Below are 100,835 nucleotides of genomic sequence, written 5' to 3' on the forward strand. Positions count from 1 at the left end.
CCCGGCTGTATGCGCGAGGTTACCGACTGCGGCCTGAGTTTTTTAAGTGACGTAAAATCGTGTTGAGGCCAACGCCCATAATGCGGGCAGTTGCCCGGCATCCAACGCCATTCATGGCCATATCAATGATTTTCTGGTGCGTACCGGGTTGAGAAGCGGTGTAAGTGAACTGCAGTTGCCATGTTTTACGGCAGTGAGAGCAGAGATAGCGCTGATGTCCGGCAGTGCTTTTGCCGTTACGCACCACCCCGTCAGTAGCTGAACAGGAGGGACAGCTGATAGAAACAGAAGCCACTGGAGCACCTCAAAAACACCATCATACACTAAATCAGTAAGTTGGCAGCATCACCCAGGCAAGCTATCAATATGGGCTAAACAATCTGTTGACGCTGTATGGCGGCACCATGTTTTCGAATCACTACAATGCTTTCACTTTGGGGACTGGCTGGAATACGCGTATTGGGGCAATCTCAGTGGATGCCACACAATCGCACAGCAAACAGGATAACGGCGACGTGTTTGATGGCCAAAGCTATCAAATTGCTTATAACAAATACGTAAACCAGACTTCGACGCGTTTTGGCCTTGCGGCTTATCGTTATTCATCACGTGGTTACCGTACCTTCAACGATCATGTCTGGGCAAATAACAAAAACAGCTATCATCGTGATGAAAACGACGTCTACGATATTGCTGATTATTACCAGAATGACTTTGGTCGTAAAAACACTTTTTCAGCAAATGTGAGCCAGTTGTTGCCGGAAGGCTTGGGTTCCGTTTCACTGAGCTCTTTGTGGCGAGATTATTGGGGGCGCAGTGGTAGCAGCAAAGATTATCAATTTAGTTATTCGAATAGCTGGCAACGTATTAGTTATACGTTTTCAGCAAGCCAGACATACGATGAAGATCACAATGAAGATAAGCGTTTTAACCTGTTTATCTCCATTCCCTTTGACTGGGGGGATGGTATAACAACACCTCGTCGTCATCTGAGTGTGTCAAATTCAACAACATTTGATGATGATGGTTTTGCTTCGAATAACACAGGTATAACCGGAACCGCGGGAATGCGCGATCAGCTTAATTATGGCGTTAATCTGAGCCATCAGCGGCAGGATAGTGAAACAATCGTCGGGACCAATTTAACCTGGAATGCGCCTGTTGCAATCATTAATGGTAACTACAGCCAGTCGACAAAATATACCCAGACGGGAGGGAGTATCTCAGGCGGCGTGGTGGCCTGGTCTGGTGGGGTGAATTTGTCGAATCGGCTTTCTGATACTTTTGCTATCATGCAGGCTCCGGGCCTGGAAGGGGCATACGTTAATGGGCAAAAATATCGTACCACTAACGCAAAAGGGACCGTTGTCTACGATAATTTGACGCCGAATCGTGAAAACCACCTTGTGCTGGACGTTTCACAAAGCAGCAGTGAAACAGAGTTACACGGTAATCGAAAAATTGTGGCGCCCTACCGTGGGGCGGTACTTCTGGTGCGTTTCGATACCGATCAACGCAAGCCGTGGTTTATTAAAGCCCAACGTTCTGACGGTTCGCCACTGAGTTTTGGTTATGAAGTGGAAGATATTCATGGGCATAACGTTGGCGTTGTCGGCCAAGGAAGTCAGCTTTTTATTCGTACTAATGAAATTCCGCCCGAAGTCAGCGTGGCGGTAGATAAAGAACAGGGACTTTCATGCTCAATCACCTTCGATAAAACGATTGATGAAAGTAAAGTTTATATCTGTCGCTAATTTTGGGGCGATCTTATGAAATTAAATTTCTTTATTTTTATATTTGCGTTGGTTGTGCTACCGACATCTTATGCTGGGTGTAAGGGGAATATTTCTTTTCAGGATAATTTGATTCTTCGTGAAGATTTTGCAGTTAATCCTTCGCAGTCAGAATCATATAACCATCAGTTCAATGATTCGACTTGCTCTGGGGCAAATAAGGTTAGCCCATTAAAAACATCAGACATTGTTGTTGGACTGTACGATAATACGGTTAAATTAACGTTGAGATTTTCTTGGTTAAACAGTTCTGATATTAGTTTGCCGAGTGGGAAAACGGATTTTACAGCCGGATATCGAGTGGATATTTCACAAGCAAATAGCAGCGCGACAGTGAACATTTCGGCAGGAGCCGGAAATAGCGTACATATAAAAGACGTGGCCTCTTTGTCAAGCGCTTCTTCAACTACCCAAAGCGCCGCATTTTGGACCTTGCTTGGTTGTCTATTTACGGGTAAAGGATGGGATCCATGCATAACAAGTTACCGAAATTCACTGGCAAAGGATGCTGGGTTTTACTCCTCAGATTTGATTTTAACTTATAACAGGAAACAAACTACCTGCAAACCGGAAGACCTGAACATTATCCTGCCAGATATTGCACTTTCAGAACTACCTGTATCCGGAAAGGTAACAAGTAAAAGTACGACAGAGAATATCCGTTTGCAGTGCGATAATTTGTTTGGCGACCGTAAGCAGACATCACGCAAAATGGCAGTTTATCTCTCCAGTAGTGATTTACTGACAGGTAGTAATTTCGTTTTACGCGGTGATGATAATAATGGCGTTGGGTTTGTACTGGAGAACAATAATCAAACTGTAAATATTTCACGTGTGGCTGACCAAGGAACCGCATCAACGCTGTGGAAAGTTGATAAAGTGGGTGAGGACGTAAATAGTAATACCGTCATGATCCCTATTGTTGCCAGCTATTATGTCTACGATAAGAGTAAAGTAAAACCAGGTAATCTCGAAGCTACAGCATTAATTTATGTAAAATATGACTGATCGGCAAATAATCAATGCATCGTTAATAACAATAAAAAAGGTGTCTGCACTTTCCCCCTCTGAAATGAGGGGGATTTTTCACCGATGATAAAAAATCTCGCCATCGTAGGCTTTAATGATCTTTGCATCGGCATCATTGACCAGTACATACGCGCCGCCCATGTAGGTCCAGTGGGTGCCTGCCGTCGGCGCGGGCAGGTTGCGCAGATTCCACTGTTTAATGGTGTATTCTTCGGTGAGATACAGTGGTGGAACCTTGTCACCGGGTTTGAAATGGGTGAAGTCAGCAATAAAGCTGCTCAGTTCATACTTATCGATACCGGTGGGGGCAGCTGTTGCAGCTGGTGCGGCCCAGACGACGCTGCTTGCAAGCAGAAGTGCACCCAGCAACATTTTATTCTTCATACCCATCCTCTCTACCTCTTCGGGTCATCAAAATCAGTCATGTATCATTCCTGGCATACCGGATGTCTGACAAGCACTATTTTGTGATCACTCCAGTCATTTCGTAAAAAGTGTAAATGAAAGTACAGAATTGCAGCAACCTTGACCAGTAGTTTCACTGCGGGAGTGGGGAGTGCGCCAATTTACATCGTTAAGCACAGGCAGTATCCTGTTACTGAAACCAGCATATTACGTTTGTGTTTCAACGACTCGGGGTGCCCTTCTGGTGAAGGCTGAGAAATACCCGTACCACCTGATCTGGATAATGCCAGCGTAGGGAAGTCTGACACTGCTCGTGTCCCTTCTTCGCGCGGGCAGGAGCTGAACCATGCAGCCTGACCTGCACAGCCGCGCACTCGCGGCTCACACTTTGCACCAATTTAGAACCTTATCCCCGCTCACACACTGTATGACCAATGAGGTCGTGCAAAGTTTTACTGCCAATACATTACTGGCGCTGGGCGCATCGCCTGCGATGGTGATCGAGCCTGAGGAAGCCAGCCAATTCGCCGCTATTGCCAGTGCATTGCTGGTTAATGTCGGCACCTTAACTCGGGAACGGGCCGCGGCGATGCGTGCCGCAGTTAAGCAGGCTCATCATGCTAAAACCCCGTGGACGCTCGATCCCGTTGCCGTAGGTGCGCTTGAGTTTCGCCGTCACTTCTGCCTGGAATTATTGTCACTACAGCCTGCTGCTATTCGTGGCAACGCTTCGGAAATACTTGCTCTGGCCGGCATCAACGGTGGTGGACGCGGCGTGGATACAACCGATACGGCTGTTGCTGCGCTTCCGGCAGCGCAGGCGCTGGCTCGTCAGGTTGGGACTATTGTCGTGGTTACCGGCGAAGTGGATTACGTCACCGATGGTCAGCGTACCGTCCGCGTTGACGGCGGTGACCCGTTGATGACTCGCGTGGTGGGCACTGGATGCGCTCTTTCAGCGGTTGTTGCGGCCAGTTGTGCCTTGCGTGGTGACCGACTTGATAACGTCGCCTCCGCCTGTAGTTGGATGAAACAGGCCGGGCAAATAGCCACCGAGCAATCAAACGGACCGGGTAGCTTTGTCCCGGCATTTCTCGACGCCCTCTATAACCTGAACGCCCAGGAGCAAGCATGAAACGGATTAACGCATTAACGATCGCCGGAACCGACCCAAGCGGTGGCGCGGGTATTCAGGCTGATTTAAAAACCTTCTCGGCGCTGGGCGCTTACGGCTGTTCGGTTATCACGGCGTTGGTGGCGCAAAATACGCGCGGGGTGCAGTCGGTGTATCGTATTGAACCTGATTTTGTCGCCGCGCAGCTGGATTCGGTGTTGAGTGATGTGCGTATTGATACGACTAAGATCGGTATGTTGGCGGAGACGGACATTGTCGAAGCTGTCGCCGAACGTTTACGTCGCCATCGGGTACAAAATGTGGTGCTGGACACGGTGATGTTGGCGAAAAGCGGCGATCCGTTGCTGTCGCCCTCGGCGGTAGAAACGCTGCGTACCCGTTTGCTGCCGCAGGTTTCGATTATCACTCCTAATTTACCCGAAGCTGCTGCACTGCTCGGGGCATCGCATGCGCAGACTGAGCAGGAGATGTTAGAGCAGGGAAGGGCGCTACGGGCGTTGGGCTGCGAGGCGGTGTTGATGAAGGGCGGTCATCTGGATGATGCACAAAGCCCCGACTGGCTCTTTACTCGCGATGGTGAGCAGCGTTTTACCGCACCAAGGGTGATGACCAAAAATACCCATGGCACCGGTTGTACGCTATCGGCGGCGTTGGCAGCCCTGCGTCCGCGCCATAACAACTGGGCCGATACCGTACAGGAAGCCAAACTGTGGCTTTCAGCGGCGCTGGCGCAGGCCGACACGCTGGAAGTTGGCCAGGGAATTGGTCCGGTCCATCATTTCCACGCGTGGTGGTAATGGGTATACTGGCTGCAGAAACGGCGGCCAGGAAAAAGATAAATGGAACAAGCGCATACCCAGCTTATCGCACAACTGAATGAACGTATTTCAGCGGCGGATAACACGCCGCTGTATATGAAATTTGCGCAGACGGTGAAGAATGCTGTGCGCAGTGGGATCCTGGAGCACGGCAATATCCTGCCCGGCGAGCGCGACCTCAGCCAGTTGACCGGCGTTTCTCGGATTACGGTACGCAAGGCGATGCAGGCCCTGGAAGAAGAAGGTGTAGTAACACGTGCCCGCGGTTATGGAACGCAAATTAATAATATCTTCGAGTATTCGCTTAAAGAAGCGCGCGGTTTTTCTCAGCAGGTGGTGTTGCGCGGTAAAAAACCGGATACGCTGTGGGTCAACAAGCGCATTGTGCCTTGCCCGGAAGAGGTGGCCCAGCAGTTGGCTGTCGCCGTGGGGAGTGATGTCTTCTTGCTCAAACGCATTCGTTACGTTGACGAAGACGCTGTTTCTATTGAAGAGTCCTGGGTACCCGCACACCTAATTCATGATGTGGATGCCATCGGTGTTTCGCTGTATGACTATTTTCGTAGCCAGCATATTTTCCCACAGCGTACGCGCTCACGCGTTAGCGCCAGAATGCCTGACGCAGAGTTCCAGGCGCACATTCAAATGGATAGCAAAGTGCCGGTACTGGTGATCAAGCAGGTAGCGCTTGACCAGCAGCAACGGCCTATTGAATACAGCATCAGTTACTGTCGTAGCGATCTATACGTCTTTGTGTGCGAGGAGTAGTTCCTCGCGCGACGGGGCGCAATCGCCGCCGCGATGCCCAACTACCCAGGACGCCACCGCGTTACCTAACAGCACTGAGTCGGCCAGCGTCCAGCCAGCCGCCAGCCCAGCCAGCATGCCGCCAGCGTGGCTGTCACCTGCGCCAATGGTATCAACGACCGCCGTTGCAAATGCCGGTACGCAGCCGGATGTCTGTGCGCTGAAATACCATGCGCCGTCTTTATCGTGACGCACGACCACCGGTGCGGTGAAACGTTGCCCCCATTCTGCGCCAAAACCTTCCACATCCTGACTCAATGCAAACCGCTCGGCAGCAATTTCCGCCTCCTGACGATTAAGTGACACCAGCGGACGGCAGGCCATAATTCGTGCCAGTAAAGGCTCAGGAATGTCGCCGATGCGCGGGCCAAAATCGATAAACGGTGTCACCTCTTCCAGACCTTCCAGCCACTGCACCAGCAATTCACCGCACGGGGACGCTAGCTGATAACCCGAAAGATACACCAGGCTATGACGCGGGATATCCAGCTGTGCCAGCCAGGCGGCATTCCACTGATTCTCAACGCCGCTAAAAGACATAAAGGTACGCTCGCCATCCGGCTCCACCAGCGCCAGACACCAGCCGTTATCGCCTTCGGCATTGTCGATCCGGCTGTGCAGTCCCTCTTTTGCCATCCGGTTGCGGATAATGTCGGCCCACACTCCCTGACCCAGCGGTAGAGCATTGCAGGCATCGATACCTAAACGCTTAAGCGTGACGGCGATATTGAGTGCGCAGCCGCCAACGTTAACACCTTGCTGCTTGAGCTCGATGTCACAGCCGCGCCAGGGGAGGGCATACGCATCGGCAATGACATCAATCACCGCCGCACCCACCACCGTTACTGGCCGCTGTGTACGTAACTGCGAGAGAAGTTGTTGCAGATGCGTGTTGCTCATAGCGCCTCCCGCTGCTCACGCAGTCGCATTAACCCACTGGCGTAGCGGGTAAAGTCCAACTGATTAACCGCATCCAACTCCTGCTTCAATGCTGGGTTGATCGCGCTCACGCCGTGTAATGCACCACAAATGGCGGTTGCCATCGCCCCGATGGTGTCGGTATCGCCGCCGAGGTTCGCGCACAGAATGGCGCAGCGGTTTGGATCGGTCTGCGCCAGTTCGACCATGGCGATGGCGCAAGGCACGGACTCAATGGTGCTGGTTCCGGCACCTACAACCTGATACAGCTGCTCGCTGGCGGACTCGACGCCATCGGCGTTACGGACGATTTTTAGCGCCAGTTCAAGGCGTGCACAAAGCGATGCGCTAAAAGTGGTGATTCGTTTTTGCTGCGCATGCAGGGCAATGGCAGGTAGCGCGTCGACAATCTCTGACCATTTTCCTCCGTCGATGGCGCGCGATACCGCCCACGCGACGACAACGGCTCCCGCGATAGCCAGATCCGATTTATGCGTCGGGCTGGAGGCCAATGCCACATCATCGATAAAGGCATCAAGATTGCGAGCGGGCAGCAGGCATCCCAGCGGGGAAACGCGCATTGCCGCGCCATTGGTCACGCCGTTGTTTTCCAGTTCGGCGACCGGTTTACCGTCACGAATGGCTTTTAACGCAATTTTCGAGGTCGGGCCGAGCACGTTTTTATTAAAGGCATCAAACTGCTCGGCCCAGGCCAGAATATTGCGACCAATTACGTCTGGCACAATTTCGCCGTCGCATTCAAGCAGGGCATCTGCCAGACACAGCGCCATGGACGTGTCATCAGTGAACTCCGCTTGGTTAAAATAGCAGGCGGCATTATTTTCCGCAGGGCCGGGCAAAAAACGGTCGATCCAACCGAAGTGTGCTTTTACCCGGGTTCTTGGCCACAGTTCCGACGGCATGCCCATCGCATCCCCTAACGCCTGCCCATAAAGAGCACCGAGAATACGTTCTGCTTTCATTTTACTTCCCCTTGTTTCAACGCTATATCGCGATCGTCCACCTTAATGGCGGTGATTTCTTTGTCTGATTCGCGAAAGAAAATCATGAACAACACGGCAATGATGGCAATCATGACCGCGCCAAATCCCCACATGCCAGCCCAGTTAAAGGTGAGACCATTAACGGGCTCCTGATAAGCAAACATTTTTTCCATCATCACGCCGCCCAGACGGTACCCGAGCAGGCTGCCGAATCCCTGACAGCAGAGGGTGATAAGCCCTTGCGCTGCGGTGCGCATGTGGACCGGCGCTTTTTTATCGACATAGATGTAAGCCGTGACGTAATAGAAGTCGTAACTGACGCCGTGCAGCAGAATGCCGAGAAACAGCAGGGCGTAAGTGAAATATTCTTCCGCACCGCCGTAAACGAAAAATCCGTAGCGGATCGCCGCAGTAATAAGACCAAGCAACAATACCTTTTTAATACCAAAGCGTTTGGTGAAAAACGGTAGCGCCAGCATGAAGAAGATTTCAGAGAACTGGCCCAGCGTCATCCAGCCGGTGGCGTTTTTCATTCCGACTTCTGTCAGATAGCCGTTGGCGAAGATGTAATAGAACGCCAGTGGCATCGCAAACAGGAAAGAGCAAAAGAAGAAGACGAGGAAGTTCTTATCGCGCAGCAGGATCAGCGCATCCAGACCCAGCATAACTTTGAAATCCATTTTGCCGGTACTTTTTGGCGGCGTATCCGGTAAAAAGAAGGCAAAAACACCTAACAATGCGGAGCTTCCGGCAGTGATAAGCAGGGGAATATTGGTGGGTGAGATGTCGTTATAGCCAAGCATTTGCGGTAAGAAACCGCAGGCCAAACCGGAGGCAATCCAGCCAATGGTGCCCATCACGCGGATGCGCGGGAAATCACGTTCAACATCCGGTACGTTGGCAAAAGCAATACTGTTGGTCAGCGCAATCGTCGGCATATAGGTCAACGAATAGGCCAGTAACAGCGGGAAGAATCCGCTGAAGGTGGTTTGCTGGGCGGCGAAGTACATCAGAATAGCGCCGACGAACATCAACACCGCCAGTACTTTTTGCGCGGAGAAAAAGCGATCAGTGATTGAACCGACCAGAATGGGCGACAGGATCGCCGCAATGGCGGTGCAGGCGTAGGACCAGCCTATCTCTCCGGCACTAAAGCCACTTTTACTCAGCCACAGCCACAGTGGTACAAACCAGGCGCCCCAGATAAACCACTCTACAAACATCATGAACGACAGCTTAACTGTAGTTTTCATCTTTAAATCCTTCATGACAGGTAAGGTACGTGCTGATAGTACCATTCAATAATACCTTTAAAATACCTTTGAGATTAAACTTTGACCGTCTTAACATTATTTTTTCCTGAATCGAGCCAGCAGAAGTTGCTGAAAAGTGCGCTAAAGATGGAAAAAAAGCGCAGTCGGTACCAGGCTTAATGCTGCCCGCAAAAAGGCGGGTCAGGACAATCCATATTCCGGTTTTAAACCGGAACTTACGGGAGCATAGCTATGACTGATATTGCGCAGTTGCTTGGCAAAGATGCCGACAGCCTTTTACAGCATCGTTGTATGACCATTCCTTCTGACCAACTTTACCTGCCTGGACATGATTACGTCGATCGCGTAATGGTGGATAACAATCGGCCGCCTGCCGTGCTGCGTAATATGCAGACGCTGTATAACACGGGGCGACTTGCCGGGACAGGGTATCTGTCGATCCTACCGGTGGATCAGGGGGTAGAGCATTCTGCTGGGGCTTCGTTTGCCGCTAACCCGCTGTACTTTGATCCGAAGAATATTGTGGAGTTGGCTATCGAAGCAGGGTGCAACTGCGTGGCATCGACTTACGGTGTGCTGGCTTCTGTCTCCCGCCGCTACGCGCACCGCATCCCGTTCCTCGTTAAAATTAACCACAATGAAACGCTCAGCTATCCGAATACCTTTGACCAGACGCTGTATGCCAGCGTAGAGCAGGCGTTCAATATGGGTGCGGTTGCGGTAGGGGCAACCATATATTTCGGTTCTGAGGAATCTCGCCGCCAGATTGAAGAGATTTCAGCAGCGTTTGAGCGCGCCCATGAGTTGGGTATGGTTACCGTGCTGTGGGCGTATCTGCGTAACTCCGCGTTTAAAAAAGATGGCGTGGATTACCATGTTTCCGCCGATCTTACCGGGCAGGCTAACCATCTGGCTGCCACTATCGGAGCGGATATCGTTAAGCAGAAAATGGCGGAAAATAACGGCGGGTATAAAGCGGTTAATTTTGGCTACACCGACGATCGCGTTTACACCAAGTTGACCAGTGAGAATCCAATTGACCTGGTGCGTTATCAACTGGCGAACTGTTATATGGGGCGCGCCGGATTAATTAACTCTGGCGGGGCGGCCGGCGGCGACACCGACCTGAGCGATGCAGTGCGTACAGCGGTGATTAACAAACGTGCGGGCGGCATGGGGCTGATTCTGGGGCGTAAAGCGTTCAAGAAAACCATGGCCGACGGCGTTAAGTTGATTAACGCCGTACAGGACGTTTATCTGGACAGCAAAGTCACTATTGCCTGATCCCTCGGATTGTCGTCGGGTTAGCGCAACAGTGGACAACCCGGCGGGAGTCTGCAACGTAGCGCAGCGGGCAAGATTTCAATATGAAACTCTTGTCCGCTGAGCGGTTCGCCATCGAGATTAAAGGTAATTTCGTGCGGGGCGCAGATATCAAACCACGACGATGCGCCGTCAATAATATTAGGGTTGTCTTCGGATTGCGTTAATGCCGAAAGCAGCCCTGGCAGTAGTTCCTCGCCGGTAAAAATGCGCAGTTGCAGCAGACCGTCGTTGATTAGCGCCGTTGGGCAAAGCTGTTGCCCACCACCAGCCTGGCGACCGTTACCGATACCAATCACCAGCGCCTTACCCTGCCAGTGAAAATCTTCCCCACGAATGTCACAGATGTCGGGCTTGAGCGTATCCATGCGCATTAATCCGTGAATAAAATACGATACACCGCCCAGTGCGGCCTTGAGTTTTTCCGGCGTTTCGGTGGTGATACGCGTGCCAAATCCGCCAGTCGCCATGTTGATAAAACAGGTTTTATCGTTGACCTGTACCATGTCGATCTCAGTCGCATTTGCGGCAATAGCCAGCTTTAACGCCTTATCAAGGTCGTCGGGTATACCAACGCTGGTGGCAAAGTCATTCGCCGTTCCCAACGGTAAAATACCCAGCGCCGGAATATTGCCGCCCTGCGACTGGATAAGCGCCGTCGAAACTTCGTTTATTGTGCCGTCGCCGCCGCCGGCTATTACCGTTTCAACGCCTAGCTGACGAGCTTCATCAACGTAGCGTTGGGCATCGCCTTTTTCCCAGGTCACGCGAACATGGATTTCCACGCCTTCATCGCGAAGCTTCGCAATGGCATCACGCAGGGGGAGATTATCAGCACTTTTTCCATTGAGGATCAGTAAACTGGCAGGGAACGCTATCATCCGTTTGCCTCACTTTTTTTCGTTTTAACAAGTGTATGCCAGGAAAGCATTTATGGCGTAAGAACTGACTGAAAGCGCAGGCGAAGAGATAAAAAAAGCCGCAGAGCGCGGCTTTTCAGATTGAGCAGACGTTACTGCGGGAACCATTGGTCGCTGATTTTCTGGTACGTGCCGTCAGCTTTGATGGCCGCCAGCGCGCTGTTCAGTTTTTCCAGCAGGGCTTTGTTATCCGGGCGAACCGCGATGCCAAGACCAGTACCGAAGTATTGCGGATCGGTAACTTTGTCAGTGGCTACGCCTAACTGTGGGTTGGTTTTCAGCCATTCGTTAACCACAGCAGTATCACCAAATACACCATCAATACGGCCATTTTTCAGGTCAATAATCGCATTCTGATAGCTGTCGTAGGCCACGGTTTTCACCTCAGGATGTTTATCCTGCAGGTATTTCTGATGCGTGGTGCCGTTTTCCATACCGATGCGCTTACCTTTCAGGTCGGCAAAGGTTTTATAGGTGTCTTTTTTCGCAATCACCAGCGCGGAGTTGGCATAGTAAGGCTGAGTAAATGCAACCTGCTTGCTACGCTCAGGTGTGATATCCATTCCGGAAATTACCGCATCATATTTCTTGAATTTCAGCGCGGGGATCAGGCTGTCGAAAGCGTGATTGGTGAAAGTACATTCTGCTTGCATTTGTTTGCACAGCGCCGTTGCCAGGTCGATGTCAAAACCGACAATTTTATTGCTTGCGTCCAGTGATTCAAATGGCGGATATGTGGCTGATACACCGAAACTAATTTTATCAGCAGCTGAGGCGCCAGCGGCGAAAGTAGCAAGTAATGCGGCCAGTACTAACTTTTTCATGGTGGAACTCCCGTCTGTCAATCTTATGATTATTACCGTGTCTGCGGCGTGGAGTAACAATGCCATTTAATGAATTTATATGCAATAAAAATGATTAAATATTTTTATTGGTGTGAAAAAAGACGGACAATTTAGGTTGTTGTCCGTCTTTATGTTTTTTACTTATGCACATTTGCTGGATGGCGGTGCTAGCACCTTATCCGGCCTACAAAAGGTGCATGAACCGTAGGCCTGATAAGCGTAGCGCCATCAGGCATATGCTTAATTCCGGTGTTCAAACGCCAGCGCTTTACGTTCGATTAAGCGCATCATCAGCGTCAGCAAGCCGTTGACGATCAGGTAAATCACACCCGCGGCACCGAAGACCATAACGTCATAAGTACGACCGTACAGCAGTTGGCTATAACCCATGACTTCCATCAGCGTGATGGTGTAAGCCAGTGAGGTACTTTTAAATACCAGCACCACTTCGTTGGAATACGAGGAGAGGGCGCGTTTAAAGGCATACGGCAACAGAATCGCCAGCGTATCCTTTTTGCTCATCCCTAACGCTCCGCAGGACTGCCACTGACCTTCCGGGATTGCACGAATAGCGCCGTAGAACAGTTGCGTAGTGTAGGCTGCACTGTTTAACGACAGCGCAATTAAGGCGCATAACCAGGGTTCAGAGAGCAGATGCCACAGTACCGGATATTCTTGCAATGCCGGAAACTGTCCAGGTCCGTAGTAGATCAGGAAGATTTGCACCAGCAGCGGTGTACCGGTAAACAGCGTGATATACGCGCGTACCAGCCACACCAGCACCGGCGTTTTCAGCGTCAGGATGACGGTGAAGATTAGCGCCAGCACCAGAGCAACCACGATGGAGGCGACCGTCAGTGTCAGGCTGGTATGCAGCCCTTTCAACAATTCAGGTAAATAATCAAGCATCAGCCTGGTCTCCGCTCAAAACGTGTCGCGCGCAGGTCAATGCGTTTGAGAATGTACTGACTCACCAGCGTAATCACCAGGTAAATAGCGGCCGCCACAATGTACCAGGTAAACGGCTCCTGGGTGCGGGTGGCAATACTCTTGGTTTGCAACATCAGATCGTTCACGCTGATAAGGCTGACCAGCGCGGTATCTTTCAGCAATACCAGCCACTGGTTACCCAGTCCCGGTAAGGCATGACGCCACATCTGCGGCATCACCAGACGAAAGAAGATCGCGGCTTTAGACAAACCCAACGCCTGACCTGATTCCCATTGTCCGAGTGGCACGGCCTTCAGCGCGCCACGCAGCGTTTGCGACGCGTAAGCGGCGTACAATAATGACAGTGCAATGACACCGCACAGGAACGGGCTGACGTCGAAGTTTTCGATCTGCATCTGAACCGGGATTTGTACAAACCCGAGATTGATCGTAAAGCCATCGGCCAGCGTCAGCAGCAATTGTGAGGAACCGAAATAGATAAACAGAACCACCAGGATTTCTGGCAGACCGCGCAGGATGGTGACCAGGGCCGAGCCCGCCCATGCCACCGGGCGCCATTTTACTGACTCCCAGACGGCAAAAAACATGGCGAGTGCAAGGCCAATGATCAGCGCACAAACGGCAAGGCCGACGGTCATCCCGGCGGCGCTTGCTAAAGGAAAAAATTCATTCATCAAATATTACTTCTGGAACCATTTGTTGTAGATGGTCTCGTAAGTCCCATCTTTCTTCACTTTTTCCAGCGCAGCGTTAAATTTCTGCTGCAGCTCGGTATTGCCCTGGCGTACCGCGATGCCCAGACCTGTACCGAAGTAATCTTTATCCGTGACTTTGTCACCAACCGCGGCAAGCTTAGGATTGTCTTTCAGCCACTCGGTTACTACTGCGGTATCACCAAAGACGCCGTCAATACGACCGTTTTGCAGATCGAGTTTGGCATTCTGGTAGCTGTCATACGGCACAGTGGTCACTTCCGGATGTTTATCCATGATGAATTTCTGGTGCGTGGTACCGTTTTGAACGCCGACTTTTTTACCTTTCAGCTGGTCGATGCTGGTGTATTTACCCTGCTGGCCCACAAACAGCGCAGAGTTGTCGTAGTAAGGGGTGGTGAACAGCACCTGTTTTTCACGCTCAGGCGTGATGTCCATACCGGCCATCACCGCGTCAAAACGACGGAATTTCAGGCTCGGAATCAGGCTGTCGAAGGCCTGATTGGTGAAGGTACAAGTAGCGTCAATCTCTTTACACAGCGCGTTTGCCAGATCAACGTCAAAACCTACGATCTTGTTATTCGCATCGATAGATTCAAACGGAGGATAAGACGCTTCGGTGGCGAAACGAATGGTTTGGGCTGCGGTAGCGGAAAGACTAAAACCTGCGATTAGCGCGGCAATCAGAACTTTTTTCATTGTATTGTCCCGAATCTTAGTGAGAAAGATAGTTTTTAAACGCTTCGGTTTGCGGGTTGGCAAAGCAGCTCGCATCCCCAAACTCGACGATGTGACCGTTTTCCATATACACCACACGACTGGCCGTTTTACGTGCAACTTCCACTTCGTGGGTGACGATCACCTGAGTAATATTGGTTTCCGCCAGTTCGCGAATGATGCTGACGATTTGGGCGGTAATTTCCGGGTCAAGCGCGGCGGTCGGTTCATCAAACAGCAGCACCTGCGGCTCCATCATCAACGCGCGGGCAATGGCTACACGCTGTTGCTGGCCACCGGAAAGATGTAATGGGTAACGATCGCTGTAAGGCTTGAGGCGCAGACGTTCCAGCAGTTTCTCGGCGCGCGCCATCGCTTGCTCTTTTGTCAGACCCAGTACGCGGCAGGGCGCTTCAATCAGGTTCTGCACCACCGTGAGATGCGGCCAGAGATTATATTGCTGAAAGACCATGCCCACGTTCTGACGCAGATCCCGAATGGCTTTATCTGACGGGGTCTTCGTGAAGTCGAAACGGTTGCCCGCAATAGAGAGCGTGCCCGAGCGCGGCATCTCAAGCAGGTTGAGTACGCGCAGCAGCGAGCTTTTCCCGGCTCCACTTGGGCCAAGTAACACCAGTGTTTCACCCTGAGGGCAATCCAGCGTGATATCGAACAGCGCCTGATGTGCGCCGTAGAAGCAGTTAATGCCGTTTAATTGAATACTCATTGACACTCGATACTGGCAGTCTGATAGCTATTGAAGCCGCAGATACTACCTTTGACAGAATAGTTATGCAATATTTATGCGTTAAAAGTTAAATGCAAACCGCATTCTTCTCTAAACATAGCACAAAATAGCGAGGTCACCAGTGGGTAAGAATAATTGTCGGCATTCTATGCAGAATGCCAGACAATTTATGGGGGTTATGATTTAAGCGGGTGAATGGGGCGGTTAGCGGTTTTCGACAGACTGGCGCAACGTCCCGGCTGGCGCGTGTACGCTGCCGCCCAGATAGCGTACATCATCAACGACCCAGCACTGACCTTCACGGATCATCAGCACTTCATCACGCCAGCTCTGATCGCCCTGTTTCAGCTCTACGCGCAGCGGAATGTTGCGTGCATCACTATTCGGAATAGTCGATGCGCTGGCGACACTGGCGCTGTCTGGTAACGTAGCGCGACTGGAGAACGGATCGCTGTTAAACAGGTCGCGGTGTGCATTATCGCGGCTGGCGTCGGTCAGCAGTTTAGCCAGATTGTCGCTCAGGTACGGACGAAGGGCGGTAATGTCATTGTTTCGATGCTGAATACGGTAATCATAGAATTGTTGAGCCACGCTGTCTGGCCCACCTTCTATGCATGAACCACTACGTGTGCCGTTATCTTTATAGACCGGCGTCACGGTAGTACAGGCGCTGAGAAGAAGTGCACAGGGAACCAGCAGAGAGAGTTTCGAGTAGCGCATAATGATTTCCTTATTAGCTTTCTACGATTAGTGTTCTACGTTGATAGAATATATCCTTTCAATGATAGTGGATCGGTTCGATAATGCTTTTGAGATCGTGCTCTTAGCGCAAAAAGGAGATTAACCATGCAGTTTTCGACAACCCCTACGCTGGAAGGACAGAGCATCGTGGAATACTGCGGTGTTGTTACCGGTGAAGCCATTTTAGGCGCGAATATCTTCCGCGATTTCTTCGCCGGCATTCGCGATATTGTCGGTGGTCGCTCCGGCGCGTATGAAAAAGAGCTGCGTAAAGCGCGTGAAATTGCTTTTCAGGAGCTGGGCGAACAGGCGAAAGCGCTGGGTGCTGATGCGGTGGTCGGTATCGATATCGATTACGAAACCGTAGGCAAAGACGGTAGCATGCTGATGGTGAGCGTCAGCGGTACCGCGGTGAAAACTCGCCGATGAAACGTCTGTTGTGTCTGCTGGCATTTACGCTGTTGCTGGTGGGATGTGCTGGCGAAAAAGGGATTGTCGACAAAGACGGGTATCAGTTAGATACCCGCCGACAGGCACAGGCTGCTTATCCGCGCATTAAAGTGCTGGTTATCCATTACACGGCCGATGATTTTGACTCTTCTCTGGCTACGCTGACCGATAAAAACGTCAGTTCGCACTATTTGATCCCAGCAGTGCCGCCGCTTTACCATGGTAAGCCGCGTATCTGGCAACTGGTGCCGGAAAAAGATCTGGCCTGGCATGCGGGGATTAGCTTCTGGCGCGGCGCTACGCGTATTAACGATACCTCAATTGGCATTGAGCTGGAAAACCGCGGCTGGCAAAAATCAGCGGGCAGCAAGTATTTTGCGCCGTTTGAGCCCGCGCAGATTCAGGCGTTAGTCCCATTGGCGAAAGATATCATCGCCCGCTACGACATAAAACCGCAAAACGTGGTGGCTCATGCAGACATTGCGCCGCAGCGTAAGGACGATCCCGGTCCGCTGTTTCCGTGGCAAGCACTGGCCGTTCAGGGCATTGGCGCATGGCCGGATGCTCAGCGTGTGGCATTTTATCTCGCTGGACGAGCGCCCCATTCGCCGGTAGAAACCGCGTCATTGCTCGATCTACTGTCACTCTATGGCTATGAGGTAAAACCCGAGATGACGCCGCGTGAACAGCAGCGGGTGATTATGGCGTTCCAGATGCACTTCCGCCCGACGTTGTGGAATGGCGTGGCGGACGCGGAAACGCAGGCGATTGCCGAAGCGTTACTGGAGAAATACGGGCAGGGTTAACGCAGACACCAATGCCTGATGGCGCTTCGCTTATCAGGCCTACGGTTAATTTGGCAGGTATTTGTGGCGCTTGTGCCGCCACCCTGCAATGGCTATCAGCCTAACGCGGCAGCTTACCGTGGTCGCGCAGCCAGGCCGCGGTACGCTCAATCCCTTCATCCAGCGTCACAACGGGCTGATAACCTAACTCTTCCTGAGCGCGGCTGGTATCCAGCGTAAAGTCAAAATTTAGCTTCGAAACGCCGTAATGCGTAAGCTTTGGCTCTTTCGCCGATTTATTGCCTAAGCGCTCCATGCTGCGGGCAATCATGTCCAGCATCGGGTAGGGCACGGAGCGGATACGGCAGTCAATATTCAGCTCGTCGATAAGTTTCTGCACAATACTGCGCAGGGTGCGATGTTCACCGTTGGTTATATTGTACGCACGACCCGACGGCAGCTTATCGCAGGCTTCCTGACTCGCCAGCCACATCGCGTGAACTGCGTTCTCGTAATAGGTCATATCCACCAGCGCACTCCCGCCGTGCGGCAACAGGATACTGCCGTAGTGGTACATCATATGGGCGAGGCGGGGAATAAAGACTTTATCGTGAGGTCCGAACAAGCTTTGCGGGCGCAAGACAGTAAAGCGAGTCTGCGGATTGGCCTGGGCGAGCAGCGCAATCACCTCTTCTCCAGCCGCTTTGCTGCGGGCGAATTCATTGGCGAAGCGATGGGGACGGAAGTCTTCTTTGATATCGCGATGATGGTGATAATCAAAATACAGCGACGGAGAGGAGATATGAATAAAGTTACGTACGCCCCAGGCTACGGCCCACTCGCCCAGACGGCGGGTAGCACGAACGTTGGCCAGATCAAAAGCTTCCTGAGTTCCCCATGGAGAGGTGAAGCTGGAGCAGTGCCACAGCGTGTCAATGCCGGCAAGCATCACTTTTGCCTGCGAAGAAACCAGCTCGGTCAAATCCGCATGCACAAATTCTGCGCCCATTTTCTCCAGCAGCTTGCCCATCGCTTCGTTGCGACCGGTGGCTCTGACGCTGACGCCTTTGCTGCATAAAAACTCAACCGCGTTTCGGCCCAAGCCGCTGGTGGCTCCGGTAACCAGTACCTTCATATCAATCCACTGTGTTTAAAAAACGTCGTGCGCATTCTTCCGTGAATTACGCCTGTATGCAATGGGAAACATGAAAGAATACAGGCTCTTTTTATCATTAGTCTGTGATTTGTTCTGCAAGTTTGGCTATACGCTTCGCCATCCCCCTGAAAATGAACAGGTGGGCGGGGATCATCAACAGCCAGTAGAAGAGGCCAGGCATACCGTGCGGATGCCACCACGCGCGTACATCAATGCGTCGGTGGTCACCTTTATCTTCCAGTGTGAAGCTCAGGCGACCCAGTCCCGGCGCTTTCATCCCAAACAGCAGCGTCAGCTGTTTCTCCGGCTCAACAATGATGACTTTCCAGCTATCAACGGTATCGCCAACTTGCAATAGTGGGTGTTCGGGACGACCTTTTGCCAGCTTATGGCCGACCAGCAGGTCCAACGCAGCGCGCGTCTTCCATAGAATATTGCCAAAGAAATAGCCTTCTTTGCCGCCGAGTCGATTCACAACCTGCCACAGAGCCTTTTTGCTGGCGGAGGTTTCAACGCTAAAGCCAGCTTGTTTAGCAAAATAGCCATATTCTGGACGCCAGCGGGCAAACGCCTGTGCGTCGTAACCCCAATCGCTGGAGTTGACCAGCTTCTCTTCTTCCTTCAACGTGCTGCGCACCGCGTCATCAAAGGCAATCAGTTTTTGTGGGATCAGCGCACGTAATTCAGTGTCATCGGCCAGCAGGTCGTGTTTTAAGCCCTGGATCAGCGCTTTGGCCGTGGTTGGCGGCACTGACGTAATGACGTTCAAAAACCAGACCGAAATCCAGCGGGTAGGGAAGGGGATGGGGATGAGCAGGCGATGTTTACCGCTGACCGCCATAAAATGCTCGAACTGTTCCTGATAGCTCAACACCTGCGGCCCGGCGGCTTCGAGGACGCGGTGATGCTGTGTGGGATGATCCAGCAACGCCACCAGGTAGTACATTAAATTCTCCAGCGCGATAGGTGTGGTACGCGAGCGTACCCAGCGTGGAGGGGTGAGAACCGGCAGGTTGTAAACCATATCGCGCATGACTTCAAAGGCAGCGGAACCCGCTCCCACGATAATGCCCGCGCGCAATTCCGTCATTGGCACGCCTGACTCGCGCAGGGTGTCTGCGGTTATCTGTCGCGCACGCAGATGATCGGATTGTTCATGCCGGGGAGCCTGCAATGAGCTCAGGAAAATAAGCTGTTTAACTGGCGTATTACGCAGAGCATCGCGCACGTTCATCGCCACCTGACGTTCGTGGGCGATAAAATCACCGCCTTCGCCCATACCATGAACCAGATAATAAACCGTATCAACACCCGTCAGCAGCGGGGTGAGGTTTTCTGGCCAATTCAAATCGACCTTGTGGCAACTGACATTGGGCAGTTGCTGCTTTTCCAGCCGTTCAATGCGACGTGCCGCAGCCAACACCTGATGCCCTTGCTGACTGAGCGCCTGTACCAAATGCTGACCAATGTAGCCACTGGCGCCAAGAACCAAAATCCGTTGCGGCACGCCCATCTCCTTATTGGGTTAAAAAAGCGCGCCAGTGGGCGACGACTTCAGCAAGTTGTTCACGCGATACGTCCAGGTGCATCACCAGGCGCACAATTGGGGAGGCGTTAATCAGCACGCCTTGCGCTTTCATATATTCGCCCAGCGCGGCAGCGTGCTCTTCGCCAACGCGAACAAACAGCATATTTGTGTCGTGGCGCATGACGTCCGCCCCTGCTTCGCGCAGCTGCTCCGCCATCCAGGCGGCGTTGTCATGGTCTTCCTGCAAACGCGGCACGTTATTTTTCAGCGCATACAGTCCGGCTGCTGCCAGAATACCGGCCTGACGCATTCCGCCGCCGGTCATTTTGCGCCAGCGAATAGCGCGTTTGATGTACTCGTGGCTGCCGACCAGCAGTGAACCAACGGGGGTGCCGAGGCCTTTGGAGAGGCAAATGGTGAACGAATCACAGTATTGCGTGACATCTTTAAGTTCACAGCCGTAGGCGACGATGGCGTTAAAAATACGTGCGCCGTCGACGTGCAGGGCAAGATTACGCTCGCGGGTGAATTCCCAGGCGTCTTTCAGATACGCGCGCGGCAGCACTTTGCCGTTGTGGGTATTTTCCAGGCTGAGCAAGCGGGTGCGGGCAAAATGGATATCGTCCACTTTGATTTTTGCAGCCACTTTGTCCAGCGGCAGGGAGCCATCCGGTGCGGCGTCGATAGGCTGCGGTTGAATGCTACCGAGCACCGCTGCGCCACCTGCTTCGTAGAGATAGTTATGTGCGCCCTGACCGGCAATGTACTCTTCGCCACGCTGACAATGGCTGAGCAGCGCCACCAGGTTTGCCTGAGTGCCGGTGGGTAGGAAAATAGCGGCTTCTTTACCAGAAAGCTCTGCGGCGTATTGCTGGAGGGCGTTAACGGTAGGGTCGTCTCCATACACGTCATCCCCGACCGGGGCTGCCATCATCTCTTCCAGCATGGCGCGACTCGGCCGGGTGACGGTATCACTGCGTAAATCAATCATGGTGTCTCCTTATTACACTTCATCCTTCAAGCTGTCTCGGCGTTGGCCGCACCCTTAAACCCCAGTCACATAGTATACCTATGTGACTGGGGATTTTCGGGCTAGCCGCCTTGATGCATCATGAATGATTTTGTGTGTGATTTAATAAGGATGTTTTACCTGAGCCAGTTCGTTTTCGCCAGTTCGATCACTTCATCACCGCGTCCGCTGATGATTGCGCGCAGCATATACAGGCTAAAACCTTTGGCCTGTTCGAGTTTGATCTGCGGCGGGATCGCCAGCTCTTCTTTCGCCACGACTACATCGACCAGCACCGGGCCGTCAATCGACATCGCCCTTTGTAGCGCTTCATCAACCTCTGAGGATTTTTCCACGCGAATGCCTGTAATGCCGCAGGCTTCGGCAATCCGCGCGAAGTTGGTGTCGTGCAGTTCGGTGCCGTCGGTCAGATAACCGCCCGCTTTCATCTCCATTGCGACAAATCCCAGCACGCTGTTGTTGAAGACAATAATCTTCACCGGCAGCTTCATCTGGACAACCGACAGAAAGTCTCCCATCAGCATGCTAAAGCCGCCGTCACCGCACATTGCCACAACCTGGCGTCCTGGTTCTGTGGCTTGTGCGCCGAGTGCCTGCGGCATGGCATTCGCCATCGACCCGTGGTTAAACGATCCGAGCAGGCGACGTTTGCCGTTCATTTTCAGATAGCGTGCTGCCCACACCGTTGGCGTGCCAACGTCGCAGGTAAAGATGGCATCGTCAGCGGCAAAGTGGCTGATCTGCTGCGCCAGATATTGTGGGTGAATGGCTTTATCGCTGGGTTTGGCTAAATCATCCAGCCCTTTGCGCGCCTCGCGATAGTGCTCCAGCGCTTTGTCCAGGAACTGCCGCTCGGTTTTTTCCTCCACCAGCGGCAGTAGGGCACGGAGAGTGGATTTAATATCGCCTACCAGCGCCATATCAACTTTACTGTGCGCGCCAATGCTCGCCGGATTGATATCAATCTGAATAATTTTGGCATCGGTGGGGTAGAACGGGCGATAGGGGAACTGGGTGCCAAGCAGGATAAGTGTGTCGGCATTCATCATGGTATGGAAGCCGGATGAAAAGCCAATCAGCCCGGTCATTCCCACGTCATAGGGGTTATCGTACTCAACATGCTCTTTACCACGCAGGGCGTGAACAATCGGTGCTTTGATTTTAGCCGCAAATTCAACCAGTTCTTTATGCGCACCGGCGCAGCCACTACCGCACATCAGGGCGATATTGCTGGAGTAGCGCAGCAGTTGCGCCAGTTTTCTCAGCTCTTCTTCTTGTGGAGTCACCATCGGGAGCGGCGCATGATACCAGTGCGTGGTGGCGCTTTCAGGCGCAGGTTTTAGCGCCACGTCACCGGGTAAAACCACCACGGAGACGCCACGGTTGAGCACCGCCTTACGCATGGCAATTGCCAGCACCTGTGGGATCTGTTCTGGGCTGGAAACCAGCTCGCAATAGTGGCTACATTCGCGGAACAACTCTTGCGGGTGGGTCTCCTGAAAATAACCGCTGCCTATTTCACTGGAGGGAATATGCGCGGCGATTGCCAGCACCGGGACGTGGTTACGGTGACAATCAAACAGCCCGTTGATCAGGTGCAGGTTGCCTGGCCCGCACGAGCCTGCGCAGACGGCCAGTTCGCCCGTCAACTGCGCTTCAGCGCCCGCAGCGAAGGCTGCAACCTCTTCATGACGGGTTGGCATCCAGTCAATTGTTCCCATACGATTCAGACTGTCACTCAGACCATTTAGCGAGTCACCCGTTACACCCCAAATGCGTTTTACGCCAGCCTGTTCGAGTGTTTTAGCAATAAAAGCGGCAACCGTTTGTTTCATGGTTTTCCTTCTCCTCTAATGTGATACCGGTTACAAGTTTAGATGAAGATAATAGTTATGCTTCTCATTTCCCCCTTATTTCCGGCAGGTTTCATTTAACCTGTATTAAGCGTAGTTTGTTTTGGACATGGTGAAACAAGGAATAAATTCAAATGGTTATAAAACTATTAAATTCAGTTAACCGAGTGCTGACTCACGAAGATTTTGGCAAGTTATTGTTACGCTTTGCCGTCGGTGGGCTGATGCTGTTTCATGGGCTGCATAAACTCTTTGCAGGTATTGATGGCATCAGCGGTATGTTGATCGCGAAAGGTTTCCCTGGCTTTATTGCGTATGGCGTTTTGTTGGGAGAGGTCGTGGCACCGTGCCTGATTATTCTTGGCATCCTGACGCGTCCGGCGGCGTTGGGGCTGGCGTTTACGATGGTTGTGGCATGGCTGATGGTCGGGATGGGCGAAACCTGGACACTGGATAAAACCGGTGCATGGGCGATTGAAAGTCTGGTTTATTTCTTCATCGGCGCGCTGGCCGTGGCGTTTTTGGGGGCGGGGCGTTACTCCGTTGCCGGGAATTCTGCCTGGCGATAGTTACCATCTGAGAGACTATACCGAGGCGGGAAAGCGTAGCATTGCTCCGCCTCGTCGTTCAATCTGTCGCTAATCTATGTCGTCACTGTTCCATAGTTTGTGCCGACGTCTCAGCGCTCGCTGCGTCAATGCCCTTGCCATCGCGGTGCCTATTTCAGCGCTGACCACTAATCCCTGAATAAACGGACGATCGTGCATCAACCACGGCAGCCCGCCAAAAGCGATGCGATTGCGGGCGTTTTCCGGCGCTTGCAGCGTGTAATCTTCGCCGACATCCGGGATCTCATCGCCACAGGCCAGCAGTTGATCGCGTAGCGTTGGGAACGGGATATCTTTGCTCTGCAATGCCCGTTGTCCTCGGGCGTCAATAAACACATCAAATTCGCTGCGCTGACCGTGGTGGGAAATTACCGTCATTTCCTGTTCATTCATACGCTCATAATCTGTGCCAAGCGCGAGGATCTCAATCAGCCCGGCTTCGTGCAGCGCCAGTATTCGGCGAACTGACTCTGACGGGATTGCCGCATAGTTATCAATAAATACCCGCGCCAGTCCGCACCTGAAACGTTTTTCGTCGCGGGTATCAAGATGAGGGACTATCTCCTCGATAACCTCGTGCAGGCGCAGCAAGGTATAGCGCCAGGCGACGGTATGTTGTTTTTGCTTGTTGCGCTCAACTTCTACCAGGTTACGTCTCGCCCAGTCAAAAGGGTCATGTCTGAGCCTGTCGGCGAAATAGACTTCGGGGAACGTGTCGGCGTTAAGCGTCGCAAGCGCCACCTGTTGGCACCAGCCTGGCGCTGCGTCTTGCAGTTGTTGCGCCATAAGCTGAAAGATGCGGTCCAGTAATCCGTTTTGGCCATGGGCAATGGCATCTTCAATCGCTTCTGGCGTCGCGATATTCAGCGATTCATACGGAAGGGGGCAGTAAAAATCCGCTTCAGGCAGTACCCCGCTGCGCGACATCAGGGTCAGTTTCAGGTTTTGACTGTCGGATTTAGGTGTGAATTGCAGTGAATGGTCGGTATTGGTAGTGAAGGTGCCATGCTGACTGGCCACAGCCATCGCGGCGTCGATAGCACTTAACGAGGTGCCCAGAATCCCTACCCGGCAAGCACCAATCTGCGCGTCCATCAGACCGGTCCACGGACTGGGGAAAAATTTGCGTGCCTGAGCATCCGTTTCAGGCCACAGATGACCAGTGGCGATAGCGGCGAAATCCACCTCAACGGGCTGTGAAGCGTGGTTGATCCACAAAGAAACCCCATTCGGGGTCGCTTGCAGGTCGGTGACTTTGCTTGCTTCATGTACGCGAATCGTGAAGCCGGCTTGTTGCGCTTTATCGACAATGGCTAAGAAACGATCGCGATAATAGCCGCCGAGGATCACGCGGGGTAAAAATTTCCGCTCATGCAAAGAGGTGCGTTCAATCTGAAACTGGGCCAGATAGTCATCACTTTGATTTTGTAGCCACGTCAGATAGTTGATATAAATCGGTGGGATCTCAATGCTGGCTATATTTGCCAGCATGTGGTCTGCGTTGTTGTCGCTATTGTAAGGCATGCCAACGCCCGCCTCTTCAGCTTGCTCGTAAAGCTCTATTTCCAGCGGTTCACCGCGCTCAACCAGGGCATGAAACGTATAAATCCCGGTGGGACCGACGCCGACAATAGCCACTTTTTTCATGGGGATCCTTGTAGAAAGTTCGACGTGCTAGTCGGGGATTATGTTTAATCTGCGCAGGGTAAGTGTGGTCGATAATTTGCGGGGAGAGTGAAAACATCAGAATTTTGCAACGCCTGACAGCATAAAAAAGGCCACCCGGTACAGCCAGGCAGCCTTTTGCACATCAGATACCGGCCAATTACGCCAGCACTAAATCACCCTGCGGATGACAGGAACAAGCCAGCACATAACCTTCAGCGATTTCTGCGTCGGTCAGCGTCATGGTGCTGCTGACCGTGTAGTTACCGTCAACCACTTTGGTTTTGCAGCAGCCGCAAACGCCTGCACGGCATGCGGCGACAACCGGAACCTTGTTGCTTTCCAGCGCATCCAGCAGCGTACTGCCCACCGGCGCGTAGAACTCTTTCGCCGGCTGTAGCTTGGTAAACTTCAGACCGCTGGTGGCGGCTTCGGCAACAGGTGTGAAGAACTGCTCTTTAAAGAAGCGCGTCACGCCCAGCGCTTTGACTTCTTTCTCGACCAGATCCATATACGGTGCCGGGCCACAGGTCATCACGGTACGTGAGGTCAGATCCGGTACGCTTTTCAGCAGTTCAGTCGTCAGTCGGCCGGAAACAAAACCTTCTGTGGCATTGTTTTCAGCAACTAATGTCACCGGATATTCGCGCCACTCGTCGGCAAAAATGACATCTTGCGGCGAGCGAACGTTAAAGATTACCTGTACATCCGCTTGCGGGCGGTACTTTGCCAACCAGCGACGCATTGACATGATTGGCGTGACACCACAGCCGGCGGCCAGCATCAGGAACTTGTCTTCCGCTTTATCTTCACAGGTGAACTCACCCATTGCATCCGACAGCCAGATATAGTCGCCGCGCTTCACGTCGCGGGTTAGCCACTGTGAACCTGCGCCATCGTCAATCCGGCGGATGGTCAACGTGATGTACTCGCTAACGCCCGGCGTTGAAGAAATGGTGTAAGCACGCAGCGTATCCGCTGAATTACGTACGCTGACCAGTGCATACTGCCCGGCGCGGTAAGGATAATAATCGTGGCACAGCAACGAAATTGTCCATACATCCGGCGTTTCCTGATGGATGTGGTGAACCTGCATCCGCCATGGGCACTGATGAGTTGGCATTGTCATTCTTTACTCCTTACGCGCTCAGCAGTTGCTTCATGTCTTCTTCAACGGTGGTCACGGAACGCAGACCAAATTTCTCGTTTAGAACTGCCAGCAGATCCGGTGTGAAGAAACCAGGCGCAGTCGGGCCAGTGACGATGTTTTTCACGCCCAGAGACAGCAGGGTCAGCAGAATAACAATCGCTTTCTGTTCGAACCAGGAGAGCACCAGAGACAGCGGCAGATCGTTCACGCCACAGCCCAGTTTCTCAGCCAGGGTTACTGCCAGGATGATGGCAGAGTAAGCATCGTTACACTGACCAGCATCCACCAGACGCGGCAGACCTTCGATATCGCCGAACTCCAGTTTGTTGAAGCGGTATTTACCGCAAGCAAGGGTCAGGATCAGGCAGTCATCCGGCACGCTGGTGGCGAAGTCGGTGAAGTAGTTACGTTCACCACGTGCACCGTCACAACCGCCAACCAGGAAGATGTGACGCAGTTTTTCGCGGCTCACCAGGTCGATCAGGGTATCAGCAGCGCCCAGCAGGGTCTGACGACCGAAACCTACGGTGATCAGGTGCGGGATTTCGCTGTACGGGAAGCCAGCCATCTGCTGTGCCTGAGCGATAACCGGACCGAAGTTGTCGCCTTCGAGGTGGCTGACACCCGGCCAACCGACGATGCTACGGGTCCAGATACGGTCGTCGTACGCGCCAACGGTCGGGTCGATGATGCAGTTAGAGGTCATGACGATCGGACCTGGGAAGCGGGCAAACTCTACCTGCTGGTTCTGCCAACCGCTGCCGTAGTTACCGATCAGGTGCTTGAACTTACGCAGTTCCGGGTAGCCGTGTGCCGGCAGCATTTCACCGTGGGTATAAACGTTAACACCAGTACCTTCGGTCTGCTCCAGCAGGTTGTACAGATCTTTCAGGTCGTGACCGGAGATCAGGATGCACTTACCTTCGGTCGCTTTTACGTTGACCTGAGTCGGGGTTGGGTGACCGTATTTGGTGGTTTCACCGGCGTCCAGAATGCTCATCACTTTGAAGTTCATCTGGCCGATTTCCATTGAACACTCCAGCAGAGCGTTCATATCGGCAGGCCAGGTACCCAGCCATGCCATGATTTTGTGGTACTGAGCGTAGATTTCGTTGTCGTACTGACCGAGAACGTGTGCGTGCTCCATGTAAGCTGCCGCACCTTTCAGGCCGTACAGACACAGCAGACGCAGGCCGAGAATGTTCTCGCCGATGGCTGCTTTGTCTTTGTTCGGGGTAAATTCAGCGGCCTGACGTTGCAGGTCACCCAGATCGTCGCTGACCAGTTGCAGATCGGCCATCGGGTTGGTGACCGCTGCGTTCGCGTCGATGTTCAGGCATTGCGCTTTCAGGGCGTCGCGCATGGCGATAGCTTCACGGGCATAGCCAACAATACGCGGGGAATCGAAGTTAACGTTAGTCAGCGTGGAGAAGAACGCACGCGGCGCAAAGTTATCAACCTCATGGTCGATGATGCCGTATTCACGTGCTTTAACAGCCCATGCAGACAGACCTTGTAGGGAAGCAATCAGCAGATCCTGCAAATCGGAGGTTTCAGCCGTTTTACCGCACATACCCTGCGCGTAAGAGCAGCCGTTTCCTGCCGGAGTACGGATGGTTTGTTCACATTGCACACAAAACATGGTCACACCTTTTAAAGTTATATTTAATATACATGTTTAAGGTTATGCCTGAGCGCGAAGGGATAAAAGGGATTTCTGCTACTACTTGCAGGGAGATTGATTTAGCGCAATTTTGGCGGTAGCTGACTACCGCCAGAGAGGTATTTGTCCCGGCGTCAGGCGGAGAAAAACGCCATCAGCAGAGGCACTAACAGACTCAGAATAAAGCCGTGGACGATGGCTGCCGGGACCATTTCCAGACCGCCGCTGCGTTGTAAAACGGGCAGGGTGAAATCCATTGATGTTGCGCCGCATAATCCCAGCGCGGTAGAGCGGCTGCGGCCCACCATTCCTGGAATCAACATAATGGCGATTAGCTCACGGGCCAGGTCGTTAAAGAAGGCGGCACTACCAATTACGGGCCCGAATGATTCGGTTAACAGAATACCGGATAGGGAATACCAGCCAAAACCTGATGCCATCGCCAGCGCGGTTTTCAGCGGTAGACCGAGGATCAAGGCATTGATAACCCCCGCCAGCATCGAACTGGCGACGACGACGACGGCCACGATCATCCCCCGACGGTTCAGCACAATTTGCTTTAAGGTCATGCCGCTGTTGCGTAGTTGAATCCCCACCAGGAACAGTAAAAAGATTAACGTATATTCGCTGGCTTCGGTGGCATGCTGCAGAATGGGAAGCCCAGTGAGGCCGAGCAGGAAACCGACGACGACGACGCCGCAAAGCTGAAGCGACTCAAGCGCCATTGCAATTCGCGAGGGGAGCTTTTCTTGCTTGTGGTTGTGTCTCCAGGGCAGCGAACGCTCCAGCCAGAACAGCGCCGCAATATTACATAGCATAATGACTGTCACGCTGACCGCAGAATAATGAAGAATGGCTAACAGGTTGCTGGCGAGATTATCCAGAAACGCCAGGCTAATACCCATAAAAAAGAGAATAAGGTAGACGATCCAGCTTAACAGGCGATTGATAAGTTGTAATGCAGTCCTGTGCCGGAGCGGAATAAGGTAGCCCACAATAAGGGGAACCAGAATGATTAACAGCCCTGAAAACATGAAAATCAGATCCTTGCTGAGAAGTAAGACGAAATGCGTCACTATAACCTAAATAATTCAAGTTGCAGGAAGGCGGCAAGGGAGTGAATCCCCGGGAGCGTACATAAGTACGTGACTGGGGGGAGCGAGCGCAGTCAACACATCTGCAACTTGAAGTATAACGGGTATACACACTACTCAATGCAAAGAGGGGAGTAAAGTTGCAAATAAAAGGAAATATAGCGTGGAGAAAAAAGACCTGACAATAGTCAGGTCTTTTTGTTAGCGATTAATCGCGTTTTTCCAGCAGAGTGCGGTAAATAAGACCGCCGAGTACCCCACCGATGATCGGCATAACCCAGAAGAACCACAATTGTTGCAGTGCCCAACCGCCCTGGAAGATGGCGACTGCGGTACTACGTGCCGGGTTTACAGAAGTGTTGGTGACCGGAATACTGATCAAGTGAATCAGTGTTAACGCCAGACCAATTGCGATAGGTGCAAAACCTGCCGGAGCATGTTTATCGGTCGCGCCGTGGATCACTAATAAGAAACCTGCGGTCAGAATAATTTCAATGACGACGGCAGAAAGCATGGAATAACCGCCTGGTGAATGTTCACCAAAGCCGTTCGAAGCAAAACCACTGGCCGTTGCATCAAAACCTGCTTTACCGCTGGCAATAAGATACAGTGCCGCAGCTGCAACAATACCGCCCACAACCTGAGCAATAACGTAACCAATAACGTCTTTTGCCGGGAAGCGACCGCCAGCCCATAAACCGAAGGTTACCGCTGGGTTAAAGTGTCCACCGGAAATATGTCCTACGGCGAAAGCCATAGTCAGTACCGTCAGACCAAACGCCAGGGCCACACCGGCAAATCCAATACCCAACTCCGGGAATGCTGCGGCCAGTATTGCGCTACCGCACCCGCCAAAGACGAGCCAAAACGTACCGAAGAATTCAGCTGCTAATTTCCTGAACATAACCACCTCAATTAAAAGTTCCGGGTTCGAGTTCCTTGCCCGGTAATTCATCGCTAAAAAGGGACGATGATGAAAGAGCGGGTATTTTAGAAAAAAACATCATCCCTTCGCCAGTTAAATTGATGAAAAAATTTGATTTAAGGCAATATGTTGTTATTCCTTTATGAATATTGGATGAATGAAGCATAGTTCAATTAGGAAAAGGTGATGATTGAGTTCTGAAATAATATTCCGAGGAAAACATAAGAAGAATATTCTTATATTTTTCAATTTCTGCTACTAACCTCCTGATCATACCGGGTGTCCTGAGCGCCCGCTTGCCGTTATACTCCTGATAACTTGAAGGAAAAAGTTAGCATTTCCGGAGGCTATATGATTCTCGAACGCGTTGAGATTGTTGGATTTCGTGGTATTAACCGTCTGTCGTTGATGCTGGAGCAGAGCAACGTGCTGATTGGGGAGAACGCGTGGGGTAAATCCAGTCTGCTGGATGCCTTGACTCTGCTGCTGTCGCCGGAGTCAGACCTGTATCATTTTGTCCGCGAGGATTTCTGGTTCCCGCCGGGTGATATACAGGGCCGGGAACACCACCTGCACATTATCCTGACGTTTCGTGAATCCCAACCAGGTCGTCACCGGGTGCGTCGCTATCGTCCTCTGGAAGCCAGCTGGACGCCGTGCCAGGATGGCTATCACCGCATTTTTTATCGCCTGGAAGGCGAGTGTGCGGATGACGGTAGCGTTCTGACCTTGCGCAGTTTTCTTGACGGCGACGGCCATCCATTACCTCTCGATGACATTAACGATCAGGCGCGACACCTCGTGCGCCTGATGCCAGTACTGCGTCTGCGTGACGCGCGATTTATGCGACGGATCCGCAACGGTACGGTGCCAGATTCGGCGGATGTCGAAGTCACCGCCCGCCAACTGGATTTTCTGGCGCGTGAGCTGGCTACCCGGCCGCAAAACCTGACAGACGGGCAGATCCGTCAGGGTTTATCGGCCATGGTACAGCTGTTGGAGCACTATTTTTCCGAGCAGGGGGCTGGCCAGTCCCGCTACCGTCTGATGCGCCGTCGCTCCAATAACGAACAACGGAGCTGGCGCTATCTGGACATTATTAACCGCATGATTGATAAACCCGGCGGACGTACGCACCGGGTTATTCTGTTGGGCCTGTTTTCGACCTTGTTGCAGGCCAAAGGCACGCTAAGGCTGGATAAAGACGCCCGACCTTTATTGCTGGTGGAAGATCCAGAAACGCGTTTACATCCCATCATGCTGTCGGTGGCCTGGCACTTGTTGAATTTACTGCCTCTGCAGCGAGTGGCGACCACCAACTCCGGTGAGCTGCTGTCCCTTACGCCTGTTGAACATGTTGTTCGTCTGGTACGTGAATCATCCCGCGTCGCTGCCTGGCGGCTGGGGCCGGGTGGGATCAGTGCAGAAGATGGTCGGCGAATCGCATTTCATATTCGTTTTAATCGTGCGTCATCGTTGTTTGCCCGCTGCTGGTTGCTGGTAGAAGGTGAAACGGAAACCTGGGTGATTAACGAACTGGCCCGCCAGTGCGGACACCACTTTGATGCGGAAGGGATTAAAGTCATTGAATTTGCCCAGTCAGGTCTTAAGCCGCTGGTTAAATTCGCCCGCCGGATGGGAATAGAGTGGCATGTGCTGGTCGATGGAGATGAAGCCGGGAAAAAGTACGCGGCCACGGTACGTAGCTTATTGAATGACGACAGAGAGGAAGAGCGCGAGCATTTGACCATGCTCCCCGCGCTGGATATGGAACACTTTATGTATCGCCAGGGGTTTGCTGACGTCTTTCACCGGGTGGCGCAAATTCCGGAGAACGTGCCTATGAATATGCGCAAAATAATCTCCAAGGCGATTCATCGGTCGTCAAAACCGGATCTGGCGATCGAGGTGGCGATGGAAGCCGGGCGGCGGGGCGTTGATGCGGTGCCAACGCTGCTGCGAAAAATGTTTTCCCGCGTGCTGTGGCTGGCACGCGGCAGAGCGGATTAGTGGCGAAACATCGACGACAGCTGCGAATGGATGCTGTCCAGTAGCTGATAGCGGCGGCGGTATTCTGCGCGTTTTTTGCTCGCAATATCCGCCTCGCTTTTTCGCGCCAGCGTGCGCGGAATATGATAGTACCCGTTGCTGTCGCACTCACCGCCAACTGACTCCCAAAAAGTGTTGTAGTCGGAAAGGATTACCTTGTTTTTATCGTCGTAGCGCGGGCTGCGAAAAATATGCTGTTCATTGCTTACAGCCAGAATTTGTTCGATATTTAATTGTTCCGCAAAACAGCAAATGGCTTCCATCACAATACGTTTTGGGAAAATCCCATGGCATGATTTGGTCGCTTTTTGAATTTCTTCATGTGGCAGTAATCGGCTGCCTCCCTGTAACCCGCCAATAAACAGTGTACTGCTCCCTTCATAATTGCACAGCGTAAACGTCATTTCCGCTAAAGTCTCGCCAGTGCAATTGCGTACCAGAATGGTGCTTTCACCTTCTTTATCCAGTATGATGAATGAAGTCATTATTACGCTAAATACTTCGCTATTTTTTCCCTCAATTTGCGCTAGTTGTAATCCATCTTCACTTAAATAATTCTTAAATTCAGTGGCTGAAAAAAAGCTACGGATAGCATTGTAATGATAACGCACGGCATCCAGTTTCGTTTTGTGGTCAAGATTTTTCGCGAGATAGGCGCGATGCAAACGAACCGGCAATCGTGGCTGGCGTGCAAGTATGCTATCAAGGTCAGGCCATTGCGCCAACTCGGTCATCCATTCACGCGTTAATCGCGGCATAAGCGCTGAGCGCAACAAAAACTTACGACGAAAGCTACGCTGATGCCAAAATTGTCCGGGGCGCCAATGTCCGGTCATCAGGCTACAAAAGAGGCTAAAACTTGTAACTGGTTTTGAAGAATGAAAAGTGCTTTCAGTTAGCTGGCTCATAATATAAATCCGATTGATACCCTTGTACTAATTTCAGCACAGCGGATCTTAACCATTCATCAATAACTCTGTTATTCTTGCGCTTTTCAACGGCGATTTATTTAACGTTGATGTTTAGCACTCCACTCTGGTGGACGTATTGGGGGAATTGGGACATTTATGAAGCTCAAGGGAAAAATCAAAAAACGCTATTTTCTGTTCGCCATCATCCTTATTGTGGCGGTAATTGCACTTTGGCGAACGCTTAATGCGCCTTTACCTCAGTATCAAACATTAATTGTTCGTCCTGGCGATCTGCAGCAAAGCGTGTTGGCTACCGGTAAGCTGGATGCGCTGCGTAAAGTTGACGTCGGGGCGCAGGTCAGCGGGCAGTTAAAAACGCTGTCGGTTGCGATTGGCGATAAAGTAAAAAAGGATCAGTTGCTCGGCGTTATCGATCCTGAACAGGCGCAAAACCAAATTAAAGAGGTTGAAGCAACGCTGATGGAATTGCGCGCCCAGCGTTTACAAGCCGAAGCTGAGTGGAAGCTGGCGCGGGTTACTCTTTCCCGCCAACAACAGCTGGCGAAAACCCAGGCTGTTTCACAGCAGGATCTCGACACGGCGGCCACCGAAATGGCGGTCAAACAGGCGCAAATTGGCACAATTGACGCGCAAATTAAACGTAATCAGGCCTCACTCGATACGGCAAAAACCAACCTTGATTACACCCGCATCGTTGCGCCAATGGCTGGCGAAGTAACGCAAATTACTACGCTGCAAGGGCAAACCGTTATTGCCGCCCAGCAGGCCCCTAATATTCTGACGCTGGCGGATATGAGCACCATGCTGGTAAAAGCGCAGGTTTCTGAGGCTGATGTAATTCACCTGCATCCAGGGCAAAAGGCCTGGTTTACCGTGCTGGGCGATCCGCAAACACGCTATGAAGGTAAACTCAAAGATGTTCTTCCGACGCCAGAGAAAGTGAATGATGCGATTTTCTACTATGCCCGCTTCGAAGTTCCAAACCCGAAAGGGATCCTGCGTCTGGATATGACCGCGCAGGTCCATATCCAGCTCACGGATGTCAAAAATGTCCTGACCATCCCGCTGTCGGCGCTGGGCGATCCTATTGGCAATAATCGTTATAACGTCAGGCTGCTGCGTAACGGCGAAACCCGCGAACGTGAAGTGGTTATCGGCGCGCGTAATGACACCGATGTGGAGATCGTGAAAGGGCTGGAAGAGGGGGATGAAGTCATTACCGGTGAGGGCAACGCTGGAGCTGCAAAATGACAGCATTGCTTGAGCTGAGCCATATCCGCCGCAGCTATCCGTCAGGTGAAGGCCAGGTTGAGGTGTTGAAGGACGTATCCTTGAGCATTCAGGCCGGGGAAATGGTGGCGATTGTCGGGGCGTCGGGTTCGGGTAAATCGACGCTGATGAACATTCTCGGCTGTCTGGATAAGCCAACCAGCGGTACGTATCGCGTTGCCGGACGCGATGTCTCTACGCTGGATAGCGATGCGTTAGCGCAACTCCGTCGTGAGCATTTTGGTTTTATCTTCCAGCGCTATCACCTGCTGTCGCATTTAACCGCCGCACAAAACGTTGAGGTACCCGCGGTCTACGCTGGCACTGAACGTAAGCAGCGCCTGGCGCGTGCGCAGGAATTACTCCAGCGGCTGGGGTTGGGTGACCGGGTTGACTATCAACCTTCCCAGCTTTCCGGTGGTCAGCAGCAGCGGGTCAGTATCGCGCGTGCGCTGATGAACGGGGGGCAGGTTATTCTTGCCGACGAACCCACCGGTGCACTGGATAGCCATTCCGGCGAAGAGGTGATGGCGATTTTGCATCAGCTGCGCGATCGCGGGCATACGGTAATTATCGTTACTCACGACAGCCAGGTCGCCGCGCAGGCCGAACGGGTCATTGAAATTCGTGACGGCGAGATTGTGCGCAATCCACCGCCACAGAAACCCTCTGGCGGACGCGATATCGCGGAGCCAACGGTGAAAACGGCATCCGGCTGGAGCCAATTTGTCAGCGGTTTTCGTGAAGCGCTTACCATGGCCTGGCTGGCAATGGCCGCGAATAAAATGCGAACGCTACTGACCATGCTTGGGATCATCATCGGTATTGCTTCGGTGGTGTCGATCGTGGTGGTAGGCGATGCGGCTAAACAACTGGTACTGGCAGATATTCGCGCTATTGGTACTAACACCATTGATATCTATCCTGGCAAAGACTTCGGCGACGACGATCCGCAATATCAACAGGCGTTGAGGTATGACGATTTGACGGCGCTACAGAAGCAGCCCTGGGTCAGTTCAGTAACGCCTGCAGTGTCGAAGAACCTGCGGTTACGCTATGGCAACATCGATGTTGCTGCCAGTGCTAATGGCGTTAGCGGCGACTATTTCAACGTCTACGGCATGACATTTAGCGAAGGGACCACCTTTAACGCCGAGCAACTGGCGGGGCGTGCTCAGGTGGTGGTGCTCGACAGCAATACCCGTCGTCAGTTGTTCCCCAACAAAGCGAAAGTTGTTGGCGAGGTCGTGCTGGTGGGGAATATGCCTGCCACGGTGATTGGTGTTGCAGAAGAGAAACAGTCGATGTTTGGCAGTAGCAAGATCCTGCGTGTCTGGCTGCCTTACAGCACTATGTCCGGGCGCATAATGGGACAGTCGTGGCTGAACTCGATCACCGTGCGGGTGAAGGATGGTTTTGACAGTGCCCAGGCCGAACAGCAACTGACCCGACTGTTGACGTTGCGCCACGGTAAGAAGGATTTCTTCACCTGGAATATGGACGGTATCTTGAAAACCGCCGAAAAGACCACACGTACATTACAACTCTTCCTGACGCTGGTGGCGGTGATTTCGCTGGTGGTCGGTGGGATTGGCGTGATGAATATTATGCTGGTTTCGGTAACCGAACGAACGCGTGAGATTGGCATTCGTATGGCGGTTGGCGCTCGCGCCAGTGACGTGCTGCAACAGTTCTTAATTGAAGCAGTGTTGGTGTGTCTGGTTGGCGGCGCGTTGGGCATTAGCCTGTCGATGCTGATCGCCTTTACGCTACAGCTATTTCTGCCGGGCTGGGAAATTGGATTTTCACCCGTCGCGCTGTTGACGGCTTTCCTGTGTTCGACTGCAACCGGGGTGTTGTTTGGCTGGCTACCGGCGCGGAATGCGGCACGTCTGGATCCGGTAGATGCTCTGGCGCGGGAATAATGCCACAGAGATAAAAATGCCAGCCGCAAGGGCTGGCATTTTGACTGCGGGATGTACACAATGAGACAGAAGAGCTATGCGACAGCTTCTGCTTCAATGACAGGCACGATGACACTGGCATGATTGCCTTTTGGCCCCTGGTGGACATCAAACTGGACAGACTGTCCGGCTTTTAGCGTTCTGTAACCATCCATCTGAATGGTGGAGTAATGGGCGAAAATATCTTCGCCGCCGCCTTCGGGGCAAATGAAACCAAACCCTTTGGCGTTGTTGAACCACTTAACAGTACCCGTTTCCATACTTCGACATCCTTCGTAAATCTTATATAAGTAAGATGGAATGAACCGGTGGCGGAGTGGGGGCTGTTCAAAACCTCGCCAACTCTCGAAACTACAATTTAGAGAAATCAGGCGGGGCGTCAAGCGCCATACAGACGGAATAGGGTAAAAATGCATCAAAATTTGAAGCAGTTAACGCTATTGTCGGTTATGTGACAGATGTCGCGGATGGCACTAATAGATGATAGTTATCTAATACTTGAGGTAGATTGATTGTGCGCATAGGCTGCTTGTCAGCGGCAAGATTTTCTGCCGGAAACCGTAACTGAAGATGACGACTGACAATGGGTAAGACGAACGACTGGCTGGATTTCGATCTGCTGGCGGAAGACAAATTGCGCGACGCGCTAAAACCGCCATCTATGTATAAAGTGATATTAGTCAATGATGATTACACTCCGATGGAGTTTGTTATTGACGTGTTACAAAAATTCTTTTCTTATGATGTAGAACGTGCAACGCAACTGATGCTTGCAGTTCACTATCAAGGCAAAGCTATCTGCGGTGTGTTCACTGCCGAAGTGGCTGAAACCAAAGTAGCGATGGTGAACAAATATGCGAGGGAGAACGAGCATCCGTTGCTGTGTACGCTGGAAAAAGCCTGAATGCAGGCATAAACATTGGGGGAGGTGCCTATGCTCAATCAAGAACTGGAACTCAGTTTAAACATGGCTTTCGCCAGAGCGCGCGAGCACCGACATGAGTTTATGACCGTCGAGCACTTGTTACTGGCGTTGCTCAGTAACCCATCGGCCCGCGAAGCGCTGGAAGCGTGTTCTGTGGATCTGGTGGCGCTCCGTCAGGAACTCGAAGCCTTCATTGAACAGACCACACCTGTATTGCCTGCCAGTGAGGAAGAGCGCGACACGCAGCCAACGTTGAGTTTTCAGCGTGTACTGCAACGCGCGGTCTTTCATGTTCAGTCCTCCGGGCGCAATGAAGTTACCGGCGCAAATGTGCTGGTCGCTATCTTCAGCGAGCAGGAATCTCAGGCGGCTTATCTGCTGCGTAAGCATGAAGTAAGTCGTCTTGATGTGGTGAATTTTATTTCTCATGGCACGCGCAAAGACGAACCCAGCCAGTCTTCTGACTCTGGGAATCAGCCAAATAACGAAGAGCAAGCTGGCGGGGAGGACCGTATGGAAAACTTCACGACTAACCTTAACCAGCTTGCCCGAGTGGGCGGAATTGATCCGCTCATTGGCCGGGACAAAGAGCTGGAGCGCGCCATTCAGGTACTGTGCCGTCGCAGAAAAAACAACCCGCTGCTGGTGGGAGAGTCTGGTGTCGGTAAAACCGCCATTGCCGAAGGTCTCGCCTGGCGTATCGTCCAGGGTGATGTGCCTGAAATTATGGCTGATTGTACTCTTTACTCCCTGGATATCGGCTCGCTGCTGGCAGGCACCAAATATCGCGGTGATTTTGAAAAACGCTTTAAGGCGCTGTTGAAACAGCTGGAACAGGATACTAACAGCATTCTGTTTATCGATGAGATCCACACCATTATCGGTGCGGGTGCGGCATCGGGCGGCCAGGTGGATGCGGCTAACCTTATCAAGCCGTTGCTCTCCAGCGGGAAGATTCGTGTGATAGGGTCCACAACCTATCAGGAATTCAGCAATATCTTTGAAAAAGATCGTGCGTTAGCGCGTCGTTTCCAGAAAATCGATGTCACTGAGCCATCGGTAGAAGAGACCGTGCAGATCATCAACGGTCTGAAGCCGAAATACGAAGCGCACCATGACGTCCGCTATACCGCCAAAGCGGTGCGTGCAGCGGTCGAACTGGCGGTGAAATACATTAACGATCGTCATCTGCCGGATAAAGCGATTGACGTGATTGATGAGGCGGGCGCGCGTGCGCGTCTGATGCCGGTCAGCAAGCGCAAGAAAACCGTCAACGTGGCGGATATCGAGTCCGTTGTGGCCCGCATTGCGCGGATCCCGGAGAAGAGCGTTTCGCAGAGCGATCGCGACACGCTGAAAAACCTGGGCAACCGTCTGAAAATGCTGGTATTCGGACAGGATAAAGCCATTGAGGCGCTGACTGAAGCGATCAAAATGAGCCGTGCCGGTCTGGGACACGAGCATAAACCGGTCGGTTCGTTCCTGTTTGCCGGACCAACTGGCGTCGGTAAGACCGAAGTCACGGTGCAGTTGTCCAAAGCACTCGGCATTGAACTGCTGCGTTTTGATATGTCCGAATATATGGAACGCCACACCGTCAGCCGCCTGATTGGTGCGCCTCCGGGGTATGTCGGTTTCGACCAGGGCGGTTTGCTGACCGATGCTGTTATTAAGCATCCGCATGCGGTACTGCTGCTGGATGAAATCGAAAAAGCACACCCGGATGTCTTTAACCTGCTGTTGCAGGTGATGGATAACGGCACGCTGACCGACAATAACGGGCGTAAAGCGGATTTCCGCAATGTGGTGCTGGTCATGACCACCAACGCCGGTGTGCGTGAAACTGAGCGTAAATCGATTGGGTTGATTCATCAGGACAATAGTACTGATGCAATGGGCGAAATCAAAAAAGTGTTTACGCCGGAATTCCGTAACCGCCTCGACAACATTATCTGGTTTGATCATCTCTCTACCGAGGTGATTCATCAGGTTGTTGATAAGTTTATCGTCGAGCTTCAGGTTCAGCTGGATCAGAAAGGTGTCTCTCTGGAAGTGAGCCAGGAAGCACGTGACTGGCTGGCAGAGAAAGGCTACGACCGCGCAATGGGCGCACGTCCAATGACGCGTGTTGTCCAGGATAACCTGAAAAAACCATTGGCTAACGAACTGCTGTTCGGTTCGCTGGTGGATGGTGGCCAGGTGACCGTTGCGCTGGATAAAGAGAAAAATGAGCTGACTTATGGTTTCCAGAGTGCGCAAAAGCACAAGCCAGAAGCTGCACATTAATCTTTAATCACCTAATCAGCCGGGCGTAATGCCCGGTTTTTTTTCGCCTGATAAAAGTGATTTGAATTGGGATATTCAGGGAGTTTAAACGGCAGGCAAAAAATAAGCCTGCGTAAGGGAGATTACGCAGGCTAAGGAGGTGGTTCCTGGTACAGCTAGCATTTATGGGTTATGTTTTTCAGCGGAGGGGATAATACCCTTAATGAACGAAACGGTATGTGATCGATTTCTAAGAATCTTCCGAACGCTGAAAAATAACCGTAATTAACTACTTAGCATGCGGGTCGCGCGTGGACTCACCGGTAAAATTACGCATCAACAATGCATAATTCAGATCGATATCCTCCGGTACAGGCATCCACACGGTGTAACCATCGCCCGGCGCAACCGGCATCGCTTCGCCTTTCGCGTTTTCCATCTGTTCGAGAGTAAAGTTGATGTTGCCCTGTGGGGTCATCAGCTCCAGGCTGTCGCCGACGGTGAATTTGTTTTTCACCAGTACGGCTGCCAGTTCACCTTTACGTTCGCCGGTGAATTCGCCGACAAACTGCTGACGCTCGGAAACAGAGAAACCGTATTCGTAGTTCTGATAGTCGTCATGTGTATGGCGGCGCAGGAACCCTTCGGTGTAACCACGATGTGCCAGACCTTCCAGCGTTTCCAGCAGTTGCGGGTCGAACGGTTTACCGGCTGCGGCATCATCAATGGCTTTACGATAGACCTGCGCGGTACGTGCACAGTAATAGTATGACTTGGTGCGGCCTTCGATCTTCAGGGAATGCACACCCATCTGCGTCAGACGTTCAACGTGGGCAATGGCACGCAAATCCTTCGAATTCATGATGTAAGTGCCATGTTCGTCTTCGAACGCGGTCATATACTCACCCGGACGCTGGGCTTCTTCAATCATAAAGACTTTGTCTGTCGGTGCGCCGATACCCAGCGTAGGCTCAACGTTTTGTACCGGGATAGGCTCGTATTTATGTACGATATTGCCCACCACGTCTTCTTTGCCTTCCTGCACGTTGTATTCCCAGCGGCAGGCATTGGTGCAGGTACCCTGGTTAGGGTCACGTTTGTTGATATAGCCAGAAAGCAGGCAACGGCCGGAGTAGGCCATACACAGCGCACCGTGAACGAAGATCTCAAGCTCCATATCCGGCACCTGGGTGCGGATCTCTTCGATTTCTTCCAGCGACAGCTCGCGGGAGAGGATCACGCGGGTCAGCCCCATCTGCTTCCAGAATTTCACCGTCGCCCAGTTTACGGCGTTAGCCTGTACTGAAAGGTGAATGTCCATGTCAGGGAAGTTTTCGCGCACCAGCATAATCAGACCAGGGTCTGACATGATCAGTGCATCCGGCCCCATTTCCACCACCGGTTTCAGATCACGAATGAAGGTCTTCAGCTTGGCATTGTGTGGGGCAATGTTAACCACCACATAGAATTTTTTACCCAGTTCATGAGCTTCATTAATGCCGAGCTGCAGGTTTTCGTGGTTGAATTCGTTGTTGCGTACGCGCAGTGAGTAACGCGGTTGGCCCGCATACACAGCGTCTGCGCCATAGGCGAAAGCGTAACGCATGTTTTTCAGCGTTCCCGCCGGGGAAAGGAGTTCCGGTTTAAACATAATTTTCTCGTTCTGATGACAGGTCAGACTCGCCTCACTCAATGAGGCGGTTAGGGGAGTGCCCCCATATTAAGGGCGGGCATTGTAGCGCTGCGAGGAAGTCAGGTAAAGAAAAACGCCGGGCGACAGCGTTGCGTTACCCGGCTGAGCGAGTAATTATCAGGTCTTATCTTTTATCGTCTGACTGGCACCATTGGTCTTAACTGAAGCAATACCGGTCTCGCGTGACTGTTCATTCGCATACAGTTGACTGCTACCAATAATCTGGTGGTTTGCAGCTTTCAGGTTGAAATGTAATTTGCCATTAGCCGCTGTTTTTTTCTCATAACGCTCATCCAGAGGGCTGTTAGCCTGGACAGATGCGATCCCTTTTTCTGCAGCGCCTTTTGTAGTGTAAAGCTCACTGGTAAGGATTATTTCCCCGTTCCCAGCTTTAAGAACAAAGCGGTACTGATCATCGCTACTCTTACTTAATTCAAACCAACCAGCCATATGAACTCCTTGATTAAAAGTTTTATATCAAACAGTTATTGACGACAGTATTGTCAGAAACAGTATGAGCGATATTTGGAGAGTTGCTAGTTACCAGGGCTCACGGAGCCCTGAAGGGCAGGAGAGTTTAAGCAATTCGGCAGGCGTCGGCTTCCCAGCGATACCCCACGCCATAGACCGCGCGGATAAACGACTGCTCGGCATCCAGCGACTCCAGCTTGCGTCGCAGGTTCTTAATATGGCTGTCGATGGTGCGGTCGGTAACGACGCGGTAATCGTCATAGAGATGATTGAGCAACTGTTCACGGGAGAACACTTTTCCCGGCTCATGTGACAACGTTTTAAGTAAGCGGAATTCGGCGGGCGTTAAATCGAGCATCTTCCCACGCCAGGAGGCCTGAAAACGGCCTTCATCGACGATAAGCGGGCTTTCTGCATCCATTTGTTGCAGTTCGCGCTGCGGTTTGCATCGGCGCAGGATCGTTTTTACGCGCGCGACAACTTCGCGCGGGCTGTAAGGTTTACAAATATAATCATCAGCACCGATCTCCAGCCCCAGCAGGCGATCAATCTCTTCGATTTTAGCGGTTACCATCATGATGGGGACTTCTGAGAAGCGGCGGATTTCCCGACACAGGGTCAGACCGTCGGTACCGGGCAGCATCAGATCCAACAAGATCAGATCGGGCGGCGTTTGACGCACGTAAGGCAGAACAAGGTCGCCGTGGTTGATCAGCGTAGGGGCATAGCTCGCTGCCCGCAGGTAGTCGATCAGCAGTTGCCCCAGCTTAGGCTCATCTTCCACGATCAGAATACGCGGTGTGTTTTCATCAATGGGTAACTCAGTCATACATCTCTCTGTAAATCGCGTTCCAGCGGTAACTCTACTGTAATGCTAACCCCACCAAAAGGCGAATGGGCGGCACGAATCAGACCATTATGCGCCAGTACGATATTGACGCAAATCGCCAGCCCCAATCCGGAACCTCCGCTGGCGCGGTTGCGCGAGCCTTCGGTGCGATAAAATCGTTCAAACAGCTTCTGTAACTGCTCGTCACTTACGCCAGGAGCGGAATCTGCGAAGGTTAATAACACCATGCGTTCGCGTTGTTCGGCGCTGATATGCAACCCGCCACCGCTATCGGTGTAGCGCAGACTGTTTTCCAGCAGGTTGTTGAACAGCTGCATCAGACGATCCCTGTCACCAAATACCGTCATGCTGTCGGGGAGCGAAAGCTGTATGGTCAATCCACGGCTGGCGAAGCGTTCACGAAATGCGCCGCTTGCCACTTCCAATAGGGGGATGAGGTCCAGCGATGTTTTCTGATAGGCCAGCGCGCCTTCATCTGACATGGAGAGCTGATGAAGGTCGTCAACCAGTTTGGTGAGCGTACCGACTTCAGCCTGCAACGAGGCAACGGAGTCAGGGGTAAACTGGCGTACGCCATCCTGAATGGCCTCCAGTTCACCGCGCAACACCGCCAACGGCGTACGCAGTTCGTGAGAAATATCGGCCATAAAGTCACGACGCATCTGCTGGTTTTTTTCCAACGTACTGGCGAGCTGGTTGAAGTCCTGCGCCAGCTTGCCCAGCTCATCCGTACTGGTTGGCGTAACGCGAGTGGTGAAATCGCCCGCTGCCAGTTTGTGCGTGCCTTCCACCAACCGTTTAACCGGGGCCAGCAGGCTGCGCGCCAGCGTAAACGTCGCCAGCGCGGCCAGGATCGTGGAGAGCGCAACGATAAGCCAACTGGATCGTCTTTGCTGCATGTCGAAATTGATATCCGTATTCCGCGTTAAGCGTTCTACAGGAGAGGCGATCACGGCGCCCACTTCGCTACCGTTAACGCGTATGGGATGGCGCATGCCGTCGCGAGGAACTGGGCCGCGCGGGCCGACCAGCACGCGGGCATTTTGGTCGACAACCCAAAACTGTGTACGCCAGCCGTGTGGCGGCATGCCTGGGCCCGGTTTATCATCGTCGTTATCGTGTTCAAAAGAGCGCAGGATCTGGAAAACAAAACGATCGTTATTGCGTAAGAATCTCCAGTTGCCGTGCTGCTCGTACTGCTCGCTTAATGCGTCGCTGAGCATTTGCAGCCGCTGCTCGTTGCCGTGCTTGATATAGTCAATAAAACCACGTTCGAAGCTAATGCGTACGGCCCAGTGCATGCTGATCAGCAACACAATGCAGGTGGCGAAAATTGCCAGAAACAGTTTGCCGGTGATACCGGGCCGCCAGAACTTCATCAGGTGCTCCTTTTGCGCCGTGAAATCACCGCGTTGGTTTGCGTGTCGTTCGGCACGCGGGCAAAAATAATGGCGGGCAGCGCAATAATGAAGGCGATGCACAGCCAGGTATACATAAAGACGGTATGCGTACTTCCGCTGTCGATGGCGATATGCTGTTGGCCGAACATGCCCAGCAGCAGGCCTGCGATGGTCACACCAATACTCATCGATAGCTGCATGATCATCGACAGCAGGCTGTTACCGCTGCTGGCCAGATCGTCAGGCAGATCTTTTAACGTAAGCGTGTTCATGGATGAAAAACGCGTTGAGTTGACCATTCCCTGTAAAAACAGCACGAAGGGCAGGGCGTAATACCAGCCCAGCAGTGCCGTGGTCATTAGCAACAGACTGACCAGCGAAAGGCCAAGCGTAGTGGTAATCAGCACACGACGGTAACCAAAGCGGTTAACGACCTGCACCACAATGCGCTTCATGCCCATACTGCCCAGCACCATCGGGATCATCATCAGCCCGGCATGAAAAGGTGAAAAACCGAGGCCAATCTGTAAAAACACCGGTGTCATAAACGGCAACATGCCGCTGCCGATGCGTCCGGCAAAACTGCCGAACAGACCTAGCGAGAAGGTTGGTGTGCGAAACAGATTCAGGCTGAATAGCGCACGCGGATTACGATGGGCGTGTTTCAGATACAGCGCAATAGCCAACACCCCGCAGATAACCAACGCCGCCAGCGTGATACTGGAGAGGCCGGTTCCTTTGCTGCCATCGAGCGCCAGCGTCAGTACCGCCATGCCGACCGCCAGCATCGCGAACCCAGAGAGGTCGAAACGTCGGGTTTGCATGGTGTAGTTGGGCATCAGCATTAACGTCGCTATCGCACCGACAATACCAACCGGAATGTTAATCAAAAATATCCAGTGCCAGGAGGCGTATTCAACCAGAATTCCGCCTAACGCCGGGCCCAGCAGCGGGCCGATTTGACCGGGTAAAGTGACAAACGTCATTGCCGCCATATATTGCTCACGCGGGACGATTTTCATCACCGTTAGCCTGCCGACCGGCACCATCATCGCGCCGCCAACGCCTTGTAAGACGCGCGCCATCACCAGCTCGTTGAGCGTGCTGGACCCGGCGCAAAACAGCGAGCCAAGCGTAAATAGGATGATGGCGGTGAAGAAGATATTACGCACGCCAACTTTGTCCGCCAGCCATCCGCTGGCGGGCAGCATCACGGCCACAGTTAAAACATATGACACAATGACCATATGCATGTGTAACGGGCTTTCCCCGAGGCTTGCCGCCATCGAGGGAAGCGCGGTGTTAACGATGGTGGTATCCAGCGACTGCATAAAAAAGCCAAATGCCACAATCCAAAGTTGCCAGCGGGTGCTGTCGGGAAGTTCTGTCATAACTCTGCTACCGGTTTGCTGTTTTTACGCGAAAAACGCAGACGCAGACGGTCGAAAAAGAGATAGACCACGGGCGTGGTGTACAGCGTCAGGAGCTGACTCACGACCAGCCCACCGACAATGGTTATCCCCAAAGGCTGACGCAGTTCAGAGCCATCGCCTGCGGTTAACACCAACGGCAACGCGCCAAACAACGCCGCCAGCGTGGTCATCATTATTGGGCGAAAGCGCCACAAGCAGGCCTGGAAAATAGCTTCTTCCGGCTGTAGCTTGCCGTTTCTCTGCGCTTCCAGCGCAAAATCGACCATCATGATGGCGTTTTTCTTCACAATGCCAATTAATAGCATGATCCCTATCAGGGCGATTAGGCTGAACGGGGCATTGAACAGTTCCAGCGCCAGCAACGCCCCGACGCCAGCCGAAGGTAGCGTGGAGAGGATGGTCAGCGGATGGACATAGCTTTCATACAGCATACCCAGCACGATATAGACCGTGGCGATGGCGGCGATAATCAGGATCACCTGCGAATTCATCGTGTCCTGAAATACCTGTGCGGTACCGGCAAAGCTACCGCGAACCGTGGAAGGGACGCCGAGCTGGGTCATGGTTCTGTTGATGGCCTCTGTCGCTTCTGACAGTGAAGAACCTGTCGGCAGGTTAAACGACACGGTTGAGGCGGCAGACAAGCCCTGATGGTTCACAGACAGTGGCGCATTCGCCGGCTGCCATTTGGCAAAGTACGATAACGGGATCGCTTTACCGTCATTGTTGATGACGAACATTTTGTCCAGTGCGCTGATGTCCTGGGTGTAACGTCGATCGACCTCCATCACCACTTTGTACTGGTTCATCGGCTGATAGATGGTAGAGATCTGTCGTTGTCCGAAAGCATTATTCAACAGGCTGTTGGCGGCTGCCACGTCGATCCCCAGACGAGACATGGTGTCGCGATCGTAAATCAGATTCATCTCCGCGCCATTGTCCTGCTGATCGGAGTTGACGTCTGCCAGTTGGGGCAGTGCGGCAAGCGCCTTACGGATCTTCGGTTCCCACTCACGCAGCGCCGCGAGATCGTCGGACAGCAATGTGTATTGATAGCTGGCGTTGGCCTGGCGTCCACCAACGCGAATATCTTGCACCGCCATTAAAAACAGATTCGCACCTGGCTCTTTTGAAAGCGCGACGCGCAGGCGGTCGATCACCTGCTGAGCGGTTTCATGGCGCTCATCACGTGGCTTGAGGGTAATAAACATCATCCCGCTGTTGACCCGCGAACCACCGGTAAAACCGGTGACGTTATTCACCGCCGGGTCGTCGCGGATGATCTTCATAAAGTCCTGCAGTTTGCCGCGCATGGCCTGAAATGAGATGCTCTGGTCGGCCTGGATCCCACCCATCAATACACCCGTATCCTGCTCCGGGAAGAAGGTTTTGGGGATGGAAATATAAAGCCAGATATTCAGCGCAATGGTGCCAAGCAACACCACGCCTACCAGCCGCGTATGGTGCAGCACCCATTTAAGCGAGGTGCCGTAACTCTGTTGCAGCGCCACCAGCACACGACCAAAACCCCGTTTGCGAGACTGTTCGCGCGGGGAGCTAGATTTGAGCATCCAGCCGCACATCATTGGCGTTAATGTCAGCGACACCAGCAGCGAGATACCGATAGCAACCGACAGCGTGACGGCAAATTCGCGCAGCAAGCGCCCAGGCAATCCGCCCATTAATAGCAGTGGCAGGAACACCGCCACCAGCGACAGACTCATGGAAAGCACGGTGAATCCCACTTCGCGCGTACCCTGTAACGCTGCCTGGAGAGGCTTCATTCCTGCTTCCAGGTGGCGGGCAATATTTTCCAGCACCACGATGGCGTCATCGACGACAAATCCCGTGGCAATGGTTAACGCCATCAACGACAGGTTGTTCAGGCTGAATCCACACAGATACATGGCGGCAAAGGTACCGATCAGCGAGACCGGAACAGCTACCGCGGGGATCAGCGTCGCACGCCCGGAGCGCAGGAAAATAAAGACCACCAGGATAACCAGCGCCACGGAGATAATCAGCGTCTGTTCGACTTCTTCCAGCGAGGCGCGAATGGTCGGCGAGCGGTCCTGGGCGATTTGCAGATCGATGGCGGCCGGTACCAGCGTTTGTAGCTCCGGTAATTTGGCGCGAATGCTGTCTACCGTCTGAATGATATTGGCTTCCGGTAGCTTGCGGATCATCAACAGAATGGCCGGTTTGGCATTGGTCATCCCCGCGTTGCGTACGTCCTGCACCGAGTCGGTTACAGACGCAACGTCGCCCAGTCGCACCGCCGCGCCGTTATTGTAGTGGATGATGATCGGCTGGTATTCGGCGGCGGTTTTCAGCTCATCGTTGGTTTGGACCTGCCAGCGGTGAGTATCATTCTCGATAGCACCCTGCGGCTTACGCACGTTGGCGTTGTCAATTGCGCTACGCACGTCATCCAGTGACACACCCTGGTTAAACAGCGCCTGCGGATTAAGCCCTACACGCACGGCAGGCAGTGAGCTGCCTCCAACGTCCACGTCGCCCACGCCGTCGATTTGAGCGATGGTCTGCGCCAGCTGGGTTGATGCGAAATCGTACAATTCACCTTGCGAGTACGTGTCCGATGTTAGCGTCAGGATCATGATTGGCGCATCGGAAGGGTTGGCTTTGCGATATGTTGGTCGGCTCGGCATCCCGCTGGGTAGCAGACTTTGCGCGGCGTTAATTGCGGCCTGAACGTCCCGCGCCGCGCCATTGATGTCACGGTCGAATTTGAATTCGAGAATAATACGCGTACTGCCAAGTGAACTGCTTGATGTCATTTCGTTCACGCCCGCAATGCGCCCCAGCGAGCGCTCCAGCGGAGTTGCGACCGAGGACGCCATCGTTTCGGGTGAGGCACCCGGTAACGATGCGCTGACCATGATCACCGGAAAATCCACCTGCGGCAGCGGAGCGACCGGCAGCAGACGAAATCCGAGTATGCCGCACAGGGTGATGGCTACCGAAATGAGAATGGTCGCCACTGGACGATGAATGAAAAGCGCGAAAAATTTCATTTACGCTTCCTCTTCCTGACGCGGGAAGCGGCTTTTCACGTACAACGACAGACGGTCAAACAGCAGATAAATCACCGGGGTGGTAAACAGGGTTAATACCTGACTCACCAGCAGCCCACCGACCATGCCAATACCTAATGGGCGACGTAACTCTGCGCCCACGCCGGTACTCAACATCAGCGGCAACGCGCCGAGCAGTGCCGCCAGTGTAGTCATCAGGATCGGGCGAAAACGCAGCAGACAGGCCTGGAAAATGGCATCGCGTGGTGACATTCCCTGTTCGCGCTCCGCGGCAAGGGCAAAATCGATCATCATGATGGCGTTTTTCTTGACGATACCGATGAGCAAAATAATGCCGATAATCGCGATGACGTCCAGTTCGCTGCCGGCAATCATTAACGCCAGAAGCGCCCCGACACCCGCCGTCGGCAACGTGGAGAGAATAGTAATTGGGTGAATAAAGCTCTCATACAGCACGCCGAGGACGATATACATCGCGACAACCGCAGCCACAATCAACCAGATGGTATTTCCCAGCGCGGCCTGGAAAGCGAGCGTACTGCCCTGGAACTGGGTGGTAATATTTGCGGGCAAGTTAAGCGTTTTTTCGGTATCCAGAATGGCCTGTACCGCATCACCCAGCGACCACTCGTCTGGCACGTTGAACGAGATGGTGGTGACCGGGAACTGATCGAGGTGGTTAATCGACAGCGGGGCAAAACGCTGTTCAACACTGGCGATCGCGCTGAGCGGTACTATGCCGCCGTCGCTACTGGTCAGACGTATTGTATCCAGTGCCGCAAGCCCTGGCGTATTGTTGGTGTCATGTTCTAACACCACGCGATACTGATTTGCCTGGGTGTAGATGGTTGAAATCAGTCGCTGGCCGAAGGCGTTGTACAGGGCGTTGTCGACATCTGACATGCTGATGCCTAAACGGCTGGCGCTGTCGCGATTGACGTTCACATATGCTACCAGCCCTTTGTCCTGCCAGTCGCTACTGACATCGGACAGTTGCGGTAGCTGATTTAGTTTTGCTATCAGTTGTGGAACCCAGGTGCTGAGGGCATCAAGGGATGTTGCTTGCAGCGTGAACTGATATTGCGTCCGGCTGACCTGGGTATCAATCGTCAGGTCCTGAGTGGGCTGCAGATAGAGGTCAACGCCGGGAACTCTGTCAACCGCGTCCTGTAGGCGCGCAATCACTTTCTGCACCCGATCGTCGCGTTCATCCAGCGGCTTAAGGTTGATTTGTAAGCGCGCGCTGTTCAATGCCGTATTCGTGCCATCCACACCGACAAAAGCGGTCAGGCTTTCTACTGCCGGATCTTTCAGAATGACATCTGAAACCTGACGCTGGCGCTGGGCCATGCTGGCAAATGAGCTGGACTGTGGCGCCTGCAGCGTTCCCTGGATAATGCCGTTATCCTGGATCGGAAAGAAGCCTTTGGGGATAAAGACCCATAGCATAACGCTCAGCGCCAGCGTGCCGAGCGCTACGCTGAGCGTGAGCCACGGATGGTTGAGCACTTTCGCCAGCCAGTGTCCGTACCCGGCAATAACGCGATCAAACATTCGCTCTGAGGCACGGGAGAAGCGGTTTTGCTTACGTAATGAGGCCTGATTCAGCATACGCGCGCACATCATCGGCGTAAGAGTGAGCGAGACAACGGCGGAAATCAGAATCGCTACGGCCAGCGTCACAGCGAACTCACGGAACAATCGACCTACGATATCTCCCATAAACAGCAGTGGGATCAGTACGGCGATCAGTGAAAATGTCAGAGAGATAATGGTAAAACCAATCTCGCCCGCGCCCTTCAGGGCAGCAGTCAGCGGTTTTTCGCCTTTTTCGATATAGCGTGAAATATTCTCGATAACCACGATAGCGTCATCCACCACAAAACCTGTCGCAATGGTTAGCGCCATGAGGGTCAGGTTGTTGATGGAGAAATCGAGGAATACCATCACCGCGAAAGTACCGATTAACGATAACGGTACGGCGACCGCAGGAATAATGGTTGCCGGAATATTGCGCAAAAACAGGTAGATAATCATGACTACCAGCGCAATCGCCAGCATCAACTCAAATTGGGTATCCGCTACGGACGCACGGATATTGGTCGTACGATCGGAAAGTACGCTGACCTTAACCGATTTGGGCAGGCTTTCGGTAAGCTGCGGCAGCATCTGGCGGATACTGTCTGCCGTGGAGATGATGTTCGCGCCAGGTTGGCGCTGAACATTCATCACTATAGCTTGTTGCTTATTGGCCCATGCGCCCAGCCAGCTGTTTTCTGCTCCTTGTTCGACGGTGGCGACATCGCCCAAACGAACCGGCGCACCGTTTTTATAGGCAATAATGAGCTGACGATATTCGTCTGCGGACTGCATCTGGTCGTTGGCTGAAAGGGTAACGGCACGCGTTGGGCCATCAAGACTCCCTTTTGCTGAATTGACGTTGGCACCGGTAATGGCCGTACGGATGGTTTCGCTGGTCAGACCGAGTGCGGCAATGGCCTGAGCGTTAAGTTTCACGCGGACCGCCGGACGTTGCCCTCCGGAAAGTGTTACCAGACCCACGCCGGATACCTGAGAGATTTTCTGCGCGACGCGGGTTTCGACCATATCTTCCACCTGCGTCATCGGCATGGCGCTGGAAGTGACCGCCAGTGTCATGATCGGCGGATCTGCCGGGTTTACCTTGCTGTAGACCGGAGGGTTAGGGAGATCGCTGGGTAATAAATTGGTGGCGGCGTTAATCGCGGCCTGAACTTCCTGCTCGGCAACATCCAACGGGAGCGTCAGTTGAAACTGTAACGTAACGACCGATGCGCCACCGGAACTTTGTGATGACATCTGTTTTAAGCCAGACATCTGCCCGAACTGACGTTCAAGCGGTGCGGTGACCGCCGAGGTCATGACGTCCGGGCTGGCGCCGGGGTAGAGCGTAACGACCTGAATCGTGGGGTAATCCACTTCAGGTAAGGCGGCGATTGGCAGGAAGCGATAGCCGATAATACCGGCAAGCAAAATCGCGACCATCAGCAGAGTGGTGGCGACGGGGCGCAGAATAAACAGGCGCGATGGTCCGCCTGTGCTGTCCGGAGGTAACACCTGCATCAGGAGTTGGCTCCTTTTTTGCCGTATCCGCGTGGCGCTGTTTTCTCATCGGAAACAGAGGCGTCGTGCGCCTCAACGACTTCGACTTTTGCGCCTTCCGTCAGACGATCGATACCGTCGGTCACGACTCGATCGCCCGCAGACAGCCCGGCGGCGATCACCACTTTTTGACTATCCTGAATACCCGGTTTAACTAGGTGTTTGCTCACTTTGTTATCGCTATTCAGTACCCAGACAAAGTGGCCTTCGTTGCCCATCTGCAGGGCGGCAGTTGGGATCACAACGGCATTTTGTTGTGTGTCGACCAGCATGCGGGCGTTAACGAACTGGTTAGGGAATAAGGCATCATCCTGATTGGAAAAACGAGCCTTAACTTTGATTGTTCCGGTGGTGGCATCAATCTGATTGTCGAGACTGAGCAGGACGCCTTCGCTGAGCTTTTGCGAATTGGTTCGGTCCCAGGCTTCGACCTTCAGCTGGCTCCCCGATTTTTGTGCCTGCAACACGGTAGCAATGTCGTTTTCAGGCAAAGTAAATATCAGGTCGATGGGATGCGTTTGCGTAATGACGACAATTCCGGTGGTATCGCCGCTGGAAATTTGGTTACCGACATCGACCTGTTTCAGGCCGACACGACCATCGACAGGCGCGGTTATCCGACTCCAGTCGAGCTGCAACTGAGCGCTGGCGACGCTGGCTTCATCCGCTTTGATTGTGCCTAACGTCTCGTTGACCAGCGCCTGCTGGGCATCCAGTTCCTGGCGGGAGACCAGATTGGTTTTAACCAACTGTTGATAGCGGGCAAGATCGCGACGGGCATTCGCCAGCGTGGCTTTATCTTTTGCCAGTTGTCCCTGCGCCTGAGCCAGAGCAACTTTGAACTGGCTGGGATCTATCTCTGCCAGCAGGTCGCCGGCTTTCACCTGTTGTCCTTCCTCAAAGTGTAAGGCGATGAGTTGACCATCCACCCGACTACGCACCGTGGCGGTATTTGCGGCAGTAACGGTCCCCAGCCCTGTCAGATAGCGTGGCACGGCTTCCTCGGTGGCGGTGGCAGCCTGCACGGGAGCCAACGGTCCGGAGCGCATTCCACGCCGTCCTGACCCCGACGTGTGCTGCGCGGGTTTGGTCGCGCCCGGTGCGGTTCCCTGGGATGCACTGCGGCTTTGCCAGAACCAGATGGCGGCGACGGCGGCCACGACGATCACGATTGCTATCACCCAGCGGGATTTATTACTGCCTTTCATTGTTATGAGTTTCTCATCCTGAAACGATTCGCGGAATGATACTAGTTTAGCCAGTGAACAAGGGAGAAAAATGGAGGAATTATGAAACACTGTCGGGATTCGTCTGAATGCTGACGCGGCTTTGCGAGGCGTTACGCAACAATCGGTGGTGAAGATAGCGAATGCGCAATTGTGCGATAGAGTGCTGACAAGGCAAAAAGGAGGAAAGCCAGAGATTTCAGCGGGACGCTGGAACGGGAAAGCCCCTCCCGAGGAAGGGGCCAAAATAAGGAAAGGGTTATGATGAAGTACGTCATCATACTGGTGATACTCTTAGTCATTAGCTTACCGGCTTACTAAGACACCAGGGGGAGGGGAAACCCTCCCTAACCCTCACTCCTGAAAATAAGCCACAGCAAGGATGATGTCAATATGCACACTTTTCACCATGCGAGTGGCTTAGCGGAAAACAACGTCAGCCCAGCGGGCCAGTCCGGCGGTAACTGAACCGAAATCATCGCCACCCGCGATAGGGATTCCGGGAAGCTGCTGGGCGAGGGCTTTTTTAATCAGCGGTGAACGCGCGCTGCCGCCGGTCAAATAAATCACGTCCGGTTTTTCCTGCGCGTTGTCCAGCGCCAGCTGGACCTGCTCCAGAATGCGCGCCAGGGGCTGATTGAGCGCGGCTTCCAGTCCGTGTTGATTGATATCGGTTGCCAGCGTGTCGCTGATAAACGGTATCGCCGCCGTTACAATGGTTTGGTCAGAAAGCGCGATTTTGCTCTCTTCTGCGCTGCGCACCAGGCGGTAGCTCAGACGCTCGCGCCAGACTTTAAGCAGAAAAGCGACTTTATCGGCTTCTTTCGCGTCGCGGACAAGATCGTTCAGTAAACGACCATTGGCGCTGCTGTAGAAATCACTTTGCGCGGGAACGTCGTTGATTGCGACCGCGTTCCACCAGGGGAGAATCGGTAAGGCGATACCTTTTTCAGTCTCACCGCCCATACCCAGCAGCGGCATCAGGTGTTTAAACGCCAGCGCGATATCCAGATCGTTCCCGCCTACGCGGCAGCCACTGTGTCCCAGCAGGCTGTTTTCGCGATCGGCACGCTGATGCCATTGCGGCCCCATCAGCAGCAGTGAACAGTCAGTCGTACCCCCGCCAATATCTACCACTAGCACGCGTTTTTCTTCCTGCAGCGTCGCTTCGTAATCCAGTCCCGCCGCTACCGGCTCGTACTGGAAGACGACATCCTGAAAACCGGCGCGTTTGGCCGCACGTTCAAGAATACCCTGCGCCTGGGTGTTGGCGTCATCGCCACCTAATCCCTGGAAGTTGATGGGCCGACCAATCACGGCCTGAGTGATAGCTTCCGGCAGCTGGCTTTGCGCCTGGTTGCGAATGTGCAGCATCATTGCACAGACCAGATCTTCAAACAGCGCAACCTGCTGCGGCTTCAGACCGCTGGCGCCCAAAAATGATTTTGGCGATTTAACGAAGTACACCTCTTCCGGGTCTTCAATATACTGACCCAGCGATGCCAGACCGAACTGCACGCTGTTGGCGTTAACGTCGATGTCTTCTTCGCGGTTGTAGCGCATCGCGCGGCGAAGCAGCGCCTGCGTTTCATCGTCCGTAGTTGGGATGTCGTGATGGCGATACAGCCACTCGCTAACCGCTTCGCGCGTTGGTGCGCACAACATTGAGGGTAGCAGCGTGCTGTTATTTTCCATTTTGAGCAGGTGAGGCTGCCCGTCACGCATAACGGCCACTGAACAGTTTGCCGTACCGTAGTCAAAACCAATAAACACCGTAAAAATCCCCATGCCAGTGAAGAAGGGGCGTGACTTTAACGAATAGTTGACGCCCCGACAACTGGAATATGAAAGCAAGGCGTACTGATTGAATACCGTTTATGCTGTAGGTTTGCGTAAAAAGGAAAACTGAATGTTCACGCTGAGCTGGCAACCGCCTTATGACTGGCCCTGGATGCTGGGGTTTCTTGCCGCCCGTGCGGTGGAAGGTGTCGAAACCGTAGGAAAGCTGGATTATGTCAGAAGCCTGTCCGTAGGGGGACATCGTGGTCTGGTGCGCGTTGTCCCGGATCTGCACGCCAACGTGCTACACGTGACATTGAGCACAGGGTTACAGCCGGTAGCTTCCGAGTGCCTGACAAAAATAACGCGCTTGTTCGATCTTGGCTGTTGCCCGCAGCAAATTATCGCCGCGCTGGGTAGCCTCGGTGCGGCGCGTCCTGGACTGCGCCTACCGGGATGTGTCGATGCGTTTGAGCAAGGGGTGCGGGCGATTTTAGGGCAGTTAGTCAGCGTATTGATGGCCGCGAAACTGACGGCGAAAGTGGCGCATGCTTACGGGGAAGCGCTGGAGGATGCACCCGAGTATGTGTGTTTTCCTACGCCGGAAGCGCTTGCCAATGCCGATCCGCTGCACCTGAAAGCGTTAGGAATGCCGCTCAAACGCGCTGAAGCGTTGATTCATCTGGCTCGCGCAATGCTTGAGGGAGCGCTCGCGACAACAGCCCCTACCGATATCGAACAAGGCGTTAAGCAGCTACAAACGTTTCCCGGGATAGGACGCTGGACCGCCAACTACTTTGCACTGCGCGGCTGGCAGGCGAAGGACGTTTTTCTGCCGGATGATTATCTGATTAAGCAGCGTTTTCCCGGCATGACACCGGCCCAGATCCGACGGTATGCAGAGCGCTGGAAACCCTGGCGCTCCTATGCGCTGTTGCATATCTGGTATACGGATGGCTGGCAACCGTCAGTTGATGGCGAAATTACTGGTATTCAGTAGCAGATCCAGCGGTTGGGCATCGGCAATAATATCGCCATAAATCATATCAATACCGATGCCAGAAAGCGTATCCATGATGAGTGGCAACTGCACCGGGCCGGCGATAGTTTTTATGTCCAGGCGCTGGGCATGACCCTGGATAATGGACACCCACATTTCGTCGATCAGGTTGCCGGGAGCGCTGGCACTTAGCTCGCTGTCGAGCAACAGGTAATCGACAATGTGATATTTCAGGTTGTCAAAAAGCTCTAAATCGCGACCAACCTGACTTAACACAATTCGACAACCGTACTGACGCAGTCGATGCAGGGCGGATATCGCCTGTGTTGGGTTGGTTTTGATGACGCTTGCCGGAACGGTCAGATGCAGCAATCGCGGCGGTAGTGGACTGTGTTGCAAGTGCTCCAGCAGCTCATCGATAAGTTCTGTGTTGAGCAGGCCGGCGGCGGAAAGGGGCAGGGCAATACTGAGACCCTTGTTGGCGATGGCTGGGGCAGCATTCTGGAAGAACTCGCTAAATACCCGACGGTCAAGCGCCTTGCTTAACGCGGGATCGACCAGCCCGGCGCGGAAGGCTTGCTCCTCAATGGCTTCACCTTCAGCGGTGCCTAAGCGAAGCGAGAGAAGCCAGAAGCTAAACGTCTCCGGTATACGCGGGGAAGCCACACCTCTGGCGATCATCAGCATTGGGTTGTGCATAATGGTGTGTCTTTGCTCATCCAATGTCAGTTGACTACACGCGTCATGACCCTGGCTTTGCTGCGGTTCATAAACGCAGACGCGTCCACGCCCACTGTTTTTCGCCGCATAACAGGCAATATCGGCCTGAGACATCACATCGGTCGCGACATGGTTTTTCTCATCAATGAGCGTAATCCCTGCGCTGGCGCCAATACGGTGTAAGCGGCCTTCCCACATGAAGTGATAATCATTAATGGCGCTGATGACGCGACCTGAAATAAAGCGGGCGCTTTCGATATTACAATCCGGTAGCAACAGACCAAACTCGTCGCCGCCCAGGCGCGCCAGCATATCGCTGGATCGCAACATGCTGAGCATAAGCGCTGAGAGTTCACGCAGCAGGGCATCGCCAGCGGCATGACCCGCGCTGTCGTTCACCGCTTTAAAACGATCCAAATCGATAAAAACCAGCACATGACGCTGGTGCGTATCGTGTACCGAATGCAGCAATTGTTTTAGATGGTTTTCGAAACTGACCCGGTTTGCCAACTGCGTCAGGTCATCATGCGAGGCGCTGTAGCTAAGCTGGCGGAGCATCTTCCGTGACTCTGTGACGTCCTGAATAACCAACACTGAGCCAATGCTGCCGCCGTCGAGGGTGCTGAGAGACGTGATGCTGTACTGAATGTCATAACTGTTGCCGTTACGGCAATGCAGGACCACTTCCTGTTCGATTGCCGTACGCGACATGTCAGCACTGTAGATATTTTCCATCAGCGGACCGTTCTCGCCAAAAGTAATATGTAGTACCGTCAATAGCGGAATGCCGATGGCACTGTCCTGCTGCCAGCCGCTCATTTTCTCAGCGACCGGATTCATAAAGGTCACGTTCATATCGACATCAATACAAATCACCGCTTCGCCGATTGAATCCAGCGTAATGTGCAGGCGCTCTTTTTCCTGATACAGCGCTTCGTTAAGCTGCTTGACTTCGGTCATATCCATATTGATACCAAGTAAGCGTTCAACTTCGCCGTCTTTATTCAGTACCCGGTTGGCCAACGAACGGATATGGCGTATGCCATCTTTTACCGCGATACGAAACTCAAGCTTAAACGGAGCCCGTGCGGCCAGTGAATCACGAATCACATTTTCGGCGTACTCACGATCTTCGGGTACCACGCACTCATACCAGACTTGCCAACTGGGCTTGATATGCGCAGGAACTTCGTAGAGATCGAACATCCGTTTATCCCAGCTGATCACGTCAGGCTGGAGTTCCCATTCCCAGATCCCAATCCCCCCGGCTTCATTGGCGAGGGTAATGCGCTCCATCAACCGTTTGTTGATCCATTCGGTATGCTTCAGGTCGTTAATGTCCTCAACCTGCGCAATAAAGTAGAGTGGGGTATTGTCGCTATGACGCACTAACGAAACCGCCAGCAACGCCCAGACGACGTCGCCTGCGCGGGTGTAATAGCGTTTTTCCATGGAATAGCTATTAATCTCTCCGCGTGCCAGCATGTTCAGCTGTTCAATGTCGTTGTTCAAATCTTCCGGCCAGGTCAATTGCTGGAAGGTCAGTGAACGTAACTCCTCCTGGCTATAGCCCAGAAACTGGCACAAGGCTTTATTGGCCTGTAACCATTGTCCCTCGGTACCGACTAAAGCCATGCCAATCGCGGAATATTCCATGGCGTTACGAAAGCGTGACTCGCTTTCTGAAATGTGCTTGCGTTCGGCTCGAAACGCGTACATCACCATGGTCATCATATTAGCGGGCAACAGGATCATCAAAAACGGCAACCAGGGGATGTCCGTCATCATGTTCGGTTTCGGGGTGTAAAGCAGCGAAGGGTCGGCAGCCAGCATCAGCGAAACCATCATCACGGTGCTGAGGAATATTAAAAACGCCTCCATACGCGGCAGACGGACAGCGCTCCACATCAGCAGGACAATAACGCAGGTAAATGGCCATGGAATGTACATCATGGACAGCCAACTGAGCGTTAAGGTCACCAGCAGGGTAATCAGGGTCTCAAGCAATAATCGCGGGTCGCGATGGCGCAACAGGTAATGTGGTTTAAACAGTAAACCTAACGGCACCAACGCCAGTGCGCCAATGGATTCTGACAGTACCCAAATGAGAAAGGTATTTAATGACGTGTCCTTCGGCAGCAACAACCACATCAATATGCCGCCCAACAGTGGCGGAACAACCGCGCTACCAAATGCCAGGCGCGCCCAGTCATTCAAATTTTGTAAGGGATTGTACCAGGGCAGCAGTTTACGCAATAACATTGCGCCAACAACAGCCTCAATAATGTTAATGACCGTATAGGAGAAATTAAGCGACTGTCCGGGGAAAAAAAGTAAAGAGGCGCCGATGCTACCGAATGAGCAAGCCAGCGCGATCCCTGGCCACATCTTTCCCGCGTGACGGTAAAAAGCCACCATCATGATAGAGGTTGGAAACCACAGCGGTGCAAGCTGTGCGCCGTAACGTGACAGTTCCAGCGAAAACAACGTAAAGATGAAAGCCACCAGACCTAAACTGGCCAGGCGCAGTAGAGGATGGGGTAAGGTAACTAAAACATGTTGGGATTGTTTACTCATTACCACTCTACCCAAATAGCCGTTGTCGCCCAGCAGAGATGCCGAACGCATCACATTTAATCTGGGATTATGCTAGTACAAACAATTTACAATTTATACGCCAGCTGCTCATAAATTAACACTCCCAAGCTATTAATTCCTAAGGCAGGTGAATAAATATAGCGGCTGTTCTAAATCTGACCATTTTAATTTGCGACAGGGACAGCATTGGTGCAGCCTGGGGTGGCATCGCGCCGCTGAAATCCCTATAATTGCCGCGTTTGGCGTTTCGGCGCCGCCCTTCCTTACATCCAGGTTAATCAGGTCGCTAAATTTATGACTGATCAGTCCCATCAGTGCGTCATTATCGGCATTGCCGGCGCATCGGCTTCCGGCAAGAGCCTTATTGCCAGTACTCTTTATCGCGAATTGCGTGAACAAGTCGGTGACGAACATATTGGCGTTATTCCCGAAGACAGCTATTACAAAGATCAAAGCCATCTGTCGATGGAAGAACGCGTAAAAACCAACTACGACCATCCGAACGCGATGGACCACAGCCTGCTGTTTCAACATCTGCAAACGCTGAAACGCGGCTCTGCCATTGAGCTGCCGGTTTATAGCTATGTTGAGCACACGCGTACGCAAGACACTATTCATATCGAACCGAAGAAAGTCATCATCCTGGAAGGCATTTTGCTGCTGACGGATGCGCGTTTGCGCGATGAGATGAACTTTTCTATTTTTGTTGATACGCCGCTGGATATTTGTCTGATGCGCCGTATCAAGCGCGATGTGAATGAACGTGGTCGTTCAATGGATTCGGTGATGGCGCAATACCAGAAAACCGTCCGCCCAATGTTCCTGCAATTTATTGAGCCTTCAAAACAATACGCCGACATCATTGTGCCGCGCGGGGGTAAAAACCGCATCGCCATCGATATTCTGAAGGCTAAAATAAGTCAGTTCTTTGAATAAGTTCAGCGAATTGTGTACCGTTCAGTGATAACCTGGTTCACCCTTAACGCACCTGGCATTAAGGGTTTGAAGCACGAAAGGAGAAAGTGCCATGCGTTTATGTGACCGAGATATTGAAGCCTGGTTGGATGAAGGTCGCCTGTCGATCACTCCACGCCCTCCTGTCGAGCGAATCAATGGCGCCACGGTAGATGTGCGTCTTGGCAACAAATTCCGTACGTTCCGCGGTCATACAGCGGCGTATATCGATTTGAGCGGACCGAAAGATGAAGTCAGCGCCGCGCTGGATCGCGTGATGAGTGATGAAATCGTCCTCAAGGACGGCGAGGCATTCTTCTTGCATCCGGGTGAGCTTGCGCTGGCAGTAACATTTGAATCTGTGACGCTGCCTTCCGATCTCGTCGGTTGGTTAGATGGCCGTTCTTCGCTGGCTCGTCTGGGACTGATGGTACACGTCACCGCACACCGTATCGATCCGGGCTGGTCTGGCTGTATCGTACTGGAGTTTTACAACTCCGGAAAATTACCACTGGCCCTGCGTCCGGGCATGCCGATTGGCGCGTTAAGTTTCGAACCGCTTTCTGGTCCGGCAGCGCGACCATACAACCGTCGTCAGGATGCGAAGTATCGCGACCAGCAGGGCGCCGTTGCCAGCCGGATCGATAAAGACTGAGTGTTTTTCAGTCCATTGGGGATAGCATGAGACGATTTCTGACGACGCTGATGATTCTTCTGGTCGTGCTGGTGGCCGGCTTTTCTGCGTTAGTACTGTTGGTGAATCCGAATGATTTCCGCGCGTATATGGTCAAGCAGGTTGCCGCACGTAGCGGATATCAGCTGCAGTTGGATGGCCCCCTGCGTTGGCACGTATGGCCGCAACTGAGTATCCTCTCAGGGCGAGTGGTGTTAACGGCTGAAGGTGCCAGCGAACCTCTGGTTCGTGCCGACAATATGCGTCTTGACGTTGCGTTATGGCCGCTGTTGAGCCACCAGCTCAGCGTGAAGCAGGTGATGCTCAAAGGCGCAGTGATTCAACTGACCCCGAAAACTGAGGCGGTGCGCGCTAAAGATGCGCCCGTTGCCCCAAAAGACAATATGTTGCCCGATCTGGCGGAAGACAAAGGGTGGTCGTTTGATATCGCCCGTTTGCGGGTTGCCGACAGTGTTCTGGTATTCCAGCATGAAGACGACGAACAAGTTACCGTTCGTGATATTCGTCTGGAGATGGAACAAGATAGCCAGCACCGCGGCACGTTTGATTTTTCCGGGCGTGTGAACCGCGATCAGCGCGATCTCGCGTTATCCTTTAACGGCACGGTCGATGCCTCCGATTATCCGCACAACTTATCTGCGAATATTGCGCAGTTAAGCTGGCAACTGCAGGGGGCCGATCTGCCGCCGCAGGGAATCAACGGTCAGGGACATCTTCAGGCGCAATGGCTGGAAGAGAAAAAACAGCTTTCGTTTAGCCAGATAAATTTGACCGCCAATGACTCTTCGTTCTCCGGGCAAGCGCACGTATCCTTGTTGGAAAAACCGGAATGGGCCGTCGACCTAAAATTTGGCCAGCTCAATCTGGATAATCTGCTCGTACAACATGACGCAGCGGCGACAGCAAACGGTGACGTTCAGCAAGGTCAGAGTCAGCCAACGCTGGTGCGCCCCGTCATTGCTTCCCAGGTTGATGCCGTTTCGTATCAGGGACTCAAAGGCTTTTCGGCCGACATCGCTTTGCAGGCTGACAAAGTGCAGTGGCGGAAAATGGCGTTTGAGAATGTCTCGGCAAAAATAGACAACCGGTTCGGCTTACTGAACATTGCGCAGTTGCAGGGAAAAAGTGATGGCGGGCTGATCTCACTGCCCGGCACGCTGGATGCCAGAAAGGGAGAACCGCGAGCGGTCTTTCATCCGCGCCTGGAAGGTGTGGAAATTGGCACTATTTTGAAGGCCTTTGATTACCCCATCGCACTCACCGGCAAGCTGTCGCTGGCAGGGGATTTTTCCGGCTCAGATATTGATGCCCGGGCGTTTCGCCATAGCTGGCAAGGGCAGGCCCATGTCGAAATGAATGATACGCGAATGGAAGGGATGAACTTCCAGCAGATGATTCAACAGGCTGTAGAACGCAGCGGTGGGGATGTTAAATCTCAGCAAAACCTCGATAACGTGACCCGGTTGGATCATTTTGTAACCGATATGACGCTGGATAACGGAGAGGTGACGCTGGATAACATGGCAGGGGAGTCCGCGATGTTGGCGCTAACCGGCAAAGGAACGTTAGATCTGGTGAAGCAGAATTGCGACACGCTGTTTAACATTCGCGTGCTGGGCGGTTGGGATGGCGAAAGTAAGTTGATTAGTTTCCTGAAGGCCACCCCAGTTCCTCTCAGGGTCTATGGCCAGTGGCAATCACTGAACTACAGTCTGCAAGTTGATCAGCTTTTGCGTAAGCATCTGCAGGATGAAGCAAAACGTCGTCTGAATGACTGGGCAGATCGCAATAAAGATTCCCGCAACGGCAAAGATGTTAAAAAGTTGCTGGATAAGCTCTGATTCATATTGCCGGATGGTGGCTAATGCCCCATCCGGCTCGTGACTTACACCTCGTAATCCATCTCTTCTTCTCCGTGTAACGGTATCAGCTGGACCTTTTGCACGCGATGATTTTCCACCTGCAGGGTTTTTAGCCGATAGTCGCCAACCTGGACTTCCTCCCCGGTTTTCGGGATGCGCTGCAAATACTCCATTAACAGCCCGGCAATAGTGTGATACTCACGTTTTTCATCTAATGGGATGGGCACGTACTGCACCAGGTCTTCCAGCGGCATATGTCCGTTAGCGGTCCACGAACCATCGGCGTTTTTCTGAATATCATGGCGGGCGTCGATTTCCTCTACCTCGTTTGGCAGATTGCCGGCGATGGTTTCCATCACATCACTCAGCGTCACAATCCCTTCGACGGAACCAAATTCATCGGCTACAAACGCGAAATGCGTGCGGGCATTACGGAACTGCTCAAGCGCAGGAAGCAGCGGCAGAGTTTCTGGGAACACCAGCGGCTGGCGAATCAATACGCGCAGGTCGAGCGGCTCGCCGCGCAGAGACTGTTGCAGCAAATCGATGACATGCACCACGCCCAGCAGTTCCTCCTGCTCGTCTTCGCCGGTGACCACCAGACGCGTATGCTGGTTTTTTTCCAGTAAGGCGCGGATTTCTGCTTCTGGCGCATTGAGGTCGATATGTTCAATATCGTGGCGCGAGGTCATGATACTGCTGACGGTACGCTGATTGAAGTTCAGCACACGTTCAATCATCCGCCGCTCCTGAGGCGCAAAAATCTGACCTTCATGATGATCCGCCAGCATCGCCGCGGTTTCGGCATCCAGTTCAGCATCTTCTTTTTGCCCGCTCAGCAGTCGCATTACCGCCTCGGCGGTGCGCTGGCGCAGAGTATGGTTGGCTGAGAGGAAGCGACGACGGTTAAAGATAGCCAACTGGTTCAATGCTTCGATCATGACCGAGAAGCCGATGGCCGCGTACAGGTAACCTTTCGGGATATGGAAACCAAACCCTTCGGCCACCAGACTGAAACCAATCATCAGCAGGAAGCTCAGACACAGAATAACAATAGTTGGATGGCTGTTAACAAAGCGCGTCAGCGACTTGCTGGCCAGCAACATCAGGCTGATGGCAATAATGACTGCCGCCATCATCACCGCCAGGTGATCGACCATGCCAACAGCGGTAATGACGGAATCCAGAGAGAAGATGGCGTCCAGCACCACGATCTGCGCGACCACCCCCCAGAACTTAGCGCCTTTACGCTGGGTGGGGTTATCGCTGTCTTTCCCTTCCAGCCGTTCGTTGAGCTCCATAGTGGCTTTAAACAGCAGGAAGAAACCACCGAACAGCATGATCAGATCGCGGGCGCTGAAGCTGAGATCGCGAATACTGAACAGCGGCGTGGTCAGCGTTACCAGCCAGGATATTGATGCCAGCAGCAGCAGGCGCATAACCATCGCCAGCAGTAGCCCGGTAATACGCGCCTTATCCCGCTGGGCAGGAGGCAATTTCTCCGCGAGGATGGCAATAAAAACAAGATTATCAATGCCAAGAACAAGTTCGATCACGATTAACGTGACCAGTCCGGCCCAGATTGACGGATCGGCAATCCATTCCATAGTAAATGCTATACCCATAGTTGTATGACAATTGTCACAATTCGATCATGGGTAAAACTGGCGAAAAATGCAATGGCGAGAAGGGATTTCTCTGTCGGTTATATCAGAACAGACGCAGGATAATAGCCTTAATGTAACTACAGGAAATGATTTTATTAATCTAAACATATTTAGGAAATATCGCAGGTGGAATATTTTTATATCAATACTGTCAATATCAATAAAATCCTAAAAATATATAAATCCGACGCTTAATATTAATCTTAAAAGCCAGGTATCGGCGGGTTGTTATCTTGCCTGATATTCGCATAGCTGCAACAATTCTTGCGGTAATAATCAAAAGATAAATATTTCCTCATCAATCAGTGGCGCCATTCCCGATGCGTTAACGCTGTAAATGTGATGAAAATAAAGGAGAAGATAAAAATTTAAATTAATCAGTGCATTGGTAGCTAGTGAAGCCAGGGGCGGTAGCGTGTCTGGTCGCCTGAAACAAGCCTAAATTATTCTGTCAAGAGACCGCAGATGAATACATTTTTTTTAGGACTGATGCCAGTTAAATTCCATTTCAATTAACGGCAAGGTAAATGCGTACAGGCGAAGTCGCTATTTAGATTGCATGTGATAAATACTCTGCCAAAGTGATAAATAATCAATGATGAAATCCAAACTTAAATTGATGCCAGTATTGGTATCGGTGATCTTGATAAACGGTTGTACCGTGCTTCCGGGCAGCAATATGTCTACGATGGGCAAAGATGTGATTAAACAGCAGGACGCTGATTTTGATATCGATCGCATGGTGAATGTTTATCCACTCACGCCACGGCTGGTCGAACAATTACGTCCTCGACCAAATGTTGCGCAGCCTAATATGTCGCTGGACCAGGAGATTTCCGGATATCAGTACCGGGTCGGCCCGGGGGATGTCCTGAATGTGACAGTCTGGGACCATCCTGAACTCACCACGCCAGCCGGGCAGTACCGTAGCTCAAGCGATACCGGCAACTGGGTGCAGCCTGATGGCACCATGTTTTACCCCTACATCGGCAAAGTCAGCGTGGTAGGGAAAACGTTGGCAGAGATTCGTAGTGATATTACCGGGCGCTTAGCGAAGTACATTGCTGACCCGCAGGTGGACGTTAATATCGCCGCTTTCCGCTCGCAGAAGGCCTATGTCTCCGGGCAGGTGAACAAATCCGGCCAGCAGGCCATCACCAACGTACCGCTTACCGTTCTCGATGCCATTAACGCCGCTGGCGGTCTCACCGAGGCAGCAGACTGGCGCAACGTTGTGCTGACTCATAAAGGGCAGGAGCAACGTATTTCACTGCAAGCGCTGATGCAAAATGGCGACCTGAGCCAGAACCGTCTGCTCTATCCTGGTGACATTCTGTTTGTTCCGCGTAATGACGATCTGAAAGTCTTCGTAATGGGGGAAGTGAAAAAACAGAGCACCCTCAAAATGGACTTCAGCGGCATGACGCTTACCGAAGCGCTGGGCAATGCCGAAGGTATCGACCTGACCACCTCCAACGCCAGCGGCATTTTCGTTATTCGACCATTGAAAGGCGAGGGCGGGAACAACGGCAAGATCGCCAATATCTATCAGCTTGATATGTCCGATGCGACGTCGCTGGTGATGGCAACATCATTCCGACTCCAGCCATACGATGTGGTGTACGTCACTACCGCGCCGGTTGCTCGCTGGAACCGTTTGATCAATCAGTTGCTGCCGACTATTAGCGGTGTTCGCTATATGACGGACACGGCCAGCGACCTTCACAACTGGTAATCATCATGTTTAACAAAATCTTAGTTGTCTGTGTGGGGAACATTTGTCGTTCCCCGACGGCAGAGCGCTTGTTAAGGCAATTTCATCCGGCGTTAACGGTCTCTTCTGCCGGTCTTGGGGCGTTGGTGGGGAAAGGCGCGGATCCGTGCGCCATTAGCGTGGCGCAGGCGCACAACTTGTCCCTGGATAATCATTGTGCCCGGCAGATCACGGGACGAATGTGCCGGGAGTATGACCTGATCCTGACCATGGAAAAGCGCCATATCTCTGCCCTGTGTGAAATGGTGCCGGAGATGCGCGGCAAAGTGATGCTTTTTGGGCACTGGGACAGCGAGCGCGAAATTCCCGATCCGTATCGTAAAAGCCGTGATTCGTTTGACGCGGTGTACGCATTACTTGAACGGTCTGCCCGCCAATGGGCTCAGGCACTGAACGCAGAGCAGGGAAAACAATGACAGAAAAAGTAAAACAGTCTGCTGCGCCGGTAACGGGCAATGATGAAATCGATATTGGTCGTCTGGTCGCAACGGTGGTGGAAGCCCGCTGGTGGGTTCTTGGCATTACCACGGCTTTTGCATTGTGCGCCGCGGTCTACACGCTGTTCGCCACACCCATCTACAGTGCGGACGCGCTGGTGCAAATTGAGCAAAATACCGGAAATTCACTGGTGCAGGATATTGGCTCGGCGTTGTCGAACAAACCGCCGGCCTCGGAAGCGGAAATTCAGCTCATCCAGTCGCGTCTGGTATTAGGGAAAACGGTAGACGATCTTAACCTCGATATCGCCGTTACCAAAGATACATTCCCTATTTTTGGCGCGGGCTGGGACCGGCTGATGGGGCGTCAGAACGAAACGGTTAATGTGACCACCTTCACGCTGCCAAAGGCAATGAATGAACAGACCTTCACGCTCAATGTGCTGAATGACACAAGCTATCAACTGGTGAGTGACGGGGGTTTTAGCGCCCGGGGGCAAGTCGGCAAGGTGTTGGAACACGATGGCGTGACAATGCTGGTTGAGGCGATTCATGCCAGCCCGGATAGCCAATTTACCGTCAGCAAATTCTCCACGCTGAGCATGATAAACACCCTGCAAAATAACCTGATGGTGACGGAAACGGGCAAAGACACCGGCGTATTGAGCCTGACCTTTACCGGCGAAGACCGCGAGCAAATCCGCCAGATCCTCGACAGTATTACCCGCAACTATCTGCAACAAAATGTGGAACGTAAATCCGAAGAGGCCGCCAAAAGTCTGGCGTTTCTGGCAAAGCAACTGCCTGAGGTGCGTAATCGGCTGGACGTTGCTGAAAACAAGCTGAACGCCTTTCGTCAGGATAAAGACTCCGTGGATTTGCCGCTGGAAGCCAAAGCGGTGCTGGATTCGATGGTGAATATCGATGCGCAGTTGAATGAACTGACCTTCAAAGAAGCGGAGATTTCCAAGCTGTTCACCAAAGCGCATCCGGCGTACCGCACGCTGCTGGAAAAACGCCAGGCGCTGGAAGATGAGAAAAGTAAGCTGAACGGGCGCGTAACGGCGATGCCGAAAACGCAGCAGGAAATTGTTCGTCTGACGCGTGATGTGGAGTCCGGTCAGCAGGTCTATATGCAGTTGCTGAACAAGCAACAGGAACTGAAGATTACCGAGGCCAGTACGGTTGGCGATGTGCGCATTGTCGATCCCGCGATTGCCCAGCCTGGCGTGCTGAAGCCGAAAACGGCGCTGATTATTCTCGGCAGTATCATTCTCGGTTTGATGCTTTCCGTGGTGGGCGTACTGCTGCGTTCTCTGTTTAATCGCGGTATTGAAAGCCCGCAGGCACTGGAAGAGCATGGTATCAGCGTGTATGCCAGTATTCCGCTGTCCGAATGGCAAAAAGCACGTGATAACGTTCAGACCATTAAAGGTGTGAAACGCTACAAGCAAAGCCAGCTGTTGGCCGTGGGTAATCCAACCGATCTCGCCATAGAAGCGGTCCGCAGCCTGCGTACCAGCCTGCACTTTGCCATGATGCAGGCGCGTAACAACGTATTGATGCTGACCGGCGTCAGCCCGTCGATTGGCAAAACGTTTGTCTGCGCCAACCTGGCGGCAGTCATCAGCCAGACCAACAAACGCGTGCTGTTGATCGACTGCGATATGCGCAAAGGCTATACCCACGAACTGCTGGGTACCAATAACGTCAACGGCCTGTCTGAGATCCTGATTGGCAAGGGGGATATCTCATCCAGCGCCAAACCGACATCGATTCCGCATTTTGATCTGATCCCTCGCGGTCAAATCCCTCCCAATCCTTCCGAGCTGCTGATGAGCGAGCGTTTCGGCGAACTGATTGCCTGGGCCAGCTCGCACTATGACCTGGTGCTGATTGACACTCCACCAATTCTGGCGGTGACCGATGCGGCGATTGTTGGCCGTCATGTCGGCACCACGCTGATGGTGGCGCGTTATGCGGTCAACACGCTGAAAGAGGTGGAAACCAGCCTGAGTCGCTTCGAGCAAAATGGCATTCAGGTTAAAGGGGTGATCCTCAACTCGATCTTCCGTCGTGCCAGCGGGTATCAGGATTACGGCTACTACGAATACGAATACACGTCGGATGCGAAATAAATCACCAACCCTGCCGGATGCGGCAAAAACGCCTTATCCGGCCTACAAAAGCGTATCTATCCGGAAACGAAAATGACGACAGAAAACCCGCTAATTTCAATTTATATGCCAACCTGGAACCGCCAGCAGCTGGCCATTCGGGCGATTAAATCGGTGTTGCGCCAGGACTACCCTCACTGGGAGATGATCATTGTGGATGATTGCTCTTCCTCATATGAGCAGTTGCAGCAGTTTGTTGAGGAACTCAACGATCCGCGTGTGTCGTATACGCATAATTCCACCAACTCCGGGGCCTGTGCGGTGCGTAATCAGGCCATTATGCAGGCCAACGGGCAATACATTACGGGGATTGATGATGATGATGAATGGACACCGAACCGCCTGAGCGTGTTCCTGCAGTATCGGCATCAACTGGTCACACGGGCGTTTCTGTATGCCAATGACTATGTCTGTGAGGGCGAAGTGTATTCGCAGCCGACCAGTCTGCCGCTCTATCCGAAGTCCGTTTATTCACGCCGCAGGTTTTATAAGCGCAACATCATTGGTAATCAGGTATTTACCTGGGCATGGCGGTTTAAAGCATGCCTGTTCGATACCACGCTGAAAGCGGCGCAGGATTACGACATCTTCCTGCGCATGGTGGTGGCGTATGGCAAACCGTGGAAGGTCAAAGAGGCGACGCAGATCCTGCATGTGAATCACGGCGAGATGCGTATTACCTCATCGCCGAATAAATTCTCCGGTTACTTTCAGTTTTACCGCAAGCACAAAGGCAAATTTGACCGGGCCAGCAAGAAATATCAGCTGTTTACCCTCTATCAGATCCGCAACAAACGGATGAACTGGCGCACGCTGCTGACGCTGCTTTCTGTTCGCAACAGTAAGCGTCTGGCCGACGGACTGCGAGGACGCTAATTATGCTGGAAGATTTACGCGCGAACGGCTGGAGTCTGCGCCCCTGCTGCATGGTGGCGGCCTATCGGATTGCCCATTTTTGCTCCGTCTGGCGTAAAAAAAATATCATAAACAACCTGTGGGCCGCCCCGGTGCTGGTGATGTACCGCCTTATCACCGAATGCCTGTTTGGCTATGAAATTCAGGCTGCTGCATCAATTGGTCGTCGTTTCACCATCCATCATGGCTATGGGGTGGTTATCAATAAACACGTGGTGGCGGGGGATGATTTTACCCTACGCCACGGCGTCACTATCGGCAATCTTGGTGCCAACGATCCATCCTGTCCGGTCATCGGTAACGGCGTTGAGTTGGGGGCCAATGTCACCCTGCTCGGCGACGTTGCTATTGGCGATAACGTGACGATTGGCGCCGGGAGCGTTGTGGTGGATAGCGTCCCGGACAATACGCTGGTCGTGGGCGAGAAGGCACGGGTGAAGGTAATAAAATGAAGATATTACAGTTTAATGTCCGACTCGCAGAAGGTGGGGCGGCAGGCGTGGCGTTAGATTTGCATCTGAGGTCGCTGGAAAAAGGGCTGTCGTCGCGGTTTGTCTATGGCTATGGCAAAGGCGGTAAAAAAAGCGCCAGTCATGCGAATTTCCCGCAGGTTATCAAATATACGCCGCGCCTGACGTCGGCGGCGAACATTGCGCTGTTTCGTTTCGCGAACCGCGACATGTTTGGCAATCTCAACAAGTTATATCGTGAAGTTACCCGCACCTCCGGCCCGCTGGTACTGCATTTTCACGTGTTGCACAGCTACTGGTTGAACCTGGAAGAGGTGGTGACCTTTTGCCAAAAAGTGAAGGTGCATAAACCGGATATCACTTTCGTCTGGACGCTGCACGATCACTGGAGCGTGACCGGGCGCTGTGCCTTTACCGATGGCTGCGAAGGCTGGAAAACGGGCTGTCAGAAATGCCCAACGCTCAGCAACTATCCGCCGGTAAAAGTCGATAAAGCCCATCAGCAGTTGCCCGGTAAGCGGCAGATGTTTCGCGCCATGCTGGCGCTGGGTTGCCAGTTTATCTCGCCCAGTCAACATGTGGCCGACGCATTCAACAGCCTGTATGGCGTGGGACGCTGCCGTATTATCAATAATGGCATTGATGTGGCAACTGAAGCCATTCTTGGCGAACTGCCCGCGATGCCTGCGGAGAGCGGTCGGCCGAAAATTGCCGTGGTGGCTCATGACCTGCGCTATGACGGCAAAACCAGTCAACAACTGGTGCGAGCGATTGCCGCGCTTGGGGACAAAATTGAGCTGCATACCTTCGGCAAATTTTCGCCATTTGCGGGAGATAACGTCATCAACCACGGTTTTGAGAGCGATAAGCGCACGTTGATGAGTGCGCTTAACCAGATGGATGGACTGGTGTTCAGCTCCCGTGTCGATAACTACCCGCTGATTCTGTGCGAAGCACTTTCCATCGGCGTACCGGTAATTGCCACACACAGCGATGCCGCGCAGGAAGTGCTGGCTAAATCAGGCGGCAAAACGTTCAGCGAAGCGGACGTATTGCAGCTGGTGCAGCTGAAAAAATCAGACATTGCGCAGGCGGTATTTGACACGTCCCTTACCGCGTTCAGCCAGCGCAGTCGGGTGGCATACAGTGGGCAACAGATGCTGGAGGAATATGTCTCGTTCTATCAGAATCTGTAGCTATCTGGTGCTACCGCTGCTTTATCTGCTGGTTAACGTCAAACTTGCCCAGCTTGGCGAGAGCTTCCCGATAACCATCGTCACGTTCTTGCCCGTTCTGCTGTTGCTGTTTGTCGAGCGCATCAATATCAAAAAATTAATGATCGCACTGGGCGTGGGGGGCGGGCTGACGGCGTTTAACTACCTGTTCGGTCAATCACTGGATGCCAGCAAGTACGTAACGTCAGCGATGCTGTTTGTTTATACCGTGGTGATTATTGGCATGGTGTGGAGTATTCGCTTCAAAACCATTTCACCGCATAACTATATTAAGATTTTGCGTTTTTTCTGGCTGGTGGTGGGGCTGGTGGTGGGGTTAGCTGCGGTTGAAATGGCACAGATAATTCTCAGCGGCGGCAGCAGTTTAATGGAAGTTATTTCGAAATATCTTATTTACAGTAACAGCTATGTTCTGAACTTTATTAAGTTTGGTGGGAAACGTACCACCGCACTCTATTTCGAACCGGCATTCTTCGCTCTGGCGTTAATCTCAATTTGGCTCAGTATCAAACAGTTTGGTATCAAAACACCTAAGTCCGATGCTATGATTCTGGCAGGGATAATATTATCAGGATCTTTTTCAGGGGTAATGACGTTTATTTTGTTTTATCTCCTGGAGTGGGCATTCCAGTACCTGAATAAGGATGCGATAAAAAAGAAGCTACCGCTGGCGATAATCTCATTAAGCGTGTTTTTAGTTGGGGTGATATTTGCTTTTCCGTACATCGCAACGCGGCTTGGTGATTTAGGAACTGAAGGTTCGTCATCGTATTATCGTATCGTAGGACCATTGGTGATGGTCGGTTATTCATTACTGAATGTTGATGGCGTAGTGAGATTTGGCTCACTTTATGAATACGTCGCGTCATTCGGAATTTTTAACGGTGCAGATGTCGGTAAAACAATAGACAATGGTTTGTATCTGCTGATTATTTATTTTTCATGGTTCGCGGTGATATTAGCCCTATGGTACATGGGGAAGGTCATGAAAATGATGATCAATGCGTTTGGCGATAATCAGAATTATCGGGTGCAGCTTTATCTTTTTACACCGTTGTCCCTGTTTTTTACAGGTTCAGTATTTAGTCCGGAATACGCATTTTTAATTGTATGTCCGTTTATATTGCGCAAGGCGCTGAATATCGCGAGGTAACTCACATGCTGCTCAGTATCATTACCGTCGCCTTTCGCAATCTGGAAGGGATCGTCAAAACTCACGCATCGCTGGCACATCTGGCGCAAGCGGGTGATATCAGTTTTGAGTGGATTGTTGTTGATGGCGGCTCCTCGGATGGTACGTCGGTGTTTCTTGAAGGGCTCAGTGGGGAACACCGGTTAAGGTTTGTCAGCGAGCCGGATAACGGCATCTATGATGCGATGAACAAAGGCATCGCGATGGCGCGCGGGCGGTTCGCGCTGTTCCTCAACTCCGGGGATATTCTGCATGCGGATGCGGCACATTTTATCCGCCAGTTAAAAACGCAGAGCGACCAAACCATGGTCATTGGCGATGCGTTGCTGGATTTCGGCAATGGCAACAAAATTAAGCGCCGGGCAAAACCAGGTTGGTATATTTATCACAGCCTGCCCGCCAGCCACCAGGCGATATTCTTTCCGCTCTCAGGACTGAATGTCTGGCATTATGATTTGCAATATAAAATATCGTCTGATTACGCGTTGGCAGCCCAATTATACAAGTCCGGTTACGCTTTTAAAAAACTGAGCGGGTTGGTGTCGGAATTTTCCATGGGCGGAGTGTCAACGACGAATAATCTTGAATTGTGTCGGGATGCCAAAAAAGTACAGCGCCAGATATTACACATGCCAGGTTTTTGGACCGGATTGTCAGAATATTTACGTCTGCGCACAACTGGTAAAACTAAAACCTTATATGGGAAAACGTAAGGGCATAGTATGCAAGATTTAAGCGGATTTGAAGTGCCTGGAGGTTTTCGCGGCGGTGGCGCTATTAAAGTGCAATTATGGTGGGCGGTGCAAGCAACATTATTTCGCTGGTCTCCACAGGTCATGTATCGCTGGCGTGCATTTTTATTACGAATGTTTGGCGCAAAAATAGGAAAAAACGTAGTCATTCGGCCTTCAGTAAGAATTACTTATCCGTGGAAATTAACCCTGGGAGATTATGCCTGGGTGGGTGACGACGCGGTTTTATATACGTTAGGTGATATTACGATTGGCGCCCACGCGGTTATTTCGCAAAAAAGTTATTTATGCACCGGGAGTCATGATTATGCCAGTCAACATTTTGATATTAACGCCACGCCGATTGTGGTTGGCGCTAAATGCTGGTTGGCGACAGATGTCTTTGTCGCGCCTGGCGTGACGATTGGCGATGGCACTGTCGTTGGAGCACGAAGCAGCGTATTTAAATCGCTGCCAGCAAATGTCATTTGTCGGGGAAATCCCGCAGTAGTCACGCGCGAACGCGTCGAGAAAGTTACTCCCTGAGGGGATCACTGAAGAGGTTATAACATGTCAAAAGTCGCTCTCATTACTGGCGTAACCGGGCAGGATGGTTCTTACCTGGCAGAGCTTCTGCTGGAAAAAGGGTATGAAGTACACGGTATTAAGCGTCGCGCTTCATCATTCAACACCGAACGTGTGGACCACATCTACCAGGATCCGCATTCAGGCAATCCCAAATTTCATCTGCACTATGGCGATTTGACCGACTCCTCCAACCTGACCCGTATTTTACAGGAAGTCCAACCGGATGAAGTCTATAACCTGGGCGCCATGAGCCATGTCGCGGTGTCGTTTGATTCACCGGAATACACCGCAGACGTTGATGCGATCGGCACATTGCGTTTGCTGGAGGCAATTCGCTTCCTCGGACTGGAGAAGAAGACCCGTTTTTATCAGGCGTCCACCTCTGAGCTGTACGGTCTGGTACAGGAAATCCCGCAGAAAGAGAGCACGCCGTTCTATCCGCGCTCGCCGTATGCCGTTGCCAAGCTGTACGCCTACTGGATAACCGTCAACTACCGCGAGTCTTACGGGATGTATGCCTGTAACGGCATTCTGTTCAACCACGAGTCTCCGCGCCGCGGCGAAACCTTTGTTACTCGCAAAATTACCCGGGCGATCGCCAACATCGCTCAGGGGCTGGAGTCTTGCTTGTACCTGGGCAACATGGATTCACTGCGCGATTGGGGGCATGCCAAAGATTACGTCAGGATGCAGTGGATGATGCTGCAGCAGGATAAGCCGGAAGATTTCGTGATTGCCACCGGCGTGCAGTATTCCGTGCGCCAGTTTGTAGAAATGGCGGCCGCTCAGTTGGGGATTAAATTGCGCTTTGAAGGTGAGGGCGTGAATGAGAAAGGCATCGTGGTTTCTGTGACCGGACACGATGCGCCGGGGGTGAAACCCGGGGATGTCATGATTGCCGTTGATCCGCGCTACTTCCGTCCGGCTGAGGTGGAAACGCTGCTGGGCGATCCGGCCAAAGCCCATGAAAAACTGGGCTGGAAACCGGAAATCACACTGCGCCAGATGATCTCGGAAATGGTTGCCAACGATCTTGATGCGGCGAAGAAACATTCCCTGCTCAAGTCGCACGGTTACGAGGTCGCTATCGCGCTGGAGTACTAAGGATGAAGACACAACGTATTTTTGTGGCGGGCCATCGCGGGATGGTGGGGGCCGCCATCGTCAGACAATTGTCGCAGCGAAATAACGTAGAGCTGGTGCTGCGTACCCGCGACCAGCTTAATCTGCTGGACGCCGGTGCGGTGCAGGCGTTCTTTGCCGCTGAACGTATTGACCAGGTTTATCTGGCGGCGGCAAAAGTAGGGGGGATTGTGGCAAATAATACTTATCCTGCTGATTTTATTTATGAAAACATGATGATTGAGAGCAACATTATTCATGCGGCGCATCTGCATAACGTGAATAAACTGTTGTTTCTCGGTTCATCCTGTATTTATCCCAAGCAAGCTACCCAGCCAATCGCCGAAAGTGAACTGTTGCAGGGGACACTTGAACCGACCAATGAGCCGTATGCGATTGCCAAAATTGCCGGTATTAAGCTGTGTGAATCGTATAACCGACAGTATGGCCGTGATTATCGCTCGGTGATGCCGACCAATCTGTACGGACCGCATGACAACTTTCATCCGAGTAATTCGCATGTGATCCCGGCTCTGCTGCGCCGCTTTCATGAGGCTCGCGAGCAAAATACGCCGGATGTGGTGGTGTGGGGAAGCGGGACGCCAATGCGTGAATTTCTGCATGTCGACGATATGGCGGCGGCCAGTATCCACGTGATGGAGCTGGCTCAGGAAGTGTTGCAGGAATATACCCAACCAATGCTGTCGCATATCAACGTGGGCACCGGTGTGGACTGCACCATCCGTGAACTGGCCCAGACCATCGCGCAGGTTGTGGGTTACAAGGGGCGCGTGGTGTTTGACGCCAGCAAACCGGACGGCACGCCGCGCAAATTGCTCGACGTTACGCGTCTGCATCAGTTGGGCTGGTATCACGAGATATCTCTGGAAGCGGGGCTTGCCAGTACATATCAGTGGTTCCTTGGAAACCAGCAGCGTTACCGGGGGTAAGCATGTTTTTACGTCATGAGGATTTTGCCACCGTTGTACGTTCAACTCCGCTGATTTCCATCGATTTGATCGTGGAAAACGCCCACGGCGAATTTCTGCTTGGCAAGCGCCTCAATCGTCCGGCGCAGGGGTACTGGTTCGTGCCCGGCGGTCGGGTGCAAAAAGATGAACCGCTGCGCGCGGCCTTTGAGCGGCTGACTGACGCTGAGCTGGGGTTAGGTTTACCGCTGTCCGCTGCAGAGTTTTACGGGGTCTGGCAGCACTTCTATGACGACAACTTTTCCGGGGAAGATTTCTCAACGCATTACATCGTGTTGGGATTTCGTCTGCGGGTGTCGGAAAACGACCTGCAGCTGCCTGACGTTCAACATGACGCGTACCGCTGGCTGGCAATTGAAGAGATTCTGACCAGTGACCATGTGCACGACAACAGCCGGGCTTACTTCTGTGAGAAGAGTCAGGCCGGAGTACCCGGGCTATGAAGATCCTTGTGTATGGCATCAACTATTCGCCGGAGTTGACCGGTATTGGTAAATACACCGGTGAAATGGTGGAGTGGATGGCACAACAGGGGCATGACGTACGGGTGATCACTGCGCCGCCTTATTATCCGCAGTGGAAGGTCAACGGTCGCTATTCATCCTGGCGCTATCGTCGTGAAGAGGGCGATGCCATCGTCTGGCGTTGTCCGCTGTATGTGCCTGAGCAGCCTTCTACGCTCAAGCGTGTGCTGCATCTAGGCAGTTTCGCTCTGAGCAGTTTCTTTCCGCTGCTGGCGCAGCGTCGCTGGAAGCCAGATCGCATCATTGGGGTAGTGCCGACGCTGTTTTGTACGCCGGGCATGCGTCTGCTGGCGAAGCTGTCCGGGGCGCGCACGCTGCTGCATATTCAGGATTACGAAGTCGATGCCATGCTGGGGCTTGGCATGGCGGGCAAAGGCAAGCGTGGCGCGGTGGCAAAACTGGCCAGCGCCTTTGAGCGCAGTGGGCTGTTGAATATGGATCATATTTCGACCATTTCTCGCTCAATGATGAATAAAGCGCAGGAGAAGGGCGTTGATGCACAGAAGGTCATTTTCTTTCCGAACTGGTCAGAAGTAACACGTTTTCGTGACGTGAACGATGCCGATGCTCTGGCGTTGCGCCAGCAACTGGGCTTGCCTGATGATAAAAAAATCATTCTCTACTCAGGCAATATCGGTGAAAAGCAAGGGCTGGAGAGTGTGATCGACGCAGCGGCCCTGTTGAGCGAACAGCCCTGGCTGTTTGTGATTGTCGGGCAGGGCGGGGGGAAAGCGCGGCTGGAGAGTATGTCTAGTGAACGCGGCCTGAACAATGTGATCTTCTTTCCGCTGCAATCTTATGACGCGCTGCCTGCGCTGCTCAAGATGGCGGACTGCCATCTGGTGGTACAAAAGCGCGGTGCGGCGGATGCCGTATTGCCCTCCAAACTGACCAATATCCTCGCCGTTGGCGGTAACGCGGTGATTACCGCCGAACCGGAGACCGAGTTGGGTCAGCTGTGTGACGCTCACCCAGGCATCGCGGTGTGTGTCGAACCTGAATCAATGAATGCGCTGGTTGGCGGGATTCAACAGGCGTTAACCATGCCAAAAGTGAACACGGTGGCACGTGAGTATGCCGAACGCACGTTGGATAAAGAAAACGTGCTGAGCCAATTTATTGCAGATATTCGGGGTACATGATGAGTCAAAGCAAACTCTTTCCGGTGGTGATGGCCGGTGGCTCGGGTAGCCGTTTATGGCCTCTGTCCCGCGTGTTGTATCCAAAGCAGTTCCTGTGCCTGAAAGGCGACCTCACCATGCTGCAGACAACGATTTGTCGTCTGAACGGCGTGGAGTGCGAAAGCCCGGTGGTTATCTGTAATGAACAACACCGTTTCATTGTGGCGGAGCAGCTACGACAACTGCACAAGCTGACTGAGAATATTATTCTCGAACCCGCCGGGCGCAATACGGCACCGGCGATAGCACTGGCCGCGCTGGCGGCAAAACGTCAAAGTCCGGGGGAAGATCCGCTGCTGTTGGTATTGGCGGCCGATCACATGATTGCCGACGAGGAGGCATTTCGCGAGGCGGTTCGCAATGCAATGCCCTACGCCAGCGCGGGTAAGCTGGTGACGTTTGGCATCGTGCCGGACCAGCCGGAGACCGGCTATGGTTATATACGTCGCGGCGAGGTTTCGCCATCCAATACTGACGCCGTGGCTTTTCAGGTGGCGCAGTTTGTTGAAAAGCCCAATCTGGAAACCGCGCAGGCTTACGTGGCGAGCGGCGACTACTACTGGAACAGCGGCATGTTTCTGTTCCGGGCCGGGCGCTATCTGGAAGAACTGAAAAAATATCGCCCCGACATTCTTGAGGCCTGCGAAAACGCCATGAGTACGGTTGACCCCGATCTTGATTTTATCCGCGTTGATGAACAGGCGTTTCTCGCCTGCCCGGAAGAGTCTGTGGACTATGCGGTAATGGAACGTACGGCCGATGCGGTGGTTATGCCCATGAACGCAGGCTGGAGCGATGTTGGCTCCTGGTCATCATTGTGGGAAATCAGCGCCCATACCGCTGAAGGCAATGTGCATCATGGTGACGTCATTAGCCATAAAACGGAAAACAGCTACGTGTATGCCGAGTCTGGCCTGGTGACGACCGTCGGGGTGAAGGATCTGGTGGTGGTGCAGACCAAAGATGCGGTGCTGATAGCCGATCGCAACGCGGTGCAGGACGTCAAAAAAGTGGTGGAGCAAATTAAAGCTGACGGACGCCATGAACACCATATTCACCGTGAAGTTTATCGTCCATGGGGCAAGTACGACTCTATTGATGCCGGAGACCGTTACCAGGTGAAGCGGATTACCGTTAAACCCGGTGAGGGATTGTCCGTGCAGATGCATCATCACCGGGCTGAACACTGGGTTGTGGTGGCTGGTACCGCGAAGGTGACAATCAATAACGACATTAAACTGCTCGCTGAAAACGAGTCTGTCTATATTCCGCTGGGGGCGACCCATTGTTTGGAGAACCCGGGGAAAATCCCGCTCGATCTGATTGAAGTGCGCTCCGGATCTTACCTCGATGAGGATGATGTGGTGCGGTTTGCGGACAGATACGGGCGCGCTTAACACAACATCATCGTTGCCGGATGGCGGCGTGTACGCCTTATCCGGCCTACAAACGAACGGTTAGTCATTTTTTGAAAAATATCTCCAGTCAGGAGAGGGCTAACTGTTGCCTGAAGAAGGGTAAATCATGACGAAATTAACCTGTTTCAAAGCCTACGATATTCGCGGCAGGCTGGGCGAAGAGCTGAATGAAGATATTGCGTGGCGTATTGGCCGCGCTTATGGCGAGTACCTGAAGCCAAAAACGATTGCCCTTGGCGGCGATGTGCGCCTGACCAGTGAGACGCTGAAGCTGGCGCTGGCGAAAGGACTGCAGGATGCAGGCGTGGATGTGCTGGATATTGGCATGTCGGGTACCGAAGAGATTTATTTTGCCACTTTCCACCTGGGCATTGACGGCGGTATTGAAGTGACCGCCAGCCATAATCCGATGGATTACAATGGCATGAAGCTGGTGCGGGAAGGGGCTCGGCCCATCAGCGGTGATACCGGTCTGCGCGACGTGCAGCGCCTGGCGGAAGCCAATGACTTCCCGGCGGTTGATGAGACAAAACGTGGCCGCTACCAGCGCATTACTACCCGTGATGCCTACATTGACCACCTGCTGGGTTACATCAATCCAGCCAACCTGAAACCGATGAAGCTGGTGCTCAATTCCGGCAACGGCGCGGCAGGTCCGGTGGTTGACGCCATTGAAGCCCGTTTTAAGGCGCTGGGCGTGCCGGTCGAGTTCATCAAAATTCACAACATGCCGGATGGCAACTTCCCCAACGGTATTCCCAATCCTCTGCTGCCGGAATGCCGGGCCGACACGCGCAATGCGGTGATTGAACACGGCGCGGATATGGGGATTGCCTTCGACGGTGATTTTGACCGCTGCTTCCTGTTCGATGAAAAAGGTCAGTTCATTGAAGGCTACTACATTGTCGGCCTGCTGGCGGAAGCGTTTCTGGAGAAGAATCCGGGGGCGAAAATTATCCACGACCCACGCCTGTCCTGGAACACCGTGGATGTGGTGACGGCGGCAGGCGGTAAACCGGTGATGTCTAAAACCGGGCACGCGTTTATCAAAGAGCGGATGCGCCGTGAAGATGCCATTTATGGCGGTGAAATGAGCGCGCACCACTATTTCCGCGATTTTGCCTATTGCGACAGCGGAATGATCCCGTGGCTGCTGGTGGCGGAGCTGCTGTGTCTGAAAGGGCAGTCGCTGGGCGAACTGGTTCGTGACCGGATGGTGGCCTACCCGGCGAGCGGAGAAATAAACAGTACACTGGCAGAGCCGACGGCGGCGATTGCGCGCGTGGAGCAGCATTTTTCCCGTGAGGCGTTGTCGGTGGACAGAACGGACGGTATCAGCATGTCGTTTGTCGACTGGCGCTTTAATTTACGCTCATCCAATACCGAACCGGTGGTGCGCCTGAACGTGGAATCGCGCGGAGATATTCCGTTGATGGAAGCGCGAACGCGCACTCTTCTGGCGTTACTGAATCAGTAATGCTGGTGCTTCCTTTGCCCGATGCTGGGCAAAGGGTGACTAACAGGAACCACGATGACACATCTAAAAAAGCGCGAACGCGCCAAAACCAATGCGTCGTTAATTTCGATGGTGCAACGCTTTTCAGATATCACCATCATGTTTGGCGGGTTGTGGGTAATCTGCGAATTAAGCGGTTTGCCTTTCCTGTACATGCACCTGCTGGTGGCGCTGATCACGCTGGTCGTTTTTCAGATGCTCGGTGGCATAACGGATTTTTATCGCTCCTGGCGTGGTGTCAAAATTTCCACTGAGCTGGTGCTGTTACTGCAAAACTGGTCGCTGAGTCTGATTTTTTGCGCAGGTCTGATCGCCTTTAATAACGATTTTGACAACCGTCTCGCCGTCTGGCTGGCGTGGTATCTGCTATCCAGCGTTGGCCTGGTGTTGTGCCGTTCGTTTATTCGCTACGGCGCGGGATGGATGCGCAATCGCGGGTACAACACTCGTCGGGTGGCGGTGGCAGGTGAGCTGCCAGCCGGACAAATGCTACTGGACAGTTTTCGCCATGAACCGTGGCTGGGGTTTGAAGTAGCAGGTGTCTATCACGATCCTATCCCTGGAAAAAACTCCCGCGACTGGGCCGGTAATCTGCAACAACTGGTGGATGACGCCAAAGCCTCACGCATTCATAACGTTTATATCGCCATGTCGATGAGCGATGGCGCCAGCGTCAAAAAACTGGTGCGTGAGCTGGCTGATACCACCTGTTCTGTGATCCTTATTCCTGATGTCTTTACCTTCAACATTCTGCATTCACGGATTGAAGAGATGAACGGCATTCCGGTGGTGCCGCTGTATGACACGCCGCTCTCGGGGATTAATCGTCTGTTAAAGCGCGCGGAAGATATCGTGCTGGCTTCGCTGATCCTGCTGCTTATTTCTCCGGTGCTGTGTGGCATAGCGCTACTGGTAAAACTGACCTCCAAAGGACCGGTGATTTTCCGCCAGACCCGCTATGGCATGGACGGCAAACCGATCAAAGTCTGGAAGTTTCGTTCGATGAAAGTGATGGAAAACGACGCGGTGGTGACGCAGGCGACGCAAAACGATCCGCGCGTTACCCCTGTGGGGAATTTCCTGCGCCGAACGTCGCTCGATGAACTGCCGCAGTTTATTAACGTGCTGACCGGAGGCATGTCTATCGTCGGGCCACGCCCGCATGCGGTAGCGCATAACGAACAGTATCGCCAACTGATCGAGGGGTACATGTTACGCCATAAGGTGAAACCGGGGATTACCGGCTGGGCGCAAATCAACGGCTGGCGGGGTGAAACCGATACGCTGGAAAAAATGGAAAAACGTGTGGAATTTGACCTCGAATACATTCGCGAGTGGAGCGTGTGGTTCGATATCAAAATTGTTTTTCTGACGGTATTCAAAGGCTTTGTCAACAAAGCGGCGTATTAACATGAGTTTACGAGAAAAAACGCTTAACGGCGCAAAGTGGTCGGCGATTGCCACGGTGATCATCATTGGTCTGGGGCTTATCCAGATGACCGTACTGGCACGGATTATTGATAACCACCAGTTCGGGTTGTTAACCGTGGCGCTGGTGATCATCGCGCTGGCCGATACGTTGTCTGACTTTGGTATCGCCAACTCAATTATTCAGCGTAAAGAGATTGGCTATCTTGAACTGACCACGCTGTACTGGCTCAACGTTGGGATGGGTATCGTGGTATGCGTGGCGATGTTTCTGTTGAGCGAGACGATTGCCCATGTGCTCAATAACCCAGAACTGGCACCGCTCATCAAAACCTTATCACTGGCGTTTGTGGTGATACCGCACGGGCAGCAGTTTCGCGCGCTGATGCAAAAAGAGCTGGCCTTCAACAAAATTGGCATGATTGAAACCAGTTCGGTACTGGCCGGTTTTACCTTTACCGTAGTCAGCGCCCATTTCTGGCCGCTCGCACTGACGGCCATTCTCGGGTATCTGGTAAACAGTACGCTACGTACGCTGCTGTTCGGCTATTTTGGTCGCCGGATTTACCGTCCGGGGCTGCATTTTTCTCTGGCATCGGTTTCGTCGAATCTGTGTTTTGGTGCGTGGCTGACGGCAGACAGCATCATCAATTACATCAATACCAACCTTTCCACGCTGGTTTTAGCCCGCACGTTGGGAGCTGGCGTGGCGGGCGGATTCAATCTCGCCTGGAATGTGGCGGTTGTCCCCCCGATCAAACTGAACCCGATTATCACCCGCGTGCTGTTTCCGGCGTTTGCCAAAATCCAGGACGACAGTGAAAAGCTGCGAGTGAATTTTTACAAGCTGCTGTCGGTGGTTGGGATTATCAACTTCCCGGCGCTGCTGGGACTGATGGTGGTGTCGAATAATGTGGTGCCGCTGGTATTCGGCGAGAAGTGGAACGGCATTATCCCCATCCTGCAACTGCTGTGCATTGTTGGGCTGCTGCGCTCGGTGGGGAATCCAATAGGATCGCTTTTGATGGCGAAAGCGCGGGTTGATATCAGCTTTAAATTCAATGTGTTCAAAACCTTTCTGTTTATTCCCGCCATTTTCATCGGTGGACATCTGGCCGGGGCAATTGGCGTGACGCTGGGCTTTTTGTTGGTCCAGGTGATTAACACAGTCCTCAGCTATTTCGTGATGATTAAACCTGTTCTTGGCCCCAGCTACCGCCAGTACATGCTCAGTCTTTGGCTGCCGTTGTATCTCTCCTTGCCAACCCTTGTGGTGAGTTATGCGCTGGGTGTGTTGCTGCATGGGCAACTGTCGTTGGGCGTGTTGTTGGGGAGCCAGATAGCGGCAGGGGCGCTGGCGTTTGCGCTAATGATGGTGCTGTCGCGTCATCCGCTGGTGGTGGAAATAAAACGCCAGCTCTGTCGCAGTGAAAAAATGAAAACCTTGCTCCGTGCAGGATAAGAACAACGCTTTAAGAGGTCATAATGAAACTATTAATTTTGGGCAACCATACCTGCGGGAACCGAGGGGATAGCGCGATCCTGCGCGGTTTACTGGATGCCATTAACGCGTTGCGTCCTGAGACTGAAGTGGATGTTATGAGCCGTTACCCGGTGAGCTCCTCATGGTTGCTGAACCGCCCGGTGATGGGCGATCCGCTGTATTCGCAGATGAAGCAACACAACAACGCAGCGGGTGTTATGGGGCGCGTGAAGAAAGTGCTGCGTCGCCGCTATCAGCATCAGGTACTGCTCTCGCGTGTTACCGACTCCGGTAATCTGCGCAATATCGCTATCGCCCAGGGTTTTACCGATTTTGTTCGTCTGCTGTCGCGCTATGACGCCATCATCCAGGTCGGCGGATCGTTCTTTGTCGATCTGTATGGCGTACCGCAGTTTGAACATGCCCTGTGTTCGTTTATGGCGAAAAAACCGTTGTACATGATTGGTCACAGCGTGGGGCCATTCCAGGATGAGCAGTTTAATCAACTGGCGAACTACGTGTTTGGTCACTGTAATGCGTTGATTTTACGTGAATCCGTCAGTCTTGATCTGATGAAGCGCAGCGAAGTAACCACGGATAAAGTTGAAACAGGCGTGGATACGGCCTGGCTGGTCGACAATCATCATGAGGATTTTGAGCCAGGTTATGCGGTACAGCACTGGTTAGATATGGCGGCTAAACAGAAGACCGTTGCCATTACATTACGCGAGTTGGCCCCTTTTGATAAGCGTCTGGGGACAACGCAGCAGGCCTATGAGCAAGCCTTTGCCGGGGTGGTGAACCGCATCCTCGATGAAGGTTACCAGGTGATTGCACTGTCAACCTGCACCGGTATTGATAGTTACAACAAAGATGATCGCATGGTGGCGTTAAACCTGCGCCAGTATGTTAACGACCCGGCTCGATATCACGTGGTGATGGATGAACTTAACGATCTGGAGATGGGGAAGATTCTGGGAGCATGCGATCTGACGGTGGGTACTCGCTTGCACTCGGCCATCATCTCGATGAATTTTATGACGCCTGCCATCGCCATTAACTACGAGCATAAATCGGCAGGGATTATGCAACAGTTGGGGTTACCGGAGATGGCTGTCGATATTCGCCACCTGCTCGATGGCAGCCTGGAAGGAAAGGTCGCCGATACCCTCGGACAGTTACCTGAACTGAACATACGGCTTGGGGACGCTGTGACACGTGAACGCGAACGCGGGGTACACATGGTGCAGTCGGTTTTAACGCGTATTGAGGGGGAAAAATGAAGATTGGCTTTTTCCTGCTTAAATTTCCGCTCTCTTCTGAGACCTTTGTACTCAATCAGATAACCGCATTTATCGATATGGGCTACGACGTGGAGATTGTCGCTTTGCAGAAGGGCGATCTTGAAAATACGCATGCCTCATTTAATACCTACCGGCTGGGTGAAAAAACGCGCTGGTTGCTCAATGAACCGGAAAGCAAACTGGCGAAGCTGAAATATAGGGCCGCGGCGGCTCTGCACGGTCTCACCCGCGCAGCGACCTGGAAGGCGCTTAATGTTGCACGCTATGGCGAGGAGGCGCGCAATCTGATTTTGGCGGCTATTTGCGGCGGGAATCCGCAGGCGTTTCAGGCGGATGTCTTTATTGCTCATTTTGGGCCGGCAGGCGTAACCGCCGCCAAGTTGCGTGAGCTTGGGATGATCCGCGGAAAAATCGCCACGGTTTTTCACGGCGTCGATGTTTCGCATCGGGATGTGCTTACCCGCTATACCCCTGAGTATCAGCAACTGTTTCAACGTGGAGATTTGATGTTACCCATCAGCAATCTCTGGGCCGGACGTTTAAAAAACATGGGATGCCCGCCGCAAAAAATCGCGGTTTCGCGTATGGGTATCGACATGACGCGTTTTACCCCTCGCCAACTGAAAGCACCAGCTGCACCGCTGGAAATTATCTCTGTCGCCCGGTTAACCGAGAAAAAAGGACTGCACGTCGCCATCGAAGCCTGTCGACAGTTAAAAGAGCAGGGCGTCTCATTTCGTTATCGCATCCTGGGTATCGGCCCTTGGGAGCGTCGTTTACGTACGCTGATCGAGCAATATCAACTTGATGACGTGATTGAGATGCCTGGCTTTAAGCCCAGTCATCAGGTAAAGGAGATGCTTGAGCAGGCGGATGTATTTTTACTGCCGTCGATTACCGGAAGAGACGGTGATATGGAGGGGATCCCGGTGGCGCTGATGGAGGCGATGGCGGTAGGTATTCCGGTGATTTCTACCGTTCACAGTGGGATCCCTGAGCTGGTCGAGTCGGGCAAGTCTGGCTGGCTGGCACCGGAAAATGACGCGCAGGCACTGGCAGAGCGTTTAACGGCATTTAGCCTGCTCGATAGTGAGCAGGTACAGCCGATTGTGCTGTGTGCGCGCGAAAAAATTGAAACTGAATTTAATCAGCTAGCGATCAATAAACAGTTAGCCAGTCTGCTGCAAACGATGTAAATCGAGGTTGTATGTCAGAGAACAAACTCTCACGCCGTACTTTTCTGACGGCAGGCTCTGCGCTTGTCGTACTGCATACTCCCGTTGTCCGGGCGCTTGAATCATCGGATAGCGTCAACATTCAGGATTACAACCCAAAGGATTGGGTCGCTTCTTTCCGGCAGGCGTTCCAGGAAGGACAAACGGTAGTCGTACCCAAAGGACTGGAATGTAAGGATCTCAATACCGCTGTCGTTATTCCGCCAGGCAAAACGCTACACCTGCAAGGGCGAATAAGCGGCAATGGCCGAGGGCGCTTTATTCTGCAGGATGGATGTAAGGTGATGGGTGAGCAGGGCGGGAGCCTAAGGAATGTTACTCTCGATGTGCGCGGTTCGGACTGCGTGATAAAAGGGATTGCCATGAGTGGTTTCGGCCCGGTGACGCAAATCTATATCGGCGGCAAAACACCGAGGCTGATGCGTAATCTGGTTATCGATGATATTACCGTCACGCGCGCTAACTATGGGATCCTGCGTCAGGGATTTCATAACCGGATGGATGACGTAAAGATTACAAACTGCCGTTTTAGCGATCTACAGGGGGATGCCATTGAGTGGAATGTGGCGATCAACGACAGCAACATCCTCATTTCTGACCATGTCATTGAACGTATTAACTGTACCAATGGCAACGTGAACTGGGGCATCGGCATCGGGCTGGCGGGCAGTACCTATGACAATTCCTATCCCGATGAACTGGCGGTAAAAAACTTTGTCGTGGCGAATATCACCGGTACCGACTGTCGACAGCTAGTCCATGTAGAGAACGGCAAACATTTTATCATTCGTAATATCACTGCACGAAATATTACCCCAAATTTTAGTAAGAAAGCGGGCATTGATAATGCGACGGTCGCTATTTATGGATGCGATAATTTCGTGATTGATAATATCAATATGGAAAATAGCGCAGGTATGCTCATTGGCTACGGTGTTATTAAAGGACGATATTTATCCATTCCGCAGAACTTTAAGTTAAATAATATCCATCTGGATAACACAAAACTTGAATATAAATTACGCGGCATTCAGATCTCATCAGGTAATGCAACGTCGTTCGTGGCCATCACCAACGTTGAGATGAAGCGAGCCACGCTTGAGTTGCACAACCAACCGCAGCACCTTTTTTTACGTAACATCAGAGTGATGCAGCAATCCACAACAGGACCCGCGCTCAAGATGCACTTCGATCTACGCCAGGATGTGCGCGGCAAGTTTATGGCCAGACAGGACACACTACTCTCACTGGCCAACGTACATGCAGTAAACGAAACTGGGCAAAGTTCAGTTGACATCGACCGGGTAAACCATCAGGTGGTGAATGTCGAAGCGGTGAATTTTCGACTGCCGGGGCAGGGGAGGTAACTTTGCGACCATTCCTGGCTCAAGTTGTACCCGCCTGGGATTAAGATTACTGCATTCCACAGTTAAGCGGCGTAACATACGCGGCATCGGAGTAATGTAATTCATACTGGCTAAAACAAGCTAAAAAGCTATAATTCAGCAACAATTGAATAGGTGAATGACTTAATGATTAATTTGAAAGCAGTTATTCCGGTAGCAGGTCTGGGGATGCACATGTTGCCTGCCACGAAGGCAATCCCTAAAGAGATGCTGCCGATCGTAGACAAGCCGATGATTCAATACATTGTCGACGAAATTGTAGCTGCCGGTATCAAAGAAATCGTTCTGGTGACTCATGCGTCTAAGAACGCCGTTGAGAACCACTTCGACACCTCTTACGAACTCGAATCGTTGCTTGAGCAGCGTGTTAAACGCCAGCTCTTAGCCGAAGTGCAGTCTATCTGTCCTCCGGGCGTGACTATCATGAACGTTCGTCAGGCTCAGTTGCTGGGTTTGGGGCATTCCATTCTTTGTGCTCGCCCTATCATTGGCGATAACCCGTTTGTCGTGGTATTACCTGACGTCGTTCTGGATACCGCAAGTGCGGATCCGTTGCGCTACAACCTCGCTGCCATGGTGGCACGTTTCAATGAAACCGGGCGCAGTCAGGTGCTGGCTAAACGTATGGAAGGTGATCTGTCTGAATACTCTGTTATTCAAACCAAAGAGGCTTTGGACAACGAAGGTAAAGTCAGCCGTATCGTTGAGTTCATTGAAAAACCCGACCAACCGCAAACGCTGGATTCCGATCTGATGGCCGTAGGGCGCTACGTGCTTTCGGCTGATATTTGGGCAGAACTGGAAAAAACTGAACCAGGTGCTTGGGGGCGTATTCAGTTAACTGATGCTATTGCAGAATTGGCTAAAAAACAGTCTGTTGATGCTATGCTGATGACAGGCGACAGCTACGACTGCGGCAAGAAGATGGGTTACATGCAGGCATTCGTTAAGTATGGACTGCGTAATCTGAAGGAAGGTCCGAAGTTCCGTAAGAGCATCGAGAAGTTGCTGAGCGAGTAGAGATTTACAGGTCTTTGTGACGGTAAGCCAGAAAATAGCGGCAGCTAACATCCAAGCTTCTATGCTTTAGCAATGGAATGTTACTGTCGTTTTTTTATGAAAAATGACCAATAACAACAAGTTAACCTACCAAGTTTAATCATGGCTTTGTCAGATTTTTTCTTGTTTCTGGTAGCATTTGGTAAGACAATTAGCGTTTGAGTTTCGAGCCATAGTGGCAAACCAAACCTTATCATAGTAAATTTTGAGAGCACGCAGTGCACTGGTAGCTGTAAAGCCAGGGGCGGTAGCGTGAGTTTTTATCCACTGTGATAATTAGGAAAAGTAGTGGAAAATATCATATTCTTAACTTTAGACCTTGTTTATCCAGACGACACTGGTGGTCGTAAACTTTCTTTAGGCAGGATTTTACATGAGCAAGAAAAAGGGAGTACTGTAACTGTAATTCATTATAATTATAAGAATCAAGTCGACAATGACGCTAAGATTTTTTTTAAAGCAAAAAATATATCTTTTTATTCATTCAGTCCCTCACAAAAAAATAATGGATTTGGCAGACTTATAGCATATGCCAAATCATGTATTTATAAAATGCCTGAACCTTATTTTTTAATTAACAATGATAGTCGTTTTAAATTATTTTTAGATGATAAAATTCAACAAATTAAACCATCGTTAATATCTATGGAATCTATTTTTTTAGCGAGTGTTAGTGATTTTATTCTAAATAATAAAATAAAATTGAATTATACTTTCCACAATGTCGAATCTGATTTCTATTTCAGTCTATACATATCTGAAACAAATAAAATAAAAAAAATCCATTATTACATTCAATCTTTATTATTAAAAGTTATCGAGAAAAACCTTTTTAATCTCACCGGGAAAATTACATACACATTTTTATCGAAAGAAGATTTAAACGAGTATAAAAAAAGATATATCATCAATGATAATCTTTGCTTGATTAATCACAATAATATAAACATAACAAAAATAATAAATCGGAAAATAAATCATATAGAACCCTTTTTTCTTTTTACGGGAAGTTTAGATTTTCCCGCTAATAGTTTTGCTATTCGGAAATTACTTGAGTATCCAGGGTTGGATTGGACTTGTGTACCTAAGATTGTGATTACTGGATCAATTTCAGAAGATATAAAAAAGACTTTTTCTTGTTTTGAAAATATTTATTTCGCTGGTAGAGTGTCCGAAAATGAGCTATATGAATTATTTACAACATGTGTTGCAAGCATTTCGCCGATCTTAACTGGCGGAGGTATTAAAATAAAAAACTTAGAGGCCATAAAATTAGGAGTGCCACTTATTGCTACTAAGTTTTCATGCATTGGCATAAATACACACTCTGAAAAAGTTATCCTGACAGAGAATGATTCTGTTAGTTTTTACAATGCTATGGTCGGTTTCTATAATAATGTCTGTAGATCATAGGGGAATAATAATGATTATCTTTAATTATGAAAATCATCGAACTGGTGATATGCAGTAAGTTAAGGAATTTTGCATCAAGTTTTACATCCCACTAAAGTAAATGAAGGTTATTAATGAGTAATACAAGAATTTGTCCAGTGATAATGGCTGGCGGTATGGGGAGTCGATTATGGCCACTGTCTAGAGAATTATACCCCAAGCAATTTCTCCGTTTGCAAGGCAAATCAAGTATGCTTCAAACCACAATCGATAGGCTTGATGGGATTGACTGTGAAGAACCGATAGTTATTTGCAATGAACAACATCGATTTATAGTTGCGGAGCAGTTGAGAGAGATAAATAGCTTAGCTGGAAATATTATACTTGAACCTTTTGGCCGTAATACGGCTCCCGCAATAGCGCTTGCTGCTCTTGCTAAGATAAATAGTAATGAAAATCATGATCCGATACTATTAGTTTTGGCTGCTGATCATATTATTCAAAACGAAGATGCTTTCCGCGAAGCAGTGCAAAATGCAGTTTCATACGCTGAAAATGGCAAGCTTGTTACTTTTGGTATAATACCTGATCACCCTGAAACAGGTTATGGTTATATTCGTCGAGGAAATTTATCTCAGGCCCTTAGTGCTTCATCTGCATTTGAAGTTGCCCAATTTGTCGAAAAGCCTGATCGTGAAACTGCTGAGGCATATGTGGCGAGTGGAGAATACTATTGGAACAGTGGCATGTTTTTGTTCCGCGCCGGTCGCTATCTGGAGGAACTTCGAAAATACCGTCCAGATATTCTTGAAGTTTGTGAAAAGTCTATGAGTGCATCTGATCTAGATCTAGACTTTATTCGCGTTAATGAGCAGTCATTCCAGTCTTGTCCCGCTGAATCAATAGATTATGCTGTGATGGAACACACTGTGGACGCGGTAGTAATGCCAATGTCGGCAGGTTGGAGTGATGTAGGATCTTGGTCATCATTATGGGAGGTGTGCCCCCACTCTGCAGAAGGAAATGTCTATCATGGCGACATTATTAGCCTGAAAACCCAAAATAGCTATATATATGCTGAATCGGGGTTGGTAACTACTGTGGGGGTGAAAGATCTGGTGGTGGTACAAACTAAAGATGCGGTACTAATTGCAGATCGTCACTGCGTTCAAGATGTCAAAAATGTGGTGGAAAAAATAAAAGCAGAGGGTCGCCACGAACACCACACTCACCGTGAAGTATATCGACCATGGGGTAAATATGATTCTATCGACAAAGGCGAACGCTATCAAGTCAAACGGATCACCGTAAAACCCGGAGAGGGGTTATCTGTACAGATGCATCACCACCGCGCAGAACACTGGGTTGTAGTGGCAGGTACAGCTAAAGTAACAGTTAACGGCAAAATCGAACTGCTAGGTGAAAATGAGTCAATTTATATTCCACAAGGTGCTACACACTGTTTGGAAAACCCAGGGAAAATTCCACTTGATGTAATTGAAGTTCGTTCTGGTGCTTATCTTGAAGAAGATGATGTGGTGCGTATTGCTGATCGCTACGGGAGGGTGTAGGTAATTTATCTATATCCTGTGGTAGTGCTGCATTTCTTCAGGCTGCGTCTTTGCTGTGCTATCAAGCGAATAATTAAAAATTAAAATTTGATCATTTACATATCAGAAACGAATTCTTTTAGAAAAGGGAAAGTAATGAATAAGTTAAATTGTTTTAAAGCCTATGATATTCGTGGCAGATTGGATGAAGAAATTAATGAGGAGATCGCGTGGCGGATCGGACGAGCATACGGCGAATACTTAAAACCGGAAACCATTGTATTGGGTGGTGATGTACGCCTGTCAAGTGAGAAGCTAAAACTGGCACTTTCCAATGGTCTTAGAGATGCTGGTGTTGATATACTGGATATTGGCCTGTCTGGTACGGAGGAGATTTACTTTGCCACTTTCTACCTTGGTGTGGATGGCGGCATCGAAGTTACCGCCAGTCATAATCCAATGGACTACAATGGCATGAAATTGGTACGAAAGGGCGCAAGGCCAATCAGTGGAGACACCGGTTTGCATGATATACAGCGACTGGCTGAGATTAACAACTTTTCATCAGTTAATAAGAAGAATCAAGGTAGTTATCGGAAGATCAATCTTCGGAAAAAATATATCGATCACTTGATGGGGTATATTGATTTCAAAAATTTTACACCGTTGAAACTGGTAATTAATTCTGGTAATGGCGCTGCCGGGCCCGTAGTTGATGCTATTGAAGAGAGGTTAAAAGATATGGGTGTTCCTATATCGTTAATTAAGGTGCACAATACTCCCGATGGAAATTTTCCCAATGGTATCCCAAACCCGCTACTCCCTGAGTGTCGTGCTGATACCCGCCAAGCTGTTATTAAACATGGCGCAGATATGGGCATTGCATTTGACGGTGATTTTGATCGCTGTTTTTTCTTTGATGAAACTGGACAATTTATTGAGGGGTACTACATTGTCGGCCTGTTGGCTGAAGCGTTTTTAGATAAATATCCAGGATCAAAAATTATTCATGATCCACGTTTATCGTGGAATACTGAGGAAGTCGTAACAACTGCTGGTGGCGTCCCAGTGATGTCGAAAACTGGACATGCCTTTATCAAGGAACGCATGCGTCTTGAAAATGCTGTCTATGGTGGGGAGATGAGCGCACACCACTATTTTCGAGATTTTGCTTACTGTGATAGTGGTATGATTCCGTGGCTACTGGTTGCGGAATTAGTATGTTTGAAGGGACAGTCCTTAGGGGAATTAGTCCGCGACAGGATGAAGGCATTTCCTGCTAGTGGTGAAATAAATTACCGACTGGCGCAGCCGGAAGAAGCAATTGCTAGGGTAGAAGCATATTTTGCTTCAGAAGCATTGACCGTTGATTGGACTGACGGAGTCAGTATGTCGTTCACTGATTGGCGCTTTAACCTGCGTTTATCAAACACTGAACCTGTAGTTCGTTTGAATGTAGAGTCGCGAGGCGATATCGCCTTAATGGAGTCAATGACTCAACTTATTAAATCCCTATTATTACAATAAACTTAAGTATGAATTTAAAAATGAAAACTATGCTAAATAGCTATTTGCAACAGTCAAGTTCATTTTTAGCAAGGATCTTTGTTTCTTTAATATCAATGTTTTTAAGCATTATTATTGTTCGTCTATATGATAAAAACATCGTCAGTTCTTTTTTTCTTTTTGTAAGTTATACGACATTTTTAACACAAGTTTTTTTATTAGGCATGACACCATTTTTGAATATTTTAGCAGCTAAAAAAATTAAACTTTACGATCTTTATAAAGAAATTATAAAAAAAATATGTATATCAATGCCAATAACAATTATTGCATTATTGGGGTTGGTTGGAATATTAAAAGTTGAGAATGGATATTTTTTATTTTTAGCCACTGTTATTAGCGGGGTGAGCAGTATACTAACAGAGTTAATGAAAGGCAATGGGGCATATATAGCCTCCCAGTTATATAATGGTGGGGTAAGTACATTATTCTTTATAGCTCTACTCGTCGCGAGTAAATTATTTAACTATAATGAGGATGTGATATTTTTATATGTGCTTTCGTTGTTTATTTCATTAGTGATGAATTACTATGAATGGATGTCTAAATATAGAAATGTCTCGACTGTTAGAATTTGTCCAAAAGATAAAATAGCATTCAAGAAAATCTTACCTATTTATTTTGCTACGGTCATTGTCTATTTGTTTTCACAGATTGATCTTTGGTTTGTTTCTAAGAATTTTGACGCTACAATTGTTGCTCAATATGGTTTGGCTATTAGATTAGCAGCATTATTAAGTTTTTCAACATTATCAGTAAGGGCAATAGCTGCTAATCGTATACCTTTATTAATTAATAATAAAGAGTTATTACAAAAGGAAATTCATCACAGTTGTAATTTTTCATTCATGGTGAGTGCGATGACATTGTTATCATTGCTCATATTAGGTTATTGGCTTATTGGTATAGTCTTTGGCTCTGACTATCAGTTTTCGTGGTATATATTAGTAGTTTTCGCTGTGGGGCAGATTATTAACTCCGCAACAGGGCCATGTGACTTTCTCTTAAGTCATACAGGTCATGGTGTATCACTTATGTGGATAACATTTATCTCATTCATCATGTTAGTAATCTTATTTACTTGTATTCAAACATTAAATGCGAGTAATATTTTTTTATACTGCTGCGCGGTTTCTTTTGTAATTTCAATACAAAACCTGAGTGTTATGTATGTAGCATTTAAAAAAACAGGTATTGTAGCTCTACCATATTTCAAAAGAGTATATTCTAGTGTCGAAAAATAATAGAAATTTAATAATTTCATTCTTAACGTTATATATCATATCTGCGCTAATATCGATGTTTCAAACCCTGACGCAGAATAATTATCCTGGGGAATTAGAAGAATTCACAAGGTCTATTTCATCTTTTGAAGTGGTATCAATTAGTTTTTTTAATATAATGTCGTTTGTGGCTTGTTATTTTATATTTTCCATGCTTTCAAGCTTTAGGGTGAAAATAAATAAAAACCTTGGTGTTGTATTTGTAAAGGAAAGGATTAATAAACTTCTATTAATTTTGTTAGTAGCACAGATTCTATTTCTGCTTATTACCAGTGTTGGAAAGGTAACTACTAATGTTAATGAGATTTCTGCATCGCCATACAGTCCATTATTTGCTTTTTTAAAACCAGAACCTTTTATATACCTGTTTTTTTTGACGTTTAGAATGGAAAAGGATTTTTCTTATAGGAAAAACTTACTATTTACTATTAATATATTGCTATTTATAACATTCAAGATTCTTCAAGGGTGGACGAGTTTTCTGCTTATTATGTTTTTTTTGGAGGCTTATGCGCGCTTTCAACGAAATAAAAGTAAATTTGTTTTTTTGTTACCTCTTTTTATTATATTTTTTGGTGGATGGATTTATCAGTATGCATATGTCATAAAAAACGAAATTCGGGGGAGTACTGTTGCACCTATAAGTTATTTTCAAGGTGTGGAGCAACTTACATCAAGATTATCGATGAACCCTGTTTCTTTAGGTGCATATCAAAATTATGATTCCATCATCAAATTGTATCAAAAGGAAAATATTACCTTTAAAGAGTCAGCATCCTTGCTAAGGCCAATTATACCCGGTGGATTAATTGATAAAGACTATAGAATTTTAAATAATAATGTCATTGCATCATTTTATCCGGATTTAAATCAGTACACTAGTTCTGATTTTGGCATTGTCATGTATTATTATATATTATTTAATTCAAGCTTTCCCGATTTCATTCTTTTGATTTTTATCACAATAACATTGTTAATCATAGCAAAAATGTATTTTGATTCTATGTCATCTTATTCAGGGCAATATGATATATTGCTTTTTTTTATTCTTTTTTATACAATTTATACTGTTAGCATTGAAAATGTTTATGGGCAAGGATTTTTTCCGTATATATTTAGCACTGTGTTTTTTTATTTTTCTGGAGGAATTAAATTTATAATAAGGAAATGATTTTTGATGTGTTAAACGCATTTTTAGATAATGAACATGAGGTTTATATAAATTCATGTAAATACAGGACTTGAATAGTGTTTAATTATTCTCAATTATTGATAATGATACGGGAGTAATTTATTTAATAAAATGTTGTAATGGGAATAACTATAAGTAGGTGTTTAATGTTCGATAAGAAGAAAGAATATATAATCGTTAGTGCAACTGCATTGGCAGCAAGTGGGGCATTGACTATTTTACGACAATTTATTCAGCACGCTGCGAATGATATTAATAATTATATTGTTTTTGTTCCAGCTGCAGTAGATTTACCAAGTCATGATAATATTATCTACGTTAAAAATAGTCCCAAAGGGTGGGTGAAACGAATTTATTGGGATTGGATTGGATGCAAAATATTCTTAATGCGACATTCAATCAAAGTAAAAAAAATAATTTGTTTACAGAATTCAAGTATAAATGTTCCATATCCTCAGATAATATATCTCCATCAACCTATCCCGTTTAGCGAGTTTGATTTTTTTCTAAAAGAGTTTAGCTTTAGCAACATTAAGTTGCTTTTGTATAAAAAATTCTACGCACTATTCATTTTTAAATTTATAAATGAGAAATCAATATTTGTGGTGCAAACTGAATGGATGAAAGAAAGTGTATTAAATAAATGCAAAAGATTAAGAAAGAATCAAGTTGTTGTTATAAAACCAGACTTGAAGGTTTTAAATGAAATAAAAGAAGATGAAAAAATATCAAGAAAAACATTATTATATCCAGCCACAGCATTAAGCTATAAAAACCACATAGTAATCCTCAAGGCCTTAACACAATTAGTAGAGAAGTATCACATTCATGATATCAAATTTCAAGTTACTTTTGATGAGGGAGAATATAAGAACTTTGACCGTTTTGTCTATAAAAATAACTTATTAAAAAATATAGAATATCTTGGTGTTATATCTTATAATGATCTCCAAAAGGAATATAAAAGAGCATCGTTAGTTGTGTTTCCAAGTTATATAGAATCATATGGACTACCACTAATTGAAGCTGCTTCATTAGGTAAACGAATAGTGTGCAGCGATTTACCATATGCACGCGATGTACTCGATAATTATGAAGGAAGTGTTTTTGTTAAATACAATGATGTAGACGAGTGGGCTTTTTCAATTTCTAGAGCACTGGATATTATTTCTGGTACACCAATCAGGCCTTACGAAAATAACAATCGTTCTTCATGGCCGGATTTCTTTAAACTCATTTGATAGGGGGAAACAATGTTTAAAAATGCTACTTTACTAATTACTGGTGGTACTGGCTCTTTTGGGAATGCTGTTTTACGACGCTTTTTAGATTCAGATATTGGCGAAATTCGAATCTTTAGTCGTGATGAGAAAAAACAAGATGATATGCGTAAAAAATACGCAAGTGATAAGCTGAAATTTTATATAGGCGACGTTAGAGACTATAGTAGTGTATTGACAGCGACTCGTGGGGTCGATTTCATATATCATGCAGCAGCATTAAAGCAAGTACCTTCATGTGAGTTCTATCCAATGGAGGCAGTTAAGACTAACGTTATTGGGACTGATAACGTATTGGAAGCTGCAATTGCAAATAAAGTTTCACGTATTGTTTGTTTAAGTACTGATAAAGCTGTTTATCCAATTAATGCGATGGGTACATCTAAGGCTATGATGGAAAAAGTCATCGTAGCTAAGTCAAGAAATCTACCTAAAAATATTACAATCTGTGCTACGCGATATGGGAATGTAATGGCGTCACGAGGTTCAGTCATCCCTCTCTTTATTAATCAAATCCTTGAAGGACGCCCAATCACCATCACCGATCCGTGCATGACTCGATTCATGATGACTTTAGATGATGCCGTAGACCTTGTGTTACATGCATTCGAGCATGGCACTAATGGTGATATTTTTGTTCAAAAAGCACCAGCTGCAACAATAGAAACACTAACAAAGTCATTACTTGAAATAACTAAACAACATTCTCACCCAATTAATATTATCGGAACTCGCCATGGTGAGAAACTATTCGAGGTACTATGTAGTCGAGAAGAAATGTTAGTTGCAGAAGACCAAGGTAATTACTATCGTATACCTAGTGATAAACGCGATCTAAATTATGAAAAATTCTTCGATAAAGGGACTAAAGAAATTCAGTCTTTTGAAGACTATAACTCTCATAATACCCGTCGTTTAAATGTTGAGGAAATGATAGATCTCCTTCGAAAATTAGACTATATCAATAAAATTGAAGCTGGTGAAAAGGCAGATCCAGATGCGTAAAAAAATCCTAATTGTTGGTGCAAATGGCATGCTAGGTAGTAGTTTACTACGCTATTTTTCATCGATTGGTGGTTATGAAGTTCTTGGTACGACAAGAAATATTGTTGTTGCAGAACAGCTTGAACAAAAGCTCAATGTGAAAATTATTGACAATGTTGATGCCACTGATTTTAAACGATTAGAGTCTGTAGTAGCAGAGCATAAGCCAAATATTGTCCTCAACTGCGTTGGCATAATTAAACAACTTGATGCGGCAAAAAACAATATATTGTCTATTGAAATTAACTCATTACTTCCACACAAATTAGCTAAATTATGTTCAGCTCATAATGCGAAATTAATCCATTTTTCAACTGATTGCATTTTTAAAGGTACGAAAGGTAATTATGTTGAGGATGATGAGTCTGATGCTATAGATTTATATGGAAAATCTAAGTTCTTAGGTGAAGTTGGTTATGATGGACATTTAACATTACGAACTTCTATTATCGGTCATGAGTTGGGGTCAAATCATAGCCTTGTTGACTGGTTTTTATCACAACAGAATTCAGTGACAGGATTTACTAACGCAATATTCTCCGGACTCCCGACTTGTTATATGGCAGAGGTTATCCATGAGTATGTTCTTCCAAACAACCTTTCTGGCTTATTTCATTTAAGTGTAGACCCAATTAGTAAATATGATTTACTGAATATTATAAAAAAAGTATATGGCAAAAATATTGATATAAAGCCAACTGACGATTTTAGAATAGACCGCAGCTTGAATTCTGCACTATTTAGTAATAAAACAAATTTTGCCCCAGAACCTTGGACTAAATTAATTGAGAAGATGAATGATGAATACAATAAATATTTCTAAAACAAAAATACGGGTTGTTACTGTAGTTGGTACTAGACCTGAAATTATTCGTTTATCTCGGGTCATTGCTGTTCTCGATGAGTACACTGAACATTTTCTTGTTCATACAGGGCAAAATTATGATTACGAACTCAATGAAGTATTCTTTAATGAGCTTGAAATCAGAAAACCTGATTTTTTCCTGAATGCTGCAGGTCAGAATGCTGCTGAGACTATTGGAAACGTAATTATTGAGGCCGATAAGGTGTTTGATAAATTGCAACCTGAAGCTTTGCTTATTCTCGGTGACACAAATAGTGCTCTAGTTTCCATTGCAGCTAAAAGACGTAAAATTCCCATTTTTCATATGGAAGCGGGAAATCGATGCTTTGATTTCAGGGTTCCAGAGGAGATAAATAGAAAGATTGTTGATCATATTTCAGATATCAATTTGACATATAGTGAAATAGCCAGGGAATATCTGTTGAGGGAGGGTGTTTCAGCAGATCAAATTATTAAAACTGGTAGCCCGATGAGAGAGGTTTTAAATTTTTATAAGGAAAAAATTGTAGCTTCCTCTATTCTTGAAAAACTTAACCTACAATCATCTGGTTATTTCCTTGTCAGTAGCCATCGAGAAGAAAATGTTGATTCACCTCAAAAATTGCGCTCTCTAATTGAGACGTTAAATGCATTGTCTGAGAAATATAAATTGCCAATAATAGTATCAACACATCCGCGCACTCGTAATAGAATTGATGCTTTGGATATTACGGTAAGTAATAATATCATTTTTTCTAAGCCATTTGGCTTTTTAGATTATATAAAACTGCAGCAGAATGCTCGTGTTGTACTTTCAGATAGTGGAACTATAACTGAAGAATCATCGGTGTTGAATTTTCCAGCATTAAACCTTCGTGAAGTGCATGAGCGACCTGAAGGATTTGAAGAAGCTGCTGTTATGTTTGTCGGGCTGGATAAAAACAGAATTATTCAGGGAATCGACATTTTACAGAGTCAAAAACGTGGTGACAATGATCGTGACCTCCATATGGTTACAGATTATCAGATAGATAATGTTTCAATTAAAATTCTTAGAATTATTATGAGCTATACCAACTTTGTTAATCAAAAAGTTTGGAAAAAATCCTAATGCGTATTGCGTTAATATGTGATGACTATTTACCTCATAGTACTCGCGTTAGTGCAAAAATGATGCATGAATTGGCATGTGAACTTTTATGCAAAGGTCATGAACCAGTCGTTATTTGTCCTGACGATAAAATTAAATCTCTTGATATTTTGAAGTTGGATGGTGTTACAATTTATAAATTTCCTAATGGATCTATAAAAGATGTATCTAAGTTCTATAGGGCTATAAATGAATCTGCACTTTCATTTAATGCATGGCGATTTGTTAGTAAACATCTTAGCGAAGATAAAATAGATGGAATTGTATACTACTCACCATCTATATTTTTCGGGCCGTTAGTAAAAAAAATTAAACAAAAGCACCGCTGTAAATCTTACTTAATATTAAGAGATTCTTTTCCTCAATGGTTAGTGGATCAGAAAATAATTAAGAAAAATGGGCTCGCAGAGAAATACTTCAGATGCTTTGAGCGGATCAATTATAATGCTGCAGACTGTATTGGTGTAATGTCAGATAGAAATAAAGATATTTTTATCAACAAATATAGTGATAAGTACAATGTGCAAGTTTTATTTAATTGGGCTAATTTCAAAAGCATAGATATAATTCCGCATTCAACTCTATTGTCAAAAATGTCACTTCAGGATAAAGTGATCTTTTTTTATGGTGGTAATATTGGACATGCTCAGGATATGATGAACTTAATGAGGCTGGTTAAATCAATGGCTTATCGTGATGATGTTCATTTTTTATTAGTTGGTCAGGGAGATGAGGTACCTGTTGTTGAGAATTTTATTTTAAATAACTCATTGAATAATTGCACATATTTACCATCTATAACCCAATGTGAATTTAAGTCTGTATTAAAAGTTGTAGATGTTGGCCTATTCAGTCTTGCTAAAAATCATTCAGTTCATAATTACCCAGGTAAATTATTAGGATATATGGCGAATAAGCTTCCTATATTAGGTAGTGTTAATGAAGGTAATGATGTTATGCAGGTTATTAATAGTGCAAAGGCAGGTTTTGCTTTTGTTAACGGCAACGATGAGGCTTTGCTTAATGCAGCGATATCTCTTGCAGAGGATACTCAGCTAAGAAAAAGTCTTGGGAATAATGCTTTCTCTTTGTTACAAGAGAAATTCTCTGTGGAAATGGCCGCTGATACGATCTTAAAAAATTTATTTTCCTGACATTGATATGGTGGTTTTTATGAAAGTATCTTTTTTAACTCAAGATGATTTTGAAGATTTAACTCAGGAAGCATTTGCATCCATTCGATTGAGAACCCATCTACTTCTTCATGAAAGCCCTAACGGGTAATGACTCCAACTTATTGATAGTGTTTTATGTTCAGATAATGCCCGATGACTTTGTCATGCAGCTCCACCGA

Annotated in this window: 83 protein-coding genes, 2 pseudogenes and 1 riboswitch; of the genes and pseudogenes, 50 read left to right on the forward strand and 35 right to left on the reverse strand. The window is 50.3% G+C overall.

Annotated elements, in window-relative coordinates:
• A pseudogene (locus tag OGX92_RS19885) lies at nt 1–295 on the reverse strand (IS1-like element IS1A family transposase); the annotation flags it as partial.
• A 55-nt stretch (nt 296–350) separates the two neighbouring features.
• Here OGX92_RS19885 and OGX92_RS19890 point away from each other — a divergent pair.
• Nucleotides 351–1,754 (forward strand): annotated as a pseudogene (locus OGX92_RS19890) (fimbria/pilus outer membrane usher protein); the annotation flags it as partial.
• 15 nt (nt 1,755–1,769) lie between these two features.
• Nucleotides 1,770–2,801 (forward strand): putative fimbrial-like adhesin protein, encoded by a 1,032-nt coding sequence (locus OGX92_RS19895; RefSeq protein WP_286586985.1) that lies wholly within the window; start codon nt 1,770–1,772, stop codon nt 2,799–2,801.
• A gap of 78 nt (nt 2,802–2,879) precedes the next feature.
• Here OGX92_RS19895 and OGX92_RS19900 read toward each other — a convergent pair whose 3' ends face one another.
• Nucleotides 2,880–3,212, reverse strand: a complete 333-nt coding sequence (locus tag OGX92_RS19900) for an RcnB family protein (protein WP_003834436.1) — start codon at nt 3,210–3,212, stop codon at nt 2,880–2,882.
• A 234-nt stretch (nt 3,213–3,446) separates the two neighbouring features.
• A riboswitch (TPP riboswitch) is annotated at nt 3,447–3,542 on the forward strand.
• A 31-nt stretch (nt 3,543–3,573) separates the two neighbouring features.
• Between OGX92_RS19900 and thiM the strand changes: the two genes are divergently transcribed.
• Genes thiM through OGX92_RS19915 form a run of 3 tightly spaced genes read left to right on the forward strand, consistent with a single transcriptional unit; the run spans nt 3,574 to nt 5,948 of the window.
• Complete coding sequence (gene thiM / locus OGX92_RS19905; protein ID WP_218667303.1) at nt 3,574–4,362, forward strand: hydroxyethylthiazole kinase; 789 nt, start codon at nt 3,574–3,576, stop codon at nt 4,360–4,362.
• Nucleotides 4,359–5,159 (forward strand): bifunctional hydroxymethylpyrimidine kinase/phosphomethylpyrimidine kinase, encoded by an 801-nt coding sequence (gene thiD, locus OGX92_RS19910; RefSeq protein ID WP_191222364.1) that lies wholly within the window; start codon nt 4,359–4,361, stop codon nt 5,157–5,159. The genes thiM and thiD overlap by 4 nt, the downstream gene beginning before the upstream one ends.
• 42 nt (nt 5,160–5,201) lie before the next feature.
• The gene (locus tag OGX92_RS19915; protein ID WP_125112576.1) at nt 5,202–5,948 is read left to right on the forward strand and encodes a GntR family transcriptional regulator; all 747 of its coding nucleotides are present in this window, start codon (nt 5,202–5,204) and stop codon (nt 5,946–5,948) included.
• Here the strand turns inward: OGX92_RS19915 and OGX92_RS19920 are convergent.
• From OGX92_RS19920 to OGX92_RS19930, 3 genes are read right to left on the reverse strand one after another with little or no spacing between them, the layout of a single operon-like run.
• Nucleotides 5,922–6,887 carry a PfkB family carbohydrate kinase gene (locus OGX92_RS19920; protein WP_284962040.1) on the reverse strand — a complete coding sequence of 322 codons (966 nt, stop codon included), beginning with the start codon at nt 6,885–6,887 and terminating at the stop codon, nt 5,922–5,924. The genes OGX92_RS19915 and OGX92_RS19920 overlap by 27 nt on opposite strands.
• Nucleotides 6,884–7,888, reverse strand: a complete 1,005-nt coding sequence (locus tag OGX92_RS19925) for an ADP-ribosylglycohydrolase family protein (RefSeq protein ID WP_125112574.1) — start codon at nt 7,886–7,888, stop codon at nt 6,884–6,886. The genes OGX92_RS19920 and OGX92_RS19925 overlap by 4 nt, the downstream gene beginning before the upstream one ends.
• Entirely contained in the window at nt 7,885–9,162 is a 1,278-nt protein-coding gene (locus tag OGX92_RS19930; protein WP_003834424.1) for a nucleoside permease, read from the reverse strand. Before OGX92_RS19930 ends, OGX92_RS19925 begins: the two co-directional genes overlap by 4 nt.
• 252 nt (nt 9,163–9,414) lie before the next feature.
• Here OGX92_RS19930 and fbaB point away from each other — a divergent pair, with 252 nt between their 5' ends.
• Nucleotides 9,415–10,467 (forward strand): class I fructose-bisphosphate aldolase, encoded by a 1,053-nt coding sequence (gene fbaB, locus OGX92_RS19935; protein ID WP_003834421.1) that lies wholly within the window; start codon nt 9,415–9,417, stop codon nt 10,465–10,467.
• Between the two features lie 20 nt (nt 10,468–10,487).
• Here fbaB and yegS read toward each other — a convergent pair whose 3' ends face one another.
• From yegS to OGX92_RS19970, 7 genes are all read right to left on the reverse strand, one after another.
• Nucleotides 10,488–11,387 carry a lipid kinase YegS gene (gene yegS / locus OGX92_RS19940; protein WP_063940501.1) on the reverse strand — a complete coding sequence of 300 codons (900 nt, stop codon included), beginning with the start codon at nt 11,385–11,387 and terminating at the stop codon, nt 10,488–10,490.
• Nucleotides 11,388–11,518: 131 nt separating this feature from the next.
• Complete coding sequence (artJ, locus tag OGX92_RS19945) at nt 11,519–12,250, reverse strand: arginine ABC transporter substrate-binding protein ArtJ (protein WP_003027308.1); 732 nt, start codon at nt 12,248–12,250, stop codon at nt 11,519–11,521.
• 261 nt (nt 12,251–12,511) lie between these two features.
• Nucleotides 12,512–13,180 (reverse strand): arginine ABC transporter permease ArtM, encoded by a 669-nt coding sequence (artM, locus tag OGX92_RS19950; RefSeq protein WP_003834415.1) that lies wholly within the window; start codon nt 13,178–13,180, stop codon nt 12,512–12,514.
• On the reverse strand, nt 13,180–13,896 hold the full coding sequence (gene artQ, locus OGX92_RS19955) for an arginine ABC transporter permease ArtQ (RefSeq protein WP_003027301.1): 717 nt from the start codon (nt 13,894–13,896) through the stop codon (nt 13,180–13,182). The genes artM and artQ overlap by 1 nt, the downstream gene beginning before the upstream one ends.
• A 6-nt stretch (nt 13,897–13,902) precedes the next feature.
• Complete coding sequence (gene artI / locus OGX92_RS19960) at nt 13,903–14,634, reverse strand: arginine ABC transporter substrate-binding protein ArtI (RefSeq protein WP_003027298.1); 732 nt, start codon at nt 14,632–14,634, stop codon at nt 13,903–13,905.
• Nucleotides 14,635–14,650: 16 nt separating this feature from the next.
• Entirely contained in the window at nt 14,651–15,379 is a 729-nt protein-coding gene (gene artP, locus OGX92_RS19965) for an arginine ABC transporter ATP-binding protein ArtP (protein WP_003027295.1), read from the reverse strand.
• A 225-nt stretch (nt 15,380–15,604) separates the two neighbouring features.
• Nucleotides 15,605–16,120, reverse strand: a complete 516-nt coding sequence (locus OGX92_RS19970) for a lipoprotein (protein ID WP_003834409.1) — start codon at nt 16,118–16,120, stop codon at nt 15,605–15,607.
• 126 nt (nt 16,121–16,246) lie between these two features.
• Here OGX92_RS19970 and OGX92_RS19975 point away from each other — a divergent pair, with 126 nt between their 5' ends.
• Both OGX92_RS19975 and OGX92_RS19980 read left to right on the forward strand, forming a co-directional pair.
• On the forward strand, nt 16,247–16,570 hold the full coding sequence (locus OGX92_RS19975; protein WP_001160725.1) for a heavy metal-binding domain-containing protein: 324 nt from the start codon (nt 16,247–16,249) through the stop codon (nt 16,568–16,570).
• A complete protein-coding gene (locus OGX92_RS19980) occupies nt 16,567–17,397 on the forward strand; it encodes an N-acetylmuramoyl-L-alanine amidase (RefSeq protein ID WP_286586986.1) in 831 nt (276 codons plus the stop codon). The genes OGX92_RS19975 and OGX92_RS19980 overlap by 4 nt, the downstream gene beginning before the upstream one ends.
• 100 nt (nt 17,398–17,497) lie before the next feature.
• Here the strand turns inward: OGX92_RS19980 and OGX92_RS19985 are convergent, their stop codons facing one another.
• From OGX92_RS19985 to poxB, 4 genes are all read right to left on the reverse strand, one after another.
• Nucleotides 17,498–18,511, reverse strand: coding sequence for a 3-beta-hydroxysteroid dehydrogenase (locus OGX92_RS19985; protein ID WP_003834312.1), 1,014 nt, complete (start codon nt 18,509–18,511; stop codon nt 17,498–17,500).
• Between the two features lie 97 nt (nt 18,512–18,608).
• Nucleotides 18,609–20,039 (reverse strand): SDR family oxidoreductase, encoded by a 1,431-nt coding sequence (locus OGX92_RS19990; RefSeq protein WP_267440772.1) that lies wholly within the window; start codon nt 20,037–20,039, stop codon nt 18,609–18,611.
• A 10-nt stretch (nt 20,040–20,049) separates the two neighbouring features.
• Nucleotides 20,050–21,051: a low-specificity L-threonine aldolase gene (ltaE, locus tag OGX92_RS19995; protein WP_063940499.1), complete on the reverse strand. Its 1,002-nt coding sequence runs from the start codon at nt 21,049–21,051 to the stop codon at nt 20,050–20,052.
• Between the two features lie 155 nt (nt 21,052–21,206).
• Nucleotides 21,207–22,925 (reverse strand): ubiquinone-dependent pyruvate dehydrogenase, encoded by a 1,719-nt coding sequence (poxB, locus tag OGX92_RS20000; protein WP_003834304.1) that lies wholly within the window; start codon nt 22,923–22,925, stop codon nt 21,207–21,209.
• A gap of 152 nt (nt 22,926–23,077) precedes the next feature.
• On the opposite strand from poxB, the gene OGX92_RS20005 reads away from it, so the two are divergent.
• Nucleotides 23,078–23,512 (forward strand): DoxX family protein, encoded by a 435-nt coding sequence (locus OGX92_RS20005; protein ID WP_003834302.1) that lies wholly within the window; start codon nt 23,078–23,080, stop codon nt 23,510–23,512.
• Between the two features lie 69 nt (nt 23,513–23,581).
• On the opposite strand, the gene OGX92_RS20010 is transcribed toward OGX92_RS20005, so the two are convergent.
• From OGX92_RS20010 to aqpZ, 5 genes are all read right to left on the reverse strand, one after another.
• The gene (locus tag OGX92_RS20010; protein WP_286586987.1) at nt 23,582–25,198 is read right to left on the reverse strand and encodes an FAD-NAD(P)-binding protein; all 1,617 of its coding nucleotides are present in this window, start codon (nt 25,196–25,198) and stop codon (nt 23,582–23,584) included.
• Between the two features lie 178 nt (nt 25,199–25,376).
• Nucleotides 25,377–26,345 (reverse strand): NADH oxidoreductase, encoded by a 969-nt coding sequence (hcr, locus tag OGX92_RS20015; protein WP_003834299.1) that lies wholly within the window; start codon nt 26,343–26,345, stop codon nt 25,377–25,379.
• A gap of 10 nt (nt 26,346–26,355) precedes the next feature.
• The gene (gene hcp, locus OGX92_RS20020) at nt 26,356–28,008 is read right to left on the reverse strand and encodes a hydroxylamine reductase (protein WP_008785224.1); all 1,653 of its coding nucleotides are present in this window, start codon (nt 28,006–28,008) and stop codon (nt 26,356–26,358) included.
• Between the two features lie 155 nt (nt 28,009–28,163).
• Complete coding sequence (locus OGX92_RS20025) at nt 28,164–29,063, reverse strand: LysO family transporter (RefSeq protein WP_149335161.1); 900 nt, start codon at nt 29,061–29,063, stop codon at nt 28,164–28,166.
• A gap of 268 nt (nt 29,064–29,331) precedes the next feature.
• Nucleotides 29,332–30,027 (reverse strand): aquaporin Z, encoded by a 696-nt coding sequence (aqpZ, locus tag OGX92_RS20030; protein WP_003834293.1) that lies wholly within the window; start codon nt 30,025–30,027, stop codon nt 29,332–29,334.
• Nucleotides 30,028–30,399: 372 nt separating this feature from the next.
• Between aqpZ and OGX92_RS20035 the strand changes: the two genes are divergently transcribed.
• Nucleotides 30,400–32,058 (forward strand): ATP-dependent endonuclease, encoded by a 1,659-nt coding sequence (locus OGX92_RS20035; protein WP_003834292.1) that lies wholly within the window; start codon nt 30,400–30,402, stop codon nt 32,056–32,058.
• On the opposite strand, the gene OGX92_RS20040 is transcribed toward OGX92_RS20035, so the two are convergent.
• Nucleotides 32,055–33,005 (reverse strand): VirK/YbjX family protein, encoded by a 951-nt coding sequence (locus OGX92_RS20040; protein WP_003834290.1) that lies wholly within the window; start codon nt 33,003–33,005, stop codon nt 32,055–32,057. The genes OGX92_RS20035 and OGX92_RS20040 overlap by 4 nt on opposite strands.
• Nucleotides 33,006–33,164: 159 nt before the next feature.
• Between OGX92_RS20040 and macA the strand changes: the two genes are divergently transcribed.
• A complete protein-coding gene (gene macA / locus OGX92_RS20045; RefSeq protein ID WP_148361767.1) occupies nt 33,165–34,280 on the forward strand; it encodes a macrolide transporter subunit MacA in 1,116 nt (371 codons plus the stop codon).
• A complete protein-coding gene (gene macB / locus OGX92_RS20050; protein WP_003834285.1) occupies nt 34,277–36,223 on the forward strand; it encodes a macrolide ABC transporter ATP-binding protein/permease MacB in 1,947 nt (648 codons plus the stop codon). Before macA ends, macB begins: the two co-directional genes overlap by 4 nt.
• 74 nt (nt 36,224–36,297) lie before the next feature.
• On the opposite strand, the gene cspD is transcribed toward macB, so the two are convergent.
• Complete coding sequence (gene cspD / locus OGX92_RS20055) at nt 36,298–36,522, reverse strand: cold shock-like protein CspD (protein WP_003036813.1); 225 nt, start codon at nt 36,520–36,522, stop codon at nt 36,298–36,300.
• 323 nt (nt 36,523–36,845) lie between these two features.
• Between cspD and clpS the strand changes: the two genes are divergently transcribed.
• Both clpS and clpA read left to right on the forward strand, forming a co-directional pair.
• Nucleotides 36,846–37,166, forward strand: a complete 321-nt coding sequence (gene clpS, locus OGX92_RS20060) for an ATP-dependent Clp protease adapter ClpS (RefSeq protein WP_003036810.1) — start codon at nt 36,846–36,848, stop codon at nt 37,164–37,166.
• Nucleotides 37,167–37,196: 30 nt separating this feature from the next.
• Nucleotides 37,197–39,473, forward strand: a complete 2,277-nt coding sequence (gene clpA, locus OGX92_RS20065; RefSeq protein ID WP_003036804.1) for an ATP-dependent Clp protease ATP-binding subunit ClpA — start codon at nt 37,197–37,199, stop codon at nt 39,471–39,473.
• Between the two features lie 268 nt (nt 39,474–39,741).
• On the opposite strand, the gene trhP is transcribed toward clpA, so the two are convergent.
• The 8 genes from trhP to OGX92_RS20105 form a co-directional block, all read right to left on the reverse strand.
• Nucleotides 39,742–41,103, reverse strand: a complete 1,362-nt coding sequence (gene trhP, locus OGX92_RS20070; RefSeq protein WP_003834280.1) for a prephenate-dependent tRNA uridine(34) hydroxylase TrhP — start codon at nt 41,101–41,103, stop codon at nt 39,742–39,744.
• Between the two features lie 159 nt (nt 41,104–41,262).
• Complete coding sequence (locus OGX92_RS20075; RefSeq protein WP_003834279.1) at nt 41,263–41,595, reverse strand: YegP family protein; 333 nt, start codon at nt 41,593–41,595, stop codon at nt 41,263–41,265.
• Between the two features lie 127 nt (nt 41,596–41,722).
• Nucleotides 41,723–42,445 (reverse strand): envelope stress response regulator BaeR, encoded by a 723-nt coding sequence (gene baeR / locus OGX92_RS20080; RefSeq protein WP_003834278.1) that lies wholly within the window; start codon nt 42,443–42,445, stop codon nt 41,723–41,725.
• Nucleotides 42,442–43,845 (reverse strand): envelope stress sensor histidine kinase BaeS, encoded by a 1,404-nt coding sequence (gene baeS / locus OGX92_RS20085; RefSeq protein ID WP_286586988.1) that lies wholly within the window; start codon nt 43,843–43,845, stop codon nt 42,442–42,444. Before baeS ends, baeR begins: the two co-directional genes overlap by 4 nt.
• The gene (locus tag OGX92_RS20090) at nt 43,845–45,257 is read right to left on the reverse strand and encodes an MFS transporter (RefSeq protein ID WP_003834276.1); all 1,413 of its coding nucleotides are present in this window, start codon (nt 45,255–45,257) and stop codon (nt 43,845–43,847) included. Before OGX92_RS20090 ends, baeS begins: the two co-directional genes overlap by 1 nt.
• On the reverse strand, nt 45,254–48,334 hold the full coding sequence (gene mdtC, locus OGX92_RS20095) for a multidrug efflux RND transporter permease subunit MdtC (RefSeq protein ID WP_286586989.1): 3,081 nt from the start codon (nt 48,332–48,334) through the stop codon (nt 45,254–45,256). Before mdtC ends, OGX92_RS20090 begins: the two co-directional genes overlap by 4 nt.
• Entirely contained in the window at nt 48,335–51,457 is a 3,123-nt protein-coding gene (locus tag OGX92_RS20100) for an MdtB/MuxB family multidrug efflux RND transporter permease subunit (protein WP_125112565.1), read from the reverse strand.
• Entirely contained in the window at nt 51,457–52,704 is a 1,248-nt protein-coding gene (locus tag OGX92_RS20105; protein WP_286586990.1) for an MdtA/MuxA family multidrug efflux RND transporter periplasmic adaptor subunit, read from the reverse strand. The genes OGX92_RS20100 and OGX92_RS20105 overlap by 1 nt, the downstream gene beginning before the upstream one ends.
• Before the next feature lie 279 nt (nt 52,705–52,983).
• Between OGX92_RS20105 and OGX92_RS20110 the strand changes: the two genes are divergently transcribed.
• On the forward strand, nt 52,984–53,043 hold the full coding sequence (locus OGX92_RS20110; protein ID WP_106672390.1) for a type I toxin-antitoxin system Ibs family toxin: 60 nt from the start codon (nt 52,984–52,986) through the stop codon (nt 53,041–53,043).
• 99 nt (nt 53,044–53,142) lie between these two features.
• Here OGX92_RS20110 and yegD read toward each other — a convergent pair whose 3' ends face one another.
• Nucleotides 53,143–54,495: a molecular chaperone gene (gene yegD, locus OGX92_RS20115; protein ID WP_063940492.1), complete on the reverse strand. Its 1,353-nt coding sequence runs from the start codon at nt 54,493–54,495 to the stop codon at nt 53,143–53,145.
• 136 nt (nt 54,496–54,631) lie between these two features.
• Between yegD and alkA the strand changes: the two genes are divergently transcribed.
• Entirely contained in the window at nt 54,632–55,501 is an 870-nt protein-coding gene (alkA, locus tag OGX92_RS20120; RefSeq protein ID WP_286586991.1) for a DNA-3-methyladenine glycosylase 2, read from the forward strand.
• Here alkA and OGX92_RS20125 read toward each other — a convergent pair.
• Nucleotides 55,469–58,798, reverse strand: a complete 3,330-nt coding sequence (locus OGX92_RS20125) for a diguanylate cyclase (RefSeq protein ID WP_279890854.1) — start codon at nt 58,796–58,798, stop codon at nt 55,469–55,471. The genes alkA and OGX92_RS20125 overlap by 33 nt on opposite strands.
• A 315-nt stretch (nt 58,799–59,113) precedes the next feature.
• On the opposite strand from OGX92_RS20125, the gene udk reads away from it, so the two are divergent.
• The 3 genes from udk to asmA all read left to right on the forward strand — a co-directional run bounded on the left by udk (nt 59,114) and on the right by asmA (nt 62,308).
• Nucleotides 59,114–59,755, forward strand: coding sequence for a uridine kinase (gene udk, locus OGX92_RS20130; RefSeq protein WP_003036776.1), 642 nt, complete (start codon nt 59,114–59,116; stop codon nt 59,753–59,755).
• A gap of 91 nt (nt 59,756–59,846) precedes the next feature.
• Nucleotides 59,847–60,428, forward strand: coding sequence for a dCTP deaminase (dcd, locus tag OGX92_RS20135; RefSeq protein WP_003834269.1), 582 nt, complete (start codon nt 59,847–59,849; stop codon nt 60,426–60,428).
• Between the two features lie 26 nt (nt 60,429–60,454).
• On the forward strand, nt 60,455–62,308 hold the full coding sequence (asmA, locus tag OGX92_RS20140; RefSeq protein WP_286586992.1) for an outer membrane assembly protein AsmA: 1,854 nt from the start codon (nt 60,455–60,457) through the stop codon (nt 62,306–62,308).
• A 44-nt stretch (nt 62,309–62,352) separates the two neighbouring features.
• On the opposite strand, the gene OGX92_RS20145 is transcribed toward asmA, so the two are convergent.
• On the reverse strand, nt 62,353–63,936 hold the full coding sequence (locus OGX92_RS20145) for a TerC family protein (protein WP_032934495.1): 1,584 nt from the start codon (nt 63,934–63,936) through the stop codon (nt 62,353–62,355).
• Between the two features lie 655 nt (nt 63,937–64,591).
• On the opposite strand from OGX92_RS20145, the gene OGX92_RS20150 reads away from it, so the two are divergent.
• The 31 genes from OGX92_RS20150 (at nt 64,592) to OGX92_RS20300 (ending at nt 100,635) form a co-directional block, all read left to right on the forward strand.
• Complete coding sequence (locus OGX92_RS20150) at nt 64,592–65,731, forward strand: polysaccharide export protein (RefSeq protein ID WP_003834266.1); 1,140 nt, start codon at nt 64,592–64,594, stop codon at nt 65,729–65,731.
• A 5-nt stretch (nt 65,732–65,736) separates the two neighbouring features.
• Nucleotides 65,737–66,186, forward strand: a complete 450-nt coding sequence (gene wzb / locus OGX92_RS20155) for a low molecular weight protein-tyrosine-phosphatase Wzb (protein ID WP_003834265.1) — start codon at nt 65,737–65,739, stop codon at nt 66,184–66,186.
• Entirely contained in the window at nt 66,183–68,345 is a 2,163-nt protein-coding gene (gene wzc, locus OGX92_RS20160; RefSeq protein WP_257661830.1) for a tyrosine-protein kinase Wzc, read from the forward strand. Before wzb ends, wzc begins: the two co-directional genes overlap by 4 nt.
• Nucleotides 68,346–68,417: 72 nt before the next feature.
• On the forward strand, nt 68,418–69,260 hold the full coding sequence (gene wcaA, locus OGX92_RS20165; RefSeq protein ID WP_000206145.1) for a colanic acid biosynthesis glycosyltransferase WcaA: 843 nt from the start codon (nt 68,418–68,420) through the stop codon (nt 69,258–69,260).
• A 2-nt stretch (nt 69,261–69,262) separates the two neighbouring features.
• Nucleotides 69,263–69,751, forward strand: a complete 489-nt coding sequence (gene wcaB / locus OGX92_RS20170) for a colanic acid biosynthesis acetyltransferase WcaB (protein ID WP_032943932.1) — start codon at nt 69,263–69,265, stop codon at nt 69,749–69,751.
• Nucleotides 69,748–70,965 (forward strand): colanic acid biosynthesis glycosyltransferase WcaC, encoded by a 1,218-nt coding sequence (wcaC, locus tag OGX92_RS20175; protein WP_063940486.1) that lies wholly within the window; start codon nt 69,748–69,750, stop codon nt 70,963–70,965. Before wcaB ends, wcaC begins: the two co-directional genes overlap by 4 nt.
• A complete protein-coding gene (gene wcaD / locus OGX92_RS20180) occupies nt 70,940–72,157 on the forward strand; it encodes a colanic acid polymerase WcaD (RefSeq protein WP_020996654.1) in 1,218 nt (405 codons plus the stop codon). The genes wcaC and wcaD overlap by 26 nt, the downstream gene beginning before the upstream one ends.
• Nucleotides 72,158–72,162: 5 nt before the next feature.
• On the forward strand, nt 72,163–72,909 hold the full coding sequence (gene wcaE / locus OGX92_RS20185; protein ID WP_286586993.1) for a colanic acid biosynthesis glycosyltransferase WcaE: 747 nt from the start codon (nt 72,163–72,165) through the stop codon (nt 72,907–72,909).
• 9 nt (nt 72,910–72,918) lie between these two features.
• On the forward strand, nt 72,919–73,473 hold the full coding sequence (gene wcaF, locus OGX92_RS20190; protein ID WP_003834258.1) for a colanic acid biosynthesis acetyltransferase WcaF: 555 nt from the start codon (nt 72,919–72,921) through the stop codon (nt 73,471–73,473).
• A 24-nt stretch (nt 73,474–73,497) separates the two neighbouring features.
• A complete protein-coding gene (gene gmd, locus OGX92_RS20195; RefSeq protein ID WP_003036748.1) occupies nt 73,498–74,619 on the forward strand; it encodes a GDP-mannose 4,6-dehydratase in 1,122 nt (373 codons plus the stop codon).
• A 2-nt stretch (nt 74,620–74,621) separates the two neighbouring features.
• The gene (gene fcl, locus OGX92_RS20200) at nt 74,622–75,587 is read left to right on the forward strand and encodes a GDP-L-fucose synthase (protein ID WP_286586994.1); all 966 of its coding nucleotides are present in this window, start codon (nt 74,622–74,624) and stop codon (nt 75,585–75,587) included.
• Nucleotides 75,588–75,589: 2 nt separating this feature from the next.
• Nucleotides 75,590–76,069, forward strand: a complete 480-nt coding sequence (locus tag OGX92_RS20205) for a GDP-mannose mannosyl hydrolase (RefSeq protein WP_286586995.1) — start codon at nt 75,590–75,592, stop codon at nt 76,067–76,069.
• Nucleotides 76,066–77,292: a colanic acid biosynthesis fucosyltransferase WcaI gene (gene wcaI, locus OGX92_RS20210; protein WP_286586996.1), complete on the forward strand. Its 1,227-nt coding sequence runs from the start codon at nt 76,066–76,068 to the stop codon at nt 77,290–77,292. Before OGX92_RS20205 ends, wcaI begins: the two co-directional genes overlap by 4 nt.
• Complete coding sequence (gene cpsB / locus OGX92_RS20215) at nt 77,292–78,728, forward strand: mannose-1-phosphate guanyltransferase (RefSeq protein ID WP_191222396.1); 1,437 nt, start codon at nt 77,292–77,294, stop codon at nt 78,726–78,728. Before wcaI ends, cpsB (OGX92_RS20215) begins: the two co-directional genes overlap by 1 nt.
• 127 nt (nt 78,729–78,855) lie before the next feature.
• A complete protein-coding gene (gene cpsG, locus OGX92_RS20220) occupies nt 78,856–80,226 on the forward strand; it encodes a colanic acid biosynthesis phosphomannomutase CpsG (protein ID WP_286586997.1) in 1,371 nt (456 codons plus the stop codon).
• Between the two features lie 54 nt (nt 80,227–80,280).
• Entirely contained in the window at nt 80,281–81,675 is a 1,395-nt protein-coding gene (wcaJ, locus tag OGX92_RS20225) for an undecaprenyl-phosphate glucose phosphotransferase (protein WP_126317720.1), read from the forward strand.
• A gap of 1 nt (nt 81,676) precedes the next feature.
• Nucleotides 81,677–83,155: a colanic acid undecaprenyl disphosphate flippase WzxC gene (gene wzxC, locus OGX92_RS20230; RefSeq protein WP_125112556.1), complete on the forward strand. Its 1,479-nt coding sequence runs from the start codon at nt 81,677–81,679 to the stop codon at nt 83,153–83,155.
• A 23-nt stretch (nt 83,156–83,178) separates the two neighbouring features.
• A complete protein-coding gene (wcaK, locus tag OGX92_RS20235) occupies nt 83,179–84,459 on the forward strand; it encodes a colanic acid biosynthesis pyruvyl transferase WcaK (RefSeq protein WP_257661838.1) in 1,281 nt (426 codons plus the stop codon).
• Nucleotides 84,456–85,676: a colanic acid biosynthesis glycosyltransferase WcaL gene (gene wcaL, locus OGX92_RS20240; RefSeq protein WP_164562619.1), complete on the forward strand. Its 1,221-nt coding sequence runs from the start codon at nt 84,456–84,458 to the stop codon at nt 85,674–85,676. Before wcaK ends, wcaL begins: the two co-directional genes overlap by 4 nt.
• Nucleotides 85,677–85,687: 11 nt before the next feature.
• Complete coding sequence (wcaM, locus tag OGX92_RS20245; RefSeq protein WP_286586998.1) at nt 85,688–87,082, forward strand: colanic acid biosynthesis protein WcaM; 1,395 nt, start codon at nt 85,688–85,690, stop codon at nt 87,080–87,082.
• A 165-nt stretch (nt 87,083–87,247) separates the two neighbouring features.
• The gene (gene galF / locus OGX92_RS20250) at nt 87,248–88,141 is read left to right on the forward strand and encodes a GalU regulator GalF (RefSeq protein ID WP_060854693.1); all 894 of its coding nucleotides are present in this window, start codon (nt 87,248–87,250) and stop codon (nt 88,139–88,141) included.
• Nucleotides 88,142–88,468: 327 nt separating this feature from the next.
• Nucleotides 88,469–89,593, forward strand: a complete 1,125-nt coding sequence (locus OGX92_RS20255; RefSeq protein ID WP_191219848.1) for a glycosyltransferase — start codon at nt 88,469–88,471, stop codon at nt 89,591–89,593.
• Between the two features lie 113 nt (nt 89,594–89,706).
• The gene (gene cpsB, locus OGX92_RS20260) at nt 89,707–91,143 is read left to right on the forward strand and encodes a mannose-1-phosphate guanyltransferase (protein WP_286586999.1); all 1,437 of its coding nucleotides are present in this window, start codon (nt 89,707–89,709) and stop codon (nt 91,141–91,143) included.
• A gap of 135 nt (nt 91,144–91,278) precedes the next feature.
• Complete coding sequence (cpsG, locus tag OGX92_RS20265; RefSeq protein WP_286587000.1) at nt 91,279–92,649, forward strand: phosphomannomutase CpsG; 1,371 nt, start codon at nt 91,279–91,281, stop codon at nt 92,647–92,649.
• Nucleotides 92,650–92,669: 20 nt separating this feature from the next.
• Entirely contained in the window at nt 92,670–93,932 is a 1,263-nt protein-coding gene (locus OGX92_RS20270) for an MATE family efflux transporter (protein WP_286587001.1), read from the forward strand.
• Entirely contained in the window at nt 93,919–95,142 is a 1,224-nt protein-coding gene (gene wzy / locus OGX92_RS20275) for an oligosaccharide repeat unit polymerase (RefSeq protein WP_286587002.1), read from the forward strand. Before OGX92_RS20270 ends, wzy begins: the two co-directional genes overlap by 14 nt.
• A 167-nt stretch (nt 95,143–95,309) precedes the next feature.
• Nucleotides 95,310–96,404 carry a glycosyltransferase gene (locus OGX92_RS20280; RefSeq protein WP_191219849.1) on the forward strand — a complete coding sequence of 365 codons (1,095 nt, stop codon included), beginning with the start codon at nt 95,310–95,312 and terminating at the stop codon, nt 96,402–96,404.
• Between the two features lie 12 nt (nt 96,405–96,416).
• Nucleotides 96,417–97,448, forward strand: coding sequence for a polysaccharide biosynthesis protein (locus tag OGX92_RS20285; RefSeq protein WP_149281915.1), 1,032 nt, complete (start codon nt 96,417–96,419; stop codon nt 97,446–97,448).
• The gene (locus OGX92_RS20290; RefSeq protein WP_149281916.1) at nt 97,441–98,310 is read left to right on the forward strand and encodes a dTDP-4-dehydrorhamnose reductase family protein; all 870 of its coding nucleotides are present in this window, start codon (nt 97,441–97,443) and stop codon (nt 98,308–98,310) included. The genes OGX92_RS20285 and OGX92_RS20290 overlap by 8 nt, the downstream gene beginning before the upstream one ends.
• A complete protein-coding gene (wecB, locus tag OGX92_RS20295) occupies nt 98,288–99,442 on the forward strand; it encodes a non-hydrolyzing UDP-N-acetylglucosamine 2-epimerase (RefSeq protein WP_286587024.1) in 1,155 nt (384 codons plus the stop codon). The genes OGX92_RS20290 and wecB overlap by 23 nt, the downstream gene beginning before the upstream one ends.
• Nucleotides 99,442–100,635, forward strand: a complete 1,194-nt coding sequence (locus OGX92_RS20300; RefSeq protein WP_286587003.1) for a glycosyltransferase family 4 protein — start codon at nt 99,442–99,444, stop codon at nt 100,633–100,635. The genes wecB and OGX92_RS20300 overlap by 1 nt, the downstream gene beginning before the upstream one ends.
• Nucleotides 100,636–100,775: 140 nt before the next feature.
• Here the strand turns inward: OGX92_RS20300 and OGX92_RS23500 are convergent.
• Nucleotides 100,776–100,835, reverse strand: a 60-nt coding sequence (locus OGX92_RS23500) for an IS1 family transposase (protein ID WP_071528444.1), incomplete at its 5' end; no start/stop codon positions are given.

The sequence above is a fragment of the Citrobacter sp. Cpo089 genome, from assembly GCF_030332695.1.
In the GTDB taxonomy this organism is placed as follows: Bacteria; Pseudomonadota; Gammaproteobacteria; order Enterobacterales; family Enterobacteriaceae; genus Citrobacter; species Citrobacter portucalensis.

Coding starts and splice junctions, on each gene's coding strand:
- OGX92_RS19895 (WP_286586985.1), top strand. CDS start 1,770: ATGAAATTAAATTTCTTTATTTTTATATTTGCGTTGGTTGTGCTACCG.
- OGX92_RS19900 (WP_003834436.1), bottom strand. CDS start 3,212: ATGGGTATGAAGAATAAAATGTTGCTGGGTGCACTTCTGCTTGCAAGC.
- thiM (WP_218667303.1), top strand. CDS start 3,574: ATGCAGCCTGACCTGCACAGCCGCGCACTCGCGGCTCACACTTTGCAC.
- thiD (WP_191222364.1), top strand. CDS start 4,359: ATGAAACGGATTAACGCATTAACGATCGCCGGAACCGACCCAAGCGGT.
- OGX92_RS19915 (WP_125112576.1), top strand. CDS start 5,202: ATGGAACAAGCGCATACCCAGCTTATCGCACAACTGAATGAACGTATT.
- OGX92_RS19920 (WP_284962040.1), bottom strand. CDS start 6,887: ATGAGCAACACGCATCTGCAACAACTTCTCTCGCAGTTACGTACACAG.
- OGX92_RS19925 (WP_125112574.1), bottom strand. CDS start 7,888: ATGAAAGCAGAACGTATTCTCGGTGCTCTTTATGGGCAGGCGTTAGGG.
- OGX92_RS19930 (WP_003834424.1), bottom strand. CDS start 9,162: ATGAAAACTACAGTTAAGCTGTCGTTCATGATGTTTGTAGAGTGGTTT.
- fbaB (WP_003834421.1), top strand. CDS start 9,415: ATGACTGATATTGCGCAGTTGCTTGGCAAAGATGCCGACAGCCTTTTA.
- yegS (WP_063940501.1), bottom strand. CDS start 11,387: ATGATAGCGTTCCCTGCCAGTTTACTGATCCTCAATGGAAAAAGTGCT.
- artJ (WP_003027308.1), bottom strand. CDS start 12,250: ATGAAAAAGTTAGTACTGGCCGCATTACTTGCTACTTTCGCCGCTGGC.
- artM (WP_003834415.1), bottom strand. CDS start 13,180: ATGCTTGATTATTTACCTGAATTGTTGAAAGGGCTGCATACCAGCCTG.
- artQ (WP_003027301.1), bottom strand. CDS start 13,896: ATGAATGAATTTTTTCCTTTAGCAAGCGCCGCCGGGATGACCGTCGGC.
- artI (WP_003027298.1), bottom strand. CDS start 14,634: ATGAAAAAAGTTCTGATTGCCGCGCTAATCGCAGGTTTTAGTCTTTCC.
- artP (WP_003027295.1), bottom strand. CDS start 15,379: ATGAGTATTCAATTAAACGGCATTAACTGCTTCTACGGCGCACATCAG.
- OGX92_RS19970 (WP_003834409.1), bottom strand. CDS start 16,120: ATGCGCTACTCGAAACTCTCTCTGCTGGTTCCCTGTGCACTTCTTCTC.
- OGX92_RS19975 (WP_001160725.1), top strand. CDS start 16,247: ATGCAGTTTTCGACAACCCCTACGCTGGAAGGACAGAGCATCGTGGAA.
- OGX92_RS19980 (WP_286586986.1), top strand. CDS start 16,567: ATGAAACGTCTGTTGTGTCTGCTGGCATTTACGCTGTTGCTGGTGGGA.
- OGX92_RS19985 (WP_003834312.1), bottom strand. CDS start 18,511: ATGAAGGTACTGGTTACCGGAGCCACCAGCGGCTTGGGCCGAAACGCG.
- ltaE (WP_063940499.1), bottom strand. CDS start 21,051: ATGATTGATTTACGCAGTGATACCGTCACCCGGCCGAGTCGCGCCATG.
- poxB (WP_003834304.1), bottom strand. CDS start 22,925: ATGAAACAAACGGTTGCCGCTTTTATTGCTAAAACACTCGAACAGGCT.
- OGX92_RS20005 (WP_003834302.1), top strand. CDS start 23,078: ATGGTTATAAAACTATTAAATTCAGTTAACCGAGTGCTGACTCACGAA.
- OGX92_RS20010 (WP_286586987.1), bottom strand. CDS start 25,198: ATGAAAAAAGTGGCTATTGTCGGCGTCGGTCCCACCGGGATTTATACG.
- hcr (WP_003834299.1), bottom strand. CDS start 26,345: ATGACAATGCCAACTCATCAGTGCCCATGGCGGATGCAGGTTCACCAC.
- hcp (WP_008785224.1), bottom strand. CDS start 28,008: ATGTTTTGTGTGCAATGTGAACAAACCATCCGTACTCCGGCAGGAAAC.
- OGX92_RS20025 (WP_149335161.1), bottom strand. CDS start 29,063: ATGTTTTCAGGGCTGTTAATCATTCTGGTTCCCCTTATTGTGGGCTAC.
- aqpZ (WP_003834293.1), bottom strand. CDS start 30,027: ATGTTCAGGAAATTAGCAGCTGAATTCTTCGGTACGTTTTGGCTCGTC.
- OGX92_RS20035 (WP_003834292.1), top strand. CDS start 30,400: ATGATTCTCGAACGCGTTGAGATTGTTGGATTTCGTGGTATTAACCGT.
- OGX92_RS20040 (WP_003834290.1), bottom strand. CDS start 33,005: ATGAGCCAGCTAACTGAAAGCACTTTTCATTCTTCAAAACCAGTTACA.
- macA (WP_148361767.1), top strand. CDS start 33,165: ATGAAGCTCAAGGGAAAAATCAAAAAACGCTATTTTCTGTTCGCCATC.
- macB (WP_003834285.1), top strand. CDS start 34,277: ATGACAGCATTGCTTGAGCTGAGCCATATCCGCCGCAGCTATCCGTCA.
- cspD (WP_003036813.1), bottom strand. CDS start 36,522: ATGGAAACGGGTACTGTTAAGTGGTTCAACAACGCCAAAGGGTTTGGT.
- clpS (WP_003036810.1), top strand. CDS start 36,846: ATGGGTAAGACGAACGACTGGCTGGATTTCGATCTGCTGGCGGAAGAC.
- clpA (WP_003036804.1), top strand. CDS start 37,197: ATGCTCAATCAAGAACTGGAACTCAGTTTAAACATGGCTTTCGCCAGA.
- trhP (WP_003834280.1), bottom strand. CDS start 41,103: ATGTTTAAACCGGAACTCCTTTCCCCGGCGGGAACGCTGAAAAACATG.
- OGX92_RS20075 (WP_003834279.1), bottom strand. CDS start 41,595: ATGGCTGGTTGGTTTGAATTAAGTAAGAGTAGCGATGATCAGTACCGC.
- baeR (WP_003834278.1), bottom strand. CDS start 42,445: ATGACTGAGTTACCCATTGATGAAAACACACCGCGTATTCTGATCGTG.
- baeS (WP_286586988.1), bottom strand. CDS start 43,845: ATGAAGTTCTGGCGGCCCGGTATCACCGGCAAACTGTTTCTGGCAATT.
- OGX92_RS20090 (WP_003834276.1), bottom strand. CDS start 45,257: ATGACAGAACTTCCCGACAGCACCCGCTGGCAACTTTGGATTGTGGCA.
- mdtC (WP_286586989.1), bottom strand. CDS start 48,334: ATGAAATTTTTCGCGCTTTTCATTCATCGTCCAGTGGCGACCATTCTC.
- OGX92_RS20100 (WP_125112565.1), bottom strand. CDS start 51,457: ATGCAGGTGTTACCTCCGGACAGCACAGGCGGACCATCGCGCCTGTTT.
- OGX92_RS20105 (WP_286586990.1), bottom strand. CDS start 52,704: ATGAAAGGCAGTAATAAATCCCGCTGGGTGATAGCAATCGTGATCGTC.
- alkA (WP_286586991.1), top strand. CDS start 54,632: ATGTTCACGCTGAGCTGGCAACCGCCTTATGACTGGCCCTGGATGCTG.
- OGX92_RS20125 (WP_279890854.1), bottom strand. CDS start 58,798: ATGAGTAAACAATCCCAACATGTTTTAGTTACCTTACCCCATCCTCTA.
- udk (WP_003036776.1), top strand. CDS start 59,114: ATGACTGATCAGTCCCATCAGTGCGTCATTATCGGCATTGCCGGCGCA.
- dcd (WP_003834269.1), top strand. CDS start 59,847: ATGCGTTTATGTGACCGAGATATTGAAGCCTGGTTGGATGAAGGTCGC.
- asmA (WP_286586992.1), top strand. CDS start 60,455: ATGAGACGATTTCTGACGACGCTGATGATTCTTCTGGTCGTGCTGGTG.
- OGX92_RS20145 (WP_032934495.1), bottom strand. CDS start 63,936: ATGGAATGGATTGCCGATCCGTCAATCTGGGCCGGACTGGTCACGTTA.
- OGX92_RS20150 (WP_003834266.1), top strand. CDS start 64,592: ATGATGAAATCCAAACTTAAATTGATGCCAGTATTGGTATCGGTGATC.
- wzb (WP_003834265.1), top strand. CDS start 65,737: ATGTTTAACAAAATCTTAGTTGTCTGTGTGGGGAACATTTGTCGTTCC.
- wzc (WP_257661830.1), top strand. CDS start 66,183: ATGACAGAAAAAGTAAAACAGTCTGCTGCGCCGGTAACGGGCAATGAT.
- wcaA (WP_000206145.1), top strand. CDS start 68,418: ATGACGACAGAAAACCCGCTAATTTCAATTTATATGCCAACCTGGAAC.
- wcaB (WP_032943932.1), top strand. CDS start 69,263: ATGCTGGAAGATTTACGCGCGAACGGCTGGAGTCTGCGCCCCTGCTGC.
- wcaC (WP_063940486.1), top strand. CDS start 69,748: ATGAAGATATTACAGTTTAATGTCCGACTCGCAGAAGGTGGGGCGGCA.
- wcaD (WP_020996654.1), top strand. CDS start 70,940: ATGTCTCGTTCTATCAGAATCTGTAGCTATCTGGTGCTACCGCTGCTT.
- wcaE (WP_286586993.1), top strand. CDS start 72,163: ATGCTGCTCAGTATCATTACCGTCGCCTTTCGCAATCTGGAAGGGATC.
- wcaF (WP_003834258.1), top strand. CDS start 72,919: ATGCAAGATTTAAGCGGATTTGAAGTGCCTGGAGGTTTTCGCGGCGGT.
- gmd (WP_003036748.1), top strand. CDS start 73,498: ATGTCAAAAGTCGCTCTCATTACTGGCGTAACCGGGCAGGATGGTTCT.
- fcl (WP_286586994.1), top strand. CDS start 74,622: ATGAAGACACAACGTATTTTTGTGGCGGGCCATCGCGGGATGGTGGGG.
- OGX92_RS20205 (WP_286586995.1), top strand. CDS start 75,590: ATGTTTTTACGTCATGAGGATTTTGCCACCGTTGTACGTTCAACTCCG.
- wcaI (WP_286586996.1), top strand. CDS start 76,066: ATGAAGATCCTTGTGTATGGCATCAACTATTCGCCGGAGTTGACCGGT.
- cpsB (WP_191222396.1), top strand. CDS start 77,292: ATGAGTCAAAGCAAACTCTTTCCGGTGGTGATGGCCGGTGGCTCGGGT.
- cpsG (WP_286586997.1), top strand. CDS start 78,856: ATGACGAAATTAACCTGTTTCAAAGCCTACGATATTCGCGGCAGGCTG.
- wcaJ (WP_126317720.1), top strand. CDS start 80,281: ATGACACATCTAAAAAAGCGCGAACGCGCCAAAACCAATGCGTCGTTA.
- wzxC (WP_125112556.1), top strand. CDS start 81,677: ATGAGTTTACGAGAAAAAACGCTTAACGGCGCAAAGTGGTCGGCGATT.
- wcaK (WP_257661838.1), top strand. CDS start 83,179: ATGAAACTATTAATTTTGGGCAACCATACCTGCGGGAACCGAGGGGAT.
- wcaL (WP_164562619.1), top strand. CDS start 84,456: ATGAAGATTGGCTTTTTCCTGCTTAAATTTCCGCTCTCTTCTGAGACC.
- wcaM (WP_286586998.1), top strand. CDS start 85,688: ATGTCAGAGAACAAACTCTCACGCCGTACTTTTCTGACGGCAGGCTCT.
- galF (WP_060854693.1), top strand. CDS start 87,248: ATGATTAATTTGAAAGCAGTTATTCCGGTAGCAGGTCTGGGGATGCAC.
- cpsB (WP_286586999.1), top strand. CDS start 89,707: ATGAGTAATACAAGAATTTGTCCAGTGATAATGGCTGGCGGTATGGGG.
- cpsG (WP_286587000.1), top strand. CDS start 91,279: ATGAATAAGTTAAATTGTTTTAAAGCCTATGATATTCGTGGCAGATTG.
- OGX92_RS20270 (WP_286587001.1), top strand. CDS start 92,670: ATGAAAACTATGCTAAATAGCTATTTGCAACAGTCAAGTTCATTTTTA.
- OGX92_RS20280 (WP_191219849.1), top strand. CDS start 95,310: ATGTTCGATAAGAAGAAAGAATATATAATCGTTAGTGCAACTGCATTG.
- OGX92_RS20285 (WP_149281915.1), top strand. CDS start 96,417: ATGTTTAAAAATGCTACTTTACTAATTACTGGTGGTACTGGCTCTTTT.
- OGX92_RS20290 (WP_149281916.1), top strand. CDS start 97,441: ATGCGTAAAAAAATCCTAATTGTTGGTGCAAATGGCATGCTAGGTAGT.
- wecB (WP_286587024.1), top strand. CDS start 98,288: ATGAATACAATAAATATTTCTAAAACAAAAATACGGGTTGTTACTGTA.
- OGX92_RS20300 (WP_286587003.1), top strand. CDS start 99,442: ATGCGTATTGCGTTAATATGTGATGACTATTTACCTCATAGTACTCGC.